General features: G+C 51.3%; 101 protein-coding genes (2 of these 101 only partly in view). 64 read left to right on the top strand and 37 right to left on the bottom strand.

Annotated features, from left to right (window positions below):
• Both fsa and FMR86_RS03760 read left to right on the top strand, forming a co-directional pair.
• A protein-coding gene (gene fsa / locus FMR86_RS03765; RefSeq protein WP_163349744.1) for a fructose-6-phosphate aldolase crosses the window boundary here: on the top strand, positions 1 to 218 show its 3' portion. It extends 427 nt beyond the left edge of the window; 218 of the gene's 645 nt are visible here — the last part of the coding sequence; its start codon lies beyond the left edge, outside the window; the stop codon is at positions 216 to 218.
• A 239-nt stretch (positions 219 to 457) separates the two neighbouring features.
• The gene (locus FMR86_RS03760) at positions 458 to 2,398 is read left to right on the top strand and encodes a hypothetical protein (RefSeq protein ID WP_163349743.1); all 1,941 of its coding nucleotides are present in this window, start codon (positions 458 to 460) and stop codon (positions 2,396 to 2,398) included.
• A 184-nt stretch (positions 2,399 to 2,582) separates the two neighbouring features.
• On the opposite strand, the gene FMR86_RS03755 is transcribed toward FMR86_RS03760, so the two are convergent.
• The gene (locus FMR86_RS03755; protein ID WP_163349742.1) at positions 2,583 to 3,482 is read right to left on the bottom strand and encodes an Abi family protein; all 900 of its coding nucleotides are present in this window, start codon (positions 3,480 to 3,482) and stop codon (positions 2,583 to 2,585) included.
• Between the two features lie 246 nt (positions 3,483 to 3,728).
• Between FMR86_RS03755 and FMR86_RS03750 the strand changes: the two genes are divergently transcribed.
• From FMR86_RS03750 to FMR86_RS03730, 5 genes are all read left to right on the top strand, one after another.
• Positions 3,729 to 5,141, top strand: coding sequence for a glycosyltransferase family 9 protein (locus FMR86_RS03750; protein WP_163349741.1), 1,413 nt, complete (start codon positions 3,729 to 3,731; stop codon positions 5,139 to 5,141).
• 136 nt (positions 5,142 to 5,277) lie between these two features.
• Positions 5,278 to 7,023 carry a flagellar hook-length control protein FliK gene (locus tag FMR86_RS03745; RefSeq protein WP_163349740.1) on the top strand — a complete coding sequence of 582 codons (1,746 nt, stop codon included), beginning with the start codon at positions 5,278 to 5,280 and terminating at the stop codon, positions 7,021 to 7,023.
• Positions 7,024 to 7,065: 42 nt separating this feature from the next.
• Positions 7,066 to 7,803: a flagellar hook assembly protein FlgD gene (locus FMR86_RS03740; RefSeq protein WP_163349739.1), complete on the top strand. Its 738-nt coding sequence runs from the start codon at positions 7,066 to 7,068 to the stop codon at positions 7,801 to 7,803.
• Positions 7,804 to 7,875: 72 nt separating this feature from the next.
• A complete protein-coding gene (locus FMR86_RS03735) occupies positions 7,876 to 9,579 on the top strand; it encodes a flagellar hook protein FlgE (protein ID WP_163349738.1) in 1,704 nt (567 codons plus the stop codon).
• Positions 9,580 to 10,084: 505 nt separating this feature from the next.
• Entirely contained in the window at positions 10,085 to 10,957 is an 873-nt protein-coding gene (locus tag FMR86_RS03730) for a flagellin (protein ID WP_163349737.1), read from the top strand.
• A gap of 104 nt (positions 10,958 to 11,061) precedes the next feature.
• Here FMR86_RS03730 and rnc read toward each other — a convergent pair whose 3' ends face one another.
• Positions 11,062 to 11,775, bottom strand: coding sequence for a ribonuclease III (rnc, locus tag FMR86_RS03725; RefSeq protein WP_163349736.1), 714 nt, complete (start codon positions 11,773 to 11,775; stop codon positions 11,062 to 11,064).
• Between the two features lie 28 nt (positions 11,776 to 11,803).
• On the opposite strand from rnc, the gene FMR86_RS03720 reads away from it, so the two are divergent.
• Positions 11,804 to 13,912: an acetate--CoA ligase family protein gene (locus tag FMR86_RS03720; RefSeq protein WP_163349735.1), complete on the top strand. Its 2,109-nt coding sequence runs from the start codon at positions 11,804 to 11,806 to the stop codon at positions 13,910 to 13,912.
• Between the two features lie 141 nt (positions 13,913 to 14,053).
• The gene (locus tag FMR86_RS03715) at positions 14,054 to 15,121 is read left to right on the top strand and encodes a phosphotransacetylase family protein (RefSeq protein ID WP_163349734.1); all 1,068 of its coding nucleotides are present in this window, start codon (positions 14,054 to 14,056) and stop codon (positions 15,119 to 15,121) included.
• A gap of 59 nt (positions 15,122 to 15,180) precedes the next feature.
• Here FMR86_RS03715 and FMR86_RS03710 read toward each other — a convergent pair whose 3' ends face one another.
• Positions 15,181 to 15,810: an MBL fold metallo-hydrolase gene (locus tag FMR86_RS03710; RefSeq protein WP_163349733.1), complete on the bottom strand. Its 630-nt coding sequence runs from the start codon at positions 15,808 to 15,810 to the stop codon at positions 15,181 to 15,183.
• Between the two features lie 103 nt (positions 15,811 to 15,913).
• Between FMR86_RS03710 and FMR86_RS03705 the strand changes: the two genes are divergently transcribed.
• The 3 genes from FMR86_RS03705 to FMR86_RS03695 all read left to right on the top strand — a co-directional run bounded on the left by FMR86_RS03705 (position 15,914) and on the right by FMR86_RS03695 (position 17,674).
• A complete protein-coding gene (locus tag FMR86_RS03705; protein ID WP_239057127.1) occupies positions 15,914 to 17,062 on the top strand; it encodes an SGNH/GDSL hydrolase family protein in 1,149 nt (382 codons plus the stop codon).
• A gap of 89 nt (positions 17,063 to 17,151) precedes the next feature.
• Positions 17,152 to 17,403, top strand: a complete 252-nt coding sequence (locus FMR86_RS03700) for a CopG family ribbon-helix-helix protein (RefSeq protein WP_163349731.1) — start codon at positions 17,152 to 17,154, stop codon at positions 17,401 to 17,403.
• The gene (locus tag FMR86_RS03695; RefSeq protein WP_163349730.1) at positions 17,390 to 17,674 is read left to right on the top strand and encodes a type II toxin-antitoxin system RelE/ParE family toxin; all 285 of its coding nucleotides are present in this window, start codon (positions 17,390 to 17,392) and stop codon (positions 17,672 to 17,674) included. Before FMR86_RS03700 ends, FMR86_RS03695 begins: the two co-directional genes overlap by 14 nt.
• A gap of 178 nt (positions 17,675 to 17,852) precedes the next feature.
• Here the strand turns inward: FMR86_RS03695 and FMR86_RS03690 are convergent, their stop codons facing one another.
• The 4 genes from FMR86_RS03690 to gcvH all read right to left on the bottom strand — a co-directional run bounded on the left by FMR86_RS03690 (position 17,853) and on the right by gcvH (position 22,467).
• Entirely contained in the window at positions 17,853 to 19,235 is a 1,383-nt protein-coding gene (locus FMR86_RS03690; RefSeq protein ID WP_163349729.1) for an NAD(P)/FAD-dependent oxidoreductase, read from the bottom strand.
• Positions 19,222 to 20,667 carry an aminomethyl-transferring glycine dehydrogenase subunit GcvPB gene (gene gcvPB, locus FMR86_RS03685; protein ID WP_163349728.1) on the bottom strand — a complete coding sequence of 482 codons (1,446 nt, stop codon included), beginning with the start codon at positions 20,665 to 20,667 and terminating at the stop codon, positions 19,222 to 19,224. Before gcvPB ends, FMR86_RS03690 begins: the two co-directional genes overlap by 14 nt.
• On the bottom strand, positions 20,667 to 21,998 hold the full coding sequence (gene gcvPA, locus FMR86_RS03680) for an aminomethyl-transferring glycine dehydrogenase subunit GcvPA (RefSeq protein ID WP_163349727.1): 1,332 nt from the start codon (positions 21,996 to 21,998) through the stop codon (positions 20,667 to 20,669). The genes gcvPB and gcvPA overlap by 1 nt, the downstream gene beginning before the upstream one ends.
• 88 nt (positions 21,999 to 22,086) lie before the next feature.
• Positions 22,087 to 22,467: a glycine cleavage system protein GcvH gene (gene gcvH / locus FMR86_RS03675; protein ID WP_163349726.1), complete on the bottom strand. Its 381-nt coding sequence runs from the start codon at positions 22,465 to 22,467 to the stop codon at positions 22,087 to 22,089.
• A gap of 287 nt (positions 22,468 to 22,754) precedes the next feature.
• Here gcvH and FMR86_RS03670 point away from each other — a divergent pair, with 287 nt between their 5' ends.
• The 3 genes from FMR86_RS03670 (at position 22,755) to folE2 (ending at position 24,743) form a co-directional block, all read left to right on the top strand.
• On the top strand, positions 22,755 to 23,426 hold the full coding sequence (locus FMR86_RS03670; RefSeq protein ID WP_163349725.1) for a methyltransferase: 672 nt from the start codon (positions 22,755 to 22,757) through the stop codon (positions 23,424 to 23,426).
• A 15-nt stretch (positions 23,427 to 23,441) separates the two neighbouring features.
• Positions 23,442 to 23,861, top strand: coding sequence for a nickel-responsive transcriptional regulator NikR (gene nikR / locus FMR86_RS03665; RefSeq protein ID WP_163349724.1), 420 nt, complete (start codon positions 23,442 to 23,444; stop codon positions 23,859 to 23,861).
• A gap of 111 nt (positions 23,862 to 23,972) precedes the next feature.
• Positions 23,973 to 24,743, top strand: a complete 771-nt coding sequence (folE2, locus tag FMR86_RS03660; protein WP_163349723.1) for a GTP cyclohydrolase FolE2 — start codon at positions 23,973 to 23,975, stop codon at positions 24,741 to 24,743.
• A gap of 461 nt (positions 24,744 to 25,204) precedes the next feature.
• Here folE2 and FMR86_RS03655 read toward each other — a convergent pair whose 3' ends face one another.
• The 4 genes from FMR86_RS03655 to FMR86_RS03640 form a co-directional block, all read right to left on the bottom strand.
• The gene (locus FMR86_RS03655) at positions 25,205 to 25,639 is read right to left on the bottom strand and encodes a rhodanese-like domain-containing protein (protein ID WP_163349722.1); all 435 of its coding nucleotides are present in this window, start codon (positions 25,637 to 25,639) and stop codon (positions 25,205 to 25,207) included.
• A gap of 111 nt (positions 25,640 to 25,750) precedes the next feature.
• On the bottom strand, positions 25,751 to 27,034 hold the full coding sequence (locus FMR86_RS03650) for an agmatine/peptidylarginine deiminase (protein WP_163349721.1): 1,284 nt from the start codon (positions 27,032 to 27,034) through the stop codon (positions 25,751 to 25,753).
• Positions 27,035 to 27,058: 24 nt separating this feature from the next.
• Positions 27,059 to 27,514 (bottom strand): DUF1499 domain-containing protein, encoded by a 456-nt coding sequence (locus FMR86_RS03645; RefSeq protein WP_163349720.1) that lies wholly within the window; start codon positions 27,512 to 27,514, stop codon positions 27,059 to 27,061.
• 164 nt (positions 27,515 to 27,678) lie between these two features.
• A complete protein-coding gene (locus FMR86_RS03640; protein WP_163349719.1) occupies positions 27,679 to 28,110 on the bottom strand; it encodes an Rrf2 family transcriptional regulator in 432 nt (143 codons plus the stop codon).
• 247 nt (positions 28,111 to 28,357) lie between these two features.
• On the opposite strand from FMR86_RS03640, the gene FMR86_RS03635 reads away from it, so the two are divergent.
• Entirely contained in the window at positions 28,358 to 29,764 is a 1,407-nt protein-coding gene (locus FMR86_RS03635) for an NAD(P)/FAD-dependent oxidoreductase (protein ID WP_163349718.1), read from the top strand.
• Between the two features lie 157 nt (positions 29,765 to 29,921).
• Here FMR86_RS03635 and FMR86_RS20795 read toward each other — a convergent pair whose 3' ends face one another.
• The gene (locus FMR86_RS20795; RefSeq protein ID WP_163349717.1) at positions 29,922 to 30,239 is read right to left on the bottom strand and encodes a type II toxin-antitoxin system RelE/ParE family toxin; all 318 of its coding nucleotides are present in this window, start codon (positions 30,237 to 30,239) and stop codon (positions 29,922 to 29,924) included.
• 1 nt (position 30,240) lies between these two features.
• Positions 30,241 to 30,510 (bottom strand): type II toxin-antitoxin system Phd/YefM family antitoxin, encoded by a 270-nt coding sequence (locus FMR86_RS03625; protein WP_163349716.1) that lies wholly within the window; start codon positions 30,508 to 30,510, stop codon positions 30,241 to 30,243.
• Positions 30,511 to 30,705: 195 nt separating this feature from the next.
• Between FMR86_RS03625 and FMR86_RS03620 the strand changes: the two genes are divergently transcribed.
• The 9 genes from FMR86_RS03620 (at position 30,706) to bioB (ending at position 42,939) form a co-directional block, all read left to right on the top strand.
• Positions 30,706 to 32,109 (top strand): sugar porter family MFS transporter, encoded by a 1,404-nt coding sequence (locus tag FMR86_RS03620; RefSeq protein WP_163349715.1) that lies wholly within the window; start codon positions 30,706 to 30,708, stop codon positions 32,107 to 32,109.
• Positions 32,110 to 32,312: 203 nt separating this feature from the next.
• On the top strand, positions 32,313 to 33,329 hold the full coding sequence (locus FMR86_RS03615) for a sigma-54-dependent Fis family transcriptional regulator (RefSeq protein ID WP_163349714.1): 1,017 nt from the start codon (positions 32,313 to 32,315) through the stop codon (positions 33,327 to 33,329).
• 63 nt (positions 33,330 to 33,392) lie between these two features.
• Positions 33,393 to 36,812: a tetratricopeptide repeat protein gene (locus tag FMR86_RS03610; protein ID WP_373682447.1), complete on the top strand. Its 3,420-nt coding sequence runs from the start codon at positions 33,393 to 33,395 to the stop codon at positions 36,810 to 36,812.
• An 18-nt stretch (positions 36,813 to 36,830) separates the two neighbouring features.
• On the top strand, positions 36,831 to 37,643 hold the full coding sequence (amrB, locus tag FMR86_RS03605) for an AmmeMemoRadiSam system protein B (protein ID WP_163349713.1): 813 nt from the start codon (positions 36,831 to 36,833) through the stop codon (positions 37,641 to 37,643).
• A gap of 118 nt (positions 37,644 to 37,761) precedes the next feature.
• Complete coding sequence (locus FMR86_RS03600) at positions 37,762 to 39,423, top strand: hydantoinase/oxoprolinase N-terminal domain-containing protein (RefSeq protein WP_163349712.1); 1,662 nt, start codon at positions 37,762 to 37,764, stop codon at positions 39,421 to 39,423.
• The gene (locus FMR86_RS03595; RefSeq protein ID WP_163349711.1) at positions 39,416 to 39,772 is read left to right on the top strand and encodes a hypothetical protein; all 357 of its coding nucleotides are present in this window, start codon (positions 39,416 to 39,418) and stop codon (positions 39,770 to 39,772) included. The genes FMR86_RS03600 and FMR86_RS03595 overlap by 8 nt, the downstream gene beginning before the upstream one ends.
• Position 39,773: 1 nt before the next feature.
• Positions 39,774 to 40,466 (top strand): dethiobiotin synthase, encoded by a 693-nt coding sequence (gene bioD / locus FMR86_RS03590; RefSeq protein ID WP_163349710.1) that lies wholly within the window; start codon positions 39,774 to 39,776, stop codon positions 40,464 to 40,466.
• 213 nt (positions 40,467 to 40,679) lie between these two features.
• Complete coding sequence (gene bioA / locus FMR86_RS03585) at positions 40,680 to 41,951, top strand: adenosylmethionine--8-amino-7-oxononanoate transaminase (protein ID WP_163349709.1); 1,272 nt, start codon at positions 40,680 to 40,682, stop codon at positions 41,949 to 41,951.
• A gap of 4 nt (positions 41,952 to 41,955) precedes the next feature.
• Entirely contained in the window at positions 41,956 to 42,939 is a 984-nt protein-coding gene (bioB, locus tag FMR86_RS03580; protein WP_163349708.1) for a biotin synthase BioB, read from the top strand.
• Positions 42,940 to 42,993: 54 nt separating this feature from the next.
• Here the strand turns inward: bioB and FMR86_RS03575 are convergent, their stop codons facing one another.
• The 8 genes from FMR86_RS03575 to FMR86_RS03540 form a co-directional block, all read right to left on the bottom strand.
• Positions 42,994 to 43,647 (bottom strand): flagellar brake protein, encoded by a 654-nt coding sequence (locus FMR86_RS03575; protein WP_163349707.1) that lies wholly within the window; start codon positions 43,645 to 43,647, stop codon positions 42,994 to 42,996.
• Entirely contained in the window at positions 43,644 to 44,378 is a 735-nt protein-coding gene (locus FMR86_RS03570) for a tetratricopeptide repeat protein (RefSeq protein WP_163349706.1), read from the bottom strand. Before FMR86_RS03570 ends, FMR86_RS03575 begins: the two co-directional genes overlap by 4 nt.
• A 194-nt stretch (positions 44,379 to 44,572) precedes the next feature.
• Positions 44,573 to 45,346 (bottom strand): M48 family metallopeptidase, encoded by a 774-nt coding sequence (locus tag FMR86_RS03565; protein ID WP_163349705.1) that lies wholly within the window; start codon positions 45,344 to 45,346, stop codon positions 44,573 to 44,575.
• Positions 45,347 to 45,459: 113 nt separating this feature from the next.
• The gene (locus FMR86_RS03560; protein ID WP_163349704.1) at positions 45,460 to 46,473 is read right to left on the bottom strand and encodes an ABC transporter ATP-binding protein; all 1,014 of its coding nucleotides are present in this window, start codon (positions 46,471 to 46,473) and stop codon (positions 45,460 to 45,462) included.
• Between the two features lie 9 nt (positions 46,474 to 46,482).
• The gene (locus FMR86_RS03555) at positions 46,483 to 47,451 is read right to left on the bottom strand and encodes an ABC transporter ATP-binding protein (RefSeq protein ID WP_163349703.1); all 969 of its coding nucleotides are present in this window, start codon (positions 47,449 to 47,451) and stop codon (positions 46,483 to 46,485) included.
• Between the two features lie 2 nt (positions 47,452 to 47,453).
• Entirely contained in the window at positions 47,454 to 48,380 is a 927-nt protein-coding gene (locus tag FMR86_RS03550; RefSeq protein WP_163349702.1) for an ABC transporter permease, read from the bottom strand.
• Positions 48,380 to 49,354, bottom strand: a complete 975-nt coding sequence (locus FMR86_RS03545; protein ID WP_163349701.1) for an ABC transporter permease — start codon at positions 49,352 to 49,354, stop codon at positions 48,380 to 48,382. Before FMR86_RS03545 ends, FMR86_RS03550 begins: the two co-directional genes overlap by 1 nt.
• Positions 49,355 to 49,701: 347 nt before the next feature.
• The gene (locus tag FMR86_RS03540) at positions 49,702 to 51,315 is read right to left on the bottom strand and encodes an ABC transporter substrate-binding protein (protein ID WP_163349700.1); all 1,614 of its coding nucleotides are present in this window, start codon (positions 51,313 to 51,315) and stop codon (positions 49,702 to 49,704) included.
• A 262-nt stretch (positions 51,316 to 51,577) separates the two neighbouring features.
• Between FMR86_RS03540 and FMR86_RS03535 the strand changes: the two genes are divergently transcribed.
• Positions 51,578 to 52,021 carry a hypothetical protein gene (locus tag FMR86_RS03535; RefSeq protein ID WP_163349699.1) on the top strand — a complete coding sequence of 148 codons (444 nt, stop codon included), beginning with the start codon at positions 51,578 to 51,580 and terminating at the stop codon, positions 52,019 to 52,021.
• A gap of 29 nt (positions 52,022 to 52,050) precedes the next feature.
• On the opposite strand, the gene FMR86_RS03530 is transcribed toward FMR86_RS03535, so the two are convergent.
• The 7 genes from FMR86_RS03530 to acs all read right to left on the bottom strand — a co-directional run bounded on the left by FMR86_RS03530 (position 52,051) and on the right by acs (position 62,106).
• On the bottom strand, positions 52,051 to 53,346 hold the full coding sequence (locus FMR86_RS03530; protein WP_163349698.1) for a radical SAM/SPASM domain-containing protein: 1,296 nt from the start codon (positions 53,344 to 53,346) through the stop codon (positions 52,051 to 52,053).
• Between the two features lie 269 nt (positions 53,347 to 53,615).
• Positions 53,616 to 56,129 (bottom strand): TIGR03960 family B12-binding radical SAM protein, encoded by a 2,514-nt coding sequence (locus FMR86_RS03525; RefSeq protein ID WP_163349697.1) that lies wholly within the window; start codon positions 56,127 to 56,129, stop codon positions 53,616 to 53,618.
• Between the two features lie 254 nt (positions 56,130 to 56,383).
• Complete coding sequence (locus FMR86_RS03520) at positions 56,384 to 56,734, bottom strand: hypothetical protein (RefSeq protein WP_163349696.1); 351 nt, start codon at positions 56,732 to 56,734, stop codon at positions 56,384 to 56,386.
• 218 nt (positions 56,735 to 56,952) lie between these two features.
• A complete protein-coding gene (locus tag FMR86_RS03515; protein WP_163349695.1) occupies positions 56,953 to 57,228 on the bottom strand; it encodes a DNA-3-methyladenine glycosylase I in 276 nt (91 codons plus the stop codon).
• A 203-nt stretch (positions 57,229 to 57,431) separates the two neighbouring features.
• A complete protein-coding gene (locus tag FMR86_RS03510) occupies positions 57,432 to 58,709 on the bottom strand; it encodes an OFA family MFS transporter (protein ID WP_163349694.1) in 1,278 nt (425 codons plus the stop codon).
• A 193-nt stretch (positions 58,710 to 58,902) separates the two neighbouring features.
• Positions 58,903 to 59,751, bottom strand: a complete 849-nt coding sequence (locus tag FMR86_RS03505) for a pirin family protein (protein WP_163349693.1) — start codon at positions 59,749 to 59,751, stop codon at positions 58,903 to 58,905.
• Between the two features lie 369 nt (positions 59,752 to 60,120).
• Complete coding sequence (gene acs, locus FMR86_RS03500) at positions 60,121 to 62,106, bottom strand: acetate--CoA ligase (protein WP_163349692.1); 1,986 nt, start codon at positions 62,104 to 62,106, stop codon at positions 60,121 to 60,123.
• 375 nt (positions 62,107 to 62,481) lie between these two features.
• On the opposite strand from acs, the gene FMR86_RS03495 reads away from it, so the two are divergent.
• The 3 genes from FMR86_RS03495 (at position 62,482) to FMR86_RS03485 (ending at position 65,073) form a co-directional block, all read left to right on the top strand.
• Positions 62,482 to 64,026, top strand: a complete 1,545-nt coding sequence (locus FMR86_RS03495) for a glycosyltransferase family 9 protein (protein WP_163349691.1) — start codon at positions 62,482 to 62,484, stop codon at positions 64,024 to 64,026.
• An 82-nt stretch (positions 64,027 to 64,108) separates the two neighbouring features.
• The gene (locus FMR86_RS03490; RefSeq protein WP_163349690.1) at positions 64,109 to 64,714 is read left to right on the top strand and encodes a hypothetical protein; all 606 of its coding nucleotides are present in this window, start codon (positions 64,109 to 64,111) and stop codon (positions 64,712 to 64,714) included.
• Positions 64,715 to 64,719: 5 nt separating this feature from the next.
• A complete protein-coding gene (locus tag FMR86_RS03485) occupies positions 64,720 to 65,073 on the top strand; it encodes a hypothetical protein (protein WP_163349689.1) in 354 nt (117 codons plus the stop codon).
• A 103-nt stretch (positions 65,074 to 65,176) separates the two neighbouring features.
• Here the strand turns inward: FMR86_RS03485 and FMR86_RS03480 are convergent, their stop codons facing one another.
• A complete protein-coding gene (locus tag FMR86_RS03480; RefSeq protein ID WP_163349688.1) occupies positions 65,177 to 66,121 on the bottom strand; it encodes a PilZ domain-containing protein in 945 nt (314 codons plus the stop codon).
• Positions 66,122 to 66,355: 234 nt separating this feature from the next.
• On the opposite strand from FMR86_RS03480, the gene FMR86_RS03475 reads away from it, so the two are divergent.
• From FMR86_RS03475 to recJ, 10 genes are all read left to right on the top strand, one after another.
• Entirely contained in the window at positions 66,356 to 67,213 is an 858-nt protein-coding gene (locus tag FMR86_RS03475; RefSeq protein ID WP_163349687.1) for a ribonuclease H-like domain-containing protein, read from the top strand.
• 316 nt (positions 67,214 to 67,529) lie between these two features.
• A complete protein-coding gene (locus FMR86_RS03470; protein WP_163349686.1) occupies positions 67,530 to 68,519 on the top strand; it encodes a class I SAM-dependent methyltransferase in 990 nt (329 codons plus the stop codon).
• A 319-nt stretch (positions 68,520 to 68,838) separates the two neighbouring features.
• Positions 68,839 to 70,038 carry a DEAD/DEAH box helicase gene (locus tag FMR86_RS03465; RefSeq protein WP_163349685.1) on the top strand — a complete coding sequence of 400 codons (1,200 nt, stop codon included), beginning with the start codon at positions 68,839 to 68,841 and terminating at the stop codon, positions 70,036 to 70,038.
• A gap of 55 nt (positions 70,039 to 70,093) precedes the next feature.
• The gene (gene mtaB, locus FMR86_RS03460; protein WP_163349684.1) at positions 70,094 to 71,371 is read left to right on the top strand and encodes a tRNA (N(6)-L-threonylcarbamoyladenosine(37)-C(2))-methylthiotransferase MtaB; all 1,278 of its coding nucleotides are present in this window, start codon (positions 70,094 to 70,096) and stop codon (positions 71,369 to 71,371) included.
• Between the two features lie 101 nt (positions 71,372 to 71,472).
• Positions 71,473 to 72,354: a YicC/YloC family endoribonuclease gene (locus FMR86_RS03455; RefSeq protein WP_163349683.1), complete on the top strand. Its 882-nt coding sequence runs from the start codon at positions 71,473 to 71,475 to the stop codon at positions 72,352 to 72,354.
• Positions 72,355 to 72,363: 9 nt separating this feature from the next.
• Complete coding sequence (locus tag FMR86_RS03450) at positions 72,364 to 72,624, top strand: DUF370 domain-containing protein (RefSeq protein WP_163349682.1); 261 nt, start codon at positions 72,364 to 72,366, stop codon at positions 72,622 to 72,624.
• Complete coding sequence (gene gmk, locus FMR86_RS03445) at positions 72,617 to 73,249, top strand: guanylate kinase (RefSeq protein WP_163349681.1); 633 nt, start codon at positions 72,617 to 72,619, stop codon at positions 73,247 to 73,249. The genes FMR86_RS03450 and gmk overlap by 8 nt, the downstream gene beginning before the upstream one ends.
• A 5-nt stretch (positions 73,250 to 73,254) precedes the next feature.
• The gene (gene pyrF, locus FMR86_RS03440; RefSeq protein ID WP_163349680.1) at positions 73,255 to 73,947 is read left to right on the top strand and encodes an orotidine-5'-phosphate decarboxylase; all 693 of its coding nucleotides are present in this window, start codon (positions 73,255 to 73,257) and stop codon (positions 73,945 to 73,947) included.
• A gap of 11 nt (positions 73,948 to 73,958) precedes the next feature.
• Positions 73,959 to 74,786: a lipopolysaccharide assembly protein LapB gene (locus tag FMR86_RS03435; RefSeq protein ID WP_163349679.1), complete on the top strand. Its 828-nt coding sequence runs from the start codon at positions 73,959 to 73,961 to the stop codon at positions 74,784 to 74,786.
• 20 nt (positions 74,787 to 74,806) lie between these two features.
• Positions 74,807 to 76,543: a single-stranded-DNA-specific exonuclease RecJ gene (gene recJ / locus FMR86_RS03430; protein ID WP_163349678.1), complete on the top strand. Its 1,737-nt coding sequence runs from the start codon at positions 74,807 to 74,809 to the stop codon at positions 76,541 to 76,543.
• Positions 76,544 to 76,639: 96 nt separating this feature from the next.
• Here recJ and FMR86_RS03425 read toward each other — a convergent pair whose 3' ends face one another.
• The 4 genes from FMR86_RS03425 to FMR86_RS03410 are packed head-to-tail and all read right to left on the bottom strand — an operon-like array spanning position 76,640 to position 80,481.
• Positions 76,640 to 77,470 (bottom strand): hypothetical protein, encoded by an 831-nt coding sequence (locus FMR86_RS03425; protein ID WP_163349677.1) that lies wholly within the window; start codon positions 77,468 to 77,470, stop codon positions 76,640 to 76,642.
• Positions 77,445 to 78,383 (bottom strand): alpha-L-glutamate ligase-like protein, encoded by a 939-nt coding sequence (locus tag FMR86_RS03420; protein ID WP_163349676.1) that lies wholly within the window; start codon positions 78,381 to 78,383, stop codon positions 77,445 to 77,447. Before FMR86_RS03420 ends, FMR86_RS03425 begins: the two co-directional genes overlap by 26 nt.
• Position 78,384: 1 nt before the next feature.
• Positions 78,385 to 79,950, bottom strand: a complete 1,566-nt coding sequence (locus FMR86_RS03415; RefSeq protein ID WP_163349675.1) for an inactive transglutaminase family protein — start codon at positions 79,948 to 79,950, stop codon at positions 78,385 to 78,387.
• A gap of 18 nt (positions 79,951 to 79,968) precedes the next feature.
• The gene (locus tag FMR86_RS03410) at positions 79,969 to 80,481 is read right to left on the bottom strand and encodes a RimK/LysX family protein (protein ID WP_163349674.1); all 513 of its coding nucleotides are present in this window, start codon (positions 80,479 to 80,481) and stop codon (positions 79,969 to 79,971) included.
• Between the two features lie 282 nt (positions 80,482 to 80,763).
• Here FMR86_RS03410 and FMR86_RS03405 point away from each other — a divergent pair, with 282 nt between their 5' ends.
• On the top strand, positions 80,764 to 81,483 hold the full coding sequence (locus tag FMR86_RS03405; protein ID WP_163349673.1) for a DUF4198 domain-containing protein: 720 nt from the start codon (positions 80,764 to 80,766) through the stop codon (positions 81,481 to 81,483).
• 646 nt (positions 81,484 to 82,129) lie between these two features.
• Complete coding sequence (locus FMR86_RS03400; RefSeq protein WP_163349672.1) at positions 82,130 to 82,450, top strand: hypothetical protein; 321 nt, start codon at positions 82,130 to 82,132, stop codon at positions 82,448 to 82,450.
• A gap of 323 nt (positions 82,451 to 82,773) precedes the next feature.
• Here the strand turns inward: FMR86_RS03400 and FMR86_RS03395 are convergent, their stop codons facing one another.
• Positions 82,774 to 83,382, bottom strand: coding sequence for an L-threonylcarbamoyladenylate synthase (locus FMR86_RS03395; RefSeq protein ID WP_163349671.1), 609 nt, complete (start codon positions 83,380 to 83,382; stop codon positions 82,774 to 82,776).
• A gap of 196 nt (positions 83,383 to 83,578) precedes the next feature.
• Here FMR86_RS03395 and FMR86_RS03390 point away from each other — a divergent pair, with 196 nt between their 5' ends.
• Positions 83,579 to 85,243 carry a glycosyltransferase family 2 protein gene (locus FMR86_RS03390; protein WP_163349670.1) on the top strand — a complete coding sequence of 555 codons (1,665 nt, stop codon included), beginning with the start codon at positions 83,579 to 83,581 and terminating at the stop codon, positions 85,241 to 85,243.
• Positions 85,244 to 85,265: 22 nt separating this feature from the next.
• Here the strand turns inward: FMR86_RS03390 and FMR86_RS03385 are convergent, their stop codons facing one another.
• Positions 85,266 to 85,856, bottom strand: a complete 591-nt coding sequence (locus tag FMR86_RS03385; protein WP_163349778.1) for an RNA methyltransferase — start codon at positions 85,854 to 85,856, stop codon at positions 85,266 to 85,268.
• Between the two features lie 157 nt (positions 85,857 to 86,013).
• Between FMR86_RS03385 and FMR86_RS03380 the strand changes: the two genes are divergently transcribed.
• The 16 genes from FMR86_RS03380 to FMR86_RS03305 all read left to right on the top strand — a co-directional run bounded on the left by FMR86_RS03380 (position 86,014) and on the right by FMR86_RS03305 (position 105,446).
• On the top strand, positions 86,014 to 86,409 hold the full coding sequence (locus FMR86_RS03380; RefSeq protein WP_163349669.1) for a response regulator: 396 nt from the start codon (positions 86,014 to 86,016) through the stop codon (positions 86,407 to 86,409).
• Positions 86,410 to 86,433: 24 nt separating this feature from the next.
• A complete protein-coding gene (locus FMR86_RS03375; RefSeq protein WP_163349668.1) occupies positions 86,434 to 87,171 on the top strand; it encodes an Hpt domain-containing protein in 738 nt (245 codons plus the stop codon).
• A 5-nt stretch (positions 87,172 to 87,176) separates the two neighbouring features.
• Positions 87,177 to 88,952 (top strand): chemotaxis protein CheA, encoded by a 1,776-nt coding sequence (locus FMR86_RS03370; protein ID WP_163349667.1) that lies wholly within the window; start codon positions 87,177 to 87,179, stop codon positions 88,950 to 88,952.
• Positions 88,953 to 89,062: 110 nt separating this feature from the next.
• The gene (locus FMR86_RS03365; RefSeq protein WP_163349666.1) at positions 89,063 to 89,860 is read left to right on the top strand and encodes a sirohydrochlorin cobaltochelatase; all 798 of its coding nucleotides are present in this window, start codon (positions 89,063 to 89,065) and stop codon (positions 89,858 to 89,860) included.
• A gap of 197 nt (positions 89,861 to 90,057) precedes the next feature.
• The gene (locus FMR86_RS03360) at positions 90,058 to 91,584 is read left to right on the top strand and encodes an ASKHA domain-containing protein (RefSeq protein WP_163349665.1); all 1,527 of its coding nucleotides are present in this window, start codon (positions 90,058 to 90,060) and stop codon (positions 91,582 to 91,584) included.
• Positions 91,574 to 92,740, top strand: coding sequence for a small ribosomal subunit Rsm22 family protein (locus FMR86_RS03355; RefSeq protein WP_163349664.1), 1,167 nt, complete (start codon positions 91,574 to 91,576; stop codon positions 92,738 to 92,740). Before FMR86_RS03360 ends, FMR86_RS03355 begins: the two co-directional genes overlap by 11 nt.
• A 232-nt stretch (positions 92,741 to 92,972) precedes the next feature.
• On the top strand, positions 92,973 to 93,617 hold the full coding sequence (lipB, locus tag FMR86_RS03350) for a lipoyl(octanoyl) transferase LipB (RefSeq protein WP_163349663.1): 645 nt from the start codon (positions 92,973 to 92,975) through the stop codon (positions 93,615 to 93,617).
• Positions 93,559 to 94,434 (top strand): lipoyl synthase, encoded by an 876-nt coding sequence (lipA, locus tag FMR86_RS03345; protein WP_163349662.1) that lies wholly within the window; start codon positions 93,559 to 93,561, stop codon positions 94,432 to 94,434. The genes lipB and lipA overlap by 59 nt, the downstream gene beginning before the upstream one ends.
• Before the next feature lie 619 nt (positions 94,435 to 95,053).
• Positions 95,054 to 95,533 carry an NUDIX hydrolase gene (locus FMR86_RS03340; protein ID WP_163349661.1) on the top strand — a complete coding sequence of 160 codons (480 nt, stop codon included), beginning with the start codon at positions 95,054 to 95,056 and terminating at the stop codon, positions 95,531 to 95,533.
• A gap of 30 nt (positions 95,534 to 95,563) precedes the next feature.
• Positions 95,564 to 97,012: a glycogen synthase GlgA gene (glgA, locus tag FMR86_RS03335; protein ID WP_163349660.1), complete on the top strand. Its 1,449-nt coding sequence runs from the start codon at positions 95,564 to 95,566 to the stop codon at positions 97,010 to 97,012.
• Positions 97,013 to 97,098: 86 nt separating this feature from the next.
• Positions 97,099 to 99,003 (top strand): 1,4-alpha-glucan branching protein GlgB, encoded by a 1,905-nt coding sequence (glgB, locus tag FMR86_RS03330; RefSeq protein ID WP_163349659.1) that lies wholly within the window; start codon positions 97,099 to 97,101, stop codon positions 99,001 to 99,003.
• A gap of 270 nt (positions 99,004 to 99,273) precedes the next feature.
• Complete coding sequence (gene pdxA, locus FMR86_RS03325) at positions 99,274 to 100,254, top strand: 4-hydroxythreonine-4-phosphate dehydrogenase PdxA (protein WP_163349658.1); 981 nt, start codon at positions 99,274 to 99,276, stop codon at positions 100,252 to 100,254.
• Positions 100,255 to 100,468: 214 nt separating this feature from the next.
• Positions 100,469 to 102,340, top strand: coding sequence for a methyl-accepting chemotaxis protein (locus FMR86_RS03320; protein ID WP_163349657.1), 1,872 nt, complete (start codon positions 100,469 to 100,471; stop codon positions 102,338 to 102,340).
• Positions 102,341 to 102,788: 448 nt separating this feature from the next.
• Entirely contained in the window at positions 102,789 to 103,541 is a 753-nt protein-coding gene (locus tag FMR86_RS03315; protein WP_163349656.1) for an ABC transporter substrate-binding protein, read from the top strand.
• A 17-nt stretch (positions 103,542 to 103,558) separates the two neighbouring features.
• Positions 103,559 to 104,179, top strand: a complete 621-nt coding sequence (locus FMR86_RS03310; protein WP_163349655.1) for a hypothetical protein — start codon at positions 103,559 to 103,561, stop codon at positions 104,177 to 104,179.
• A gap of 115 nt (positions 104,180 to 104,294) precedes the next feature.
• The gene (locus FMR86_RS03305) at positions 104,295 to 105,446 is read left to right on the top strand and encodes a GGDEF domain-containing protein (protein WP_163349654.1); all 1,152 of its coding nucleotides are present in this window, start codon (positions 104,295 to 104,297) and stop codon (positions 105,444 to 105,446) included.
• A gap of 41 nt (positions 105,447 to 105,487) precedes the next feature.
• On the opposite strand, the gene ettA is transcribed toward FMR86_RS03305, so the two are convergent.
• Complete coding sequence (gene ettA / locus FMR86_RS03300) at positions 105,488 to 107,170, bottom strand: energy-dependent translational throttle protein EttA (RefSeq protein WP_163349653.1); 1,683 nt, start codon at positions 107,168 to 107,170, stop codon at positions 105,488 to 105,490.
• A gap of 240 nt (positions 107,171 to 107,410) precedes the next feature.
• On the opposite strand from ettA, the gene FMR86_RS03295 reads away from it, so the two are divergent.
• The 6 genes from FMR86_RS03295 to FMR86_RS03270 all read left to right on the top strand — a co-directional run bounded on the left by FMR86_RS03295 (position 107,411) and on the right by FMR86_RS03270 (position 114,449).
• Positions 107,411 to 109,732, top strand: a complete 2,322-nt coding sequence (locus FMR86_RS03295) for a methyl-accepting chemotaxis protein (protein WP_163349652.1) — start codon at positions 107,411 to 107,413, stop codon at positions 109,730 to 109,732.
• A 120-nt stretch (positions 109,733 to 109,852) separates the two neighbouring features.
• Positions 109,853 to 110,200 (top strand): TraR/DksA C4-type zinc finger protein, encoded by a 348-nt coding sequence (locus tag FMR86_RS03290; RefSeq protein ID WP_163349651.1) that lies wholly within the window; start codon positions 109,853 to 109,855, stop codon positions 110,198 to 110,200.
• A 15-nt stretch (positions 110,201 to 110,215) separates the two neighbouring features.
• Complete coding sequence (locus tag FMR86_RS03285; RefSeq protein WP_163349650.1) at positions 110,216 to 112,201, top strand: cation:proton antiporter; 1,986 nt, start codon at positions 110,216 to 110,218, stop codon at positions 112,199 to 112,201.
• A 1-nt stretch (position 112,202) separates the two neighbouring features.
• The gene (locus FMR86_RS03280) at positions 112,203 to 113,006 is read left to right on the top strand and encodes a hypothetical protein (protein ID WP_163349649.1); all 804 of its coding nucleotides are present in this window, start codon (positions 112,203 to 112,205) and stop codon (positions 113,004 to 113,006) included.
• 7 nt (positions 113,007 to 113,013) lie between these two features.
• Complete coding sequence (zupT, locus tag FMR86_RS03275) at positions 113,014 to 113,868, top strand: zinc transporter ZupT (protein WP_163349648.1); 855 nt, start codon at positions 113,014 to 113,016, stop codon at positions 113,866 to 113,868.
• A gap of 20 nt (positions 113,869 to 113,888) precedes the next feature.
• Positions 113,889 to 114,449 carry a flavin reductase family protein gene (locus FMR86_RS03270; protein WP_163349647.1) on the top strand — a complete coding sequence of 187 codons (561 nt, stop codon included), beginning with the start codon at positions 113,889 to 113,891 and terminating at the stop codon, positions 114,447 to 114,449.
• A 134-nt stretch (positions 114,450 to 114,583) separates the two neighbouring features.
• Here FMR86_RS03270 and FMR86_RS03265 read toward each other — a convergent pair whose 3' ends face one another.
• On the bottom strand, positions 114,584 to 115,343 hold the 3' portion of the coding sequence (locus FMR86_RS03265) for a hypothetical protein (protein WP_163349646.1). The gene runs 1,052 nt beyond the window's last position; 760 of the gene's 1,812 nt are visible here — the last part of the coding sequence; the start codon falls outside the window, past its right edge; it ends in the stop codon at positions 114,584 to 114,586.

Genomic DNA, 115,343 nt, shown 5'->3' with positions numbered 1-115,343 from the left:
TGATCGAGCAGATCCGCACCATCTTTGATAATTATGATTTCCCCACCAAGGTGCTGGTGGCTTCCATTCGTCATCCCATGCACGTGCTGGATTCCGCGCTTATCGGTGCGGATGTGGCAACCATCCCGTACAGCGTAATCAGCCAGCTTGCCGCCCATCCCCTTACCGACAAGGGGCTGGCCTCTTTTGATGCGGATTGGGCAAAGCTGACCAAGTAAGTCTTTGCCGCATTGTTTGGATTTTGACCCCGGTTCTCCGTGTGGAGGGACCGGGGTTTTTATGTGCTTGATTATTGTAAATATTATCGCATTTCTTGACCATGCATTAATGTTTCTATAGTGTGCGGTATCGGTATTATTGCTGATATTCAAATTCATGTCGGGGAAGTTAAATTTGATGTTGAAAAAGCTGCTCACTGCTGTTCATAAGCCTCTGCTCTGCTCTGCTCTGCTTAGGTGTGACCCCTGCCGTTGCTGCGGATTATAATATCTTCGCACCGGAAAAAGCGCAGGTGTGCAAGGCCGATGCTTCCGCAAGTCCGTTCTCCCTCTCTTCCGGTTCCGGCACATATAAAATAGGCGACTCGACCTTTACCTTTTCCAGCCCCGGCGCGTTGTCCACTTCCGACAGCGGACAAAATACCCTTTTTGCCGATTCCACCGGGCGCGAAGGAACCGACACAGGAATCAACCTTTCCGACAGCAAATTTTCCTACAAGCTGGACACCAAGCGCGACGGCGCGATCTTCTCCACCGAGTACCTTTTCAACAAAGAAATTCTGGAACTGCGCGGCGCATACATGTGGCTTGGCTGGCAGGACCGCTGGGCAGGTATTGCCGACGTAACATGGTCCGATGAACTTTTGCAGGTCGCAACCTCCCACGCTTTCACGCTGGTTGATGAAACCGAGCAGGAAGGGCTTGGAGTCATGCGCTTTACGCTGGCCTATCTTGAAAAGGACGAGGAAGACAATTTCGCCATCAGCGGCAAAGAAACCATGCGCATGCCGCAATACACCGCAGCCCTGCAATATGAAAACTATGCCGAAATAGTTGAAGGCTACAACAACGAATTCAAAGGGATTTATTCCTTTTATTTTGTGGACGGCACCCGCGAGACCCTGAACAAATTTCTTACCGATACCACCTACACCTCCGCATACGTAGGCTTCGGCGGCGGTAGCCAGCATGTTGCCAAGCTCTGGGATGCTTTCGGCAATGACTGGTTCAAGCTGTCCGGTTCGCTGGGTATCGAGCACACCAGCTTTGATGAAATGGACAATGTGGAGCTTTCCGCAAAAGACGTTACCAGTCTGGCAACCGAAGTCGGGGCCACGGTAAACGTGCTGGAATGGCTGCAACTGGACGGCGGCTGGAAATGGTCCGACACACAGGCCGTTTACCGAGGCGCGGTGAACACCGACGCAGGTCCGGCGGTTATTTCATTTGAAGCGCAGAAGGTTGATTACCGCTACGCCGGATATGATGAACGTTTCGGCCTTTCCCTTGAATTTCCTGTCTGGGACATGAGTGCGCTGCTTGCAGGCGACTTTGCAAAGGCTTTCAATTGTGAAGGTAAAAGGCTCAACCATAGCGACGACCTCATACTTTTTACGCACAACACCAACCCCGTGACCTTCAAGCGTGCCATTCAGGACGCGAAACACATTGAAGGAACAGCCGATAAAATCATCAAGGTGCTGCGCACTAAAGAATTGCGGGCAACCCAGATCACCCGCGCTGAATTGCAGAACATAGGTCTTTCCATTGACGCTAATGGCGACATAATTTTCCCCGCCGCCACGGTATGGTCAAGCGTAAGCCTGCCTCTCGGCTCCACCAAAATCAACGAGCGTGATTTCGCCCCCTACGCAGGGCAGAATGTGGCTGTCTCCACCGCAACTGCCGTCTATATCATCAGGACCACAAAAGGCTCCCTGCTCATGCAGTCTGAAATGGCAAGCAAAACAGGTCTCACTACTGCTCAGAGAATTGATATTCAGAATGATATTGATTCAGTGCTTTCGAAAAGCACTGTTGCTGCTATGGAAGCGGAGATGGATAGTATTGCTAATCCTGCAATTGTTGTGAGTAGTATTGTTGCGAATGACACTTCACGAGTAGGAGACGGAGATATAAACAATTATGAATTTACAATTAATGGATCAAACTTTAGCGGCAAAACTGATGCTCTAATATTAGATGGTATTTCCCTCTCATGGCTTATTGACAATAAAGTCGTGACAAATCAAGCAGCGTTGGAAGCTAAAACAGAATTTGTAGTTGCTTCCAATACGGGGAATGCCGTAACAATTCGTATTCCGACAATAACCATTGGTGGACCGCTAGGAGCTGACCAAGTTCAAATTTCAGACGGGGGAAAAGTGATACTTTCTTAATTAGAAAGAACTAATTTAACTAAAACCTGCAACAGCTACATATTTAATTCAAAAAACATTAGTGCAGGTTGAAACACAAAAATAAAATTGCAATGCCATTGCATTACCACAAAATAATGCTACAATTTTTTTGAGGCCAACCGGGAAACTTTAGGGGTACCGGCGGGCCTTTTTGTTTTTGCGATTACAATCCCCAAAAAGATTCCTTGTGCCAGTCTACGGGAAACCCTGCTTCCTGTATCGGCAAAGGACATGTCTCTATATGCTGATAAAGCATATCCGCCCAGTGACTATGCCGCACAATACTTTTCAAAACATCATGAATAGCAATAGCCTGCATGTAATACGTATTGCCGTTTCCGGGAGTCACCCCGGCAACACTGCGCAAGCGTCTGATCTGCGCCGGTTTAATTGTAAATTTCAAATTCCAGAGTCTGGCATAATGAGCGCAGCAATTCCGGGTGTAAGCCAGTGACTTAATCCATGAAGCAAGGTCGTGTTGGCTAAGATTCAACTGCTTGGCTATTTTCTTGCGCAACGAGTTGTCGGCAATTCCTTTATAAATGTATTCCCATTTGCCAAAAGAAAGACATTCGGAAACCGTCCACATGGGCGGAAGATCAGGGCTGCTGTATGTATTGAAATAATGACCGCAGGATTTTGTACGCTTTCTGGAATCATAAAATCCAGTCGCCTGCTTAACGTCTTCTATAAGGCGAGCGTGATCATAAGAGGATTTAAAGACGCCCCTGTCCATATACCAGTGAGAGCCGAAAGCCTCACACATGGTGTGCACAATACAGGCCCGGATCGCTACCTCTACCCGCTCAAGCCCGTCCATTGTTATCTGTCGCAAATGTCGATCAAAAATATACAGTTTGAGAACATCATCAAAAGACGTACCGGGCAAAAATTCCTTTTTGCCGCTCTGCTGGTAGGGTGTAAAATATTGTGAAAGTCTATGGAAGGAAATGAAATTTAAATACCGCTCCGCTCTGGCGCGGTCATTAATGGAGAGACCCAGATTTTTAAGATGTTCAATCTGGTCAGCACTGTTTAAGTATAGGTCTTGATAAACAAGCATAAAATAACCCGCCCTGGTACGCATTGGATCACAAGGAACCAACTAGGCGTGGCGGGTATTGCTCAATTTTAGACTGCCTCAACAGCTGGAGTCGTAAATATATCAGATGCAGCAACTCGTCAACAGGCAGTTGGTCAACATTCTTTACAAGTAAATTATAGCCGCTCAAGCACGATTGTCAAATACAAGAATCCTATAGCATGTTGAGGATTGGAATTTTCCAAAATATTCCTGTAGACTGCGCACATGCACAAACGCCCGATACTTGTTCTCCAGATGCAGCGCATGGGGGATCTGATCCTCTCCTTTCCGCTTTTTCTCTGGCTGGAAAGAGCTTATCCCGGTCATCCCATCTGGGTGGTGGCTGAGGAGAAGTTTTTTCGTCCGCTCATGCCGGTCAGCCTGAAGGTGTATTATCTGCCGTGGGAAAGGCTGGATGAGCTGAGTAAGAGGAAGTACGAGCTGATTATCAATCTGAGTATCCGTGATCAGGCCGCATCTCTTGCCGGGGAGCTGAAGGCGGAAGCCAAGCTCGGCCCGGTGGCGGGGAGTGACGGAACTACCCATATTCTCGGAAACTGGCAGCTTTACCGGGCCAGTGTGGTGGAAAATAACCGCCATAATCTTTTTCACTGGGCGGATTTGAATGCGCTGGATTGCATTCCTTTGAGTGAAATTGCATCCACTAGATGGCCTCAGCCGCGGACTTTGTCCCATGAGTCCAACCGCATCGGACTTTTTCTTGGAGCCAGCGAGGAAGCCAAGCGTCCCTCAGTCCGATTCTGGGCGGATTTGTGCGCGGAGCTGTTGAAACGGGGCTTGCGTCCTGTGCTTTTCGGCGGTCCCATGGAGCAGGGGATGGGGCAGGAAGTTGCCCGGCTGTTTAAAGGCCCGGTGTTGGATATGTCCGGCAAACTAAATCTCGGTGAATTGATAGCTGTGGGCCAGTCTTTGCAGCTGTTCATTACCCCGGATACCGGCCCTATGCATCTTGCCGCATGGTCCGGGCTTAAGGTGCTCAACCTTTCCATGGGTAATGTTAATCCGTGGGAAACCGGACCGTACCAGAATGACCATTATGTGCTCCGTTCCACCATGAGTTGTGCGTTGGGCTGCTGGACCTGTTCGCGTGATAAACTGCATTGCCATACCCCTTTTACCCCTTCGCGCATTGCCGTTGCCGCCAAGAGAATGATTATTGAAGACCGTGACGCGCTGAGCAAAATGAATATGCCGGGCTTGCGTCTGTCTTTTTCAGCCAGAAATCGCAACGGGCTTTATCATTTGAAGCAGCTGAACGGCAGCAGGGCGCAGGCCGGAGATCTTTTAGGCCGTTTCTGGCAGCAGTATTTCGGGGCGATTTTCGGACTTTGGGGTATTGACGGAGCAGAAATGCTTTGGAAAGAGTTTGCCCGGCAGAATCCGATTCTTGCTACTAAAATGGCCGGCCATCTGCCGCGTCTGGGTAAGGAGTTCAGCCGGGGCTTGTCCCGCAGTATCCCACTTGAAGATTCCTTTTGGAATGCATGTCCTGTTGTTTTGAGACAATTTAGCGGATTTATACATCTTTTTTTGCAGAATTACGGCTACAGCCGCCATGCCTGGATTCAGGCTCTTTCCCATTACGAACAGCTGGCTTCCATCATCATTAAAAATTAAGCCAAGCTGAACTTTTTGCCTGATTAGGAATAAAGTTCCACATCTTGAACGCCTTCTTTTGGTTTTAATGTCCTGAAATAGTTGGTTTTCGTTTTTGGCACGCCTCGTGAATATAAGAATGTCGAGGAGTCAGAAAATGAAAATACTTCCACATCTCGAACAAAGTAATCAGGATTTGAGCAACCTTCTGGATAGAACTTCACTGTCAGAGGGGTCTTTCCGCTCATCAATGTTTGACAGCTTTCTTTATTCCAGCCAGTCCGATGTTGAATCGACATTTCAGCAGGCTCAGGACTTCGTGAATGATTCACAGTCTGTGTACGAAGAGACTTCTGCATACACAGAGTCTGAACGCGCTGTCGACTATATTGATGAAGCAGCGGAAAATGTGGCCATGCAGTCTGTGGAGGAACAGCCGCAGGACCTGACTGTAAGCCGCGAGGACTGGAATGAAATCAAGGAAGAGCTTGAAGAGTACGGCCTTGATAAAAAGGACATTGCTGAACTTGAAGAGAAGGTGATGAGTGAAAACGGCATTACCTACGGTCAGCTTGTGTCCGAACTTTCCGGCATGATGAAGGGATTGAAGGGAATCACGCTCAGTCCGGTTCAGGAGCAGAATCTGAATTCAATTTTCTCCCAGCTGGGATTCAGTCCTGATGAATCGAAAGGTCTTCTGGCTTCAATCCGTCAGGGCAAGCTCGGCGATGTGGTTGAAAAGATGCAGGCCAAGCTTGCAACCATGTCTGATGCCGACAAGCTCCAGCTTTCCAAAGATGAAACAAAGACCCTTACCGATCTGTTGAAGCTTAACGGTGATGCGGCCAAAAAGGTCTCCGATCTGTTGACCTCCGACGGCGCGACTGTAGCTGACCTGAAGAAGGGGTTTTCTGTTCTCAAAACCGCATTGGCCCAGCAGCAGAACGCGCAGGACGCCAAGGACCTGAAGCTGGTCAAGAGTGTGGCCGACTCCCTGCATTCCGCCATGGAAAAAGCTTCCGACCAGTCTCCCAGCGTTGTGCGTATGGCTTCTGCTGATGCTATCAGCGACTCCATGGGCGTGACCAAGGAGATCGGCGAGAGCACTAAGCAGGACGCCCAGAACGGGGCGGAAAATTCCGCACAGAAGGACGGCAATCCTTCGAAGAACGGTGCGGACCTCAAGGGCGATTCCAATTCCGCCAGGCAGCAGGCCGGGCAGAGTGATGATAAAAATTCCAACCGTCATTGGCTGGAACAGCTGCTTTCCGATTCCGATGATCAGGACAGCTGGAATAATTTCTTCGGCAAGCTTACCGACGAATCTTTTGTAAGGGGCGAGGGCAATCTCAACGGCAGTATTTTCGGTAATGGCGTCGGCACCCTGCAGAATGCGGTTAAGTCCGCACAGGCAGGCAAGACCGATACCATGTGGGAAAAAACTGCCCGTTCCAATGTTCTTGAGCAGATTCAGGAAGGAGTTTTCAAGAACCTCGGTCAGGGAACCAAGCAGCTGACATTGCAGCTCAATCCCCATGATCTCGGTACAGTTAACGTGATGCTGCAGGTCAAGAACAAGGATGTACAGGCCACAATCAGGGCTGAAAATCCCGATACAGCGAAAGTTATTGCCGAGCAGCTGGAAGTTGTGAAGCAGGCTCTGGAAGAGCAGGGTCTCAAAGTGGAAAAACTTGAGGTTCAGACCGGTATTGCAGATGGTCAGACCGACTCTTCATGGAAAAATGCAGAAGATCATAACACAGCGCAATATCAGGAAATGATGGCCGAAATGCGTAAGCGTTGGCAGACTTTAAGACAGGAAGGAACCTCTTTGGCCCAGGAAATGCAAAGTGTAGATCACAAGGCACAAATTTCCCAGAGCGGGCTTTACATAGTGACTTAACATAAGTTTAGGCCCGCTTAGTAAAAATAAAGAGGTGTAGTCATGGGATACGTAGGGTTCAGTAACATACTCGGAAGGGCGGAAGCCGATATGGCAGCCAGCAACCAGCCTGAGCATAAAAGCCAGCTTGGTCAGGATGATTTCCTGAAGCTTCTCCTTACCCAGATGCAGAATCAGGACCCGGCCAACCCCATGGAAGATAAAGAGTACATGGCGCAGATGGCACAGTTCTCCAGTCTGGAGCAGCTCACCCAGATGAATACAAACATGAAGACCATGATCAACAGCGGCACGCAGGACCAGATGGTCTCCGCAGTCGGCTTCATCGGCAAGGAAGTCAAGGCGGAAGGTTATACCGTGAGCCGTGAAGGGGATAAGGTCAGCAAGATATTCTACGGTCTGGGTGAACCCGTGGCAAACGCGTTCATTAACATTTACGACAAAAACCAGAATCTTATGCGCACAGTTCAGCTCGGCTCTAAGGCTGAAGGGACCTATGAGTTCGAATGGGACGGAAAGAACTGGGCAGGCAAAGATGTTCCGGACGGTGTTTACACTATCGCCATGGCGGCGGAAGACGCAAACGGCAGCCCGGTAATGGTTAAGACGGAAGTAAGTGGCGAAGTCTCCGGAGTTGTTTCCGAGGGTGGGCAGCAGTACCTGCACCTTAAAGACGGTCGCTACATCAACTTCCTCAACATCAAGGAAGTAGTAAGTCCGACGGAAGTTACCGATTCATCAAGTGAATCATCTGATTCAGGCGATTCTTCTTCAAGCTAAAGGGTTACGGCAATTTCCCCGTTTGAAGAATAAGGCAACATTCGCGAGTCAACAGGGCTTTAGGAGGTTCTTATGGGTTTATCAGCATCATTATTCTCAGGTATCACAGGTTTGCAGGCACATGGCGACAAAATGTCCGTGCTTGGTAACAACATCGCAAACGTAAACACAGTCGGCTTCAAAAGTGCCAAGATGCACTTTGAAGATGCAATCAGCCAGGATATGTCCACCGCCACCGGTATTGCTCAGGTCGGTCGAGGCGTACAGGTAGGGGCAATTTATGCCGACTATGCTCAGGGTTCATTTGAAACAACCTCTGAGTCCACCGACCTCGCTATCGGTGGTGACGGATTTTTCATTGTCTCCCCCAAGGGTGAAGACACTTCTTATTACACAAGGGCCGGTAACTTCCGTTTTGATAAAGACGGTTACCTCACCGACCCCCACGGTTATGTGTTGCAGGGTTGGCAGGTACAGGATGAAAGCAGTTCTCAGGTTGCCACCGGTACCAGCGTAAACACCAGTAATTCCGTACGCACAATCGGTGTTCCTACTGACATCAGATTGGAAAATTTCCAGTCCGCTCCCAAGGAAACCACCACCATCAACGTAATCACCAACCTTGATTCCAGTGAAGCGAGCCGTGTAGGTGGAGCCAACCCGTACCACGCCCTTTTTGATTCATGGGACGGTACTGACGATCCTGCTCTGGGTGATTCCCTCTACGCTTATCAGTCTACTATTAAAGTGTATGATGCCAACGGTTCCGCACATAACGTAACCACATATTTTGATCAGGTAACCCTTGAAGGTGAAGGCGGCAAGAAGGTCTGGGAATATATCGTAACCTGTGATCCGGCTGAAGACGGACGGTTGTTCGGTGACGGAACCTCTTATGCAGGAACCGAATCAGCCGGACTGCTTATGACCGGTACCATGACTTTCAACGCAGCAGGTGATCTGACCGGAATGACATCTTATACCCTTAAGAGTAACGCTGGTGCCGGCTTTCCTCCCGAAGCTGATAATAGTGGCGAGGCCAGAACTCCATCTTTTTGGAGTTTGTCTGAATTCTCTCAGGATGGTCTGCCGGTTATGACCGCAAACTTCCTTTCAAGGTCCAACGCCAGTTACACCAACGGTGCCAATGAGCCGGTAACCATTGAAATGAACTTCGGTTTGAGCAACCAGGACCTTTCCACTGCTGCCGGTGGCGTTAAAGGCTGGGGTAGTGTTCTGACTACCGATGCTGTTGCAACGCTGGATGGCCTTTCTGGTACCGATGCCAGTGGTGATTATCCTGCACTGGCGGTCAGTGGTCTCCCCAATTTCGGTGAAGCTGAAAAGAGCGCACTGTCCACAACTACTTACGATTCCGGTTCAACAACCCTGTTCCAGTCTCAGGACGGTTACACCGCAGGCTTTTTGCAGAGTACCTCTGTGAGCAGGGACGGTGTCTTGACCGGGCGTTACTCCAACGGACAGATTCAGGAGCTCTATGTCCTGACTCTCGCCTCATTCAACAATGACTGGGGTTTAAGACGTGAAGGCGGTAACCTCTTCACCGAGACAAGGGAATCCGGTGATGCCCTGACCGGGCTGCCCAACAGCGGCGGTAAAGGCTCCATCGCCTCCAACTCCCTTGAAATGTCCAACGTGGACCTTGCTGTCGAGTTTGTGAACATGATTACCACCCAGCGTGGTTTTCAGGCCAACTCAAAGGTTATCACCACCACTGATACCATGATGGGCGAGCTTATCCAGCTCAAGCGCTAAAGTGAATAAAGTATCCTGAATAGATGCTGAATATATAGGAAAACTCCTTCTACAACCTCCGCAGACGGGATTGACTCCCCCGACTGCACAGGTACCCGGGAACCCCGCATCCGAATATGCCGTTTCGGATTGCGGGGTTCCCATTTTTTGTTTGTTCTTTATTAAGAAAGCTTTTCGTTCTTTTGATATCAGTCTTGCTCTTAATATTTTTTTGACGTGCTCTTAATTCCTGCCAGCGGAATAATTTACCTCTTTTAGATAGGTGTTTGGTGATAAGTGCTTTTAAAACAGTGTGTTGCGTGTGGGTGGGACAGCTTTGCCGCTTGTTTGAAAATATAGCCGCAACGGCGGGAAAAAATTGACTCTTCAGCGCAATCTAAAGAAGTCTAGACTTTATTTATATCTTTAAGAGGCTGTAATATATGAACAAAATAAAGTTGGCACGTGCTCTGCTTAAGACTGGTTAACAAAAACGGAATTTTGTGAACTACAAGGAGGTTCAGATATGTCCTTAGTCATTAACCACAACATGATGGCAATGCACGCCTCACGAAACCTGCAGGAATCGTACGGCAACCTTGGTACTTCTACCCGTCGCCTCTCCTCAGGCTTGAGAGTCGGCACCGCAGCAGACGATGCAGCGGGGCTCGCAATTCGCGAACTCATGCGCGCTGATATTAAATCCCTTAACCAGGGTATGAGAAACGCAAACGATGCGATCTCCATGATTCAGACCGCAGACGGTGCGCTGCAGGTAATCGATGAAAAGCTCATCCGCATGAAAGAGCTTGCAACCCAGGCATCCACCGGTACCTACAACTCCGACCAGCGTCTGATCATCGACTCTGAATATCAGGCCATGGCTTCGGAAATTACCCGAATCGCAATGGCTACCGACTTCAACGGTATCCACCTGCTTAACGGTAACCTTTCCGGTCAGAACTCTGACCATAGCGGTGCAGGAGTCCATTCCACCGGCCCGCTGAAGGTTCACTTCGGAACCGGTAACGACTGCGCAGAAGACTACTATTACGTTTCAATCGGCAGCTCCACTGCTTCCTCTCTCGGTGTAGATACGTCTATCTCCACTCAGGAAATGGCGCAGCAGACTTTGGATAAGCTCCAGCAGGCAATTATTTCTAAAGATAAGATTCGTGCGAATCTCGGTGCCATGCAGAACAGGTTGGAAAATACCATTACCAACCTCTCCATTCAGGCAGAAAACGTTCAGGCTGCTGAATCCCGCATCTCCGATGTGGACGTAGCAACCGAAATGACCGAGTTCGTCCGTAACCAGATTCTCACTCAGTCCGCGGTAGCGATGCTCTCGCAGGCTAACTCACTGCCGAAGATGGCAATGCAGCTCATTGGCGGTTAACGCCGCTTGAGATAATCGGGTGAAGATTAAGGACTGTGGAGGCGATTGATCACCGCCTCCCAGTCCTTGGTTGCGTTTTGGGGTAGGAAAAAAGATAGGAAATTTTAAACAGGGTCTGTTTCGCTTTCAGCTTCAGCGAGATAGTCCAAAGCCTTGGCCGCAGCTGTCTGCTCGGCTTTTTTCAAACTGCTGCCTTCCGAATCAAATGATTTCCCGTCCGGGAGATTCAGGTTTACCATAAATATTTTTTCATGTTCCGGACCTTTGGTCCCGGTCAGCACGTAGGTGGGACGTTCTTTGAATCTTGCCTGTGTCACTTCCTGCAGTTTGCTCTTGAAATCTTTGGAGCTTTCTATCTGAAAGGTTTCAGGCCATTTATTTTCAAAAATTCTCATGATGAATTTTTGCGCTTCCGCATAGCCGCCGTCCAGAAAAACTGCTCCGATAACCGCTTCCATGGCATCGGCCAGCAGGGATGAGCGGGTGCGCCCGCCCTGTGCTTCTTCGCCTTTGCCCAGTTTAAGAAATGCGTTTATCTCCAATTCCCGGGCGATGGCTGCAAGACTTTTTTCCTTGACCAGTTTGGATCTGATCTTGGTCAGCTGGCCTTCGTGGGCGTCCTTAAACCGTTTAAACAGCTCTTCGGTCACGCAGAGTTCCAGCACCGCGTCCCCCAAAAATTCCAGCCTTTCGTTGTCTTCGATCGGTTCGGATTGTTCATTTGCCCATGAACTGTGGGTCAGTGCCGTGGCTAAATGCTTGACTTGCGAAAATCGATAGTGGATACCTTGCTGGAGGCGAGAAAAATTTTCTACCATACAACCCTGCTTGAATTTATATTATCGAATGTATTCTTACTCATGTTTAAAGGCTTTGTTTGAGCCTGAATCAATTGCCGTAATCGGAGTTTCTGCCGATCCCGGAGACAAGGCCGCTATAATCGTCGCCAACCTTCTTGCTTCTGGATATAGGGGAAAAATATTCCCCGTCAATGGGGAAGGGGCCGAAGTTCACGGTCTGGACGCTTTTTCTTCTGTTTCCGGGTTACCTCGGGGGACTGATCTGGCCCTGATCTGCCTGCCGCCTGCCCAGGCTATCAAGGCTGTTGATGAACTTTCGAACATCCCGGTCCGGGCTGCTGTTGTCACCAGCGGCGGTTACGGTGAAACCGGACGCGAAGGTTACCGTCTGGAAAAGCAATTGGCAAGGACTGCCAAGAATCATGACATGATTATTCTCGGCCCCAATTGCATGGGCTTGATGAATTCGTCCCTGTCCATGAATGCCAGCCTTGATCCTGACTTCACCCTTAAGGGTAACATAGCTTTTCTTTCTCAGTCCGGGGCCATGTGCAGTACCGCACTTGACTGGGCCAATAGTGAAGGGGTCGGTTTTTCCAAGTTTATCAGCCTCGGTAATAAGGCCGTGCTGGGCGAAGCCACCATGTTCAACTATCTTGCCGGGGACGATGATACAAAGGTGATTGTCGGCTATTGCGAGACCCTCAAAGACGGTCAGGATTTTCTGCGTACAGCTTACGACACCACCTTCAAGAAGCCGCTTATCCTGCTGCGGGCCGGGGAAACCCCGTCCGGTGCCCGTGCGGCTTCCGCCCATGCCGGGGCTTTGACCGGGGCAACCTCCGCCTACAACGCCGCTTTCCGTCAGACCGGAGTCCTGCAGGCTGTTGATATTGAGGATATGTTCAACCTTGCCCATGCATTTTCCTGTCAGCCGTTGCCGAACGGTTCCAATGTGGCCATAGTAACCAACTCCGGCGGGCCAGGAATTCTAGCCACCGACATGTGCGAGAAGGGCACTCTGAATATTCTCACTCCGTCTTCATCCACATTGGATAAGATGAAGGAAGTACTGCCGCCTTACGCATCGCTTTACAATCCCATCGACATGCTCGGTGATGCCAAGGCCGATACCTATCACAAGGTCTTGCGGGCGGTTGCCGAGGATAATGCTTTTCATTCCATTCTGGTCATTCTGACTCCGGCAGCCAACATACTTGATGATGTGGAAAAGGTTGCCGCAGATATTATCGAGCTGGAAAAAGAATGCGACAAGCCCATAATTACCTGCTTCATGGGTGATCATTCTACCAGAAAAGCCCGTCGCATGCTGCGTGCTGCCGGGATTCCCTGTTATGAATTTCCAGAAGCCGCGGTCCGCTCTCTTGACGCCATGACCCGCTGTTACCGCTGGCAGAAAAAGGACTGGCCCATTGATGTCTGTTTCAGGCGGGATTACTCCAAGGCCAAATCCATAGTGGAGAACTGCCGCAAGACCGGTTTGACCGAGCTGGTGGAGCTGGATGCCCAGCAATTGGCTTCTGCCTACGAACTGCCCGTGCCGGAAACCGTACTGGCCCGCACATCCAATCAGGCTGCCAAGGCTGCCAAGAGGATCGGCTATCCTGTGGCCCTTAAAGTTGCTTCGCCCCAGATTTCCCGTAAACAGGAACTCGGTCTGGTCGTTACCGATATCCAGACCCCGCAGGCTTTGCGTAAAGCCTTTTTGGAAATTACCACCCGCGCAGCCAGAAGGTGCAAGGATGCCTACATTACCGGGTGTCTGGTGCAGGCTATGGGACCCAAGGATTCTCATGAACTTGTGGTCAGTTTCAAGCGTGACCCGCAGTTCGGCCCGCTCATAAATTTCTCCCTTGCAGGGCTTCACGTGGACCTGCTCGGTGATGTATCATCGCGGCTGGCTCCGCTGGCACTCAATGATTCACAGGAAATGATCCGTGAGATCAAGGCTTACCCGATTCTGAGAGGGGTTCGCGGAGGAGCGGCTGTTAATCTTGGAGCATTGGAGGATATCCTGCTCATGGTTTCACAGATGGCTTCCGATCTGCCGGAAATTCAGGAAGCTGAATTCAATCCGGTCATCGCGGGCCCTGACGGAGCTGTGGTCGCCAATATGCGCATGACTGTTAGTTAAGAATGCCTCCGGCGGCCCTCCGGGGGCCAGAGAAACTTTTTGGAAAAAGTTTCTCTGGACTCTTCAAAAACTTTTATTTGGGCTTCGCCGCTGACGTATTAAAAATTTTCTTTGAAATAGTTTTAATTCAAGGAGGACTTTATGTCCGGTTTATATATTGGCTCTACTAGCGGCTATTCCGGCAAGAACATGATTGTCATGGGCTTGGGGCTTCATTTTCAGAAGCAGGGGGTCAGCCTTGGTTACATGAAGCCTGTGGGTGCTATTCCTGCGGAGATTGACGGCAGGCTCGGTGATGAGGATGCATTCTTTATTCAGGATGTGCTCGGTGTATCCAATCCGCCCAATGTGGTCACCCCGGTGGTTGTTACCCACGATTTCAAGGTGCAGGCTTTCAACGGCAAGGTTGAGGACCACGTGCAGCCCATTGTTGACGGCTATGGCAAGATCAGTGCGGGTAAAGACCTGACTCTAGTTGCCGGGTCCGGGTCCATGTATTCCGGGAAATATTGCGGGGTGGATGGAATTCATCTGGTTAAAACCCTCGGTATCAAGTGCGTGGTCATTGACCGTTTCCAGAAGGAACTGAACTACGATTATCTGGTGGTGCTCAAGGAAGCACTGGGCGATAATCTGGCCGGAGTCGTGCTCAACGATATTCCGCCGACTTTCATGGATGAGATCACCACCCTGATTAAGCCCTTCCTTGAGCGGAAAGGTGTAAAAGTGCTTGGTGTGATTCCTAAAGACCCGCTCATGGGTACCATCAAGGTTGGTGATCTGGCTGACCGCTTAGGCGGAAAGATCATCACCGCCCACAACCGCACCGACCAGCCGGTGGAAAGTTTTCTTATCGGGACCATGCAGGTGGAAAACTTCATGACCCACTTCCGCAGGCACCGCAATTCAGCTGTTATTGTCGGCGGTGACCGTTCCGATGTGCAGTTGGTGGCTCTTGAAGGGGAATGCCCTTGTCTGGTGCTGACCGGTAACCTTTACCCCAACGATATTATTCTGACCCGTTCCGAAGTGCTGGAAACACCCATTATAGTGGTTCGTGATGATACTTTCAGTGTTGCCAAGAAGATGGAAGACATCCTTTCCCGCCACAAGCTGCGTGAGTCGGCAAAGATCAGGCACGGTGTTGATCTGGTGGAAAAGCATATTGATTTCGGATATCTGAAAAAACAGCTGGGTCTGAAATACTAGTTCTCAGCTGGCTGTAGAGAATTGATGAGAGGAGTACCCGGAATCGGGTGCTCCTTTTTTTATAGATCTAAAAAATGGGGATTGTATTTCAGTTCGTGTTTTACAGAGGTTGCCGGACCGTGCCCGGAAAATATTCGGGTCGATCCGGGAAGGATGAAAATTCTGTTTTGTATGGAACTGAGCAGTTCATCGCTGTTTCCGCCGGGGAGGTCGGTTCGGCCTACGGAAATCATGAATATGAGATCGCCAACAAAAATAGAATTCAGGGCAGGGAAGAAGTATGAAAGACTTCCCGGGGAGTGCCCCGGAGTTTCAAGGATCATCACGGGGTGGCTGAGGATGGTATGGCGGCCCTGACTGAGGTCGGTTATTTCAAAATCAAGTATTTCCTTGAATTCAAGTGAGCCTCCGTCATTGACAGGAATATCGTGCAGGTAAAGATCTTTATGATTTCCGTAAACATTTGCTCCTGTCATTTTCTGCACTGGACCGACTCCGCCGATATGGTCAAGGTGCATATGGGTCAGATATATCGCCTGAATATTAAGTTGCCGTTCCCGGATGGCCTGCATCATCGGTTCCGGCTCCATTCCACAGTCGATAATCACGGCATCTTTTCCGGCTGTGAGCAGATAGGAATTGGTCTTAAGGGGGCCGAGTACAAACGTTTCGATCTGTATTTCTTTCATAGTTCCGAGGCTTGACTGCAAGTCGGCAATAGAGTGAACTCTTTTATAGTTAAACAACAACTATCAAGGACTTAGAATGCTTTATTTTTTGGGAAACTGTCAAATGGATTTCCTCGGCAGGGCAATGGAGCAGATCGGTTACCCTTGTACCTACCGGGTGCTTGCTTCCCCGTTCACTTATAACAGTTCTCCGGGAATCATCCCAAAAGAACTGGAGGTCATGGACAGGAAATTCGGGCTGGATAAATTTTACCATGAACGCAGGCTTAGCCACCAGTTTCAGATGATCACGCCCGCTGATCCTGATCCGCAGCTTATGGTGCTGAATCTGTTTCATGAAAACAGCCCGATCTTTGTACATGATGCTGATAAGTATATGTTCTTCATTAGCCCCGACGCATGGTTGGAGCATCCTGAATTCGAAGAGTGGATGAAAGGACATTTCGGCATGGTGCAGGCCAAACCGTCCAGCTACCTGAAGCGTTACCGGGAAATGCTCGGTAATCTCCGTCAGCGTTTTCCGCAGGTGCCCATCATCGTTGTTTCCCGGCTTTCTCATTATCCGGCATTCGGGCCTGATCCTTATTCATATCTTGAGGGCTGGTCGGATATATGGCGGACGGCTGCACCTGTTCTTAAAAGTTGGGAAAGCGAATTGGACAAAGTGACCGTGATTGAAATGGACCGTATTTTTGCTGGAATATGGTCCGGCTCGGAAAAGAAAATCGAGGCCCATTGTCCGTTTCTCAAGTTCAAGCTCACTGAAGAAAACAACACCGTTACCGGGCTGCACGCCAGCCGCGATGTGGAGCACATCGGTTCCATGTGGCCCGTACTGGCCGGAAAAATAGAACAGTTTTTAAAAGAAGGACGCATTGATTATTCAGCGGAAGAAAACATCCCCGATGAATGGATGCGTCCATGGCAGCCGGAAAAATTTCCCGAAGATAAGCTGCTCGAAATGCTTTCGTCCGGTGCCAATTACAAATGCGCGCGGGCAATTGGTTCATTCTTTCTCGATCTCGGCACGGACTATACTGAATTTCTGGCCCGAACTGCGGAATTTACCCCGGTCTGCCACAATACCCTGCACATGATTAAGACATATTCACGGATCTGGCCCAATCCGGTGCTGGCGTACTGGTGTCAGGTGCATAGAAATGCTGCAGCAACATTTACTGCCAACGGGCCGCTTTATACGCAGGATTATCTGAAGAGGATTGATGAGATAGAGCGGTTTGTGTTGGCTTAGAAAATTATCCGCTTGGTGCGGGTGAGGAGTGCTGGACTTGTTTTTTGTATTACTGTGTATTATATTGTAATACAAATGGAGGCACCAAAATGATCAATAAAGAAACCAAGAGTGAAGTGGTCACAATCCGCATGACATCTGAAATGAAAGAACGGGTTGAAAAACTGGCTCAAGCAACCAATAGATCAAAAGCTTTTTTATTTGGGGAAGCCATTTCAAGCTATCTGGACGTGAATGAATGGCAAGTACAAGCCATTCAGGAAGGGCTGGCAGAGGCCAGAAAGCCTGACGCCAAATGGACTTCCCATGAAGAGCTAGAGGCAAAGTATGCCGAAGATTAAATGGCTTGAGCGTGCTACCCGTGATCTGGATTCCATTTACGAGTACATACTTCAAGACGATCCTAAGTCAGCCAGAAAAGTAGCCTCCGCCATATTAAAGAATGTAAGGATCTTAGAAAAACATCCGCAAATCGGTCGGGCCGGGAGAGTTCCGGGAACCCGCGAGTTGATTGTATTGAAAGGAGCCTATCTCGTAGCTTATTGCTGTAATGAAGAGGTCGAAATATTGAGGGTGTTGCGGCACAGTCAGGATTGGCAGGATATTGAATAGAAAAGTTTGTTTCGGTTTAAAAATCAAAAGGCCCTCCGTTCAAAAGAACGGAGGGCCTTCCAAGTTTTGTAGGCGTGCCATACACAGCGGCGAAGCCAAAACTAAAAGTTTTTGAAGTGTCCAGAGAAACTTTTTTTAAAAAGTTTCTTTGGCCCTCGGAGAGCCGCCGGAGGCATTCTTATTTCTGTTCAGCCTTCAAAGCACCGAGCAGTGCTTCGTCCAGAGAAGGATGTGGGAAGACAACCTTGTGGATATCATCCTTGGTCCAGCCTTCCTGTACGATCATGGCTGCTGCGGTGGTGAAGCCGGACACATGGTGTCCAACCGCGGTGATTCCGGCAACTTTGTCGTCCAGCCAGACCACTTTTACAAAGCCCTGCGTGGATGCATAAGCCTGCGCAATGGGGTTGGCCACCAGCGGGAAGGAGGAGGTCTTTACCTCGCCTTTGCCTTCAAGGTCAGAGGGCATGAGTCCTACACGCATGGTTTCCGGGGAACCGTAAAGAATGGACGGAATCGGTCCGTGCTCGTAGGGACCGTCTGTTTTTCCGGCAAGGCGGCGGACCACGTATCCGGCCTGATGGCTGGCGGCGTGGGCGAGCAGGATTTTTCCGTTCAGGTCACCGATGGCGTAGACATTGTCGGCGGCTTCGAGGTTTTTGTTAACCTTGACGAAACCGGGACCTTCGGTTTCCACGCCCAATGTTTCGAGACCCATGTCTGCGGAATTGGGGCGGCGTCCGATGGCGATGAGTGCCTTGTCGGCGGTGAATTCTTCACCGTCTTCAGTGCGCAGCACGGCCTGTCCGTTCTCCGCAGTTACGGACTTGACCTTCACACCGAGATTGAAATTCCACTTGTGACGCTTGAACACACCCTGTAAAGCCTTGGAGACTTCCGGGTCCTCGTAAACCGCAATGCGGTCAAGAGCATCCACAACGGTGATCTTGCAGCCGGTGCGGTGCGCGATCTGGGCCATTTCAAGGCCGATAAAACCCGCGCCGATGACCAGCAGCGAGGTGGGCATTTCTTCGAGGGCAAGAAATCCCGCATTGTCGAGGATGGTTTCGTTGTCCGGCTCCAGACCGGGAAATACGGTGGGGTGGGAACCGGTAGCGAGGATCAGGTTTTTGTACTCTAGCACAGCCTGTTCTTCGGGGTGGGAAACTTCCACTTTACCGGGTTCGATCACCTTGGCTACAGCAGGATAGATGTCAATGCCCAGCTTTTTGGCTTTCTGGGTCATGGCCTTGCGGGTGGCCGCGATGAAGCGGTCCTTCTTGGTGCACAGGGCCTTGAAATCTATTTCGATTTCACCCTTGGCAACGCGGGCCTTGGACTGGGCGGCAAGCTCTTCCACCGGAGAGGTGGCACCGAGATACATCTTGGTGGGAATACAGCCCACATTGAGGCAGGTTCCGCCGAGCAGGTCCTTTTCCACCAGCGCGACTTTGATGCCTTCTTCCGCAGCTTCGAGGGCGGCGTCAAAGCCGCCCGGACCGGCTCCTACGACCACGAGGTCGTAGGAGCGTGTATCTGTCGGGAAACTATTTGATGTCATCAGTAATCACCATGGAGCGTGCGGCTTTGGTCTCGTCCAGTCTCTTTACAGAGGTGGTAAGCGGGGCAGCCTGCAACGCTTCGGGGTTCTTTTCCGCCATTTCCGCGATCTCGATAAGATCGTCGATGAAGCGGTCGATGGTTTCTTTGTTTTCAGTCTCGGTAGGCTCGATCATCAAACATTCCTTCACGATGAGCGGGAAGTAGATGGTCGGGGCGTGGTGGCCCTTGTCGAGCAGTGCTTTTGCAACATCAAGGGCGCGTACACCGTTCTTGGCCTGTTCAACTGCGGATGCAACAAATTCGTGCATGCAGATGCGGTTGTAGGGAATCTCGAAATGGTTTTCGAGACGCTTGCGCATGTAGTTGGCACTGAGAACCGCACCTTCGGTGGCGCGGGTCAGACCTTCGCGGCCAAGGCGGAGCATGTAGGCGTAAGCCTTCAGGTACACGCCGAAGTTGCCGTAGAAGGGAGCAACGTAGCCGATGGACTTGGGCTCGTCATAGGAAAGGTAGTACTGGCCGTCTTCCAGCTTTTCCACGCGGGAAACGGGCAGGAAGGGCACCAGTCTTTCACTGACGCCTACAGGACCGGAGCCGGGACCGCCGCCGCCGTGCGGGGTGCCGAGGGTCTTGTGCAGGTTGAGGTGCACGATGTCGAATCCGGCATCTCCTACGCGCAGCTTACCCATGATGGCGTTCATGTTCGCGCCGTCGTAGTAGAGCAGGGCGTCTTTCTCGTGGATCATTTTCACGAGTTCCTGCAGGTGGGTCTCGAAAAGTCCCAGAGTGTTGGGGCAGGTCATCATTACGCCGGCTACTTCATCATCCAGAACCTCGGCAAGAGCTTCAGGGGTGATGATACCGTCGGTGGACTCAACGGAAACAACATCGTATCCGGCAACAGCTGCGGATGCGGGGTTGGTGCCGTGTGCGGAGTCCGGGCAGATGATCTTGGTCTTTTTGTTGCCCTTGTCGCGGTGGTAGGCGGCCATGAGCATTACCCCGGTCAGTTCGCCGTGGGCACCGGCCATGGGATGCATGGTGAATGCGGCCATACCGGTCAGTTCGCTGAGCAGGGATTCGGTTTCGTGGATTACCTCAAGTGCGCCCTGACAATGATGGCCTGCGCCCTTGAGCTGGGGAATGACCGGGTGCAGCTTGGCGAATCCGGGCATGGCAGCCACAGCTTCAGTGAACTTGGGGTTGTATTTCATGGTGCAGGAACCAAGGGGATAGAAATTGGAATCCACACCGAAGTTTTTCTGGGAAAGCCGGGTGAAGTGGCGGACCACGTCCAGCTCGGAAAGGGAGGGCATGCCCGCTTTTTCACGCAGAAGTTCAGCAGGAATGAGGTCCTCGATTTTGGATTTCGGTTCGTCAGGCCAGCAGCCTTCGCGACCGGGAACGGATTTTTCAAATACTGTTTTCATTAGATTGCCCCCCGCAGAATTTCGGCGAAGATGCCGATCTGTTCTTCAGTGGTCTTTTCGGTGCAGGCCACCAGCAGTACGTTTTCGAATCCATCGTAGTAACGTCCCACAGGAAAGCCGGGGATGATGCCGCGTTCGGTGAGCTTGTCGATCACTTCAAAGGCGTTAACCGGAAGGGTTACAGCGAATTCGTTGCCGTAGGGTCCCTTGGTGAACATTTCCACGCCGTCAATTGCGGTGAGACGCTGCGCGGCGTAATGGGCGCGTTCTACGGAAAGGGTTGCGGTGCGGCGCAAACCTTCTTCGCCCAGCAGGCAGAGATGGATCAGGGTGCGCAGGGCGCAGAGGGCCTGGTTGGAGCAGATGTTGGAAGTCGCTTTCTGGCGGCGGATATGCTGCTCTCTGGCCTGAATGGTCAGAACATAGCCGGGCTTGCCGTCTTCGTCCTCGGTGCGTCCGGCAATACGGCCGGGCATCTGGCGGACAAGGGCTTTGGAGCAGGTCATGATACCTAGGTAAGGACCTCCGAAAGAAAGGGGCTGGCCGATGGACTGGCCGTCGGCAACAGCGATGTCTGCACCCATCTGACCGGGAGTCTTCAGCACGGACTGCAGGACCGGGTAGGTGGACATGATAGCCAGTGCCTTGTGCTCGTGCACTGCGGCGAACATCTCGGTGAAATCGTTTACCGAACCGAAAAAGTTGGGGTTCTGAACGATGACCGCTGCGGTGTCTTTGTCAACTGCTGCGGTGATGGACTTGACGTTGGTGCGGCCGTGGTTGTGGGGCACGGTGACAAGTTCAAGGTTCAGGTTGGTGGTGTAGGAGTCCAGCATGACCCGGTAGATGGGGTTCAGTGCTTCACTTACGATGATCTTCCTGCGTCTGGTTTTACGCACGGCCATGAGGGTGGCTTCGTAAAGCGCGGAGCCGCCGTCGTAAACGGAAGCGTTGGCGTAATCCATATCCATGAGCCGGGCCATGGCGGTCTGGTATTCGAAGATCGCCTGCAGGGTGCCCTGAGAAGATTCGGGCTGGTACGGGGTGTAGGCGGTATAAAATTCGCTGCGGGATGAAAGGGCATCCACCGCTGCGGGAATGAAATGGTCGTAGAATCCTGCTCCGAGGAAGCTGGTCAGGTCCGTGGTGTTCTTTGCGGCCATTTTACCCAGCATTTCCAGAACTGCCATTTCGCTTTTGCCTTTGGGCAGGTCAAAGCTTTTGGGGCGCAGTTCGGCCGGGATTTCGGCAAAGAGGTCTTCCACGGAGTTCACGCCGATCACATCAAGCATTTCCCGGATTTCTTCCGGGGAATGGGGTACGTAAGGCATTTTGTCCTCCGGTATAAAAATACATCCCCGCAGACTTAAGCGGTCGGCGGGGATGTTTGTGTACTATATATTAAAGAGCGGCTCCGAATTAGTGAGCGTCTTCTTCAGTTACCTTTTCGTAAGCTGCGGCATCGAGAAGTGCGTCAGTGGGGCCGGTGATTTTCACCTTCATGAGCCAGCCGTCACCGTAGGGATCTTCGTTGACTTTCTCGGGTGCGTCTTCCAGTGCTTCGTTAACTGCTACTACTTCGCAATCAACCGGAGCGTACATTTCGCTGGCAGCTTTTACGGATTCGATGGAACCGAATTCGTCGCCTGCTGCGAAAGTGTCGCCTTCCTGCGGCAGTTCAACGAAGGTAAGGTCGCCGAGCTGTTCCTGGGCAAAATGGGTGATACCGATAGTTCCGTTTTCACCGTCAACCTTGAGCCATTCGTGAGATTTGGCGTAAAGAAGTTCCTGCGGAATCATGGGGCCTCCTTCTTGTATAAACTGATTTTTATGTTTTTTGACCGTGTCTGTGTGAATAACTCGCAACTGATAGCATTCCTGCTTAAGAAATAAAAGCCTTCGGAAGGGCTAATTTGCAGAAAAATATTCTGTAAAATTGTTAATAAATTAAAATCAAATGACTTTATTGTTTGGCGGGGCAATAATTCGTGTTACGCGCTCTTGTGTTTTGGCGAAATTAAGCATACTCAGACAGCTTATAAGGCACCTTCTAAGCCGTCTGAAAGTAGAGTACGGGAGTGCAATAATTGAGAGATTATGTTTCCGGTGAACGGGAATTAATAGAAGTTGAGACCGCCGGAAGGGTCTGGAAAATAGAGCGCACAGCCGATCTTGAAACCCTTTGGGATGAGATAGGTGAAGATGAATTCGGCGATGATGAGCGGCTTCCCTACTGGGCGGAACTCTGGCCTGCCAGTGTCCTGCTCGGTGAATGGCTGCACCGCAATGCAGATTTGATTCGTGGTCGCAGATGTCTTGATCTCGGTTGCGGGCTGGGACTTACGGCTGTTATCGGGCAATCGCTGGGTGCGAATGTAGTGGCCTTTGATTATGAACTTCCGCCACTTTATTTTGCCAAAGACAATGCGCGCACCAACAATACTTCCCAGCCGCTCTGGCTGCAGATGGATTGGCGGGAGCCGTCCCTTGCTCCGCATTCCTTTGATTATATCTGGGGCGGGGATATTCTCTACGAAAAAAGATTTTTTGATCCGCTGGAGAAGCTTTTCCGGCAGGTGCTCAGGCCCGGCGGCACCATCTGGATGGCCGAGCCGAAACGCGATGTTTCAGTTCCGGTCTGGGAGAAGCTTGAAGCTCTGGGCTGGAAAACAGCACTGCCCCTGACCGAGAAAGCAGCCTGCTGCAATGCGGAAATGACCGTTAATATCCGGGAGGTAACTCCCGGCAAATCCATATGATTCCGGAGGTTTGAAATGGGTAAAACTATACGTTTCGGAGTTTCCCTTGATTCCGATCTTCTTGAGAAATTCGACCAGCTTTGTGACGAGAAAAGCTACCAGACCCGTTCGGAAGCGATTCGCGACCTGATCCGCAACATGCTGGTGGAAAAGGAATGGGATGAGACTGAAGGCCAGATGGCCGGGACTCTTTCCCTTGTCTACGACCATCACCATAGCGGTCTTTCCCAGCGGCTCACTGAGTTGCAGCACGACAGCCACGACCTGATCATGTCCACACTGCATGTCCATCTCGACCACGACAACTGCCTCGAAGTCATGGTTCTCAAGGGTGACGGCAAGCAGATCAAGGAGCTGGCCCACCGCCTCATCTCTACCAAAGGCGTAAAGCACGGCAAACTCGGTCTGACTACTACTGGTGAAGAATTAGTTTAAAAGTAAAAAACATAAATGGCGGCGAAGCCTTAATAAAAGGTTTTGGGATTCTTAAACCCTTTTGCAAAAGGGTTTAAGGCCCCCGGCAGGGTCGCCGAAGGCATTTATAATATGGAAGACGTACAGAACAGTCCCGCGAAAGTGGCCATGTCTATTGACAGGGTCGGCGTGCGGGACTTGACCCTCCCCCTTGTGGTGCGTGACCGGGAATCCGGCAGCCAGAACACCATGGCAAAAGTTGCTTTATCCGTTGATCTGCCCGCACATTTTAAAGGCACCCACATGAGTCGCTTTGTGGAAGCTCTTGAGGACTGGTCCGAAGAGCTGGATTACCAGAGTTTTTACAACCTGCTCAGCGATATCCTGCGCCGCCTTGAGGCCGAGCGCGCCCATGCGGAACTCAGCTTTCCGTATTGTCTGCAAAAGAAATCCCCGGTCAGCGGACGTAAAGGCATCATGAGCTATGAATGCACGGTGGAAGGCGAAATGGTCGGTGATAATCTGGAATTCACTCTCGGAGTGAAAGTCCCGGTCATGACCGTCTGCCCCTGCTCAAAGGCCATCAGTGACGAAGGTGCCCACAGCCAGCGGGCGGTGGTGCATATTAAAACCAAATCCAAAGGATTCGTCTGGATTGAGGATCTGGTGGAGATTGCCGAGGCTTCAGGGTCGTGCGAAGTGTTTTCCCTGCTTAAGCGTGAGGACGAAAAACACGTTACCGAAAAAAGTTTTTCAAATCCTACTTTTGTTGAAGATGTGGTTCGCAATGCTGCTATGGGCTTGGAAAAACATCCGAAAATACTTTGGTACAAGGTTGATGTGGAAAGTTTTGAATCAATCCACAATCATTGTGCCTTTGCAAGTATTGCCAAGCCGGAATAAGTACTTACTATTATTTGTAAGGAGGCAGAGGGGAATCTTCCCCACCTGAACTCCGCAGACAGCCGCAGTTGCTCACCGCATGGATAGAGCGATTGCGGCGACACTTTGCAGGACAGAAAACTCCCGTTGGAATTTACAACGGGAGTTTTTTTACTTTTATTGCGTATTGCGGTGTTTGTATGTTCCTGTAAATATGAACTAAAAGTGTTTGCGGTGTGCTTTATTGTGAAAATATGCATAAATTCGCAAAAAATATCAGTCGCAGTCCTTGTCAAACTAGAATGAGTACTTACTTTATGTGTAAGGAGGCAGAGGGGAATCTTCCCCACCTGTACTCCGCCGACAGCCGCAGTTGCTTACCGTATGGATAGAGCGATTGCGGCGACATTTTTGGATAATAAAAAACCTCCCGCTGAACTAAGGCAGCGGGAGGTTTTTATCTTTTGGATAAGTTGTTAAAACTAATTCTTTTCAACAGCATACGGCCAGCCGTCCTGGCCGTTGGTGAGGATGAACAAACGGTAGGGAGCGATTCCCTGTTTGGCGAAGTAGTTGACGGTTCTTTCAGCTCCGCCTTTGCCGCGCGGGCAGATTACCACGATGGGCTGATCTGAGCCTTTAAGGCTGTTCAGGGAGGCGTCGAGTTTTTTTGTGTCCACATCACTCTTTACGGGGTAAGCGCAGGTTTCAATTGCTCCCTTGATATGATGGGATTTGAACTCATCCGCAACCTGAATATCCACGATAGCAACATCAGCCTTGGTTTCAATTGCTTTCTGCAAAGAAACCGGGCTCATGTAATTGTAGCTGTCTTTCATGGCAAATGCATTGGCTGCAAGGCACACAAAAATTGCTGCGGCTCCAAACAGCACAACTGCTTTTCTGGTAATACTCATTTGTTTCTCCTCCTGATTATGGTTTAGCTTCAACCATTAAGCTCAGGCAGGAGAATTCGTCGAATATTAAAAGCTGATAGTTGTCCAAAAATAAGACTGAATTAATCTATACTACTTGCCTGTATACGGTTCCTGTTGCGTGGAGCAGTGGATTCCGCCGCCCCCGAAGTTGATCCCAAGGGTGTTGATGGTCACCACTTTGCGGTCCGGGAAAGCCTTTTGCAACACCGCAAGGGCTTCGGCGTCTCGCTGCTTTACTTTTTCGGGCAGACCCTCGTGCCAGTATTTCTGGGCCAGAACCACACCGTTTGAAATCAGGAAGTTGCAGTAGCTCTGGGCCGGGACAACCTGTACCGACTGTCCCACAGGGAAGGCTGTTCCGTCCGAGAACCGGGGGAAGGAGACCAGCCCGTAGTATGCTTCATCCTGCGGGGTAACTTCGAAGTACAAAGTTTCCGGCATGGGGATGCGGATGATCTTGAATTTCTTTCCGTCCTGATCAACGGCGTTTTTCAAAATATTATAATTTTCTTCCATGCGGCGGCGGTTTTCCGCTTCAACCGGACCGTGAGCCGCTTCCTCTTCACTTACTTCAGCCAGCAGGATTGTGTCCGGGGATATGAAACGGCAATATTCGTCCATGTGGTTGTTGGCTGCGGCACTGCGATAGGCCACGCCCTTGCCGTCCGGTCCGGGCAGGGTGCTGACGTTGTAGGCATCGTCGTCAACGGTGCCCTTTTTCAGCCAGATGACGTTGGTCACGCCCAGCATCTCTTTCAGTTCCGCTTCAATGTCCGCGCGGGAAAGGTTCGGGTTACGCTGGAACTCGCAGGCTTCGGTGACCAGAATGGTCCCTTTGCCGTTTAATTCCCGGTCGCCGCCTTCACTGACCAGTCTGGTCATGCGGTAGGGGAGTTTGCGTTGTTTCGCGATATCCCGGTCAACCCGTTCCATTATCCGGGACTGGGTGTCCGACTGCGGAAAGTAGCCCCAGCAGTTGAAGCCGAAGTCGGCAATGCTTTTTTGCCCCTGTTTATTTACCGTGAAAATGGGACCGAAATCACGCCAGTAGAGCATGGTAAAGGGGATGGTCTGGAATGAGATTTTGCTCAGGTCCAGTTTTTTCTTTTTTAATAAAGAGAGCACATGTTCGCGCTGGCCCTCTTCGGGAATGCAGATGGTGATATCCGTATGCGGAGCAAGGTTTTCAGCTATCTGGAGCAGGACGTCATCCGTGCGGTATCCTTTCACATATTCTTTGCTCAGCCAGCCGAGATAGACCCGTTCCTGTTTTTCGAATTCACCGGGAAATCGCCATTCCCCTCCGTATGCTGCTGTTGCGGATAGAATAATAGCGGCCGCAAGTAGAAAAAATATTTTCCCTGATTTCAGCATAATACCACCTCCCTGTTTTTATGCTTATTTATTTTCAGCTTCAAACAATCTGCGCAGTTCTTCCACCCGTTTACGGTTGACCCCGAAATCTGAATAGCCGAGCCGGGCTGCGGAACGGACTTCTATCTTACCTTCCACTTCGTCATAAACACATTCCAGATCATCCACAAAGCGGAATAGCTTGCTCCTGAATTCAGCGTGCAGATAGGGCCCCTTGGGTGTTTTTATTTTGCCGCCCATTTTTCGAACGCATTTACGCAGATTTTTCATGACCTGTTTGCTGGGGCCGCTGGCTTTGATTGCCGGCGTGGCGTGTTTTTGGTCGTTTTCCTGAGAGGATACGCAATTGGGACTGTCCGGGCAGGGGGATAGTTTACCGCCGGTTATTCCAATATTTTGCGGAAGGGAAGAGAAATGGGCCGCAGTGAACAGTGCGGCAATGCAGACGATGACGATTAATGCGCTTAGTTTGTAAATCATAAGCAGGAGGTTAAGGTATTATCCACTCCATATGCAAGAAAATAAGTAAGGCTTTGAAAATACGGTGGAGTTATGAACATCTTGTGGAAAACTTTGTTCGTAACAAAAGAAAACCCTGACCTGCGTGAAACAGGCCAGGGTGGAAAAGTCTATGTGAGGTAGTTTTACGTGGGGTTGGTGCGGATACAGAAAGAGCCTTCCTTGAGCAGGTCGGCAATGGAAATCTCATCAAGGGCCGCATACATGGCTCTGCTGGCCTTGATCCAGACCTCACGGGTGGGGCAGTTGTCTATTCGCATGCAGAGTTCGTCGTTATCTAGGCATTCCACCAGTCCGGCTTCGCCTTCAAGGCTTCTGACTACATCACCGACGCTGATGTCTTCCGGGGGCATGGCCAGAGTGTGTCCGCCGCCGGGGCCACGCTTGCTGGAAATAAATCCGGCTTTTTTCAATTCGCGAATAAGTTTTTCAAGGTATTTTGTTGAAAGTCCCTGACGGCTGGCAATGTCACTGATACGGACCGGGCCTGCGGTGCAATGCATGGCGATGTCCAGTATCATTCGGGTTCCGTATCTGCTTCTTGTTGTCAGTCTCATGAAATTTCCTTCTTGGTTTAGTCGATTATGTAGAAAAGTAATCGCTCCGGGTCAAGGATTATGGATCTGATAGGGATGAATATGTGTTTAGAACTAAGTAACATGCTGTTTTGAATGGGTTTCTTTGCGTAGTTGTGAAAAAATAATAAGTCCTTGTGTTTTTGATAATCTCTGGGTAAAAGCGTATATTGGCATGCCTGCGCGGGTTGTGTAATGCAGGCCTAAAAGACCAATACTGGAGAATATTATGAGCCCGAAAGAGAACGGGAAAAAAGAGTTTGATGTAATTATTGTCGGCGGCGGTCCTGCAGGGCTTTTCGCAGCCTATTACCTTGGCGAGAACACTGATCTTGATGTTCTGGTCATTGAAAAGGGAAAGGCGTCCCTCAAAAGACATTGTCCCATTACCGGGGATCAGGAATGCATTAAATGCAAACCCTGTAACATCCTTTCCGGCGTGGGCGGGGCTGGCCTTTTTTCCGACGGCAAGCTCAATTATATTCACAAGCTCGGTAAGACCGACCTTACCCAGTTCATGTCGGTTTCCGAGGCTAAAGCCCTCATCGATGAAACCGAAGAAATTTTCAACCGCTTCAACATGGACGGTCAGGTTTACCCTACCAACATGGAAGAAGCCAAAAATATCCGCAAAGATGCCCTCAAGCACGGCATCGACCTGTTGCTGATCAAGCAGAAGCATCTCGGCAGTGACAACCTGCCCGGTCATATTGCCGGAATGGCTGAATATTGTATGGAGAAAGGTGTGACTTTCCGCACCGGTGAGCATGTTGAAGACATTCTCATCGAAAACGGCGAGCTGGCCGGGGTAGTTACCAAGAAAGGTGAATACAAGGCCAAGAACGTTATCCTCGCCCCGGGCCGTGTCGGTTCCGAGTGGATGGGCAGTGTTGCCAAGAAGCATGATCTCGCCATTACCCAGCGCGGTATCGAAGTAGGTGTGCGCGTGGAAGTTCACGGCGACATCATGCGTGATCTCTGTTCCGTGATCTATGATCCAACCTTCTTCATCCGTACCAACACCTATGATGATCAGGTGCGTACTTTCTGCACCAATCAGGGCGGGTTCGTGGCCCTTGAAAACTATCAGGATTTTGTTTGCGTAAACGGCCATGCCTACATGGACAAGAAGTCTGAGAACACCAACTTCGCCTTCCTGTCCAAGGTTGTGCTTGAAGAGCCTGTTACCGACAATCAGGCCTACGGTGAATCCATCGGCAAGCTGGCTACCATCATCGGTGGCGGCAAACCCATCCTGCAGCGTTTCGGTGATCTCAAGCGCGGTCGCCGTTCCACATGGAACCGTGTGCGCAACAGCTTTGTAGAGCCGACCATGAAGAATGTTACCTGCGGTGATATCGCCATGGCCCTGCCTGAGCGTATCGTGCGCAACCTTATCGAAGGCCTTGAGCGTCTCAATGACGTAGTGCCCGGTGTCGCCAACGAAGAAACATTGCTCTACGCACCGGAAATCAAGTTCTTCTCCACTCAGGTGGAAACCAGCAACCAGCTCGAAACCGCCCTCGAAGGTCTTTTCGTGGCCGGTGACGGTCCCGGTGTGGCCGGAAACATTGTTTCCGCTTCCGCTACCGGAATTATTCCCGCTAAAGAGATTGCTGCGCGGGCTAAGAAGTAAGAATGCCTCCGGCGGGCAAAGGAAAACCCTTTTTGTAAAAAGTGTTTTCCTCTGCACTCCTTTCCCCAAAACTTTTAATAGTTGGTTTTGGTGGTTAACTGGAGGATCGTTCGATAAAAGAATGGGAGATACTGACTTTGTGTCGGTGTCTCCTTTTTTAGTCTATGCGTCTTTGAGTCAGTAAAGGAAGGAGGTCTCGGCGTTTGTCGACTACTAAGTACACGCGGAGAGAAGTGTCATATACTCTGTAGATAATACGGTAAGTATCACAGAAAATCTCTCTATAGGACTTTTGTCCGAGCGCAACCAGTTCCCGAACCCGAACTCCTCTTTTCGGAAGCTGTTGCAAGCTGTCGATGGCCTTTCTGAGTCTAATAATAGTTTCACGAGCTTGTTCTGTGCAGTCGTTTTCACTGATATAAAAACTAATATTTTTTAAATCCTGTTTTGCTGCTTTGGATATATTGATTTTCATCTTATTCAAGCTCGTTTAGCAACTCATCGAAAACAGAATCGGCATCTTCGAATTTCCCTTCAGCAAATTGCTTTTCGCCATGGGCAAGGATTTTAAGCAGAGCAAGAGTCTCCTGTGTTTTTTCATATTCGCGGATATCCTGCACAACCACTTTGGCTTCACCGTTTTGAGTGATGAAGTAGGGTTCACGTTTCTCGCGTACTTCTTTGAAAACCTTGGAGGTGTTATTTTTTAAATAGCTGATCGGTTTGACCTGTTCTGATAATTTCATGGTGTTTTCCTGTAAGTTTTTTAGGTCTTTATTGTAGTCTTAATTTAGGTCTTAATTTAGGTGTGGTCAAGGTGTTGTCAGCTCAAAAGTAAATTAACCAATTTGAAATGACACACGCTTCTGAGTATGTTACCGAATTATATTGTGTTCTATGTTGTTTAACGATGAATCCAATTATTTCTCACGAGGACTTTTATGACTTCCCCCGCCCCAAAACAATCCGCGTCCGTAATTTTCGTCCTGCTTATATCCGCAGCCGCAGCCCTTGGCGGCTTTCTTTTCGGCTTTGATACCGCGGTAATCAACGGCGCGGTGGTTGCGCTGGGTGATCATTTCAAGGTCGGCCCGGTTCTGGTGGGTATGTCTGTTTCTCTCGCGCTGGTGGGGTCGGCCATCGGGGCTTTGCTTTCCGGGCCTGTTTCCGATCGTTACGGGCGCATCAAACCCATGCTGATTTCGGCATTTCTTTTTACTGTCAGCGGAATCGGGGCCGGGCTTCCTTTTACTGTCTGGGATTTTATTTTCTGGCGTTTTCTCGGCGGGGTCGGCATCGGGCTGGCCAGTGCCATAACCCCGGCCTATATCGCGGAGATTTCCCCGGCCAATCTGCGCGGAAGTTTCGGTTCTTTGCAGCAGCTTGCCATTGTGGTCGGGATTTTTGTGGCCATGCTCAGTAATTACATGCTGGTGGGGCTGGCCGGAGGTTCAGCGGATAATGTGCTCTGGCTCGGCTTTGAAACATGGTGCTGGATGTTCTGGGCCGAGGTTCCGCCCGCCTTGCTCTACGGCTTTGCGGCTATGATGATTCCCGAATCACCGCGTTATCTCATCGGCACAGGGCGGGAGGATGAAGCTGAAAAAATTCTTGGCCGGGTGCTTGGTGAGAGCGTGCTGGAAAAGATCGAGGAGATCAAAGTCACCCTTAAATCTGAAGGCAAGGCCAGTTTTGCGGCAATTAAAGGCAAAGTCGGTTTTAAACCCATTGTCTGGGTCGGCCTCGGGCTTTCTGTGCTGCAGCAGTTTGTGGGTATCAACGTTATATTTTACTACGGATCCATGCTCTGGCGCAGTGTGGGGTTTTCCGAGGAAAATTCCCTGTGGATTACAGTGATTACCGGAGTTGTGAACATCGTCACCACGCTGGTGGCCATCGCACTTATCGATAGGGTTGGGCGCAAGCCGCTGCTCTTGGCCGGGTCTGCCGGGATGGTGATTACCCTCGGGGTTCTGGCTTACCTGTTCGGTCATGCGCCGCTCGATGCTGCCGGGCATCCGGTGCTGAGCGGTAGCTCTGCTACCACCGCCCTTTATTCGGCAAACCTCTATGTTTTCTGCTTTGGATTTTCATGGGGCCCGGTGGTCTGGGTGTTGCTGGGAGAGATGTTCAACAACCGCATCCGTGCTTCGGCACTTGCTCTCGGTGCCGGGGCGCAATGGGTGGCTAACTTTATTGTCTCCGCTTCTTTTCCTTCCCTTGTGCAATGGGCCGGGCTTGGATTTACCTATTCCGTTTACGCGGTTTTCGCGGCGGTTTCATTTTTCTTTGTCATGTTTCTGGTTCGCGAAACCCGGGGCCGGGAGCTTGAGGATATGGAGTAATTTTTCTTTTTTGGAGCAAAAAAGTGGATATTCAGCTGTTTTTTAATTGATTTTTGTAAGAAAAATTCACTTGCATATTGACTTTGCGTCATTTCATTGACAGTGAATGTGTAGGGTTGTCCATTTATATATGATGGATCAGTCCGTACAAGGCGGAACCGAACTATAAAAGTTCCCCGGATTAGAATAATTTTGGAGGCCTAATGGCTCTTAATTTGGGTGGAATAATTGGAAACAGTCCTGCGCTAAAGGAGGTCTTTGCGATTCTCGCAAAGGTAGCGCCCACAGACAGTACCGTGCTGGTCACCGGGGAGTCCGGCACGGGTAAGGAGCTGCTTGTGCGTGCCTTGCACCGCAACAGCAAACGCAAGGAAAAGCCTTTTGTTCCGGTAAACTGCGGGGCCATTCCCAAGGAATTGCTGGAATCCGAACTTTTCGGGCATGAGAAAGGGGCCTTCACCCATGCGGTGCGCTCCCGTCCGGGACGTTTTGAGCTGGCTGACGGCGGAACCATCTTCCTTGATGAAATCGGGGAAATGGACCTTAGCCTGCAGGTCAAGATTCTGAGGGTTTTGCAGGAAAAGGAAATCGAGCGGGTCGGCGGAACTTCCATTAAGAAGGTGGATGTGCGCATCGTGGCCGCAACCAACCGTGACCTTGAAACCGAGGTCGCTGCCGGAAGGTTCCGTGAGGACCTTTTCTATCGCCTCAATGTTATTCCCATGCATCTGCCGCCGCTGCGCGAAAGGGGCGGAGATGTTCTTCTGCTGGCAAAGCATTTCCTTAGCCGTTTCTGCGAAGATAAGGATATGGAAGAACTTGCCATCCAGTCCGATGCAGCGGATATGCTTGTCTCCTACACCTGGCCCGGCAATGTCCGTGAGCTGGAAAATTTCATGGAGCGCATGTGCATCCTCTGCGATGAGGATGAGATCGTTCCCGACGACCTGCCGGAAAAAATCTGGAAGGATGTGGGCAAGGAACCCAAGAAAAAGGTTGCCGAACTCATGCAGCCTGTGGGCTTCAACTGGCCGACCCTTGCGGATATGGAAGAGCAGGGAGCCACTGGACTTAAGGATTTTCTGGAAAAGATCGAGGACCGGCTCATGATTGAGGCCCTTGAAAAGGCCGCAGGCGTGAAAAACAAGGCTGCCGAACTCCTCGGGGTAAAGCGGACCACGCTTATCGAAAAGATCAAGAAGAGGAACCTTGAAGTATAATAATTTTAAAAAAAGTGTGGGTTTTCTGAGGGGTAGGCAGGAATATTGCAACGATAACTGATTGTGACGCTCAGCCGACTTACCGGAGTCTTCCGGACCCTTTTTCTGGCGGCCGTTTTCTGGTTTGCCTGCCCCCATCCGGGTTATGCCTTGGAGTATTTTATAGATACCAAGGCCGACATGGACTCCATCCGTCTTGTCTTTGACCAGAAGAACCTTTCCGGAAAAGTTGCCCGAACCGGGCGGCAGCAGATCACCATTTCTTTTCCCAAAAACGCGCTCAAAGGCGAAAAACAGCCTACTCCGGCTCCGCTTTCATCTTTACGCTTAGTCAGTTCCCTGAAGGTCGGGCCAAGCTCCATCACTATCGGAACCCGGACCAGCGGTTTCGGCTTTATCCGTATGCCTGCGGGCAACGGGCAGATGTTGATTCAGTTCTTCCGTGATCCCATCGGTTCCAAATGGCGTTCTCCCAAAGAAAAAGCGAAACGCGAGGCCGAGCGTAAGAAAGCTGCCCGTAAAAAGGCTGCTGCTAAAGAGGCCGCCCGTAAAAAAGTCGCAGCAAAGCGAGCAGCGGATAAAAAAGCCAAGGCCGCAGCCGCCCGCAAAGCTTCTGCTCAAAAGGCTGCCACGGCTGAAGTAAAACAGAAAGCTCCTCAGCCTCCTGTTATTGATGAAGTTGATCTGCCGGAAGACGAAGAGTCCCCGCAGCTTAAGCAGGAACTCCTGCAGGCACAGGAAGCACAGGAACCGGTGCAGCAGGTTCCGGTTCAACCCACGAAACGTCCTTTTTATTCCGTGCCTTATACCTACCGTGCTCCGGTAGCTAACGTCGGTCCGGGACAGGCCAAGCCTGTGGATACTTCCCTGCCGCCGGCTCGCGCCGGAGGCAGTGCCCGCCGTGTACCTGTTAACGGCAATGACGGTGGAAGTGCCGGAGGCCTGATTGGAGGTCAGACAGGCGGGCAGGTCGGTGGTGAAATTGAGCCGCCCTCCGGTGGCGGTGCGGCAGGAGGTGCGATAGCTCCGCCCCCCGCAGATGAGTCTGTAGATGAAGCTTCCGGCGTGGAGGAAGCGGCTTACGAAGAAGAATTTCCCGAAGGCGAGTCCGCGTCCGGTGCGGTTGAGCCTCCGCAGCAATCCGGTGGTAGTGCCTCAGGCAGTGTTTCCGGCAGTATTGCTCCCCCCCCGTCTCAGGAAGGGCAGGCTTCCGGTAGCGTTTCCGGTGCGTCCGGTCAGGTCTCCCCTCCGTCGCAGGATGGTGATTCTTTTGAAGCTACCGATTATCCTGCCCTTGAAGATGAAGGGCAGGGTGAAGTGAGTGGTGAGGTTGCTCCTGAAACTGATTTAGACGCTGATGTGCGCGATGAGGCTGTTGAAGGCGAGCAGGACGCCAGTGATTCCGATGCCTATCCGGTGGAGGATGCTGATCAGCTTTCCGAAGATGAGGCTGGCATCGAGGGTGAAGAAGGGGCTGAAGGTGAAAAAGAACTCAGTCCTGAGGATCGGATGAAGGTTGCCAAAGGGGTTCTGCTTGCTGCCGAAGGAGCCTTGGATGAAGGTGAAATTGAGGCCGCAATGGCCGGGTTTACTGAAGTCTCTTTGATGCAGGGTTTGCCGCAGGAGATGCGGTTGCGCGCTCTTTACGGCAAGGCCGAAGCTCTTACTGAAATGCACCGTGAAGCATTGGCTGATAATTACGGGGAGATAGCAAGTGCCTGGATGGAGGCCATGAACGCCGACACCAAGTCGCCCAATGTGCCCATGGCCCTGCTTAATCTGGGGTTGCTGAACCTCAAGGTGGGCAACATGCCTGAGGCCAAGGCTTATTTTAACCTGCTCAAATCCCAGTATCCCAACGACCCCAATATTCCCTACATCAGCTACTACTGGGGTGAATATTATCTCGGTATGAAGGATTACGAGAAGGCTGCGGACCAGTTCCAGTATCTGGTGCAGATGTATCCGGACAGCAAGATTGTTCGTGATGCCGCGCTCGGTCTGGCCAAGGCTCTGGATGCCCTCGGTTATGATGAACAGGCTTTCCAGATTATCGACTATATCGATAAACGCTGGCCCCGTTTTTATATCGAAGACCTGCATTTCCTGCTCATGTCGGCCAACACCCAGAACAGGCTGGGCAAAATTGATGATGCGCGGGAAAACTACTGGGCCTACTACAACCTTTCCCCGGAAGCCCCGGAAGCGGATATCGTGCTGGCCCGCATCGGTGATATTTACCTGAAGACCGGGGATAAGTCTGCGGCCAAGGAAATTTACGAAAAAGCGGCCAAGGAGTTCCCGGACAGGGAAGGCGGACTGGTCGCCATGATGCGTCTGGCCGAGGAAGGGATTTATGATGATCCCAGCATGAGCCAGATGGATAAGGTTTTTGACCGCCCCTACAACCTGCGGCCCCAGAAGATTTATACCCATATTATTGAGAAATTTCCTGAAAGTCCGCTGGCACCGCTGGCCCAGCTCAAGCTTGGCATGTGGTACTACTGGAATAAAAAGTATGGTGACTGCCTCGGTGCGGTGAATGATTTTCTGGACAAGTATCCGCGCAGCGGTCTGCGTGACCGGGCCAGCGAACTGGGTACAAGGGTTTTTGACAAGGCCGTGCCGGAACTGGTCAAGGATGAAAATTACGGACGGGTAGTCAGCTACTGGAATAAATACGCCAAGCAGAATAATGACGGCAAAGACGTAAATGACGAAACCCGTCTCGGCGTGGCCCTCAGTTTCTGGAAAAAAGGTCAGCCGCAGAAAGCTCTGGAGCTGATCGACCGCTATCTGCAGGGCGAGGAGATTCCCAAATACTCGGCCATGGCCCTTGATATGGCTCTCGGTATTTATGTGGATGAGCAGGCATGGAGCAAGGTTACCGAACTGGTGGATCTCGCCAAGGGCGGCTGGAAACTTGATCCCAAACAGAAGGTTCATATAGAATACGCGCAGGCCATGGCCTATGAAAATCTCGGCGAGACCGAGCGCAGCACCCCGCTTTGGGCCGGGCTGGCTTCCAATCTGCTGCTGCCTGAATCTTCACGCGCTTATGCCATGTATTACATGGCCAAATCGTCCATGAAGAAAAAGGATTTGAAGAAAGTCTTTGTCTACGCGCAGGAAGCCCTGTCCATGCTTCTAGGGACCGGAGGGGACCGGGAGAAGATCAAGGACTGCATCCTGATGACTATTTTTGCGGCGGAAAGTTCCGGTCGATACCGGGAAGCACTCAAGTGGGCTGCGGAATATGACAAATATATCCCTCTTGAAGATCCTGAGTGGGCTTCATCCCGTTTCCGGTTGGCCCAGCTTTATGAAAAGGCCGGGGCCACAGCTGAATGGAAAAAGCTGATGGAAGAAGTGGCCGAGAAGAAACCGGGCGATCTTTACGGACGTCTGGCAACATCCGCACTGGCAACCCATAAGATTGAGCAGGATGCCTCCAAATTTCAGCCGGATCCGGTATTTCAATAATTTTTAAGGCAGGTAATCATGAACAGACAGCCCGTAGTAGCCGGACGTTTTTATCCGGACAGTCCTGACCAGCTTCGCAGGGAGCTTGAAATGTATACCGGTACCCCGGAAGCAGATAAAGACCGCCCTGTGGACCGTCTGGTCATGGTTCCCCATGCCGGGTATGTGTTTTCCGGTGAGCCGTGCGGCAAGACCCTCGGGCAGAGCAAGCTGGCATCCACGGTATTTCTGCTCGGGCCAAACCATACCGGGCTTGGCTCGCCCCTTTCGGTCTGGGATACGGGCAGCTGGGAATTTCCCGGCGGTAGGCTGGATGTGGACGAAGAACTGGCCGCAAAGCTGATCGAGAGCGGGGCCGGGTTCAGCTCCAATGAAAAGGCCCATTCGCGGGAACATTCCCTTGAAGTGGTCGTGCCTTTTCTGCACTACCTCAATCCGGACACTAAAATTGTCCCGGTCTGTGTTTCCGAAGCCTCGCCCACAAATCTGCGCAAGGCCGGGGAAGCCATTGCGAAAATCATGCAGGATCAGCCGGAGCCCATTTCCATGGTCGTCAGTTCGGATATGAGTCATTTTATTTCCGCTGATCAGGCCAAGAAGCTCGATTCCATGGCCCTTGAAGCCATCATCCGCATGGATCCTTCCGACCTTTATTCCATTGTTTCATCCAACCAGATCAGCATGTGCGGGGTCCTGCCCATGACCATGGGGATGTTTGCAGCCAAAGCCCTCGGAGCCACTTCCGGCAGACTTGTTGATTATACCAATTCCGGCAAAGCCACCGGGGATTACGAACGTGTTGTAGCCTATGCGGGAGTCATCGTCTCTTAAATGTCCTCCAGCCCTTGCCAATCGGCAAAAGCGGCATTATTTGTACTGGTCAGGATTTGCGATGGAGCAGCCTGTCCAAGAACAATAATGCCTCCTGCGGGCGAAGGATATATGTGCAATGAGCTTTGAGAGCGGTTATGCCATCGGTATTGATACCGGCGGAACATACACTGATACTGTTGTTGTAAAGTGCGCTGATTCCAGCGTGGTGGCTACGGCCAAATCTCCCACCACCCATCACGACCTGAGCCTCGGTCTGGCTTCTTCCCTTGATAAAGCCATGAAGGCAAGCGGGATCAGCCCCGATGAGGTCAAACTTGTTTCCGTTTCCACCACTTTGGCTACCAATGCCGTTGTGGAGAACAAAGGCGCGCGGGTCGGGCTGTTCATGATCGGCACCACCAAAGTTCTGAAGCTTCCGGTTGTGACCCTGCGTTACGTGAAGGGCGGGCATAAGATAACCGGTATGGAAGAAGATCCGCTGGATGTTGAGTCTCTTGTGGATGGCATTCAGGACATGGCCGGACATGTGGATGCTTACGCTGTCTGCTCGGCTATGAGTATCAAGAACCCCGCCCACGAACTCATTGCTGAAAAAGCTATTTCCCTGACCGATCCCCAGCCCGTTTTCTGCTCCCATACCATCAGTACCCGTGCAGGGCAGGCCGAACGTGCGGCCACTGCGGTGCTCAATGCCCGGCTTATGCCGGTGATGGAAGAATTTCTGTCCGGGGTCGGCAAGACCCTTGACGAACGCGGACTGGGGTCATCCGTTGTGGTTGTGCGCGGTAATGCCACTCCCATGTCAATGGAAGATGCGGTGCAGCGCGCGGCGGATACTTTTGCCAGCGGCCCGGCATCCACCGCTTACTACGGCTCCATCTATTCCCCGGAAAAGGACGCGCTCATCGTTGACGTGGGCGGTACCACCACCGATGTGACCCTGATCCGTAATTCGCAGCCTACCATTCAGGAATCCGGTTCCATCATCGGCGACTGGGAAACCCATGTTGAGGCGGTGGAAATGTTCACCGTGGGCGTGGGCGGCGACAGTTTCGCACGCATCAACAGGTCCGGCAATTTTGAAGTCGGTCCGGGCCGGGTTGTGCCCCTGTGCATGGCCGGAGATATTCCCGCACCGGATAGATGGATCGGCAAGGGGCATGAGTCACATCTGCTGAAGACCGGGCCTTCTGCGGACGAAACTTCCGATGATGAAGTCTTGAAATATCTTTTTGCAAACGGCCCCTCCACCTTCGGCCAGATCATGGCCGGAACCGGGCTCGGCGAAATCGGGCTCGGCGATAAAGTCCGAAAACTCGTGCGTGAACAGCTGGTGGAAGAAGTAGGCTTTACCCCTACCGATGCACTGCACGTCCAAGGACATCTTGCAATCGGTGATAAGACTGTTTCCGAAGCCGCAGCAGCTATTCTGGGCAAGGAATTTGATCTGGACGGTCCGGGCTTTGCGGGCATGGTTCTTTCCGAAACAAGGACCAAGATCGAAAACGCCATGCTTGAACACATTGTGCGCAAGGAAATCGGCGGTAACATGGCCGGGTTTATTTCCGGGCGCGCCTCAAGTCCGCTGGTCAGCTTTGACGCTTCCCTGAACCTGCCCATCGTGGGTATCGGTGCCGCTGCGCAGAAGTTGTTGCCCGAGGTGGCCGAGAAGCTGCACACCGAAGCTGTTTTCCCGGACCATCACGAAGTGGGGAACGCGCTGGGCGCAATTAAAATGGCTCTTGATAAAACCAAAGGGGACGACACTGATGAGTAGAAATCAACCTTCAGCATATGAATACTGCCTTGAACCTGCCAGCGAGAATTCCGAAGTCGAAGTTGTTCACGGTTGGATTTTCAAGGACGATAAGTGGGTTGCCCATGCATGGTGCGAATTCGCAGACCGGGTAATCGATCTGGGTCAGTCCACCCATTCCATGGATAAATTTAATTACTACGTCGCTAATAAAGTTAAGGAAGAACGCTGCCGCCGCTATCCGCGTATCGAATTTTTCACCCTCGTAGGTGATGAAGGCCATTTCGGACCTTATGACAAAGAACTTTTCTTTGCGCCTGAGAGCGAGAACGATCCGCTGGAAGTAATCGAATCCGGCGGGGTGGAATAAATTGTCTGCGGGATTTTTCATTACCGGAACAGGTACTGATGTGGGCAAGACTGTGGTTACCGCAGGGCTTGCCCGTTTCTTCATGAAATCAGGAAGGTCCATACTTCCGGTCAAGCCTGTGCAGTCCGGGGCAGTTGTCCTGCCTGACGGGACCCTTGATTCCCCGGATGGCGATGTTTACCGCGCTGCCGGGGCGGTCTGGGATATGGATCGTCAGTGTCCGTATATTTTCGAGCCGCCCACTTCCCCGCATCTGGCCGCAAAACTGGCCGGGGTGGAGCTTGATCCCGTCCAGATCGCCGCCAAGGTCCGTGAATTGGAAGGGGATGATTTTCTGCTGGTGGAAGGTGCCGGGGGCATAATGGTTCCCCTTTCTGAGGAAGCATCCATGCTGAACCTCATGAAAGAGCTGGGCTACCCGGTTATTCTGGTCATCGAGAACAAGCTCGGCTGCATTAACGAAGCACTGCTTTCCATTGCAGCTTTGCAGCAGTCCGGGCTGGATATTTCCGGGCTGGTCATGACCGCGCCCAACAGGCCCGCTCCCGAAGAATACGGCATGGCCGAAGAGAATATCCGTTTCATCGAAAAAATCTCCGAAGTAAAAGTAATCGCTTCCATTCCATATATCGAAAATTGGGATTACAATGATCCCAAATGTTGGGAACTCATAGACGAAGCACTTAATTCTTAGCTGCCTCCGGCGGCCCTCCGGGGGCCAAAGAACCCTTTTAGAAAAGGGTTCTCTGGACTCTCCTAAAACTTTTAATAGTTTTGTTTGTTCTTTTTCCAATTAATTGCATTTTCATAATCAAAATGGCGAAGCCCTAATAAAAGTTTTTGGGATTCTTAAACCCTTTTTACAAAAAGGGTTTAAGGCCCCCGGCAGGGCCGCCGGAGGCTAATTATGTCCATTCTTGAATTCGACAAAAACCATCTTTGGCATCCGTACACATCTGCTACTCATCCGCTAACAGTTTATCCGGTAAAGCGTACCGAGGGCGTTAAGATCGTTCTTGAGGACGGTACCGAGCTGATTGACGGCATGGCTTCGTGGTGGTGCGCTATCCACGGATATAACAATCCGGTGCTGATTAAAGCTCTGCGTGATCAGGCCGAGACCATGCCCCATGTGATGTTCGGCGGGCTGACCCACGAACCTGCGGTGGAACTGGCCCGCAAGTTGGTTGAGATTTCCCCGGAACCGCTGCAACAGGTCTTTCTGGCTGATTCCGGTTCGGTTTCCGTGGAAGTGGCCATCAAGATGGCTATCCAGTACTGGTATGCCGCGGGCAGGCCGGAGAAAAACAGGCTGATGACCATCCGCAACGGTTACCACGGTGACACCATCGGCTGCATGTCGGTCTGCGATCCGGTAAACGGTATGCATTCCATGTTTAGCTCGGTGCTGCCGGAACATGTTTTTGCCGATACTCCGCTGTGCGGATATGCTGACGGCTGCACTGATGAAGATTTTGCTGATTTTAAGGGTAAGATCGAAACACATGCCCATGAGCTGGCGGCGGTAATTCTGGAGCCTGTGGTGCAGGGGGCCGGGGGCATGCGTTTTTATTCCCCGGAATATCTGAAACGGGTCCGTGAGGCTTGTGATAAGCACAATGTTCTGCTCATCTGCGATGAAATCGCCACCGGATTCGGACGCGCCGGGGCCATGTTTGCCAGTGAAATGGCCGGGATCAGCCCGGATATCATGTGTATGGGCAAGTCTATTACCGGGGGCATGATGACACTGGCCGCCACCCTTGCAACAAAGGAAGTGGCTGAGGGAATTTCTTCCAAGGGCGGGGTGTTTATGCACGGTCCGACCTTTATGGGCAACCCGCTGGCCTGCGCGGTGGCTAGTGCTTCTATTGATCTGCTGCTGGAGAGTAACTGGAAAGAGCGGGTGGCGGAAATCACCGAGCTGCTCTGTTCCGGGCTGGCTCCATGCGCAAAATCCAATGCGGTGGCTGATGTGCGCTGCCTTGGAGCTATCGGTGTGGTTGAGTTGAAGAAGCCTGTGGATATGGATTCCATCCAGCGGGAATTTGTTAAACGCGGTGTCTGGGTGCGGCCTTTTGGAAAGCTTGTTTATGTGATGCCGCCCTATGTTATTTCGAACCTTGAGCTTGAGGCCCTGACTTCCGCCATTTGTGAAGTGGTCGGCCTGCAGGGGTAATGTTTTGGATAGAAAAGAGAAACAGGCCTTGTGGACTGCGGTTCACGGCGGCGGTCCCATTGACGAGCATACTGCGGTTTCGCTGCTCGGTGCTTCCCATGGCGAACTTGCTGAAATTATGCATGCCGCACATACCATGACCATGCGCAGGTTCGGACGTGAGGTCAGCCTTTGTTCCATCGCCAATGTGCGCAGCGGGAATTGTTCCGAGGACTGTACTTTCTGTGCCCAGTCCAGCCATTTTACGGGCACCCCGGCTCCGGCCTATCCGTTAATGCCGGTGGAGGAGATCCGGGATTGTGCTGAAAAGGCCGGGCAGTCGCCCCTTGAATTCTTCAGTTATGTGACCAGCGGTAGGGCACTTAAGGGCAAGTCCCTTGAGCATATCTGCGAGGCTGTGGACGGTATGCGCGGTAAGAGTTTTAATCACTGCGCATCGCTGGGCTGTCTTGATTTTGAGTCCTTGAAGAAGCTGCGCGAATCGGGTGTGCTCCGCTATCATCATAATCTAGAAGCTGCGGAAAGTTACTTTCCCAATATCTGTACCACCCACAGCTATGCGGAGCGGGTGCGAACCGTGCGTGATGCCAAAAAGGCCGGGCTTGAGGTCTGCTGCGGCGGGTTGCTGGGGCTTGGCGAAAGCCATCAGCAACGGGTGGAGTTGGCATTGGCCCTTGCGGAGCTGGAAGTGGATTCCATTCCGCTTAATTTCCTGATTCCTATTCCGGGAACCCCGCTGGAGGATGTTGATCCTTTGCAGCCCCTTGAAATCCTGCTGACCATCGCCATGTTCCGGCTGGTCAATCCCCATGCGGAAGTGCGCATGGCTGCCGGACGGGCGGCACTGCGTTCATTGCAGTCTTTTATTTTTCATGCCGGGTGCAACGGGCTTATGGTCGGGGATTTCCTGACTGTATCCGGGCAGGGCATAGATCACGACCTGACCATGCTTGAAGATCTGGGGCTTACGGTCCGAAGCAAGAAATAAAAAAAAGGAAGCCCGGTTGAGTTGTTCAGCCGGGCTTCCTTTTTGAAATTTTTGTCAGGAGTGGTAGAGGATTGTAGCCACGTAATCCTGTATTTTTATGAGGATTTCCGGGGATGGTTTTTCAAAAGTCATACCCAGTACGGTTTTGCGTGAATCCTTGGTGCAGCGTTGTACTTTGCAGGGAATGAAGGTCTCTCCGTTTTCCGTAAAGTAGGGGCAGTAGACTTTCATGTCGTCGCCTATTTCCGGGTCAGGAGTTTTTTTATCCTGAATATAGCTTATGCAGCAACCGCTGGTACTCAGGTCTTCCAATACGGCTACGGTTTTTTCTTCTCCGAGTTTAATCTTGGCTTCCATGAAACAGGATACCCGTTTGTGCCTGCGCAGATTGTAGGACTCAATCCGTTTGGGATATTCCAGAAACAGAAGTCTGTCCGGGGTGGTTATCATCCTGACTACTTTGGTTTTGTAGCCGGAAGCAATTCCTTCAAAAATATAACGGACAGTGGCTTCGTTGCCCGGGTACATATAGTCACCCCATAGCTGCTTATCCGCATGGTGAACCATGGGCTCTTTGACAATGAGGGATTTGGTGAAATCCCCGCCGACTACAATAGTCGGGGCTTTGTCATTGAGTCCGCCGAGTTCAATGGTGATTTTCAGGCCGGGTGTACAGGCGGCCTTGAGTTTTTCCTTCTGGGAGATCATTTACCTTTCCGCTTAACGATGTATTTCTTGAACATAGAGGCTACTTCAAGTGTGGGGGCAATTTCAAGTGCTTTATCAAGGTGTTCCAGTGCCATATCGTTGTCTCCGGCGTCAAAATAGGCTCTGGCGGTATTGAAATGCAGGTTTTCATCGTTGGGATTGATTTCAATAGCTTTGTTGTAAAAAGTGATGGCTTCGTCAAATAGCGTTTGTTTACGAAGGGTTATGGCGAAAAGGTTAAATTCCTGACGCTGGCTTTCCATGAACACGGCATCGTTATTCAGAAGCCTGTCTACGATGCCGGATAATTTAGTGAAATTTTGTTTGCTGCATTGAACCGAGCCCATCCCCAGATTGGCCTTGGGGTGTTCCGGGTCCAGAAAAAGAGCTTTGGCAAAGGATTGTTCGGCTTCATCGAGATTGCCGTCAATGAATTGTTTTTCGCCTTTGTCTATTTTGGCTTTCAGGGATTTCAAAGCCGGGAGGGTTTTCTTCTCGTAGTATTTCAGTTCCGGGGCATACTGGGTGATGAATTCTTTTTTGTTGAGGACAATCACCATGCCGGAGGGGATATTCTGTTCATTCAGGGGCTGGACTTGGTACTTGTCCACGCCGGAACGGGTGACATAATAGTATGTCTTGCTTTCGGAACGCTGCATGGTCGCTCCTGCCCCGGTGTAGTCTTTGATGTTTTTAGAAAAAACACCAAGTACTTGCGAAATGTCTCCCATCGACCCCTCTCTGAAAATTCATTTATCTCAAGTAAGCTGAGTGTATTATTTATAATGTATTTTAGTATTTTGTAAAATTAAAAGCCTGCTGGTTATAAGCAGGCTTTTCAAAAAAGTCGATTAGAATTCTCAATATCAGGCTGGATTCAGCCGTTGATGCGTGTTTTGTATGTTTTTATGGAATGTTAGTTCTGTTATTTTTCATGTTCAGGGACGGCAGGTTTCGGTTTTGCTTTCTTCTTTTTCTTCTTTTTGAGCAGGTATTTCTTGAAAAGAATTGTCGCTTCCTGTTCAGGGTTTATTTCGAGTGCTTTTTCTATATGGATCAGGGCATCTTCTTTATTGTTTGTTTCAAAATATGCACGGGCGATGTTGAAATGCAGGTTTTCATCATCCTGATGGATTTCAAGGGCCTTGCTGTAGAAGCTGATGGCTTCTTTGTAGCGTTTGTTTTTGCGCAGAGCGATACCGAAGATATTGAATTCATGGCGCTGCTCCTCCAGAAACACAGTATCCAGATTCAGCAGGACTTTAATGACTTCAGCTAGTTTTTCGAAATTTTCTTTTGAGCACTGGACAGTACCCATGCCCAGATTGGCCTTGGGATTATCCGGGTCCAGCAGCAGGGCTTCTGCAAAAGCGTGTTCCGCTTCATCCAGTTTGCCCTCTTCAAAAGCCTCTTCACCTTTTTCAATTTTGGCGTGCAGGGTTTTCAGGGCGGGCAGGGTTTTGCGCTGGTAGTAGTATACTTCAGGGGAGTACTGTTTAATGAAATCTTTTTCAGCAACAATATTGACCATGCCGGAAGGAACGTCCTGTTCGTTCAAAGGCTGGGTGTGGTAATGAATCCCGACGCGGGTGACATAGTGGTAGGTTGTGTTTACGGTCCTCTTTGCAGTTGTTCCGGTCCCGATATGCGATTTAATGTTTTGGGAATAAACCCCCAGAATTTCATGTGAATTGCCCATCATTACCCCAAATGCATTTTTTCATTATCTATAATTATAACGCAAGGCCCGCTTAAATTATAAACGGGCCTTGCTGTTTTTGTCGACAGGAAAGGATTCTTTTTGTCTTTTAACTACAGCCTGCCCTCTTCCACGGCGTGGCAGGCACAGAGGGTGCCGTTTTCCAGATTGCGGGCGCGGGGAATTTCTTCCCGGCAGCGGTCATTGGCAAACTGGCAACGGCCATGGAATACGCATCCCGGAGGCAGATTGATGGGCGTGGGCACGTCACCGGAAAGGTGGATGTGTTTTTTCTTTTCTCCGCCAAGGGTCGGAATGGCCGAGAGCAGTGCCCTTGTGTACGGATGCTGCGGACTTGCAAAAATCTCCTTGGCTGTTCCCAGTTCACAGAGGCTGCCCAGATACATTACCGCCACACGGGTGGAGATGTGTTCCACAACGGACAGATCGTGACTGATGAACAGGTAGGTCAGATTGCGATCTTCCTGCGCATCCATGAGCAGGTTCAGAATCTGGGCCTGAATGGAAACATCCAGCGCGGCAATGGGTTCATCGGCCACGATGAATTCCGGTTCCACGGCCAGAGCACGGGCAATGGAGATACGCTGACGCTGGCCGCCGGAGAATTCATGGGGGTAGTTGCCGGCCCATTCCGGGTCCATACCCACACTGCGCATGACTTCATGGAGCTTGTCCTTGGCGTCACCCCTTGAGATACCTTTGTTGTGGAAGTAGATGGGCTCTTCAATGATCTGGCGCACGGTCATGCGCGGGTTCAGCGAGGCATACGGGTCCTGAAAAACCATCTGCATTTTTGTGCGGTAGGGCAGCATCTGCGCGTGGGGCAGGTGGTCGATGCGTTCTCCGCCGTAGTGCACTTCACCGGAATTGGGCGGATAAAGGCCCATAACGGTTCTTGCAAGGGTGGATTTACCGCAACCGGATTCGCCGACCACGCTTAAGGTTTCACCTTTCTTAATTTCAAAGCTGACGTTGTTGACCGCTTTGACGATGGTGTGCTTGCGTGTGATGCGTCCGTCTTCCATTTGCAACTGGTCGAGCAGTCCGCCGGAAATGTCGAAGTGCTTGACCAGATTTTTTATTTTTACGAGGGAATCGGTACTCATGACGAATCTCTATACTTTGTCGGCATGGTGGCAGGCCACCAGAATACCGGATTTATTTTCTTTCAGTGTGGGCAGTTCCTGCTTACAGATGTCCGTACAGTGCGCACATCTGGGATTGAAGGGACAGCCTGCGGGCATATTCATGAGCGAGGGCATGGCACCGGGAATCTGGGTCAACCGGTTGCCTGCTCCGCCGGATTGCGGAAGAGCGGCAATGAGTCCCTGTGTGTAGGGATGGCCCGGATTTTCGGTGACCTGACGGGTGGAACCTGTTTCCACGATTCCGCCTGCGTACATGACCGCGATACGCTGGGTTACTTCCGAGACAACGGCGAGGTCATGGGTGATCAGGATCAGGCCCATATTGTCGGTTTCACAGAGTTCCAGCAGCAGGTCCATGATCTCGGCCTGAATGGTTACGTCCAGTGCGGTGGTCGGTTCATCGGCGATGATCAGTGCCGGATCGGTCAAAAGCGAAATGGCGATGACGATGCGCTGGCGCATGCCGCCGGAGAATTCGTGCGGGTACTGGGCCAGACGTTTGCGCGGGGAAGGGATGTAGACCTTGCGCAGTTTTTCCAGCGCAATTTCTTCCGCTTCCTTACGGGTGACGTCCATATGGGCCAGCACTGTTTCCACCATCTGGGTGCCCACAGTCAGTACCGGGTTCAGGGTCATCATGGGGTCCTGAAAGATCATGGAGATGCGGTTGCCGCGAATGCCGCGCATCTTATCAAAAGGCATTTTCGCGAGATCCTGTCCTTCAAACATGATCGACCCGCCCGATATATATCCGGGCTTGGAGATGAGGTTGATGACGGAAAAACCGGTCACGGATTTACCGGCCCCGGATTCACCCACCAGACCGAGCCTTTCCCCCTTATCAAGGGAGAAACTCACGTTCTTCACTGCCTCAAGGGGACCTTGGCGCAATGCGAACTCGACACTTAAATTCTTAACATCAAGAAGCGGTTGCATTGTTACCCCTTATACAGTTTCGGGTTGAGGAAGTCGCGCAGCCAGTCACCGAGCAGGTTGATGACTAGAATGAGTACCACGAGCACGATACCGGGGAACATGGTGATCCACCACGACCCGCTGAAGATGTATTCGAAGCCCACGTTGATCAGCGAGCCCAGCGAAGGCTGGGTCACAGGCATACCCAGTCCGACGAAGGAAAGAGCTGCCTCACTCATGATGGCGTTGGCCACCTGAATGGTGGAGATAACAAAGACCGGGGAGAGGGTGTTGGGCAGTACATGCCGCCACATGATCCTTTTCTGGGAAAGGCCGATAACTTTGGCCGCTTCCACGTATTCTTTCTTTTTTTCCGCCAGTACGGATGCACGCACGGTACGCGCGTACTGCGGCCATTCAGCAAAACCGATGACCAGAATCAGCAGTGGAACTGCGATTTCCTCATACTTGGCGACCCCGAACATGGCCTGAAAGATGGCTGAGATGAAAATCGCAACCATGTAGGTGGAAAAGGAAAGCTGTACGTCGGCCACGCGCATGAGGATGGATTCCACCCTTTTGCCCATGAATCCGGCCACCAGCCCGACCATGATGCCGAGGAACGCCTGCAGGCAGACAGCACCGATGCCGATGATCAGTGATACGCGCATGCCGTAGAGCATGGTGGAATAAAGGTCGCGGCCCTGTGCGTCAGTGCCGAGCAGGAAGCTTGAATCCCCGCCGGGCAGCCATGAAGGCGGAATTTCCGCGTTCATGATGTCGATGCTGTGGGCACTGTATGGATTAAAAGGCGCGATCAGCGGTGCCGCAAAACCCATGAACAGGAGCACGACCAGAATACAGAAGCTGGTCATGGCCACTTTGTCGTGCAGGAAGTCGTGCAGAAAATATGATTCCTTGAATCTCTGCCAGCGTGATCTGGTTTTCATTATTTCTGCCCCGCTATTCTGACCTGCGGGTTGACCAGTCCGTAAATGACGTCAACCACGGTGTTTACAACTACGAAAATCAGCCCGACCACCATGAGGTAGGCAACCATAAGCGGAGCATCGCCGCGTTCCACAGCCTCAATAAACATGAAGCCCATGCCCTGCCACTGGAATACGGTCTCAGTGAGGATGGTAAAGGCAATCATGGTCCCTAGCTGTACGCCGCCCACGGTGATGACCGGGAGCAGGGTGTTTTTGAAGGCATGGACGATCCAGACCCGCTTGGGCATAAGGCCTTTGGCCCATGCATATTTAATGTAGTCGTTTTCAAGCACTTCCATCATCTCGGAACGGATGAGACGGATAAAAAGCGGAAGCATAATGGAAGAAAGAGCGATGGAAGGCATGATCAAATGCAGCCAGCCATCGGCGGTCAAAAATCCGGTGCGCCAGCCGCCGATGTTTACTGTCTCGCCGCGTCCGTAGGACGGCAGCCAGTGCAGTTCTACTGAAAATACGTAAATCATTAGGATCGCAGTCAAAAATACCGGGATGGATACCCCGACAATAGACCCGCCCATGACGAATCGCGAGAACAGGTTTTTTGGCCTGATGGCCGAATAAATACCCAGCGGAATGGAAAAAATTACAATGATCAAGGCGGAACAGATGACCAGTTCAAGGGTGGCAGGAGCCTTGCTCAGGATAACCTCTAGAGCTGACTTTTTGTAAAAGAAAGAGCGACCGATATCCCCCTGGACCGCTCCCTGCATGAATCTGCCGAACTGGACCATGAACGGATCGTTCAGGCCGAGTTCGTCCCTGATTTTTTCCCTTTCAGCAGCGGATACGGAAACACCCGTGATCTCGCGCACCGGGTCACCGAAGCTCTGCTTGATGGCAAAGCCGATGAAGCTGATGATCAGCATGACTATGATCGCCTGCGCGATCCTGCGGACTATAAAAGCAAACATTTTTTAAATTACTCCAGACGGACAATGTTGTGTGCCTCCGGCGGCTGGGGAAGGGGAGAGAAAACTTTGCTAACGCCCAAAGTTTTCTCTCCCCTTCCCCAGACCCCATCCCCTCTCTTTCAAAGACGTTTTAGTTATGCTTCGCATGTGGCGCGCTCAGACTATCTTTGAATTCAAAGACGGCGAAGCCTTATTAAAACGTTTTGGGATTCTTAAACCCTTTTGGAAAAGGGTTTAAGCCCCCGGAGGGACCCGCGGTAGCGTCGCCGAAGGCATGTCTTTAAACACATCAAAGGGAACCCCGAATCGGAGTTCCCTTTGATTGTAGCTTTATGCTGTGATCTCCACTACTTGATGACGAGGTCGCCGAAGTAGGGGAAGTTCTGAACGTTGCAGATCTCTTCAGTGTTCATACCGTCCTTGGAAGCCCAGGACAGGTTCTGCCAGTGCAGGGGTACGAATGCTGCTTCGTCGTAGAGGATTTTTTCTACTTTCTGGAGCATTGCGTTGCGCTTGGCAAGGTCGGTTTCAGTCTGGGAGCCGATTACGAGGGAATCAACTTCCTGGTTGCAGTAGTTGCCGCTGTTGTACTGGCCGTAACCGGTTTCCTTGTTGGGGCACATGAGCAGGAACTCAGTGTAGTTGGCGGAGTCTTCGGTGTCAGGGTGCCAGCCGATCATCTGGATGTCGGCAACCTGAGCGTCGAACTGATCCCAGTACTGGGCTTTAGGCATGGTCTTCAGGCTGACCTTGATGCCGATTTTACCGAGCATGGAAACAAATGCTTCCGCGATCTTTTCATCATTAACGTAACGGTTGTTGGGTGCGATCATGGTGCACTCAAAACCGTTTTCGTAACCGGCTTCTTTCATGAGCTGTTTGGCCTTTTCAAGGTCGAAGCGGGGCTTGAGCTCAGCATTGTAGCCTGCGAAGCCTTCGGGACCCTGCTGTGCTGCAACAGTGGCGAAACCTTTCATGACTTTATTAACAATACCGGTGTTATCGGTAGCGTATACGATAGCCTGACGAACCTTGGGGTTCTGGAAAGGCTTCTGGCGTTTCTGGTTCAGCTGGAAGGTGATGATGCGGGAACCGGACATGGTTACCAGCTGCAGACCTTCGGTGGAATCTACGCGCTTCAGATCCTGCGGGGGAACGGGCATGATGAAATCAACATCGCCGGAGAGCAGGGCTGCCACACGGGTAGCGTCGTTTTTAATGGGGGTCAGGATGATGGTATCCACGTTACCTGCTTTGTCCCAGTATTCGGGGAAAGCTTTGAAGACTACGCGTACGCCCTGTTCACGTTCGGCAACCATGTATTTACCGGTACCGGATTCGTTAACATTGGCGAAAGAGGGGCCGGTCTTGACGATGGCGTCTTTGGGCTGGCCGGATTCGTCTTTGCCGGTGTAGAACTTGCTGTCCATGGGGAAAATGTAGGTAGCCATGTTCAGCAGCAGACCGTAAGGCTCTTTGGTGATGATGTCCACGGTGTTGGTATCGACAACTTTAGCGGGAGCGAAAGGTTCGAACAGACCTTTGTAGTCTATACTCTTTTTGAGGCGTTCGATGGTCCAGACAACGTCTTCAGCGGTAAAAGGGTTGCCGGAATGAAATTTTACGCCCTTGCGCAGGTGAAAACGCATGGTTTTGTCATCAATACGTTCCCATTTTTCAGCAAGACGAGGCTCGAAGGAACCGTCTTTGGCCCAGCGTACGAGAGGATCGAAAACCATGTGGGAGTACTGGAGCATACCACCGGAAAGCTGTACATGAGGGTCAAGGGAGACAGGGTCGGCATCCATGGCCAGTTTCAGGGTTTTACCTGCTGCGGCAGCGGGAGCTGCTTCAGTGGTTTCCTTTTTGGCAGGGGCCTCTTCTTTTTTTTCCGCGCTGCACCCGGCAAGGCCGAGGCTCAGAATAGCAACAAGCGCAAGAAACAGTAATGAACGTTTCATCCTCACACTCCTTAGAAAGGGTAAAAACTGTGATAAAAGCACCAAGCACCATTTTTCAGGAACACCCCTGAAATAGGCGCACGTCGAAATGAGTATTATAACCGTTAAAACAGTTATAGCCTACGGCTTCCCCTTGCCGTATGCGGTTAATATTATTACACTTGAATCAGATTTTTCTCAAATTTTTAACGTGCTGAAATGTTTCGCAAAAAATAATTTATTAACGCTGGTGTCAAAATAGGCACATAAAAATGCAGAATTCATGAAAATAAAAAAATATAATTCGAAAAATTGGCTGTTGATCCTGATTTTACTTGTTTTTATTCTTAACGGTTGCGCATCCTTGAACCCTTTCGGGGATTCAATTGCCGAATATGACATGGATGGAAAGCATGAAATCAGCCTTGGATTGATGCCCGGAGAAAAGCTGGCTTTCGAAATGCGAAACCCCGGCTCTGGCGGGTATCAGTTTGACGGTGTTTCATTCGACCCGGAACTGGTCACTCTGGATAAGTTCAAGATTTTGAAATCTGATTCCGGCCTGATGGGGGATTTCGGCCGTTGGCGGTTTGAATTCACCACCGTAGGACTGGGGAATGCACCGGTCATCATTAATATAAAAAGGGCGGGTGAAGAGACCCGCGACGCCTACAAGGTAATCAACATGGATATAACCAAGGACGGGCCGCCGTTCTGGACATGGTAATAAAACTTCGCAGCCGGGAATGATCCTGTTTACAGCGGTGGCGGTGCAAAATCCGGATCGTCCATGGAAATACGGTCAAAATCCTTGTTTATGGAATGTCCGTGCTGGTTAAGAATGGTCGTGGATGAGAATGACTTGACGACCAGATAGTCTGTTCCGTCTATATCCAGCAGGCCGGTGTTGCTCTTGTAGCTCTGTTCGTACCATTTGCGGCAGTCGCGGCAGGCGTCGATGTCGTCGTATTTACCGGTTTCCTGACAATGGAAAGTCTGCAACCGTTTACCGGACAGGAACACATCCTCAAAGGACTGGGTGAAAATATTGCCGACGTTCAGAGTGCCGCATACACAGCTTATGGCATCACCGTTACTCTTGATGGTAAGATAACCGGGCAGGCGGTTGCAGAAATGGCGTTCCATGCCGATCTGTTCGATTTCATCGTCGCGTGAAGTGTCCTTGTCTTTAGTGTAGTCCCGAAATCGTTGGATAAATACTCGGTCAACCTTGTGAGCCCACTGGCGGCAGAAATCGTGTAGCTCCGGCGAATTGAGAGGTGCGTTGCAGAAGGAAACCGCAAAGGTCGGTCTTTGAGCCTTGCCTTTGAAGCGCGCTATGAAGGCTTCGAGGTTTTCCGTGACCACGCGCAGGTCGCCGCCTTTGCGGAATTTAGCATACATCTCGGGAGACGACGCATCTATGCTGACGTTGATATCCTTGATGTTGGCCTCGGCCAGCAGATCTGCGCGACGTCCTGACAGGAGTGAACCGTTGGTATTTAATTTGACCGCAAATCCGTAATCATTGATCAGCTTCAAGGTCTGCTCGAAATGAGGGTACATGAGCGGTTCGCCGTATCCCTGAGGTTGGACCATGATCTCGCTTTTGTCGATGGAACGGCCCGTGATGCGTTCGATGCTTTCCAGTCCCTGCCCGACCTTGATAAGTACCGCTTCGATATCCTCAAGGGGAATATGGAATTTTCCCGCATCCGGTACCCAGGTTCTACAGTGGTGGCATTTGTAATTGCAGTAGTTGGAAACATCAATATACAGATATTTCAGTTCGACGAATCTAGCGAGGTCCGCTATTTTCTTCTGGGCTATTTTGAGTCGGGCATAGGTGTCGATATCTACGTTTTGGTCAGGTCGAACGATATGATCCGGATCTGTCAATGGGGATTCCGCTTCGATGATGGCCCCGATCAATTCTTTGTTAAGCGGTTCCTTTTGCAGTGCATGGCCAAGAACGCGCAATGCACTGTCCCTGTCTCCTTCTGTGCACAATCTGCGGCCCTCTTCAAGGCTTTCAGTTACGGATTTTTTCATCTGGCATTCGTCCTTGTCGAGGGTTCGGATTCAGGGTTGTTTCAAAAAGAGAACCTGTCAGTAATTCAACTGATAATTATCCGAAAGGCTGTATGTAGTCAAACTGCAACGTTTAATTTCGAGGGATGTAAATTCATCCATCTGGTTGAGATTATGTTGTATTTGAACAAAACGCAGGCTGGTCAAGCTGCTATGAAAAGAAAATACCCCCGCAAAGTCTGAATAGAAATTGCGGGGGTATTGATTTTAGTATGTGACGAGGACTTGTTTTACTCAAACCGCTGATCGGTCTTGGTCAGATCATAGTCCAGCAGTGTTGTGCCGGGGCAGATGGCGGCGATCATCTTGACCGGACTCATATATAGTGTGGTCCAATCAAAAGTCAGCTTCAGGGTCCGCTCATTCAGCTCATCGAATTTGACCAGCATGGGGCGGATGTTTTTCTCCTTCACCTTTTTCTTGGTGGTGTGGGAGACGATATATTCATCCGATGTGGCGTATTCCCGCAGACGGTCCATTTTGTCTTTGGCGTCTTCGTCGTAACAGGTGAAGATCAGGGTGAAATCTTCCACTTCAGGATGCTTCTGCTTTTTGGACAGGGTCAGCGGATCAGCACCTACAATCTTCATGCCCATGGGCATCTGTTTGTTGAGGCGATCCACCAGATCCTGCGCGCTGATTTCAGTGCGCAGCATGATGTTCATCCATTCTTTCATACTTTCCACACCCACAGGCAGGGCGCGCCCGAAGGACATGCGCGGCATGGGGTGGAAACCCTGCGAGAAGGTCAGCGGAAGTTCGGCGCGGCGCATGGCCCGTTCAATTACGGGCTGCAGGTCCAGCTGTGAAAGGTAGGCCGAAGTCCCGGTCTTGGTATACCAGAGGCGGAAATGGCTGCCCTTGATGCCGAGGTCCGGTTTTTCTTCCTGTACGAAAGGCGGAACATCCCCGGCCTGATCGCGGGTTTCAAAGACCATCTTGGGACGCAGGTCCATGGTTTCGGCCTGTTTTTTGAGCAGGGATTTACGGCCGTCAAAGTTACAGACCCCGCAATTGCGGCACTCTTCGTAACGGCAGTCCCCGGTGATTTTTTCGGACAGGCTGCGTTCAAGTTCGGTGAGCAGGAATTTTTTGCTGACTCCGGCGGAGAGGTGGTCCCACGGCAGACGTGCGTCGTGCTCACGTGCTCCGGTGAATTCTTCAGGATCAAGTCCTTCCTCTTCCATGGCCTCAAGGAAAGGCTCAAGTTTGAAGTGGTCCTTCCAGCTGGAGAAAAGGGCACCTTTTTTATAAACCCTTTCAACTACTGGGCCGAGCCTGCGGTCACCGCGTGAGAAAATACCTTCAAGGAAGGTCATCTTCGGGATATGGGATTTCATCCTGATGCGTTTCTGTTTATCAAACCGTTCACGCATGTAGTCCAGACGTTCGCCGATTTCTTCCAGTGAAATCTGGCGTTCCCACTGGAAAGGCGTGTGCGGCTTGGGCACAAAGGGCGAAACCGCAGCGGTGATGTTCAGCTTCTTGATATGTCTGCCGGCTACATCGCGGACTTTTACGCACAGGTCCACGATGGCATCGAGATCTTCAAAGGTCTCGGTAGGCAGACCTATCATGAAGTAGAGCTTGATGTTCTGCCAGCCGTTTTCATAAAGCATGAGCGCGTGGTCCAGCAGGGCCTCTTCGGTGATGCCCTTGTTGATCACATCACGCATGCGCTGGCTTCCGGCTTCGGGCGCAAGTGTGGCTCCGGTGCGGCGGATGGTGGCGATACGTTCCATGATCGGCTCGGAAAGGGAACCGACACGCAGGGACGGCAGTGAAATGGAGATCTGCTCGGCAGCACAGTTATCGAATGATTTGGCGAAAAGAGTATCCAGCGCGGAGTAGTCCCCGGTGCTCAGCGAGAGAAAGGACGTCTCTTCATATCCGGTTTCTTCCAGCCCTTCCATCAATGTCTTGGTCAGGGTTTCCGGGGTGCGTTCGCGTACCGGGCGGTAGATGATCCCGGCCTGACAGAAGCGGCAGCCGCGGGTGCAGCCACGGGCGATCTCCATGGTCAATCGGTCATGGATGACCTGACCGTAAGGCAGAATCTGTTCCTTGGGAAAAGGGATGGGTTCGAAATCTTCCACCACCGCTTTTTCCACAAAGAAGTCGCCGGGATTCTCAGGATCGAAAAATTCAGGAATATAAATTCCGGGCAGCTCGGCCAGCTTTTCAAGACGTGCTTTACGTCCCAGACCTGCTTCCTTGCACTGGGCAATAACTTCCATGACTTTGATGATGGATTCTTCGCCGTCACCGAGCATGATAACGTCAAAGAAATCCGCCACAGGTTCGGCGTTGAAGCAGGCTCCGCCACCGCCGATGACCAGCGGGCAGGAATCGTCGCGGTCTACCGCTCTAAGTGGAATTCCGGCAAGGTCGAGCATGAAGAGCACATTGGTGTAGCAAAGCTCATGGGTCAGGCTGACCGAGAAAATATCCACATCTTTTAGCGGGGTGTCGCTTTCAAGGGTGGCCAGCAATTCGCCGTGCTCACGCATGATTTCTGCGGTTTCCAGACAGGGGGTATAAGCCCGTTCTGCGTAGAATTCTGCACGCTTGTTGACGATCTCATACAGAATCTTCTGGCCGAGATAGGACATGCCGATCTCATAAAGATCCGGGAAACCAATGGCAATATGAGCCTTGACCTTAGCAGGGTCCTTGTGGACCGAACCCCATTCAGACCCAAGATAACGGGTAGGACGAGGCAAGAGAGGAAGCAGCTTTTTCAAAAGTACACCCTGAGATTTGATGCGCTACGCGCTTTTTATGAAAAAACTTTGCCTCCGGCGGCCAAAGAAACTTTTTGGAAAAAGTTTCTCTGGACTCTTCAAAAACTTTTATTAGGGCTTCGCCGTTTTTATATTCGAAGAGCGTCTTAGTGCGCTAATTGCGAAGCATACTAAAAAGTTTTGAGGGGATGGGGTCTGGGGAAGGGGAACTTTTCCAAAAGTTCCCCTTCCCCAGCCGCCGGAGGCATTAAAAACTATTTCTTCAAAAGTTCAGAAATATCGGAAACGTTACCGCCGCCCATTCCTGATCCCATGCCGCCGAGGCCTCCGGAGGAGAGGGTCAGGTTGCTGGAAGCTTCGAGGTACTTGGTGGAAACATCTTCGGGACAGTTCTTGTACTCGTAAATGATGTGGCGGCCGTCGATTTCGCCTTCGATTTCGTTATCAAAGGGGTAGCCGAAGGGCAGGATCATCATCTGTACGCCCTGCTGTGCGGGAACGGTCTGGAGCACTGCGGGATCAGTGATTTTGTTGTTTGCTTCGTCCCACTTACCGATAACCATGTCGCCGTTGATCAGTTTGAAAAGCTTTACATCGTAAGCCATTAGAATTCTCCTTGTCAGGCTGCGCGAAGTCCGGCGCGGTCGGCCTGTTTAAATTGCATTGGAAAAAAAAGACCGGACGGGTTTTATAAAATCCGGTTCCGGTTCACTGGTTGCCTTTCCCGGCAACTCGTAAGAATTAGTGCCAGAAGTGCGGTGTGTCAAGGCTTGAGGGGAATGTGAATGTAAATAGAAATGATGTTTTCAAGGGGTGCTTAAATCTATTTAAGTTTGAGCAGTTCTTTGTGGCGAAAACAGCTGATTAGATGATCGTTAACCATTCCGGTGGCCTGCATGTATGCATAGCAGATGGTCGGTCCCACGAAATTGAATCCGCGTTTTTTAAGCACGGTCAGCCATGAGAGTCCGGCCTGCGCGCCTTCAAGGGTGAGGAATTCAAAGTGACGGCGGTCATCATGCAGGGGTACGCCCCATTCGGTGTCGTGGTAGGTTGTTTCGAGTTCGTGGTTTGCCCAGTGGCAGCGGTGTTGGGACATGGGGTGGCTCCTGTTTTTGTTGAGGGAAATGGTATGCGGATCAGTGGGGGAATTCAATAGGGGATATTTTGAAAAGCCGCAAAAACTCCCCGCATCGGCACACCATGCGCCGGACGGGGAGTTTTGGGGGTACGGAAGTTAAATGAGCAAACTTCCGCTAGGAGTTTCTACAGATATGAGAAGTTCTCAGTGATCTGATGAAATCATGTTGTTTCAGGGCTGGCGTTTAAATTGCGGTGCGGCTTTTTGACCATGAATATTGCCGCCGCGCCGATGAAGCAGCAGACTCCGCAGATGGTGAAAGCCAGCGGGAAGTTGCCCATGTCGCCCAGCACTCCGCCGAGCATGGGACCGCCGATGCCGCCTGCTCCGTAGGCGAGGAAGATGTACGGGTAGTTCTGGCCCACGCTTTTGGTGCCGAAGGTGTCGGCAGTGATAGTGGGGAAGAGGGCGAAGTTGCCGCCGAAGTTGAAGCCGATGATGGTCGCGCCCACGTAGAGCAGGAATGCGTTTCCGGCCATTCCGGTGAAGGCGAGCAGGGTCGCGCCCTGAATGGCGGTCATAAGCAGGATGGAACGCTTGCGCCCCAGCTTGTCACTCATGGTACCCCAGATGATGCGGCCCAGTCCGTTGGCGAGGCTGAAAAATACAGCCATGGCAGTTCCGGCTATGGCGCTGGCTTCCGCAATGGTATGCCCGGATGCCTGCAATGCTTCCATGGGATAAAGTTTCATCAGTCCGATGGACATGAGTCCGGCTGCGGCACTGAAGGTGAATGTGGCAAAGATGAGATAGAATTGCGGTGTTTTGAGCATTTCAGTGGTGCTGAAATTTTCTTCCTCAGCATCGTTGGCTGCTGCCGGGTTTGTTTCAGGGTGATAGCCTTCTGGAACCCAGCCTTCCGGGGGAAAGCGCATCCAGATACCGCCTGCGGCAATCATCAAACAGAATATCAGGCCGTAGAGTGAGAAAGTGGAGGAAAGGCCGATGGTGCCGATGAGGTTGCCCCATGCCCCGGCCAGTTTGACCCAGGCCATGGCTCCAAATCCGAATCCGGCAACGGCCAGACCGGTGATGAATCCTTTTTTATCCGGAAACCAGCGCATGCCTACTGCGATGGGCACCACGTAACCGAGACCGATCCCGGCCCCGCCGATGAGTCCGATGAATATGCACAGGGCCGTAAAACTGGTTCCGCCGATGAGTCCCGCAAAGGCATAGCCCGCGCCCAGTACCAGCGCGCTCAAAAATGATAGTTTCGTGGGGCCCCACTTTGCGAGTTTTTTTCCGGCCCAGACCATGGAAATCGCAAAGCTGACCAGCCCGATGGAAAAAACCACCTGAGTCTGGAATTTGCTCCATCCGGCCTCAATCAGCGAGGGGGTGAATACCGACCATGCATAGATCGCACCCAGTGCCAGCTGCATGAGGATTGCGCCCACTACGGCAAACCATCTGTTCATCACTTTTGTTTCACTCATTCTGCCCCCGATGTTGAAGTTGATCTTTTCGCTGTGTTATCGAATCCGGGTTTTTCTGCTGTTTTCCTTATCCGTGCAGTTATAAAAGCATGGCTGGGGTTTTGCTGCATTCTATTTTCGGTGAACGGGAATAAATCGGCGATTTCCGTATCCCGTCCGGCTGATCTGCCGTCTGCCCATTAAATTTGTCCGTTTACGGCTGCGGGTGCTTGATGAAAGTGCCTTCTTCATATTCCTGAAAAGCTTTTTCCAGTTCTTCGGCGGTGTGCATGACGATAGGGCCGCGCCAGTATATCATTTCATTGATTGGTTTCCCGGTCAGCAGTAGGAAACTGAGCGGAGTGTCGTCTGCATTTATGATCAGCTGGTCACCATCTTCAAAAAGGACCAGTGAGCGGTTTTCCACTGGCTGGTCGTTTACGGTGCCTTCCCCGGATGTGATATAAATGAAGGCCGTGTATCCGCGTTTGGTGGGGTGTGTGAATTCAAACCCTGCGGGAATTGTAACATCCAGATATTCGGGGTCGATACCGATGCCTTCAGCCGGACCTTTTACTCCGTCCACTTCCCCGGCAATGATTTTGATGCTGCTGCCGTCTTCGCGTTTTACCACGGGAATTTCGTATGATTCGATTTCCCTGTATTCAGGGTCGACCATTTTGTTTTCAGAGCTGAGATTGGCCCAGAGCTGGAAACCGTGCATGGAGCCGTTCCCATCTCCCTTGGGCATTTCCTGATGGATAATGCCGCTTCCGGCAGTCATCCACTGCACACTTCCCGCTTTGGTCACAGCTTTATTGCCGAGACTGTCTCCGTGTTCCACGTCCCCTTTTAAAAGATAGGTGATTGTTTCAATGCCCCGGTGCGGATGCCACGGAAAGCCTTTGAGATAGTCTTCGGGATTGTCGGAACGGAAGTCGTCCAGCATGAGGAAAGGATCGAAAAGGGAGGCTTCAAAGTAACCGAAGGCCCGGTGCAGTTTTACCCCGGCTCCCTCATGTACAGGTTCGCCGTAAAATATCTGCTGTATTTCGCGCCGCATTGCTCACTCCTGTGTGTGGTGGGATTATTATTTCCCATGGTAACAGTATGGAGTGGATTTGCAAGGGCGGGAGACAAAAAAATAGACCGGAATACACGATGCTTCCATAGCCACCTTCCAAAATAGATTAGAAGCATTTTTCGCATATCCCGGTCTCATCCGGTCAGGCTGTCGATAAAGCGCCATCTGCGTCGTTGCTGCGAAAAACACTGAAACTCACGTATGTCTGGATACGCTTCGTTCCAGTGTTTTTCTTGCGCCTAGCATCTGGCACTTTCTAAGCAGCCTGTTTCGTACGCTTGAAGCTGCTGAACTATTGCCCGGTCCTTATGCAGAACCGGGCAACTTCCGGGCAACCTTTTGCCATACTTATGGATTCATTATTTCTTCATAACCTTCGATGAGATCGGTCACTACTGAAGGATCAGCCAGTGTCGAAGTGTCGCCGAGGTTCGAAGTATCGCCTTCTACAATCTTGCGCAGGATTCGGCGCATGATCTTGCCGGAGCGGGTCTTGGGCAGGGAGGGAGCGAACTGGATCACTTCCGGTGCCGCCAGAGGTCCGATCTCCTTGCGCACATGCATGCGCAGTTCTTTGATCAGGTCGTCATCTTCATCGTATTCCGCTTTGAGGGTTACGTATGCGTAGATGGACTGGCCTTTTACCTCATGCGGCATGCCGACAACAGCAGCTTCGGAGGTTGCAGGGTGGGATACCAGTGCGGATTCGATTTCAGCGGTTCCGAGCCTGTGGCCGGAAACGTTGATTACGTCATCCACGCGGCCCATGATCCAGAAATAGCCGTCTTCATCCCTGCGTGCTCCGTCACCGGATTCGTAGGTTCCGGGGAAGCCTTCAAAGTACTGCTGCTTGAATCTTTCCTGATTGCCCCAGACCCCGCGCAGCATGCCGGGCCACGGTTTACGGATAACCAGGAAACCGCCTTCGTTGGGACCGACTTCTTCGCCGTGGCGGTCCACAATTGCCGCATCAATGCCGGGCAGCGGGAGGGTTGCCGAGCCGGGCTTGAGCGGGGTGGCGTAGGGCAGGGGAGAAAGGACGTGTCCGCCTGTTTCCGTCTGCCACCAGGTATCAACGATGGGCAGTTTTTCGGCACCGATGTTTTCGTGGTACCACATCCATGCTTCGGGGTTGATGGGTTCCCCGACTGTGCCGAGAATGCGCAGGCTGGAGAGATCGTATTTCTTGGTCCACTGATCGCCTTCCTTCATGAGTGCGCGGATGGCGGTGGGCGCGGTGTAGAAAATATTAACGCGGAATTTTTCGCAGACTTGCCAGAACCTTGCCGGGTCCGGATAAGTGGGTACGGATTCGAACATAATGCTGGTGGCACCGAGGGCCAGCGGTCCATAGACAATGTAGGAGTGTCCGGTTACCCAGCCGATGTCGGCGGTGCACCAGTGTACATCGTCATCTTTAAGGTCGAATACCCACTGGCAGGTATGGGCGGCGTAGGTCATGTAACCGCCGGTGGTGTGGAAAACGCCTTTGGGTTTGCCGGTACTGCCGGAGGTGTAGAGGATGAAGAGCGGATCTTCGGAATCCATCAGCTCGTAGGGGCAGTTGTCGGTAATTTCCGGGTCTTCCATGAGCTCGGCCCAGAGACGGTCACGCCCTTCGACCATTTCAATCTCATTGTTGGCGCGGGGCACAACAATGCACTGCTCAACAGAGGGGCACTCCTTGAGTGCTTCATCGGAGTTGGGCTTGAGCGGGATTTTACGTCCGCCGCGCAGTACTCCGTCCCCGGTGATGTGGACTTTTGCACCGCAGTCATTGATGCGGTCACGCAGGCTGTTGGAACTAAAACCCGCAAAAATGATGGAGTGGGGTGCGCCGATGCGGGTACAGGCCAGCATGGCGATGGCCAGTTCCGGGATCATGGGCAGGTAGATAGAAACGCGGTCGCCTTTCTGCACGCCCAGTTTTTTTAGTACGTTGGCAAAGCGGCATACTTCGCGGTGAAGCATGTCGTAGGTGTAGACTTTTACTTCATGATCTTCCTCGCCCTGCCAGATGAGCGCGGCCTTGTTGCGGCGGCCGTTTTCAATGTGGCGGTCAAGGCAGTTGGCGGAGGCGTTGAGTTTGCCGCCTTCGAACCATTTAATTTCCGGCTTGTCGAAATCGTAGTCAAGAACGTTGTCCCACTTCTTGTCCCAGGTGAGCAGTTCATCAGCGCGTTCAGCCCAGAATCCTTCCATGTCGTTGATGGAACGGTCATAGATGGCTTTGTACTCTTCAAGGCTTTTCACGCATGCGCCGGGGAAATCGGCAGGAGGATTAAAGAGCCTGCTTTCTTTGGAGAGACTTTCAATTTTTTGTTCTTCAGTCATAAGGTGGCCTCCTGAGGGTGTTTTTTTTTAGTGCATTGTGTCAGCAGAAAATTTTTACCGGATGCTTGTAGTTATATACATTTTTAATCCCGCATGCACATGCTTTTCGATAAACGGCGCAATAAAATCACTCAACGGGAGCAAAAACCGTTTGGCGGAAACATCAAACCGTTTACCCGCAGAGATTACCGTTTGCTGTGAGTAGCATTGTCTTCAGAGTTACGGTATATACTTAAAAAAATACAAATTTACCAAACAAAGCGGCGAAGCTCTATTGAAAAAGTTTGGGATTCTTAAACCCTTTTTAAAGGGTTTAAGGCCCCCGGCAGGGCCCGCCGGGAGGCTCCCCGAAGGGCCGCCGGAGGCATTCTTATAATGAAAGCACTAGTTATAAATCTTACCCGTTTCGGGGACCTTTTGCAGACCCAGCCGGTAATCACTTCCCTTGCTGATCAGGGCTACGAAGTGGGTGTCATGTGTCTGAAAAATTTTGCCGGTACAACAAAGCTGCTGCGCAATGTTTCGCGTACATTTCCTTTGCCCGGAGCATCGCTGCTGGCCGGGCTTGACCGGGACTGGCGTGAGGCGATCAATATTTTTGAATCATACTGCACTGAAATCGAGAGTTCCTTCGACCCCGCGCTGATCATCAATCTGACTCCGTCCGTTCCGGCGCGGCTGATCACCCTTCGGCTGGGCAGGGACCGTCAGGTTCGCGGTTTTGCCATGGACGATCACGGGTTCAATGCTGATACCTCCCGCTGGGCCGGATTCCTGCAGATGGCTTCATCCAACCGCGGCTCCAGCCCGTTCAATGTGGTTGATCTTTTCAGCAAGGTGGCCGGGATTGATCGCCCCGCAGCTTATGAGCTGGCTGAGTCAACGCCTGAAATGAAGGTTGCGGCCCTGAAACTGCTGGAAAATCCGGCTCCCGGAGCTAAAGGTTTCGTGGGGTTCCAGCCTGGAGCAAGCGAAGACCGCAGACGCTGGCCTGTTGAATACTTCCGGGAACTGGGTTTAAAATTATGGAAGGAAAAACGCAGGGTTCCGGTACTGCTGGGTTCGGAAAGCGAGAAACCGCTCGGCAAGCGGATTCTGGACGGGGCAAAATTTCCGGCGGTCAATCTCATGGGCGGTACTTCTCTGGCGGAATTGGCTGCAGTGCTGCGCCGTCTGGATTTGCTGGTGACCAACGACACCGGAACCATGCATCTTGCTGCCGGATCGGGAACTCCGCTGGCGGCCATCTTTATGGCTACGGCCCAGCCGTGGGATACGGGCCCGGCCGCCGCGAACCTGTGCTGTTTTGAGCCGGACCTTGATTGCCATCCCTGCCCATTCGGACAGAAGTGCGTTTTTGATAATGCCTGCCGCCGGGAAGTAGGGCCGGAAGTTGTTTTTGATGCTGTCTCCTCTTTTATTGACAGCAGCGAGTGGCCGCATCTGGAAAACAGGGGAGTGCGCGCCTACCAGACCGGACGCGATGAACTGGGGTTTATTTCCCTGACCTCCCTTTCAGGGCATGAGCAGAGCGACCGCCACAAATGGATTGTGCTGCAACGGGAACTCTACCGTCGTTTTCTTGACGGAGAAAATTTTTCCACTGCTGCACAGAAGATAGAACTCTCCGCTGCGTTGCGGGAAAGATTGCTCGGAGCACTTGGTGATTGCCGGGAAATGTTGTTTCTGCTCAATAAGCAGGCCGTTCTACTTCAGGAAAATCCCATTGAGAGTATGAAAGTTAAATTTTTAGCTAACCTTCAAAGAATACAGGATATTCTTTCCTCTTGTTCGGAGCTCTCTGTGCTTTCCTCCATGTGGATGGTTGAGTCCAGAGCGCACGAAAGCATGGCCGGGCTGGTGGACCAGCTGGCCCATTACGCAGCACTGGTCACTGCCATGTCGGCTTCTGTTGAATAGTGATGGCATGACTCTTGAATGAAGTAGGGCGTACCGGACCAACCGGAAAAAATTACGTACCTAATTCAGGAGGAGAGTCACTATGATCGTTATCGATGGAACCAAAACTGATCTCGATATCAGAAGCTTTGAAAATCTCGAACAGGTTTTTGACAGGATGCTGGAGGACGGCCTCCTTAACGACCGCATCGTAACCGACGTTAAGGTCAACGATGAACCTTTCAGTGAAATTTACCCCAACCAGTCGGAAGATATCGAAACTTCCGAGATCGACAGCCTTGAAGTCATCAGCGCATCTGCTGTTGAAATGGCTTCCGCAATCACCCTTGAGCTTTACAAAGTCGTGCACATCATGGCCGGTGGCGGCAAGCAGGTAGCGGAACTTTTCAGACAGGCCGATGACGCCGAAGCACTTGAACTTTATCAGGACCTTCTTGATGTTGTCAGGGATTTCCTCGGTATGGTCGGTAGCCTGCGCGATCAGTTTTCCCTTAAACACAACGAAGAATTCGAAAGCGTTGTGGAAGATTTTTCCGGTCTTTTCACTGAAATGACCGAAGTCCTTGAAAACGAGGACTGGATTCTGCTGGCTGATTTGCTTGAATATGAATTCCTGCCTTCCGTTGAAAAATGGAAGAATGTTATCTCCGGTATTCGCGAGGATCTCAGGGAGGTAGCCAAGAGGTAATTGCTATGGCTGAAACCTTGGAACTTCTGGATCAGGCTCTTGAAATCGGACACGAGGAGCTGAGATTTCTTGTGGCAGGAGAGGTGGACGATGCCTTTGACGCCGCAGAAAGGAGAGGTGTACTCACCACTCAGGCCCTTGAAACCAAAGAGAGCGTGAGTCTGGACCAGATTCTGGAAAAGCTTAACAAGCTTAAAAGCCTGCAGGGACAGCTTACTGCGGAAGCCAAAAGGCTCCGCGCATCCCTCGCGCAGGACATAGGGCGGGTTAAGAAGGAAAGCACCCGCTTCAAGGGGTACGGCAATGTCGCTCGCGGCACCCCCTTGATCGCCAATCGTTACATCAACAAGGTTGGTTAAACCGCAGGACGATACATAGACTATCCTTCTGCGTAACAACGGTACAATTATCCCCCGCTGATTTGAAATCAGCGGGGTATTTTTGTGTTCTTTTTAGTCTGTTTTATTTGATGTGTGTCCAGTCAATATGCTGTTCATTCTCATCGCGCATCTTGCCGCTGACAGTGAATTCCACTCCCACCCGGCAGGTCTGGCCGTCCATGTTTTCCATGGAGCGTATTTTCCCGGCATACCAGTAGGGCTTGAAGACTTTTTGCCGGAAGTTGAACATGAAGATGCTGATCAGCACGTCGTCGTCAATGTTGAATTTTGATTCCACCAGCATGGGGGAGGCACCCACCCCGATGCCGCCGTTGGAAATGTTGATGACCTGATTCTCCTCGTGTCCGGAGGAGCGGGGATCGTATGAATTGACAGCTAGGTCCGGTATGCGGTCTGCAAAAGATGTGTCGCTGGAATCTGCTCTGCCCAGCCAGAGTTTGACCCGGATGAACTGCTGGTCCACAACCCGTTTGCGTTTGTGTTTGCGGCGTTTGACCAGTTTGAATTTGGTGGGCGGGGTCAGGGTCATGCGTCCGCAGCCTTCATCGTCGCATTCAAGGGAGCTTATTCTGGCCCGGAAGGAATTTACTTTTCCGGCCATGCTCTTTTCCGGGGGGAACATCAGGATGAGTTCCGCCGGGGATGAGAGGCGGGCTATGCCATTTTCCTCAATGATTTCAAGGCGGATACGGTCCGGTTTGACTGCTGTGAGTACCGCCCGGCCCAGCACATCGTTATGCTCTACAGCTGCTGCAATATCCATGATGGTTCCGCTCTTCTGGAAAAAATGAACGAAATCCGTGGGGCCTTGCTGCTTGTTGTTTTTCTTTGGTTTCGGGCGCAGCAGCAGGTATCCGAAAACAGCAGCCAGCAGGGCTATGAGTCCCGCGGCCGCGAGGATCAGGTACAGGGATTCCTGCGGCAGGCCGGTGAGAAATTTTTCAACCGGGCCGATAAGTTGCGTCTGAATCTGTTTAATTATGGATTGAAAGTCGAAATTTTCCATTGTCAAAATTCCCATAGCGACTATTATTTACTGTGAAACTTTTTATACCATACATATATGTATGGTCAGTGGCTGTTTATTGTCAATGTTACCTAAATGCTGGACTATGGGAGTCTTTACGGATAATCCTCTCCCTTGCGTAGGGTTATTGGGTTTGCGTAGAACTCGTACCATGCGCGGGGCCATGGGGCCGCTTTTGTTATCAACCAATTGAAAAAACAGGGCTGTTATTAAATGCTCGAAAGAACATTTTGCCATCTCAAGGGAATAGGAAGCACTACGGAAGCCAAAATCTGGCAGGCTGGAGTAAATGACTGGGATGATATTCTAAACGGAGCTTCCACCACTCTTTCCGATGCTAAGATGAATGATCTGGAAAAAGGGTGCGGGGAATCAAAGCAGAAACTCCAAGAGAGCGACGCCATCTGGTTTGCGGATCGTCTTCCGGCTTCCGATCAGTGGCGGCTGTATTCCCATTTCCGCGACAACGTGGCCTATATAGATATTGAAACCACCGGGACCGATGCCCACAGTTGCGATATCACCACCATCGCCCTTTGGAACGGTGAGGATATTAAAACCTACGTACAGGGCAAGAACCTCTACGATTTTGAAGAGGAAATCGCCCGCTATCCGCTGATTGTGAGCTTTAACGGTAAATGCTTTGATGTGCCGTTTATTGAAAAATATTTCGGTATCAAGGTTGAGGCCGCCCATATTGATCTACGGTTTGTGTTCCGTTCGCTGGGCATTACCGGGGGACTGAAAGGGATTGAACGCTATTTCGGCATGGATCGCGGTGACGCTGAAGGATTGGACGGCTATTTCGCGGTTCTGCTCTGGAATGAATATGAAATGAACGGCGATGAGCGCGCTCTTGAAACCCTATTGGCCTACAACGTGCTCGACAGCGTGAATCTGGAAAATCTCATGATCAAAGGTTACAACCTGCACATAGAAAGATTTCCCCAGCACGGACTTGAACCTATTGCCGAGAAGATTGAACCGCTGAATCCTTTCAAGGCTCACCGTGAAGTTGTTGACGGCATCAGGGCCAAATATTCCGGCGAAGGATCTTTTAGAAGATTTTAAGATGCCTCCGGCGGCCAAAGAACCCTTTTGAAAAAGGGTTCTCTGGACTCTCCTAAAACTTTTAGTAAGCTTCGCTCCTATTGATGGAATTTTTTGCCTCTTAGGACTGTTTTCAAATTTGAAAGCAGTCCTTTTTTTGTTTATGGAAATATTTTTTTATTAAATAAAAATGATCTATTAGCTGTTTTTCTAGACTTTTTTGATACGTGTTTTTTGCACTTCTTAACATTTGGGAACGGTCTGTGCATTTCCTCCGGGCAGTAGGTAAAGCATGCCTTCATGATTTTAATATATGATGTTCGCAAGGAGTGTTGAGATGCAGGAACAAAGCACAGTTGAGATGGGTAGTATTCACCATGCATTCGTGGGTCCGGAGGAGATGGTCATAGATCCGTCACTATATTCTGACAGTCCGCTGCTCGCGGATGTGGACCGCATGAGCGATCCTTCGGTCAGGATTTCCGATTCCATGATCATGGGAATGGTGCTCAAATTTTTCTATTGTTATGTGCACAAGGGCGGTTTTGATAAATCCGTACCTCTTGAAGATGTAAGCAGGTTGTGTGAAATGTTCAGCCGCCATCGCAGTCTCAATGAGCCTGATGATGATATCGAGCTGATGAATTACCTGCGCCAGTGGTCTTTTTCCCTGCGCATGCTCGCGGACGTTACCAAGACCAGCCACATCATCCGCTCCATCGTGACTCAGAATATCGCTCCCAAGCTTCTTGAGCAGGACGAATACGTAGGTCTGGACATCGGTACCGGAACTGGAATCCTGCTTCTGGCCCAGCACATCCATGCCCGACGCAACGGTTTCAAGAATATCACCCTTTACGGCATTGAGTACGACAAGATGGTCGGCCTGCAGAGCTATAAGATTTTTAAGGAACTGGGAATCGCTGAAATTATTCTCGGTGATGCCCGTGATGCCAAGAACTACGCACCGCTGGCCAGCAAGGTTGTCACCTTTGTCTCCAACGAGACCGTAGCCGCTATGCACCAGCCTTTGCGCCGCGAACATTTTGTGTCCATCTGCAAGACCCTGTTCCGCACCCTCGGCAAGAATATCAAGGACGCGGCCTTTTTCCCCGAAGGACTTATCGCCTTTTGCAAGGATATGAATGTATCCGTATTGCTGGCTAAGAATACTGCATTTCAGGGACCCAAAGAATATCACGACATGAATCTGTTTCCGCAAGGCATCATAATCGAAGGGAATATCGTGCCCCTGCATGAACTCGGCGAAGAACTGCTGCCCTATCTTTCAGAATGGGCGCAGCGCAGGCTGCCGCGCAGGTGGTAGATTCAACGCTTTACACGACATCATAAATATATAATGATCCGCGCGCCTCGCAAGGGGCGCGCTTTTTTTATTTATGATGCCTCCGGCGGCTGGGGAAGGGGAACTTTTGGGAAAAGTTCCCCTTCCCCAGACCCCATCCCCTCAAAACTTTTTAGTTTGCTTCGCATATAGCTTATTAAAACGTTTTGGGATTCTTGCACTAGCTCTTAGGCGAGCGGTCTTCCGCGAGTCTTAGAGATAGCGACAGTGGAACAAACCCTTTTGGAAAAGGGTTTAAGGCCCCCGGCAGGGTCGCCGAAGGCAAAAAGGGAGTTTTGTTTTGGGCTTCGACCAATTTAATTTTGACATGCGCCTTGTTTCAGGCATTCGCAGTGTCGGGTACGAGGAACCTACCCCGGTGCAGCTGAAGGCTGTTCCTGCTGTGCTGGCGGGGCGCGATGTCATGGGCCTTGCCCAGACCGGGACCGGCAAGACTGCCGCTTTTGTACTTCCTGTGTTGCAGCGGTTGCTGGACGGGGAAGCGGAGAAGCGCGGTCCGGTGCGGGTGCTGGTTCTTTCACCCACCCGTGAGCTGGCTTTGCAGACTCATGAAAGTTTTATTGAGCTGGGACGGCAGACCGGAATCCGCAGTGCTGCGGTTTACGGCGGTGCAGGCATCGGCAAGCAGGCCAAGGAAGTCAAGAAGGTCACCGTGGTCAACGCCACTCCCGGAAGATTGCTTGACCTGCTGGAGCGCGGTGATCTTGATCTTTCGCAGGTGGATACGCTGGTTCTGGATGAAGCGGACCGCATGCTTGATATGGGTTTTATGGATGAGGTTGCAAATATTCTGGAGAAGCTGCCTGCCAAGCGTCAGAATTTAATGTTTTCTGCCACCATGCCCGATGAAATCGACAAGCTTTCCAAAAATATACTGCATGATCCCGAAGTTATCAGGGTAGCGGTAACGGTCAGCGCGGACGGGGTGTTTCACTACAGCTGTCCGGTTCCTTTGCATCTGAAGCAGAGTTTTTTGAAAGTGCTGCTCAATGAAATAGAATTCTCGCGGGTATTGGTCTTCGTACGTACCAAGCGTTGGGCCAGAAGGCTTGCCCAGCGGCTGGTAAAGTCCGGTTTGTCCGCTGCGGACCTGCACGGAGATCTTTCCCAGAGCAAGCGCAACCGGACCCTGAGCGGTTTTAAGTTCGGGGATTTCAAAGTGCTGGTCGCCACCGACCTTGCGGCACGGGGCATTGACTGCTCAAATATTTCTCACGTCATTAATTACGATATGCCGGACAATGTGGAGATTTTTGTCCATCGCACCGGGAGAACCGGACGAGCTGATGCCAAAGGGACGGCTTACACCTTTGTGGCTGATGAAGATAAGACCCGCCTTGCGGAAATAGAGGAAGCTCTCGGTTACGGACTGGAGCTTTTTTATCTGGATAAATTCAACTACAACGCGCCCAAGCCGGATTTTATTCCCGCTGATGAAAACAAGGGGCGTAAAAAACGTAACTCCCAGTCAAAAAAGTAATAGTTTTATATCCTTCGGCTCCATGGTAAAAGGAGCGGATAATACGGACATTGTAATGAAAAAATTTTGGATCACCACTTTAGGTTGCAAGATCAACCAGTATGAAAGCGAATCCGTGCGTGAACGCTGGCTGCGTATGGGCTATGAACAGGCCGAAAATGACGCCGAGGCCCATGAGATTGTTATCAACTCCTGCGCTGTGACTGCCGCGGCCCTGCGCGATCTGCGCCAGACCGTGCGCGGCATTAACCGCCGCAATCCCGAAGGTAAAATTATCATTGCCGGATGCGCGGCACAGGTTTTTGCAAAAGAACTGGCCGAACTTCCCGGAGTGGCCGATGTTATTCCGCAGGAACGCAAATTCGAGCTGCTCAAGCTTGAAGATCAGCCCGAAAAAAACGACGACACAACAATTTTCCAGCCTTTTGAGATCGATGATTACGAACGCTCAAGGGCGGTGGTTAAAGTGCAGGACGGCTGTTCCCACCGCTGTACTTACTGCATTGTACCCATCACCAGAGGGCCGAGCGTAAGCCGCGTGGCCGATGATGTTGTACGTGAAATAGCGCGGCTGCTTGAGGCTGGATTCCGGGAAATGATCATCAGCGGCATCAACTTAAGCCATTACGGGCGTGAGTTTGCTGAGAAGATAGATTTCTGGGATCTCATGGAGCGCATTGAGGATGAATTCGGCGTAGAATGGGCAGGGCGGGCGCGGCTGCGCATCAGTTCCCTTGAACCGGGCCAGCTTAAGGAACGGGCGTTGGAAATATTTTCCAAGTCCAAACTGATCTGTCCGCAACTGCATCTTTCCCTGCAAAGCGGTGACCGTCAGGTGCTTAAACGTATGGGCCGGGGCCATTACAAGCCTGAAGATGTGCTGGTCTTTCTGGATAAGCTTAAAGAGATCTGGCCTGTTTTCGGCCTTGGAGCGGATATTTTGACCGGTTTTCCCGGAGAAACCGAGGAAGAGTTCAAAAATACGCTTGAATTTTGCCGCAAACTGCCCCTATCTTATGCGCACGTTTTTCCGTACTCTATACGTCCGGGAACCGCAGCAGCTTCCATGAAAGGGCAGCTGGACGGGCCGACCAAAAAGGAACGGGGCCGGATTTTGCGTGAACTGGTGGAAGAAAAGAAGCAGGAATTCCTGCACAAAATTTCGGAAATGGACAGCTTGAAAGTCCTTTTCCAAAATAAAACAAAGGGCATCTGTGAATTCTATTCCACCTGCATTCTGGAAGAGGATTTTGCAGGCGAAGTGCCCCGCAAATTAGTAGAAGTAAAACCCGTAGCAGCCAAAGATGGCAGCCTGCAGGTAACAATAAAATAATATTTATTTCGGCGAAGCCCAATAAAAGGTTTTGGGATTCTTAAACCCTTTTGCAAAAGGGTTTAAGCCCCCGGAGGGTCGCCGAAGGCAAGGAGATTTCAATGCCCGTAAGTATGACCGGATTTGGTCGCGCTGAGACCACTGAAGACAAATGGAGCCATGTTTGGGAAATCCGCAGTGTTAATTCCCGTTTTCTGGACCTGAAATGGCGTCTGCCAAACTCCCTGCGCGGCTATGAATCCCGCTGGGAAAAGATTGTCCGCAAATACGGCTCCCGCGGCCGGGTGGACCTTTCCCTTAATCTGGAAGTTTTCAGCACCGAACTGCTGGGCATCAGCCTGAACCAGCTGCAGGCCAAGGCCATGATCGATCAGCTCAAGGGCATGGCAGCGGAAGACGGCGTGGAATTCACCCCGGATTACAACAGACTTTTCAACATCTCCGGCCTGTGGCGTGACGCTTCCAGCGAACCTGATCCGGCAATGGCAAAATCCATCAGCGCGGGTCTTGAAAAAGCTCTGGCTAACTGGAAGGAATCCCGAAAAGACGAGGGCGATGACCTCGTGCGTGACCTTGAAGAACGTTTTACCCTGCTCAAGGATTACACCGAGAAAGTTAAGGTCAAGATTCCTGAAATTCTTGAAACCAAGCGTGAAGCCCTGATCGAAAGAGTCAAGACCAACATGGAAAACCTGGGCGCGGAATATATTGAAGACCGCATGGTGCAGGAAGTTTCCATCCTGACCGACAAGCTGGATGTTTCTGAGGAAATCACCCGCCTTGACGCCCATCTTGAAAGAATTTTTGAGGTTCTGCGCGGTAACAAAGACGCCGGTAAGCGTCTTGATTTTCTGCTGCAGGAAACTTTCCGTGAAATCAACACCTGCGGTAACAAGTGTCAGGATTCCGAAGTGAGCAGAATTGTGGTCGAGTTCAAGGCTGAGCTGGAAAAATGCCGCGAACAGGTTCAAAATATTGAGTAATCCGGTACGATGCAGAAGCAGACATTATTAAATATCGGATTCGGTAACTATGTGGTTTCGAGTCGGGTAATCACCATCGTCAACCCTTCCTCCTCGCCCATGCGCAGACTGCGTGAGGATGCGAGACAGGAAGGGCGGCTGGTAGATGCCACTCAGGGCCGTAAAACCCGTTCCATCATTGTTACCGATTCCAACCATGTTATTCTTTCGGCAATTCAGGCGGAAACCATCGGACACCGCTATACTTCCGAGGAGGGTGAAAATGAGTGATGTTCTGATCCCGGAAAAAAAAGGGCAGGTGCTGGTTCTTTGCGCCCCGTCCGGTACCGGGAAAAGTACTCTGGTAAAAAAGCTGCGCGGCGAATTCCCGCAGATCGGATTTTCAATCTCCTGCACCACCCGCGAACCGCGTGAAGGGGAAGAGGACGGCAAGGATTATTTTTTCCTGAGTGTGGATGAGTTCAACGAAAAGCTGGAAGCCGGGGAATTCGCAGAATGGGCTGAGGTCCATGGTAATTTTTACGGCACCCCCAAAAAGCCGGTGGAAAAAATGCTCTTCAAGGGCATGGATATCCTGTTCGACATTGATTTTCAGGGCTGCATGCAGCTTATGGAGTCCATGCCTGACGGGATGTTCGTCTTTCTGATGCCTCCGTCTTACGGGGAGCTGCGTAAACGCCTTGAAGGCCGTAACACCGATACCGAACCGGTCATCAACCGCCGCATGCTCAATGCCATGAAGGAAATGGCTTCCGCACCGAAATTCGAGTACTGGATCGTGAACGACGATCTGGATAAGGCTTATGCGGAACTTAAGGCCATCTATCTTGCCGGAAAAAACCGTCCCTGCAGCAATCCGGGACTTCTTGAAAGTATTTTAAGTACATGGGAATAATTAATATGTCTGAATTAGTAGTTGCCCTTGATTTTAAAGATGCGCAGTCCGCCATTGAAATGGCTGAAAAAGTCCGTGGCGTGGCTCCGTGGGTGAAAATCGGCCTTGAACTTTTTTGTGCTGAAGGACCGGAGATTATTACCCGGTTCAAGGAAATGGGTTTCAAGGTTTTTGTGGACCTGAAATTTTTTGATATTCCCAACACAGTGAAAGGTGCGGTCCGTTCCGCCACCCGCGCCGGGGCTGATATGCTCAGTCTGCATGCTCTCGGCGGGGAACGCATGGCCATCGCCGCCCGTGAAGGGCGTGCCGAGGGCGCAAACGGCAGCGAAGGACCGCTGCTTATGGCGATTACCATCCTGACCAGCATGGACGAAGATGACATTCCCTTTCCGGTGCCTGACGGACTGGGGGCTGCGGTACTTGATCTGGCTCTGGGGTCATCTCAGGCCGGGCTGGACGGCGTGGTCTGCTCCGGGCTGGAAGTGCAAGCCATCAAGGAAAAATGCGGTAAGGATTTTCTGGCTCTTACTCCGGGTATCCGGCCCGCTTCTGTTTCCGATGACCAGCGCAGGGTGGTTACCCCGGCGCAGGCTGTTGAGCGCGGTTCCAACTTTCTCGTGGTCGGCAGGCCGATCACCGGGGCGGATGATCCGGCAGATGCCGCACGCAGGATTGTTGCTGAAATGAATTCATAAAAGGGGTTTATATGGCTGCCAACCGAATCACCGGGGTTTTTTCCTCCCAGACTGAATCCACAGTGGGAACCGGGACCACCACCCGCCAGACCGTGCAGAAGACCTATTGGTTTGTGCGGGAACTGGACAGCGGTGCTTTGGAAGTGCAGCCCCTGAACAGCAATAATGTTCCTTCCGGTCCCAAGCTCATGGTGGAGCGGGACAAGTTTCTGGATAATTACCACCCTGAACCGGAACATTTTGTGGAAGTTGTCCGGCCCAGCATGGAAGCTCTGGAAGGTTCCATACAGCGCGGGGAAGGGCATCGCGCCAGCGGCGAAAGCTACAGCGCGGAATATGAATTCGGGCATGCCATTGATGTGGACGAAGAAAATGTGCGGGCCAACTTCGGTCTCGGCCTGACCTACCTTGAACGTGGTGAGACCGGGCGCGCGGAGGATGTTTTCCGCAGGCTGGTTGGTATCGGGGCCATTTATGAACCGGAGCACAAGCACCTGTTCAATGATTTCGGTATAAACCTGCGCCGCAACGGCATGATTGATCAGGCCCTTGAGTATTACCACAAGGCTGAAGAACTCAGTAAACATGATGAAAACCTCTGCCTGAATATTGCCCGCGCTTATTATGAAAAGGGCGAATTTGCTAATTGCGTCAAGTACATCAAAAAATCCCTGCAGCTTAATCCTGAGCTGGAAGAAGGGATCATGTTCTGGTCTTACCTCAAGAACAACGGCTATATTTCTGCAGAGGAAGATGACCTTAATATTGATCTGGATGCTTTTGAGAAGAAGCAGCAGAAAGATGACGGGCCCATCGCAGGTCTTGATATTGATTTCTAGCCGAATCCACGGAGAGTATTTTGCCCAAAATCTGGAAGCTGCGCAGCGAGGAAGATTTACCTTCCTCCATCCCTGCTATTGCCGATGAACTCGGTATCACCGAACTTCTTGCGGAAATTCTCTGGCATCGCGGTTTTCAGAGCCGCGAGGATATGAATCTTTTCCTTTCTCCGGGGTTACGCAACCTCTGCAAACCAACTGAGATTCCCGGTCTTGAGCTTTCCGCACAGGTCATTGCCGACGGCCTTGCCCAAGGCAAAAAAATGGCTGTCTGGGGCGACTACGATGTGGACGGGGTGACCTCCACCGCTGTGGTCAAAACCTTCCTCGCCGATCGCGGCTATGAGTGCGAACATTACCTGCCCAACCGTCTTGAGGAAGGGTACGGCCTCAATGTGGAAGGCATCAAAAAATTGCATGAACAGGGCATCGACCTGCTTTTGACCGTGGATTGCGGCATCACCAACAATGCTGAAATCGCTGCTGCCAACGAGCTGGGCATGACCGTTGTTGTTTCCGACCACCACCTGCCCGGTGAGGAACTGCCTCCGGCTGCGGCCATCTGCAATCCCCGTCTGACAGAATACAACGGTGAAACTTTCGAAGACTGCCAGTGCGCCACCCTTGCCGGGGTGGGCGTGGCGTTCATGCTCATGGCGCAGGTCAACAGGCTGCTGCCCGGTGATCCGGCGGATGTGCGTGCTTATCTTGATTTTGTGGCTCTCGGAACCATTGCTGATGTGGTTGAACTTCAAGGGCCGAACCGTATTCTGGTCAAGAACGGGTTGCTGCTGCTCAAAGAAGCCAAGCGTCCCGGACTGGCTGCACTCAAAGTGGCCAGCGGATACGATATGTTTGCGGCCATCGGGGCCGGACAGGTCGGTTTCGGGCTGGCTCCGCGCATCAATGCTTCAGGCCGCATGGGCGATCCGGGCCGGGCGTTGCAGCTGCTCATGGCTGAGGACATGGAGACCGCAAGGCCTATTGCCAAGGTGTTGGACGAACTGAACTCCGAACGTCGGGCCGAGGAAGAACGAATTTTACATGAAGCCATCGCGCAGGCCGAAGAGCACATCAAGCGTGACAAGCGGGCCGGGCTGGTGCTTTATTCCAAAAACTGGCATCCGGGCATCATCGGAATTGTGGCTTCGCGGGTGGTGGAAAGATTCTACCGCCCCACGGTCATGCTCTGCGAAGAGGACGGGGTGGTCAAAGGCTCAGCCCGTTCCATCAAGGAATTTCATATTCACGAAGGGTTGACCACCATGTCCGAGTTGTTCCTCAATTTCGGAGGACACAAGCTGGCTGCGGGGATGTCTTTCAAGTCCGACCTGCTTTCCGAGTTCCGGGAGCGTTTTGATCAGGCGGTAATTGACAAGATCGGTTCAGATCCGCTCAAGGCATCGCTCAAAGTGGACCGCGAACTGCCGCTGGAAAATATTGATTACGTGCTGCTTAAGGAGCTGGAACTCATGCAGCCTTTCGGCATGGGTAACCCGGAGCCGGTCTTCACCACCCCTCCGGTGGAAGTTCTTGAACGTCGCCCCATGGGCAAGGCCCACGTGAAGCTCACTGTCACCGATACTGAAAAGACCCGCAAAATGCCCGCCAAAGCATGGCGCATGGCCGAAGAGCTCGGTTCAGAACTAATCGGCAAAACCATGCGTTTCGCCTTCTCGCCCAAGATCGACAAGTTTAACGGGATTCCTACTATTGAGCTTACTATTCGTGATTACACGCGAAGAAGGAAGAAATGATTTGATGCACTTCGTGCTGTTTGACGAACAGATTTCGCCTCCGGCGGCCAAAGGGGATAATCCCCTTTGGAATCCTTAGTAGGGGCTAATTTTTATTTAGCTCAACCTTTCAATATCAATAAACTCCGTCGTCGCTGTATGGACCCGGAAACTGTGCCCGTTGATTTCGATCAGTGGGGTTCCCAGCGGGATTTCCAAAGTCTGGCGGCTGACCACTTTGGGGCGGCTGCCGCCTTCCAGATAGCGGATTTCAAAGAGAATAGTCATTCCTTTTTTACCCACAAATCTGATCACATAATGGTGTTCGGAACCCGGCAGGACGCTGGTTCTGACCACTTTTTTGAATTTGAGTTTTCGCGGGCTTATTTCTGCCTGAATCTTTTTGAACACATCTTTCCTGTTTGTAGGCAGGAACATGGTTTTGGAAAGGGTACCGTCCTTTTTGAGGGTGCCGTAAAAAGAATCGAGCAGGATTGCGCCGCCAGGCAGGGCAGATTCCATCAGTTCGTAAGTGACGTCGGGGTAGCCGTTCACGGTCTGGGGCGGGTTCTGGTCCCTTGTCAGGAGCATGATCTTGAAATCCCGCGCGGCCTGTATTTTGGGCAGGGTGATGATCTCCTCGTCATATTGCAGGAAACGCAGGATATCCGCTCCGGCAGGGTAGGATATGCGTGTTCCCACGGGCATGGACTGGGAGCGGACCTTGCGCACTTTGCGCTGGTCCGGCTGGCGGGTCAGCTTAATGTGCAGGCGGACTTCCTTTTTGCCCAGCGGAGCCTTTTCCTTGGCTACTTCCTCCGGAAGGGGCGGCGCGGGCGGTATGACCAGTTTCGGCTGTTTTTTACAGCCGGGCAGGACACATATCAGGGCTATGATGAGTGCGGGAAACAGCCGCTTGATTTTATGATCCGAAATTATCCATGGCATATTGAATCCGTTGGTTTTCTGTGTGCAGGTCCTGATGGATTTTATCGATTGCGTCCAGCCTGTGCTGCAACCCGCATCTGTTGGCTACCTGAATGGCCAGCCCCGGACGGGCGTTGAGTTCAAGGATCAGCGGTCCCATATTTTTATCCAGTACAATATCTACGCCGAGGTAACCCAGCCCGGTTACGCTGTAGCCCAGTGCGGATTGTTTGAGCAGTTTCGGCCAGTCCGGGATGCTTACCCCGGCAACGGGATGCAGGGTGTCCGGGTGATGGGTGCAGTTGTCGTTCTTCCAGACTGCGCTGGTGGTCATACCTGTGCGCATATCTATTCCGCAACCCATGGCACCCTGATGCAGGTTGGCTTTGCCGTCGGATTCCCGGGTGGGCAAGCGCAGCATGGCCATGACCGGAACACCTTTGTAGACGATGATGCGGATGTCCGGCACGCCTTGATATGCAATGTTCTTGAAGACCGGAGAGAACTGAACGCAATATTCAATCATGGCCTTGTCCGGCATGCCGCCGAGACTGTACATGCCGCTCAATATATTGGAAATGTGGAAGGAAATAGCTTCTTCCGCCACCAGTGAATCATCCGGTTTGCGGAAGCGCGGTCCCAGCTTCCCGGTGATGACCAGAATTCCGTTGCCCCCGGCACCGCGTGCGGGTTTGACCACAAAAGAATCGTGTTTTTGCAGCAGCTGCGGGAGTTTTTTCAGCTCATGCTGGGCCTGAAACACGCCGTAGAGTTCCGGTACGTTCAGTCCGGCGGACTGGGTTAATTCCTTGGTGGTGATCTTGTCATCCACCAGCGGGTAGAGCTTGCGCGGATTGTTGGGCAGCACGTAGGCCCCGTTGCGCGCATTGAGGCCCATGACCCCGAATTCTTTCAGTTTAGCGAACCAGCCCATCTCAGCCCTCCTTGAGGAATGCCCGGAAGCGGATCAGGTCCATCAACCTGAATCCGGTGTAGCGGCCGATCATCAGGGTCAGGGCCAGCAGCACGAGGAAGAGTTCCGGGAAGACGAAGATGAGGTGTTCGATGAACAGGTTGCTCATGGCGATATAAGCCAGTACGGCCACGGCCATGGAGCCGATGCATTGCTGGATGGCCTTTCCGGCACCCAGCTCATCCCACATTACCGATATCCGTTCGATGGTCATACTCAGGATGACCATGGGGAAAAGGCTGACCGAAACACCGCGCGGGAATCCCAGCTTGAAACTGATGATACTGATCCCGGCCATGAGCAGCACAACCACGATGAGCACACAGGCCAGTCGCGGAACCAGCAGCAGTTTGAGGTGTTCAAGGTATAAGCGGACAGCCAGTCCGAGGATGATGACGATGGAGAAGAGGCAGAGTCCCCAGAGTAATTGTGTCTCGCGGAACGAAAGGGCGATGAGCACGGGCATGAATGTCCCGAAGGTGGTGATGCCGATGACATTGCGCAGGAAAACCAGCAGCAGCACCCCGATGGGAATAAGCAGGATGACCCGGTAGGTGGCCTGTGCCTGTACCGGCAGGTTGAACAGGGAAAATTCCAGTATGGTCGGCGCGGTGACAGCAAGACGGTCCACCACATTACCAAGGGCACTGACCGTTGCCGGAACCACGGAAAGGGTTACATTCAGGTTTTTGCCGCCGCTGACAGTAGCCAGAGGGGCATTGCCGCGCCACCAGGTAACGAAGTTCACCGGGGTGCCGAAAGTCCCTTTGGTCACATCGAACATGTGCCACTTGTCGTTGTGATAAAGTTCCAGCCAGTGTTTGATTGCCGCATTTGTTGAGGTGATCAGGGTGATGCCGTGTACCGACTGGGCCGGAATTCCGGAAAAATGAAGCAAACGTACAGCCATATCTACAGTGCCCAGTGTGTTTTCATTGTCGCGGAGCAGGTAGGCTGCGTCCTGATGGGCTTTAGGTTTCATAAGCCTTTTCATGAGTTGGGGCACGAAGGTTTCTATATCTGCTGATTCGCTGCCCACTTCGGTAATCAGGGAGTTGGCGGCTACCTGTTCCGCTTCAGTGAATTGCGGATCACTGAGCGTGGGGATTTCCACGGGATGAACCCAGCTTTCTTCTCTGTGTGTTTTTTTAGGTCTGAGGCGTGCTGAATAGAAGAGGTCCTGTTTGGATTTGGCTGTGCGTCTGGACCAGATGGCGATGATGTTTTCAGCATTCTTTTCCTGCTGCAGGGTGCCGTCCGCCAATTGCAGAGCGTGGAGCAGGCCGTAATCATCCCCGATGAAATATTCATCAGTAACAGTGTATCCGGGCAAGCGGTTCAGGGTCTGCAGGGTTGCTTTGACCGGGCTCCCTTCGGCCTCAAAGGAGACGTGGGCTTCCACGTTCCATATTTCAGTCTGTTCTTCGGCTGTAAGAGGAAAGCCGAGTACAAAGGCTTTGTAGCTGAATATGCCCAGTCCCAGACAAAGCAGCAGGGCGACAATAATTTTAAGCTGTATAGAATTCATAATAATACTCCCGGCAGCCTATTTTGCAGGCAGGCTGAGGCGGTGATGGCGTGAAGAATCAATGAGGATGCCGTGGCGCAGTTCTTTGCGGCCAATGAGCATTTTGTACGAGAAATTGCTGCGGTCGGTCAGGTTGACAAAGGCTTCGAATTTTCTGGAACCGATTTGAAGCTGTACCGGAATGACAGGTCTGCGCTGGTAGCCGGAAGGGCGTTTCTTGATGCGCACGATCCGGGCATAGGGGCAGGTTATGCGCTGGTTTTTTCCGTGCTGGTCGGTGATGGTGAATGATACTTTTTTGCTCTTTTTATTGATCACAATGTCGGTGGCATGCAGGGAAGAGCTGTCGGCCCCGGTATCCATTTTGGCTTCCATAATGATCGGGGCATCGCGGTCCCAGACTTTGATGGAGACGTTTTCTATATACCCGGCAATGATGTGTTTATTATCTGCGGATTTGTCAGCGGAAACACAGGCGGGGCTTAATATCAGTAAGAAAAGTAGTGAAATGATTGGTATATTCAGGCGCATTGTAATTCTCCGTAAACCCGACCCTGGCAAAGCTCTGCAACAATAAAGCTTAAAGGTCAAGGGGCCATTTTGCTGGGAATAGCATGCTGAAACGGCGTTGTGCCAGTGAATGTAAGGGGTAAAACAGCACAGTTTCTCAGGTCTTAAATTCTGTCTATGGGTTTATGGGTTTTCTATTTACCCTCCGTTTTGTGTTGACAACCGGGAAGTGATTTGTAATTAAATGCGTTCGATGAAAATGAGAACGAAAATCGTTCTCGAAAATATATTAGGAGTAAATTGATGATGAAAAGAATTATTTTAGCGATGGCCTTTGTTCTGGCCTTTACTTCTGTTGCTTCCGCCCATGATATGTGGCTGGAGAAAAAGGGTCGCAAGGCCCATCTGATGTATGGTCATCCCGGTGCTACCGATCCATATCCCATCAGCCGTATTACGGCTCTCACCGGGATTAACGAAAATGGCTGGAAAACAGCTCTTGAACCTGTTTACAACAAGGGTGAAGCCTATGCATGGCTCGATGATGTCTACACCATGCTCACTGTCGAGTTCGATAACAAGTACTGGTACCACACAGAAGAAGGCGGCTGGCAGAATTTTGAGCTTCCCAGACAGGTTTGCGGCAAAATTATCGATGAAGGCCGTTCCTACAAGCTTTCCAAAACCATCCTCAGCTGGACTCCCGGCATGGATAAACCCATCGGACAGCGTGCGGAAATCGTGCCTCTCAAAGACCCCACCAAACTCAAGGAAGGGGATATCCTTCCGGTCATGATGTACTACGAAGGCAAGCCCATGCCCGCAGCAGGTGCCCGTATCTCCACCACCTCCGACCGCAACATTGAACATCCCGAGCTGGTAAACCTCAAAAACTCCAAGCCTATCAACGTAAAGATTGGTCCTGCTGGCCGTCAGGTCATCATCGGTAAGTATGAAAATCGCCTCGATGATACCCGTCGCGTCTGGTACGCATTCTCCCTGACCTTCAGGACTACCAAATAGATAGTATAATTAATTGGACGTAGCTTGATTGATTTGCCTCTCCCGGACGGGTGTCCGGGGGAGGTTTTTTTTGGTTTTTTATAAAAAGATAAAAAAGCATTGTTATAAAAAAGAGTTAAAGGCTCCTCATATAGATTATTTATTCTAATACTATGTTGCCCACTCCTGCCCCTAACAAACTCTCAAGCCTGTTACCCGGAGGGACTCTTAAATCTTCGTAAGATCTTAGCATCCAACATATCAAACTTACGCAATGGTGTTTGCCTCGCACAAAATGAAAAAGGCCCCGTCGGCAATTTCCGACGGGGCCCGTTTCAGCATTTTTATCAGCAAAAGTTTGAAGGTGATTTGTTTATTGCATCAGGTGTGCCAAAACGTAGAATACACTCATAATCCAACCTAAGGCACTGTAATAACGAATGAAATAGCCATCGCAAACTAAACCGAAATCATCCCGAATTCGTACAAAAAATTTTACCCACACAGAGAACACCCTTCAAAACCACAATCCGGGGTAAAATATTTTTTACCAAACCTGCTGAGCCACATATCCCCATATTTGCAGGGACATTCGTGGCGTGATAATCAAACACATAACATTCATAATAAGATGACCATTACCAACTATCAAACAGAGGACATGACAATGCGCACACTAGTGATCAGCCTTACTGCAGCCATACTTCTTTTTGCAGCTCCGGCTATGGCCTCCGACAACTGGGCAAATGACATGCCGAGATCAATTGAAAACTGTCTCAGAGTCTCCGGGACACAGGTTAATGCACAGGGGCTTACAACACATATTGTCTATGTGAATCCGGGAATGAAATCATACGCAATCAAAACACAGGACGGTAAACGTTTCGACCTGCTCTCAGGTGAATTCGCAGTCCAGCCCTCCGTGCCGCTGCTGACAGGTGCGCCGCTCTTTCAAGTGAAAAAAACAATGGAAGAAAAATGTGAATAAAATGAAAAAGGCCCCGTCGGTAGTTTCCGACGAGGCCCGTTTCAGCATTTTTATCAGCAAAAGTTTGAAGGTAATTTGTTTACTGCATCTGGTGTGCCAAAGTTTTAAAACACAAACAAACACATCGTAACACACTGAAATATCAACTCTTACAGCCAGACAGCATTTCTCCCGCACAGCTCCAAGATAGTACAATAAATTTTACCCATATAAAAAAAGGCACCCAAAACCGTAATCCGGGGTAAAATATTTTTTACTGCTCCAAAGAAAAAGACCTGCCCTCGTTTGAGGACAGGTCTTGATATATCTTTTCCGGTACAAGCCTAATCTACAATAACAAACCCCGCTCTTACCAACTGCTCTCGTGTAACCACTCCGTCGCGGTAAATCTTAATACGATTATCCTTGAACGGCTCAACCACAGTTGAAGGCTCTCCGCCTTTAGGGCCGGGCTGTCCGTCAAAGACTCCCTCCACCATCATAGTCAGCTCTTCATCAAGCTCTGCGGCAATGCCGGTGCCCGGTTTGCCACTCATGTTGGCACTGGTGGCGATGAGAGGTGTGCGTGCATTGAGACACAGGTTGGCGGCAAGGGGATGCTCGGTCCAGCGCACGGAGGTATAACCCCGGGAATCCTTCACTGCGGAAGGCAGTTCTTCACGGGCTTTCACCAGAATTGAAAGCGGTCCGGGCCAGAATTCACGGGTAAGTTTCAGAATCTCGGGGGAGATGGCTTCAGTTACCAGATCAAGCTGCTCAATACTGCCGATAATCAACGGTAACGGCTTGGAGACCGGACGACCTTTAATGCGCGCAACACGATTCGCCGCCTTTTCATCCATGGCGTCCGCGCCAACGGCAAAAAGGGTTTCCGTGGGATAGACCAGCACTCCTCCGGTCCTGATGATATTTACAGCTTCCTGCTCACTCATTCCTTTAACTCCAAAACATATAACAGCATACGGAGCGACTAGTAATACCAGTTTTGGGCCTTATGTCCAGCAACTTTTGAAATGTCGGAAATGTCATTACAAATAACTGCAGCACCCCGCCCAGAAGCAGCATGACTTTATCATTGGTTTGGCTTAATAAATACGCAATCAGCATTTGAACATATGGAGACAACAGATGACTGCCGCGACAAATGATTTCAGTACAGAGAAAATATACTCCTTCCTTACCGCTGTTAAAAACTCCGTTCCCCTCTGGGTGCTGGGAACTGAGGAATTCTCCCACCAAAACGGGTTGATAAATATTTTTGAACAGCTTTCAGCCGCAACACCGCAATTTTCAGAAATAAGCGCAGGGCTGGCCCTGCTGGCCTGGCAGCAGAACCCTCTGGACCGGACAGCAGCTATAAAATGTATGGGACTCAATGACTCCGCATGCCCGGAAACACTGATCCGCATGCTGCAGAACCTGATTTCCAGCCCGGTATCGGACATTCCGCTTGAAGACCTAAGCAGCCTGCTGCAAGCCGGGGATCAGGCTCTTATTGTACGCCACCTCTTCCCCCTGCTGCGCGGCCCGGACGGTTTGAGCTGGCTGACCCACTCGTGGGACACCCTGCTGCGCATGGGTAACCCGGAACTGCCACGAACAGCACTGGATCTGGTCAACTGGAATGAAGACTTTTCCCAATTGGAACAACGCCTTAAGGTGCAGTACAATTTTTTATACGGCTCCATTGGAGAAACTCTGGGCGAACTTGAAAAGCTTGATCATGACATCTGGTCTCTATGGATGGACTACATGCGCGCCGAACTGCTGCTGCGCGCGGGGCGGACCGGGGAAGGCACGGAAATACTGACCGCTTTGTGGAAAGAAAATATCTGGAACCTGAACTGGGGCCAGAAACTTCACGGACTGCTGAATCCCATTGACACAGGGAGTGCCCTTGAAAATTCAGATGAAGTAGCCATCCTGCTTTACTCATGGAACAACGGACAGCTGATTGAAAACACCCTCAAGAACGTGGCCGCATCAAATATCGGCAATGCCCGGATATACGCCTTGAACAACGGTTCTGACGACAGCACCGGGCAGGTTGTGCAAGAGTCACGCTATCTATTTAAGAATGGACACTACAAACCGATCCACCTGCAGGTTAACGTAGGTGCCCCGGCGGCCCGCAACTGGCTGCTGGCCGAACCGGAAGTGCGCAAATCCAAATGGGCTGTTTTTCTGGACGATGATGTGGAACTGGAAAGAAACTGGCTGGAAGAACTGCTGGCAACCGCAAAGCACTACGGCAACCCCGGTGCTGTGGGCTGCAGGATTACTTCTACAGGCACCCCGCGTTCATTGCAGTCCGCAGACTACCATCTTTTCCCGCCCGGAAACGGAAGCTCACAGATTGAGGGACTGACCGAACACATCAAGGTTTTTGACAGCTGCCGCAACGGCTTTGATTACGGGCAGTTTTCCTATACCCGTCCGGCAATGCATGTTTCCGGCTGCTGCCATATGCTGAACATGGAGGCAATCCACAAGTGCGGTGATTTTGATGTGCGCTTCAATCCCACCCAGTTTGATGATCTTGAACGGGACCTGCGGGCCGCGCTGGGCGGATACGAACACGTCTATGCCGGACAGTTGCGTATCGGCCATATCCAGCATTCAAGCCTTGCCAAGGCCGGCAACGTACGTTCCATGGCTCAGGTTTTCGGCAATAAGATCAAGCTGGAAAGCAAATACAGCGAGCATGACCTGAACAATCTTTTCGGAAAAGATCTGGCCATGCTCTGGCAGGATGTTGAACGTAAATGGAAAGAGCTTGCTGAGAGTTTATAGGCAGCAGATGGTGCTTTATAAGCTATCTGGCCAGCCACTCTGCAGTTAACTTCTCCATCTCTTCTGGTGAAAAAGAAGGATTGTCGTACATGCCCTTGGCAAAACGCTGCGAGAATCCGTGATAGAGAATCAGTGCGGCGGCAACGGATACGTTGAAGCTCTGAATCATGCCCTGCATGGGAATGTAGACTTCATCGGGCACCAGTTCTGCCAGTTCCGGAGCGGTTCCGCTGTGCTCATTGCTGAGAATTACAGCAGAAGGAGTGCTGAGGTCGAAATCCATGAGCGGCTTTGCGGTCTCGGAAAATCCTGTTCTCAGGACCTGATAGCCCTGATCGCGTAATCCACCGACCATTTTAACCGGATCGGTATGTCTGGTGCGTTCCACCCACTTCTTGCCGGAAGCGGAAGATTTTTTCGCCAGCTCCGGCCATTGTGAAACAGTATAATAAAGATGGATACCGTAAATACCGAAGGCATCGCAGCTCCTGAGAATGGCTGAAACATTGTGCGGATCCCAGACATTATCAATAATAAGGGTAAAATCCTTCTGGCGCTTTGCCAGCACTTCCCTGACTCTTGCCTCTCTTTGGGGTGTTCTCTGTCTTTCCATGGCGTACTGGGTACCCAACCTTTGCCAAGTTTGCAAGCACGGCTTCCGCAAGTGACTATTTACCCTTTATGCAACATTATAAACATTGACATTTTATTGATTAAAAAAAAATGATATGTAATCATTTCAGCTGATATAAATTCTCATGGAGGAATTAATGCGCGCGCTGATTGCTGAGGACGAATTTGTTGGCCGAAAACTGCTCTCGACCTTTCTTGCCCCGCTATTCGTGATTGATGTAGCGGTAAACGGGAAAGAAGCGGTTGAAGCATTCAAACTGGCATATGAGGAAAACAACCCTTATACCCTGCTGCTCATGGATATCATGATGCCGGAACAGGACGGTTTATCCGCCCTTGAAGAAATCAGGGCCTTTGAAAAGGAAAAAGGGCTGTCCGACCACTGCAAGGTGATCATGACCACCGCACTTGATGACCCCAAAACTGTAATCCGTTCCTTTCATGACGTTGAGGCATCCGCCTTCATAGTAAAACCGGTGGAACGGGAAAAACTTTACGAAGAACTTAAGAAAATCGGGCTGATGAACAAATAAACTGCTGCTGATGGAGCACATGCGATGAGTGAAGACGATTCCCTTGTTGAAGAATTCTTCTCGGAAGTGAACGACAAGTACTATCCGCAGGTACTGGAAGGCATTGATCTCCTTGATGAGCAACGCATCGAGGAAGGGATCGAAATCCTTTCACGTCCTCTGCACACCATCAAGGGCGTCACTGGATTTATGTCCGGGTTTGAACCGGCCTCCACCTTCACCCACAAAGTCGAAGATTTCCTGAAAAAAATGCAGGCCGGAGAAGTTGAAGCGGACTTAATGCAGATCGCTCTGGCCATTGAATCCGTAAACACAATTTTCATGCTCATCGAGCAACTGCGCGAATCGGGCAGCTATGACCAGTCCCTTACAGATGACATTGAAGCGAGGCTCTCCGGCGGGGGACAAAAAACCGGAGCAGTAGACGAAACCGGCATAAACCCCATTGAAATCGAAAAACTCCCGGAAGGATTGATCTTCAACCTGCAGGTAAACAGACTTTACAGCTCCGAACAACTTAAAATGGTTGAAGAAAGCCTGCTGTCCATAAACGGGGAAGACAGACTCCTTCTTGATTTCGGATTAACAATGTCAGTAGGGTCCGCCCTTTTCGAGCTTATTGCTTCATTTTCCGAGACCTGTGAAATAGGCATCACCGGCATGAACAGCCATTGTACGAGCACTTTTTATTCCTGGGGCTTCCAGCGCTATCTCACTGTTTTTGAAAGCAGGGAAAGTTTCCTGAACAACACCGGAGTTTGAGGATAATGAAGGACAGTATTTCCAGCTGCATAGGCCAGCTTCAAGAATCAATCATCGGACTAGAACACGGTTCCGGTGATATTAATGATATTTTGAAAGCCATGGGCCTTGATAATGCCCAGATGAGGTCGGCCCAGATCATCGCCCTCATGGACATGCTGACTGACGGCATTACTCCCGTCACACCGGAACTGATAACCTCTCTGCTGGATATTGCCGAAGCCCAGAAAAAATTCTTCTACTGCATCGGCGGGCTGCTTGATAAAGGCGGCGCGTCTGTGGATTCAAGAGAAGAAACGGAACCTGCATGCGATATTCTGGAAACTGAAACCCTCGCGACGGAACCGGATAAATACGAACAGGAAATGATGGCCGAGATGCTGGCCATGACCGGAGAAACTCCGGACGAAAATGACGGCTGGGAAATAGCAAAACCTTCCGCAGAAACATCTTCCACAGAACCGGAAGAAGCACCACTGATGCAGGAAGCGGGGCCGGCAGAAGGCTCAAAGCCGGAATCGGCCGCAGCGGCAAAAGAAATCCCCACCGAAGAAAAAAGCAGCAAAGTCCAACCCGGCCCGGCAAAAAAGAAAGACGCGCAGGCTATCTCCTCCATCCGCGTTTCCACCCAGCAGCTGGATTCACTTATTGAGCTGGTGGGTAAGCTGATGGTGACCTATGCTGTCATCGCCCAGACTAAAACGGACAATATCTCCAAAATTTCCTCCAGCCTGTCCGAGCTGGATAAAGTCATCCGCAACCTGCAGTCGGAAGTGGATGAAATCCGGCTGGTGCCCCTGAAGCAGATTTTCATGCCCATGCACAGGCTGGTCAAATCCACCTCCCAGAAGCTGGACAAACGCATCAAGTTCACCATTACCGGGGATGAACTGGCTCTTGATAAGACCATTGTGGAATGCCTGAATGAACCGCTGGTCCACCTGCTGCGTAACGCCCTCGACCACGGCATTGAATCTACGGAAGACCGCCAGATGTGCGGCAAGGACGAGGTCGGCAATGTCCAACTGAATGCTTTCCGCAAAGGCGAATTCGCCTATATTGAAATCGTCGATGACGGCAAAGGGCTTGATGCCGACATCCTGCTCAGCAAAGCCCTTGAACGCGGGCTTGCCGATCCGGAAAAAAAATACGCCAAGGAAGAAATTTACGAATTCATTCTCCAGTCCGGCTTTTCCACAGCCAGTTCCGTGACTGACATTTCAGGACGCGGGGTAGGCATGGACGCAGTGGTCACCGCCATCCAGAACACACTGGACGGCAAAGTCTCCATCACCAGTGAACTGGGGCAGGGCTCCACCTTCACCATCGCCATCCCCTTAAGCCGCTCGGTAAATGAAGGCATTGTCGATGCGCTGGTCACTACCGTGGGACCGGAAACTTTCATCTTCCCCAGCCGGGAAGTTCTTGAAGTGTACGAGCCGGAAAAAAAAGAATTCACCGACCTGCCCGACGGCCGGGAAACCGTATCCGTACGTGGCACGGTTCGCCCCCTGATCCGCATGTACAAGGTCTTCGACCTTCCTGCCCCTGCGGAAGATGTCATCCCCAAAGTGATTCTGGTCAAGCTTGGCGATACCGTAGCCGCAATCATGGTGGATGAGGTACTGCGCCAGCAAAAGGCGGTGGTCACCGGATTCACCCTGCCGGTCAATTCCATCTACAAACTGCCCATCCTCGGCTTCGGCATGATGGGCGAGCACGATGCCCTTGTGGTGGATACCGAAACACTGATCGCTTCGCAGCTGGAAGGGGAAACATAGGCCCCGACCTGCAAATTTCCTCAAACAGGATAAACCTTTTCTCTACCGCCTTTGTCTGCTATGCATGCGTGTTCACGAGAAAGACAACCATCAGCGCAGGAAAACAGTAGATGAAAAAAGCCATCCTTTTCGCAGCACACGGATCAAAAAACAGGGCCGCCAGTTCGGCTCTGGGCAATATTTTGAAGATGGCTAAAGAGGCCCACCCGGACATCCCGGTATACAGTGCTTTTACTTCCGGGCATGTACTCAAAAAACTCCGTGAACAGGGCCAGAAGCTGCCCTCCGTGAAACAAAATCTGGAGAACCTCTCCGCCGAAGGTGTCACCCATGTGGTTGTACAGTCCCTGCATGTTATCCCCGGCACAGAATTCACTAATATCAGTCGACTTCTCGACCGGGTGGAAAAAGGTGAGATTGAATTTGAAAAAGCAGTGCTGGGCGAACCGCTGCTGACCAATGATCAGGAGATAAACGAAATTTCCGATATAATCCTAAACCTGCTGGAAGAACGTGATCCGCAAAATGAAGCCCTCATCTTGGTGGCCCACGGCTCCAAATATTCCGACAGCGGCAATTCCATCTACGACAAGTTCAAAGAAGTGCTGGAAGCAAAGGACAAAAACGCCTACCTCGGCAAACTGAACTCCGAAGACGGCATTGAAAAAATCAGCGACCGCATTAAAGAATCCGGACTGAAAAAAGCCTACCTGCTTCCCCTGCTCTTCGGGGCCGGGAACCATGTAAAAAAAGATATGGCCGGAGAACACGAAGAATCATGGAAAAATGTTGTTGCCTCACGGGGAATTGAACCGATCCCGGTGGTACAGGGAGTGGGCGAATTCGATATTTTCGCAAAGCGATGGATGGATAAGCTGGAAAAAGCCATCAGTGAACTTGATAAATAATTCCAGCCTTTAAAATTTGCTGCTTGATTGTACTCCGCACCGCATATACATTATGTAGGTGCGGTTAATTTTTTGTTTTGATGCGCTTCGCGCTTTTATGGGAAGATTTCGCCTCCGGCGGCCAGAGAAACTTTTGCAAAAGTTTCTCTGGACTCTTCAAAACCTTTTATTTGTAAGAAGCAGTTAAAAACCTGAACATGGGTAAAAAAATTAAAACCCCTCCAGCAGCCGGGCTGAACATGGCCCAAGCCCTTTTCCTGAATGGAGCATTTCAGGGAGTGCCGCTGTGTTCCGGCATGGGCCGTTGCGGGCTGTGCAAGGTGCGCTTTGAATCCGAACCGCCACAGCCACGCAAAGAAGAACTGCAAAAATTCTCCCCCGCAGAAATCGAGTCCGGGTGGCGGCTCTCCTGTCTGCACCCTGCCCAAGCTGCTGAAATTTTCCTGCCTAAGCCGGAACGGGTGGTCCCGCGCGTATCAGATAAATTTTCATCAGAGCTCCCGGACAATCTGGCCCTTGCCGTGGACCTAGGTACCACCGGGCTGCACTGGGCCTTCACCCTTGATGGCGAGACTGTCAAATCCGGGCAGGAACTCAATCCCCAGATAGGTCTGGGCAGTGAGGTCATGTCCCGGCTGGCCTTTGCTGCAGAACCCAGGCAGCGTAAAACCCTTTCCAGCCTTGTAACAGAACGGCTGAGCACTATAATTGCTGAAACCGGGCCGATCAAAGAACTGGTTGTTTCCGGCAACCCGTCCATGACTTCCATCCTCGCGCAGGACGATGTGCAGGGCCTTTGCCGCGCACCCTATTCCCTGCCTCATAAAGGAGGGGAAAAAGTAAGTCTTGACGCAGGACTGCCTGAAGCGTACATCCCGCCACATCTGGCCCCGTTTGTTGGTGCGGATATAACAGCCGGAATTGTGGCCCTGAATTTCTCCGAACCCAAAGCGCAGCCCCCGTATCTGTTCGCCGACCTCGGAACCAACGGCGAATTCGTGCTCTGCCTGTCCGAAGATAAATACATTGTCTGCTCCGTGCCCATGGGACCGGCCCTTGAGGGAGTCGGCATGAGCAACGGACGCACTGCCGGACCGGGCGCGGTCTCCGCATTCAACCTTACTCCGCTGGGACTCTCGCCTTCGCTGATTGGAGCGGAAAAGGTTGAGCAGCAGAAACCGGGTATCACTGGAACGGGCTACCTTTCGCTTTGTTCCGTATTGCTCAAATCCGGTGTGCTGACCCGCGAAGGACAGTTCGCAGCCGGGGGCACCCCCTTTGCGGCAAAATTGGCTGACAAGATGACCGAAATAAACGGGACTCCGGCCCTCGATCTGGGTTATGAGGGACTTACCCTCCCGGCTTCGGATGTGGAAGAAATATTAAAAGTAAAAGCGGCCTTCAATCTCGCCATGTCCGCACTGCTGGACGCAGCGGGACTATCGCCTGCCGACCTCAAAGAACTGATCCTCGGCGGGGCCATGGGCCAGCATGTAAATATAAATGATCTGGTGGCAACCGGATTTATTCCTGCGGGAAGCGCAAGCATCACCCGCGCAGCAGGAAATACATCCCTCACGGGATCAATAATTTTAACGCACAATCAACAAGCAAGGGATTTCGCCGCCGGGCTGCCGGGCCGTTCCAAAGTTCTGGAACTGGCCGGGAGCAGCGATTTCGGACAGAAATACCTTGAGAGGATGATTTTTAAATATGTCTATTAAAGTAAGTTCACTTTTCCCCCTGCCGACCAAGGAAGTATCCAAGGAGTTGGATAATTACATAAAAATTTTACAGAAAACCGTTCCCTTGAAGAGCCGCTTCAGCAAGGAACTGAAATACGCCATCCGTGATCTTTCCCGCGACCTGACCGGGGAACGTTCCAACCTGTCCAACGACTACATGGGCGATCCGCGCAGCCTTAACGCCTACCTGCGTTATTTCCTGCCCTGGAACCTGTACCGTCTGGCACGCCTGTTTCAGGGGCTGGATATCAAACTGCCCGACAACGGCGTGGTTGTTGACCTCGGAGCAGGACCGCTTACCGTGGCGCAGGCCCTGTGGATCGCAAGGCCGGACCTGCGCGAAAAGAAGCTGACCTTCATCAACGTGGACCGCACACCCAAGCCCATGCGCGAAGGCAACAAACTCTTCGAAGCCATGGCCGGGGAAAAATCCCCGTGGCGCATGGTCAACGTCAAAGGCGGCTCCACCTCCAAGCTGCGCGAAAAAGCGCATCTGCTGGTCACTGCCAACATGGTCAACGAAGCTTCTTCCGGAACACGCATCCCGCTTCCGGTATGGGCGGAAAAATTCTGCCTGTCCATGGTCCACAAGCTGGCCCCGGAAGGACGCATCCTGATCATCGAACCGGGCATCCGCCGTTCCGGCCGCGTTCTGTCCGTTATCCGTAACGAATTCGTTGAAGCTGGGTTCCCCATTCTCGGTCCCTGTACCCATACCGAAGAATGTCCCATGAGCGGCGATCAGGGTAAAGCATGGTGCCATTTCAATTTCGATTCCGACCACGCCCCGGCATGGCTGCAGAAGCTTTCCGCCGAATGCCGTCTTGAAAAGGACAACGTCAGCCTGAGTTTCCTCTACGTGGGGCTGCGCAAGGAAGAAGTGGAAACTCCCCGCGAGGGCGAAATGCTCATCCGTGCGGTATCTGAATCCTTTCGCCTTGATGGCGGCGGTTTCGGACAGTACGGCTGTGCCGCGCAGGGGCAGATTCTGCTTTCCGCACAAGGCGGGGCAAAAACCTTGTATCCCGGCGGACTTATCGGTATGCCCATCCCTGAAGAGGAAAAACGGGACGAAAAATCCGGTTCTTTGATCGTACCGCTGCCTATCAGAGAAAGCGATAAGCGGAAGAAGTAAGAAATGCCTCCGGCGGCTTAAACCCTTTTCCAAAAGGGTTTAAGAATCCCAAAACGTTTTAGTAGTTTTTATTTTGTCATAGATTGATCAATTCTGCGTCCAAGGCGGCGAAGCCCTAATAAAAAGTTTAGGAGAGTCCAGAGAACCCTTTCCAAAGGGTTCTCTGGTCCCCGAAGGGCCGCCTGAGGCAAAATCTTTTCATCAAAAGTGCGAAGCACATCAAAAGACTCTTATGGATTTTATAGACTTAGGATTAATCCCCCATCAGGAAGCAGAAAAGATTCAATTACAGAGATTGAGTCAGGTGATGGAGGGTAACGCATGCGATGCCCTCTATCTTTTGGAGCATCCTCCTGTGGTCACGTTGGGCCGGCAGGGCGGGCTGGAAAACCTGCTCATCAGTGAGGAGGCCCTCAAACAGATGGGGGTTGAGGTGGTCCAGACCGCACGCGGCGGCAATATTACCTGCCATTATCCCGGTCAGCTGGTGGTTTACCCGGTCATGCGCATTGAAAAACGGCGCGGCGGGATCAAGAAATTCTTTCATGATATGGAAGAGACTGCGATACGCACAGCGGCCCGGTTCGGCGTGGAGGCGGCAAGGAGCGAAGGCAGGCCCGGAGTCTGGGTCGGTCCCGGCAAGCTCTGCTCCATCGGTATCGGGGTCAAAAAATGGATCACCTACCACGGCTTGTCATTTAATGTTTCCAGTGAGATGAAACTTTTCGAGGCCATCACCCTCTGCGGGCTGCACGGCGCACACCCCACTTCCCTTTCACGGGAGGCGGGTACAGAAATTTCTACCGAGGAAGTAAAAAATGTCTTCAGAGAAGAATTCGGAAAAATATTTACGGATACCGCCGTGGCTGCGGGTTAAGCTGCCCACCGGAAGGACTTTCAACGAAACCGGCAAAATGCTGGAAGACCTGAACCTAAACACGGTTTGCCAGTCCGCCAAATGCCCCAACTGCTGGGACTGTTTTTCGCGCAAGGTGGCCACCTTTCTGATCATGGGCAACAATTGCACCCGCAACTGTGCCTTCTGCAACATCTGTCCGGGCTTGATCGAGCCGCTTGATGCTGACGAACCGCGCCGCGTGGCCGAAGCGGTCAAACGTCTGGAACTGCAGTACGCGGTCATCACTTCGGTTACCCGTGATGACCTGCCTGACGGCGGAGCGGCCCATTTTGCGGAATGCATCGAACGCATCCGCGCCGAACTTCCCCAGTGCAAAATTGAAGTGCTCATCCCGGACTTCAAGGGCAACCTTGATGCACTCAAAACCGTCATCGCCGTCAAGCCGGACGTGATCAACCACAATGTGGAAACCCCGCCCGCACTCTACCCGGAAATCCGCCCGCAGGCCGATTACAAGCAAAGCCTCGAACTCATCGAGCGAGTCAAACAGCTCAGCGACATTCACGCCAAATCCGGCCTCATGGTCGGCCTCGGCGAAACTGACGAGCAGGTCTATGAGGTCATGGACGATCTCGCGGCCATAAACTGCGACATCATCACCATCGGCCAGTACATGCGCCCCACAAAGGACCACCCGGCGGTAAAACGGTATGTGGAACCATCGGTGTTTGATGAGTACGCGCAGTACGGGAAAAAATTGGGTGTACCGCATATGTTCTGTGCGCCGCTTGTGCGTTCCAGCTTTAATGCTGCTGAGGCTTTTGATAAGCTTTAGTTTTTGTAATTTACATCGCTAATCGCGACTGATCAATGATCCCATATACTAATAAAACAAAAAGTCACCCACATTTATTGATTATAAATATGGCTACAAGCCTTGCCTGATGTGTCGAATTGCATTTGGGAGTAGAGTGGCCTTGGTTTTAATATAGGGTGAGATTTCTTTAATCCTATTGCGCTGACTCGTGAGCGCGAGAGCAGTAAAAAAAATTTTACCCCCGATCCCGGTTTTGAAGGCTGTCGGCATAGCTGGTAAAATTTATTGTACTGTTTTTGTACTGTGCGGGGTAAATGTCGGCAGGGTTTAATTGTTGATATATCAGTGTATTATGTATTGTTTGTGTCTGTTTTGAAGTTTTGGCACACCTGATGCAATAAACAAATCACCTTCAAACTTTTGCTGATAAAAATGCTGAAACGGGCCTCGTTGGAAATTACCAACGGGGCCTTTTTCATTTTGAATCCGGTTTGATTATGGCAAGGTTGTGGACTTTAAGAAAAAGGTTCGGATTCCCTTGTAATGAAATTTCATTCGCGTTATTTATAGAAACTGATTGTCAGTTGTTTCAGCTGTGTAAATTAATATATTATTCTAGTAGATAAAGGCTGTTTTTATGCTCGGTTCAAAATCCTGTCCCAATTGCGGAGAAGAAATTCCCCTGTACCGCAATCCTGTGCCCACTGTAGATGTAGTCATTTATGATCCTGCCCTTGGAGTTGTACTTATTGAGCGCAATAACCCGCCGCTGGGCTGGGCTTTGCCCGGCGGGTTTGTGGATTACGGGGAGACGCTTGAGCACGCCGCCGTGCGCGAAGCCAAAGAGGAGACCGGGCTTGATGTGGTTCTGACCGGGCTGGTGGGCGTTTATTCCATGCCCTGCAGGGATGACCGCCAGCATACCATCAGCGTGACCTACAGTGCTGTGGCCCGTGACGCAGGAGCATTGCAGGCCGGGGATGATGCCGGGGGCGCACGATTTTTTAAATTGGACAGCCTGCCTGATCTGGTCTTTGACCATAGGGACATACTCAGTGATTTTTCTTCAAAACTGCTCCGGCTGCATGAACATGCCGCCGTGGGGAATAACGGTTAACAAGCGATAAATAAAAAGGGAGTCCTGCCAGTGCACGACGTTCTTTATGTTACTTCGGAAATGTATCCTTTCTCCAAAACGGGTGGACTTGGTGATGTCATGGGGGCATTGCCTCCGGCCATCCATGCCAAGGGCGCGCGTACAGCCGTAATCACCCCCTTTTACGGGCGCATGAACCTTACCGGACAGAAGCTGCGGCTGGTTTATTCCGATCTGCATGTGGGCTATCCGTGGCCTTCCACCACAGCGGAGATTTACCAGACTGAATATGAAGGTGTTTCAGTCTATTTTGTCTCCCGCGGTGAATATTTCGACCGCCGTCATTACTATAATACCCATTACGGCGACTATTTTGATAATTGTGAGCGGTTCATATTTTTCTGCAAGGCCGTGCTCAAATGGGCGCGCATGCTGCCCAAACCCCCGGCGGTGATTCATTCCCACGACTGGCAGTCCGCACTGGTGCCGCCTTATCTTTATTTTGAACGGCAGACAGATTCTTTCTGGAAAAATATCAGGACCGTAACCACCATCCACAACCTTGCTTTTCAGGGCCGTTTTTCCGAGAGGCTTTTCCACGAATCCGGTCTGCCTGCTGAGGCGTGGTCCATACACGGGGCCGAGTTTTACGGTGATCTGAACATGCTCAAGGCCAGCATTGCCTACAGCGATGCCGTGACCACGGTCAGCCCTTCTTATGCGGAGGAAATTCTGGGTCCTGAGTTCGGCTGCGGTCTGGAAGGTTTTCTGGGCAGCCAGACCCATAAACTGCACGGTATCCTCAATGGTGCCGATTACTCGGTCTGGGACCCCTGCGAAGATAAATTCTTGCCCTGCTGCTACAGTGCTGAGGATATCAGCGGCAAACAGGTCTGCAAGCGGAGCATGCTGCGTGATTTTTATATGTCTGATCAGCTGGATGATAAACCCGTGCTCGGTTTTATCGGCCGTCTGCGGGACCAGAAGGGTATCGACCTGCTCATTGACATCCTGCCGAGGCTGATGGAGAAAGATGTAGGCGTCATCGTACTCGGTGAGGGTGATCTCGGTTACGAAGCCCGTTTGCAGGAATTCATGGAGGAATACCCCGGGCAGTTCTGCGTGCAGGTCGGTTATACTGAAGATCTGGCCCACGGAATTCAGGCCGGAGCGGATATTTTTCTCATGCCTTCACGCTATGAACCATGCGGTCTGACCCAGATTTACGCCCTGCGTTTCGGTACACCCCCGGTTGCAACTGCCGTGGGCGGACTGCGGGATACCATCACCCCCTATCCGACAGATGATGCTACCGGATTCACTTTTGAAAAACCGGATGCTGAGTTGTTTTACGAGGCGGTGATGCAGGCCGTGCATGCATGGCATAACCGCAGTGAGTGGAAAAAAATGGTCAAGCGGGCCATGCGCAAGCAATTCACATGGGATCGTTCGGCTGCCGAGTACATCAAATTGTATCGCGGGCTCGGTTCCAGAATTTAATATTGATCGCGATTTAGAGCAGTTTAAAAAATTTTACCAGCTGTTGAATATATGTAAATTCCAGCAATCCAGAGGACTTAGCCCTGATGTCAGAAACTTTACCAGTTTACATCGCTCCGTTTGATCTTTTCCTCTTCGGCAAAGGGGAACACTGGGATTTATACCGCATACTCGGTGCCCATTTTGACCTGAATGAAGGGCAGGAGGGCTACCGTTTTGCGGTCTGGGCCCCTAATGCCCGTGAAATTTTCGTCACCGGCGATTTCAACGGCTGGGACAACCGGGCCAACAAGCTTATGCCTGTGGGCGTATCGGGCATCTGGGCCGGATTCATCCCCGGTGTGAAGCCCGGCCAGATGTATAAATACCACGTGGTCCAGAGTGACGGACACGAGGTAACCAAGACTGATCCGTTTGCCTTCCGCACTGAAATGCGTCCCGGACATGCTGCTGTTACCTGGGGCTTGAATAATTATGAATGGCAGGATGAAAGCTGGATGGCTGAGCGGCGTAAAACAGGGCTTCCTCTGGATAAACCTGTTTCCGTTTATGAAGTGCATCTCGGCTCATGGCGTCGTGAAGGCTGGGATTACCGGACATACCGCCAACTGACCGAGGAACTCATCCCCTACGCCAAAGACATGGGGTTCACCCACATTGAGTTGATGCCTATTGCCGAGCATCCCCTTGATGAGTCATGGGGCTACCAGACCACCCACTACTATTCACCCACCTCCCGCCACGGCAATCCTGACGATCTGCGTTACTTCATTGATCAGTGCCATCAGGCCGGACTGGGTGTTATCCTTGACTGGGTTCCGGGACATTTTCCCAAGGACGATTGGGGGATGGGCCGCTTTGACGGCACCGCCCTCTACGAGCATGCCGATGCCCGCAAGGGTGAGCATCCCGACTGGGGAACTTACATATTCAATTTCGGCCGTCATGAGGTCTGCAACTTTCTGCTCGCCAACGCTCTCTACTGGCTCAAGGAATTTCACATTGACGGCTTGCGCATTGATGCCGTGGCTTCCATGCTTTATCTGGACTATTCCCGCCGCGAAGGGGAGTGGATTCCCAATGAGCATGGCGGCAACGAGAATATCGAGGCAATTGAGCTGTTAAAAAAATTGAACATGGTTGTTCACCAGCAGTTTCCCGGCGCAATGATGATTGCCGAGGAGTCCACCTCATGGCCCGGTGTGTCCCGCCCGGTCTACACCGGAGGACTCGGTTTCACCTTCAAGTGGAACATGGGCTGGATGAACGACACCCTTGATTACATGGAAAAGAGTCCCATTCACCGCTCTTATCATCACAACAGCCTGACCTTTTCCATGATTTACGCCTTCAGCGAGAATTTTTTCCTGCCTCTTTCTCATGATGAAGTGGTGCACGGCAAAGGTGCGCTGCTCTCAAAAATGCCCGGTGACATGTGGCAGCAGATGGCCAACCTGCGTCTTCTCTTCTGCTATCAGTGGGCGCATCCGGGCAAAAATCTGCTTTTCATGGGCTGCGAGTTCGGGCAGTGGAATGAGTGGAATTGCCGTCAGGAGCTTGACTGGACCCTGCTCGGTTTCCCTTCCCATCAGGGTTTGCGTAACACGGTAATCGACCTTAACCGGGTCATGCACGAGAACCCGGCCATGTACAGGCATGATACCGACTGGTCCGGGTTTGAGTGGGTGGATTTTAACGACTACAAGTCTTCGACCATAAGTTTTCTGCGCAAGAGCGAAGGCGAAGCTCCCGTACTCTGGGTGTTCAACTTTACTCCGGTGGTGCGCACCGGCTACTGCCTCGGTTGTCCGCAGGATGGCAACTGGGAGGAAATTTTCAATTCCGATGCTGAAATCTACGGCGGGTCAAACGCAGGTAATGTAGGCAAGGTCAAGGCCCATAAGGCTGGGGACCTCGGCGCGTTTCCATATTATCTCGAACTTACCCTGCCACCCCTCGGAGCTATTGCACTTCGCCCTGAACAGGCGTAGTGATGCCTCCGGCGGCTGGGGAAGGGGAGAAAACCCTTTGCTGTCGCCCAAAGGGTTTTCTCCCCTTCCCCAGACCCCATCCCCTCTTTCCCAAAGACGATTTTTAGTATGCTTCGCAGATAACATCCTATGACGGTCTTCGAAATCTGAATCAGCGAAGTTTAATAAAAGGTTTTGGGATTCTTAAACCCTTTTGCAAAAGGGTTTAAGCCGCCGGAGGCGAAATCTTTTATTAAAAGCGCGTAGCGCATCAAATAGGATTTTAATACCATGAAAAATATATGTATCACTCTTGGTGATCCTAATGGGCTTGGTCCTGAATTGGCTTGCAGGCTGCTGGCAAAGCGCAAGGCTGACCGTGCGTTTCTTATGATCGGACCGGAAAATGGTCTGCTTTATCATCTGGAGAAATTAGGGCTGGAGAAATTTTATACTGTGCTGGATGACCCGGAAAAGATTGTTGATGCCGGGCCGGGCTATTATCTTTATTGTCCGGAAGCGTTGCAGGATTTTAAGCTTCAGGTCGGGGTTGCGGACCCGGAGGGCGGACGCTGCGCCGGGGAGGCCATGGAAACGGCCATGGATTTGTTGAACCGTAAGGTTCTTGCCGGGCTGGTGACCTGTCCCTTGAATAAGGCCATGCTGCAACTGGCCGGATTTGATTTTCCGGGCCATACTGAATTTCTGGCTACCCGGTCAGGGGTTGGGCGCGAAAATGTGTGCATGCATCTGGGGGGACCGAAGCTTAAAGTCAGTCTGGTGACCACTCATCCTAGATTTGTGGATATTCCCGCTTTGATTACCAAGGAACGGATTCTGCGCTGCATTGAGCTTACTGACGGTCTTGTTAAATCTTTGGGGCTTGATAAGCCTATTGCTGTCTGCGGACTGAACCCTCATGCCGGGGAGTCCGGGCGCATAGGGGATGAGGAGATCAAGGTTATTGAACCAGCCCTTGAAGAAGCAAAGGCCAAGGGATTTGATGTGGAGGGGCCTTTTCCCGGAGACACGGTTTTTTATTTTGCGGCGCAGGGCGATTACAGCGCGGTGCTGGCCATGTACCATGATCAGGGGTTGGCCCCGCTGAAGCTGCTTCATTTCAGTGAGGCGGTGAATATCACCCTCGGTCTGCCGTTCCCGCGCACCTCCCCTGATCACGGAACGGGATATGATATCACCGGAACCGGCAAAGCTTCTCTGGATAGTTTCAAGGCTGCCATGGATTGTGCTGAAATGATGGTAGATGCATAGTTGATTTTAAAATAATGACTTTTTCGTCCGCAAGTATTCAACCTTGCGGACTTTTTTTTGTCCTATCCTGTGAGTAGAATAATGATAATATATTCGTCCTTGTTTGTATTTGTGTTGGACTGAAACTTTCAGTTGGGTTAGTGTTGTTGCTGATTATTTTGCGGCTCACGGTGAGTAGTCATGTCTTTTTGTGATTTAAAATGGAGAGGATTGTATGAGCTGGGTGTCCCGTAGTTTACTGAGAGTGATTCTGCTGCCGATAATCATATCAATACTGGTGGGTATTGGAAGTCTTGTTTTTTACGTCCAGAATTCCTCCTATAAAATGGTTCTCAATAATTCAATGGAGTCAGCCACAAGTCAGGCTTCGATCATTGCTTCCTCTCTTGAGCTTTTTATTACCGACACCGTGGCGGTAGTAAAAAGTCTTTCCGCTCAGGAGGCGGTGAAGGATATTTTTAAGGACAATGCTTCTGCCGCCGGAGAATTATTTAAAGAGACCATGCGCAACAATGAAGTCATCTGGGCCGTACTGACCTTTGACCGTGATGGGAAGGTGGTCAGCGGGCAGACCAGTAAAGGCGGGGTGCTGGATGGTTTGGATATCAGTTCACGTGACTATGTAAAAGCCATTTTGAATGGTAAAAGCAGCTATATTACCGAATCTGTTTTCCGGTCCAAGACGGATAAAAGCCTGCTTTTCGGAGCCAGTGTCCCGGTCAGGGATGCCAATGGCAAATTGCTCGGCGGAATTGCACTCTTCGGTGACTGGAAGGCTTTTGCCGACCGTTTTGTGCGGCCTGTAGTTGTAGGCACCGAAGGGTACGGGGTTGTGACCGATGCCAAGGGGCTGGTGCTCTATCATCCTGCTGATAAATTGATTTTAAAAGATTTAAGCAAGTATGATTTCATGCAACGGGCCCTTGCCGCCGGAAACGGTCAGGAATTTTACGACTGGCAGGGGCGCAGCAAGGCCATGATTTACAAAACTGATCCCAAAACCGGCTGGCTGGTTATGCTTACAGCCTATGAAAGCGATCTTGCTTCTGCCGCTGTGATGCAGCGCAATGTGCTTATCGTTGTGGGCGGGCTGATAGTGCTGGTGGTTTGCGGTATTGTTTATTTTTCAGTGCGTAAGCTGGTTATTGTTCCCGTGAGTGACGGGATGCAGGTGGCCGGGAAAATGGCTGCGGGGGACCTTACTGAGTCTGTCAGCAGCAACTCTCCCAATGAAATCGGGAATCTTATGCGTTCGCTGGGAAGCATGATATCTTCCCTGCGCGGGGTGGTGGTCGGTGTGAAATCCGCGGCGGAGCAGGTGGCTGCAGGAAGTGAGGAAGTTTCCGCCTCTGCCCAGCATCTCTCAGCCGGGGCGACTGAGCAGGCAGCTTCGGTTGAGGAGGTTTCCGCCTCCATTGCCGAGATAACCGGAAATATTTCCAATAACACCGAGCTTGCCGAAGAAACACGTGAAATAGCGGTCAAGACCGCCCGTGAAGCTGAGAACGGCGGACAGGCCGTGGCTCAGACTGTAGATGCCATGCAGGATATTGCCGAGAAGACGTCCATAATTGAAGAAATTGCCCGCCAGACCAATCTGCTGGCCTTGAACGCAGCTATTGAGGCGGCAAGGGCCGGGGAGCACGGTAAAGGTTTTGCCGTTGTAGCTTCTGAGGTGCGTAAGCTTGCGGAAAGAAGCGGGGTTGCCGCAGGGGAAATCCGGGAACTGACCGGCTCAAGTCTGCAGGTAGCAGAAAGGGCCAAGCAGGTGCTTGATTCCATGATTAAGGATATTAACCGCAATGAAGAGCTTGTTGCCGAAGTGGCGGCGGCCAGCCGTGAACAGTATGAAGGCGGGAAACAGATTTCAAAGGCTGTCACCCAGCTTGATGAAGTTGTGCAACGCAATGCCGCTTTTGCGGAAGAATTGTCTTCAACTTCGGAGGAGCTTTCTGCTCAGGCTGTAAAGCTGCAGGATACAATGCAGTTCTTCACCGTTCCTGAAGACAGGCCGGGGATAATGTCCGGTGTCGGCAGTAATTCTCACGCTGTTGCTGCTTTGATGCAGGGGGATGATGACTTTTAGTCATGCCTGTGCTGACAATTTGGAAAAGAGACTTATTTTATAGTTAAGGCATCGTTTTCGATGAGTTAACCGGGAGGAGATGTCGAGGACATGGTTTGAATTGTCCGCAAAGCCGCAGTTCTGTATTCCTGATTGCAGCAGGATGGTTGCCTGTCCGGGCAGGAAGGCAATGTCTTTATCAGGTGTCCAATCAGTATGAGATGCATTGGAAAACTGGGACAGCTGTTGAAAGCCGGTAAAACATCCGGCAGGAACAATGGTCGGTTCTGGAGTTCTTTCGTGGAGCGCAATAGCGGCGTGAAATCTCCTCCTGTTCACATAAATTACGGTTGTGGTTAGATTGAAGTGCGGCACAAGCAGTTGTGCCGCATTTCTTTTTTAGTATTTGCCCTTGCCTGGCATTTCGAAAAGGTACATATTAAATGAAAATTTGATTTGGAGTTAATGTATGAATATCGGGCGCTTCAAAATATATATGGCAATTTTATTTTTATTGCTGGGACTGAAAGCCCGAAGCGTCCATGCCGATAATGTTGTTTACCTCAGTTCCCTTGAATGGCCGCCTTATGTAGGAAAGCACCTTTCCGGAGAGGGAACCAGTGCCATAACTGTCCGCAAAGCCTTTGCCGCCATGGGGTATGACCTGAAAATTCTGTTCCTGCCATGGAAAAGGTCCATGCATATGGTGGATAAGGACGCGAAAGTCATCGGCTATTTTCCGGAATATTATTCAAAAGAGCGGGCGGAAAAGTATATTTTTTCCAAGAGTTACGGTTGCAGTCCGGTGAGTCTGCTGGAACGCAGGGCAAATCCGGTGCTTTGGGGGAGTGTGGACGATCTGGCCGGGTTGCAGGTCGGTTTTGTTGCCGGATACGTAAATACACCGGAGCTTGATGCTGCTGTTGCCAATGGAACAATCAATGCCGACTTTGCTCCTTCAGACAAGAGCAACATCATGAAAGTTATTAAGGGTCGCGTTGATTGTGCTGTGGTCGATTCCATGGTTTACAGCTATCTGGCTGTTACTGATCCTGAAGTCGGAAAGTACAGTGAGACAGTCCAGATTGAACCGCGGGCTTTTGGGGTCAATGAGCTTTTTGTTGCTTTCAGGCGGGATGAAAAGGGACGCTTTTACGCCCGTATCTTGAATGATGGCTTAAAGAAGATCGGAATCGGTAATTCATGTGAGCCCACTGATTGATATGCAGAGGTAATTAAATGTTCGCCAGTGATTTCTCCCCGTCCTGTTTTGAAAAACCATCCCTCTACCTGCTTTCCCTGCTGCTTGATCCGCAGGGTTTTTCTTCCGGGAATCTTATACCTTCAGATTTCGGACCGCTTCGTTTTGATAAAATGGATCTCCTGCAGGAGCGGGGGCGCATTCCGCAACTGGCCCTTGATTTCACGCACGGGGACGGTTCATTTCTCGCGACTTATTTCGGCCATGTTTCACCTTTTAAGTTGCATTTTGCGGAACTTGCACTTGGCGGGAATGTGGAAAGGTATGTTTTTTCCAAAGGTGCAGATGTGCTTATTCCCATGCAAACCGCCCGTCCGGTCTCAGCCCTTCCGCAAGGACTGGACTGGAGTATTCTGGCCGGAAGTATTTCTTTATGGCGGGCCTGTGTCGGGCTTCCCGGAGCTTGTGAGGAGTCTCTCGGGAAATATTTTTCCAAAATGAAATCCGTATCACGTTACCAATGGATCAATGATAGTTATGAGCGGCAGGGCGATGATATTTTGGAGACATGGTCCACATGCATTGCTTGTGACGACATTGGTGATGTTAAGATTTCAGTGCTTTTTGTTAATGGATTGATCTCCGGCGTTTCAAGTTGAGTTGTTTTTTTGCTTATGTTGAAAAGTATACTTTTTTTGTGTGAAATACTGTAGGGCTTGACTTAACGCTTCACTCTAGGTACGTCTGTCCCTCGTTTTTCAGCTCGGGGGGGCTATGATTAAACTAAATTTTCGGGGAGAGTTCAGCGATTCCAGACTTGAGGAATCGTTTCAGAAGGACAAGTGGCCTTCTGTTCGTTTCAGACTCCTTTTTTTATATTTCGTGACCATACTTGCCGTGCTTGCAGGTGTTTATAGCGATTTCACTGTGTTCGGTCCTGGAGCGGAGTTTCATACTGTTCTTGTTGGACGGTGTGTGGCCTGCCTGCTCGGTGTGTCGGCATTCATTATGCTTTTGTCCGATAAAATCAGTTTGAATCTGCAATACATTGTCATGGGGCTTTGCATGTTTTCCGGTCTGGTTTCGGAATCTGTGGAGTTGTTCATTAAGGCTGCTGATATCGGGACATTAAGTGTGCCTGCCGCTGTTTTTATTGTTCTGGCCTATTATATTCTTTTGTCTCCCCGGATTTTACCTCCTTTTCTTGCTGCGGTCAGCGGGTCCATTATTTATCTTGTCTCTCTTGCGATAATTGTTCCCGTTAATTCAGGTACTTTTGTTAATTCAGCAATCTACTTTTCCATTGCCAATATATTTGGAGTCTTTTTCCTTTACACTTTCGGCAGGTCCCTGCGCAGGGAGTATGCGGCCATTCAGGATTTGAAACGTCTGGTTGAATTTGACGAGCTTACCGGGGTCTGCAGCAGGCGCAAGGTGCTTGAAGCCGGGTGCAACCTGTTCAAGTCGGCCCGTCGTTTTGATAACAGTCTGGCGGTGCTGGTTATGGATATCGACCATTTCAAAAAGGTAAACGATGACTACGGGCACCATGTAGGCGATGAGGTGCTCAAAGAAACCGCCAGACGCTGTGCCGGGGTTTTGCGGGAAGTTGATTATTTCGGTCGTCTGGGCGGAGAGGAATTTGTGGTCATCCTGCCTCATTCAAGTCTTTATGACGGGATCAAGGTTGCAGAACGTCTGCGCAGCTGCGTGCGGGAGCGGATGTTTAAAGTTGACGAGGCTTACCTGCCGTCTTCGGTCAGTATCGGAGTGGCGGAGCTGCGTGATCATGAAGAATTTACTGCATTGCTTCAGGATGCCGACGAGCAGTTGTACCGGGCCAAGAATTGCGGACGAAATCAGGTCTGCCCGGCCATGCTGCGGGTGGTGAAGCCGATCAAGCCCTTGGAAATTTGTGCTGAATAGAAAAGCGGGGAAGAAAGTCGACTTTCTTCCCCGCTTTTATTTTATCTGGTGAGTTTTCTGTATTTGATGCGGTGGGGCTGGTCAGCGTCCTTGCCCAGTCTCTTTTTGCGGTCCTCTTCGTATTCGGAGTAGGAACCTTCGTAATAGAAGACTGAGGAATCACCCTCGAAGGCGAGAATGTGGGTGGCGATGCGGTCGAGGAACCAGCGGTCATGCGAGATAACCAGCACGCAGCCGCCGAAGTTGTTCAGACCTTCTTCCAGCGCGCGCATGGTGTTTACGTCAAGATCGTTGGTCGGTTCGTCAAGCAGGAGCACGTTGCCGCCTTCCTGCAGCATGAGTGCGAGATGAACCCTGTTGCGCTCACCGCCTGAAAGGACCTTGCATTTTTTCTGCTGCTCGGACCCGGTCAGGTTGAACTTTCCTACATAGGCACGCGCATTGATTTCACGGTCGCCCAGCTTGACGAATTCATTGCCGCCGGAAATTACATCGTAGACTGATTTTTCAGGATCAAGAGCGTCGCGGTGCTGGTCCACGTGGGTGACCTGCACGGTTTCACCTACGACGACTTCACCCTCATCGGGCTGTTCCTGTCCGCTGATCATCTTGAACATGGTGGTTTTACCGGCACCGTTGGGACCGATAATACCCACAATGGCTCCGGCGGGAATCATGAAACTTGTATCTTCGAGGAGCAGTTTCTCACCGGCCTGCTTGCGCACACCTTTCAGTTCAATAACCTGCTTGCCGAGGCGCGGTCCCGGCGGGATGTAAAGTTCCAGCTCGCGTGAGTACTCATCGCTCTGCTGGTTGGCAAGGGATTCGTATGCGCTGATACGGGCCTTGCTTTTGGAACGTCTGCCCTTGGGGGACATGCGGATCCATTCCAGCTCGCGGGCAAGGGTCTTGCGTCGTTTGTCATCGGATTTGGCTTCGTTGGCCAGACGTTTTTCCTTCTGTTCCAGCCATGAGGAATAGTTGCCCTTCCAGGGGATGCCCCGGCCGCGGTCCAGTTCCAGAATCCATCCGGCAACATTGTCGAGGAAATAACGGTCATGGGTTACGGCGATAATGGTTCCGGCGTAATTCTGGAGGTGTCTTTCCAGCCATGCAACGGATTCAGCGTCAAGGTGGTTGGTAGGTTCATCAAGAAGCAGGATGTCCGGCTCCTGAAGCAGCAGGCGGCAGAGAGCCACGCGGCGTTTTTCACCACCGGAGATGACGGAAACCGGAGTGTCTCCGGGGGGGCAGCGCAGGGCATCCATGGCCATTTCAAGGCGGGAGTCGAGATCCCAGGCCCCGCAATTGTCCATCTCTTCCTGCACCTTGGCCTGACGCTCGAGGAGCGCGTCCATTTCTTCCGGCTCCATGGGTTCGGCAAACTGGGCGTTGATCTCATTGAATTCATTTACAAGGGCAACAACGTCTGCAGCACCTTCTTCAACCACTTCACGTACAGTGCGGGTTTCATCAACCAGCGGCTCCTGTTCAAGATAGCCGATGGTGTAGCCGGGAGAAATATGGGTTTCGCCCTCAAAACTGTCATCCACCCCGGCCAGAATTTTCAGCAGCGAACTTTTACCGGAGCCGTTCAACCCCAGCACGCCGATTTTCGCCCCGTAGAAATATGAAAGGGAAATATCTTTAAGAATTGGTTTCTTGTCGTAAAACTTACTTACCCGGACCATGGAATATATGATCTTATCAGGTTCGTTACTCATATTTATTACCTCTTTGGTTGGTATTCGTTTTTGCGTTTTCCCCTTGTGGCAGAAAAAACGTCCTCAGGCAATGGTTGAGTGCTGCTGTTAACTTTTTTGCAATAGCAGCCGATAGCATATTTATAATGAATTTTAATCAATTCTAGATTGTTTGTTGTGTGGCGTTTATGTTAGGTTTTATACAGGTTCTATAAAGGCGCGAGGTGGATTCACTAACCTTTTAGCTGGGAAGAATTGTTTATGCGGGTTAAAAGTATCAACTCTGTTGTTGCCGTTATTATTTTTGTGCTGATCACTCTGACTGTGTCTGTCGCAGTCTGGTGGGTTGCGGACAGTACCTATCAGGCTGTTTTTAAAGAGCAGAAGAACGCTATGCAGACCATGGTGGATCAATCTGAAAAAGCTCTTGAACTTTATATGGGGCAGACTTCTGATGTGGTCAGGATCATGGCTAAAGGCCAGCCTGCAAAGGAAGCCCTTGAGCTGGGTAATATCGGTCCCATCGACGGGTTGCTTAAATCTCTGATTGATTCATCCAGTGATTACTGGGCAGCATTCCTTTTTGATAAGAACGGTAAAGTTGTTGCCGGTTACAATGCCAAAGGCAAGAATATGGCCGGTGCGGACCGTTCTTCCCGTGGATATGTAAAGAAAGTCCTTTCCGGTACTGAGTTTTATATTCAGGACAATATCCTTATTTCTAAAAGCGGCGGCGGGATAATGATTTACGCCATTGCCCATGCTGTTCGCGATTACTCTGGCAATGTTGTGGGCGGGATAGGTGTTTTTCCCAAATGGGAAAGCTACACCAAGCAGTTTATTGATCCTTTTAGGATTGGTAAAGACGGGTACAGCTTTATGCTGGACAACAAGGGCAGGATTATCGCCCACGCAGTGAACAAGAAGCTCTACCTTAAAGACATTTCAAAATTTGATTTTACCCAGACCGTTCTTACAAGAAAAGAAGGCGGAGCCTCCTATGAATGGGAAGGCCGCCAGAAATATATGGTTTTTAAAACCATGCCCGGGACAGGTTGGGCTATTGCCGTCAGTGCTTATGAAGATGACCTGACTGCTGCGGCCACCCATCAGCGCAATATGCTGCTTGCGGGCGGAGTTCTGGTTGTGTTGTTGCTTAACGGGGTGATGGTTTTTGTAATCAGGAAGCTTGTCATGAGTCCGATTGAAAGCATTCTGGAATTTTCCACTGAAATTGCCGAAGGCAACCTGAAGGCTGAATTGCAGGGTAAATATCGCTATGAATTCGATAATCTTGCGGACAAGATTAATACCATGGTTGCGGAGCTTAAAAACAAGCTCGGCTTTTCCGAAGGTGTGCTTAACGGACTGACTGTCCCCTGTCTCATTGTAGATCCTGAGAATAAGGTGCTGTGGGCTAATAAGGAAATATGTGATCTTATTGAAACTGATGGTACTCCTGATACTGTAGAAGGTCTTGCTGCCGGTGAATTCTTTTTCAGAGATTCTTCCCGCAAGACGATGTCTTATGAAGCTATCCAGACAGACAGCAAGCTTGAAAAGGAATTTGAATTCACTACCCACAAGGGGAACGGCAGACATCTGCTTGCTTCTGCCACTCCTTTTCATGATATGGACGGGAATATGCTCGGTGCATTGACCGTTATTGTTGATATGACCGAGATCAGGCAGCAGGGACTTGAGATCGAAAAGCAAAATGAACGCATAACCGTTGCCGCCGCTGACGCGGAGCAGATTTCGCAGTCCCTTTCCAGTGCAGCTGAAGAACTCTCCGCCCAGATCGAGCAATCCAACCGCGGCGCACAGGAGCAGCGTGACCGCGTGGCTGAAACTTCTACCGCTATGGAAGAAATGAACGCCACCGTGCTTGAGGTTGCCCAGAATGCCAGCCTTGCAGCAGAGGATGCTGATTCCGCGCGCGATAAGGCTCAGAGCGGCGAACAGCTGGTGCAGCAGATGATTGAATCCGCCAACGGCGTACGTTCACAGGCGGATTCCCTGAAAGAATCCATGGAGCAGCTCGGTGTGGAAGCCAAGGAGATCGGCAATGTACTCGGCGTGATCACAGATATTGCAGACCAGACCAACCTGCTGGCACTGAATGCCGCCATTGAGGCCGCAAGGGCCGGTGAGGCCGGAAGAGGCTTCGCGGTTGTTGCCGATGAAGTCCGCAAGCTGGCTGAGAGCACCATGTCCGCTACCAGTGAGGTGGGCAATGCCATCACTAAGATCCAGACCATGACCAAACAGAACGTCTCCGCCACGGAAGACGCCGCTGAATCTGCGCAGCGCAGCAGCGAACTGGCTGATGAATCCGGTCAGACTCTTTCTGAAATCGTCAAGCTGGTGATCAATGCTTCGGATCAGGTCCGCTCCATTGCCACAGCCGCGGAACAGCAGTCCGCCACCAGTGAGGAAATCAACAGGGCAACCGAGGACATCAGCAGGATTTCCCTTGAAACCTCGCAGGTCATGAGTGAATCAGCAAAGGCTGTTCAGGAAGTATCCGGAATGGCCTCAAACCTGAACAGTGTTATTGAGGATATTCAGCCCGATAAGTAATTCTGCATAAGCAAACTTCCCGCCCCCTTTGGTTTCCTGCCGGAGGGGGCTTCTTTTTTGGTTTACATCTTGCCAGCGGGACAGGGCGGGGTTAACATTGGGAACTTAATGGAGATAAGTATGAATGATAAACAAAAAGAAGAACTTAAAAATAAAATTAGAACTGAAATTAAAAACCTGACCAAACAGGTAAAAGAGCTGGAAGAGACCGTTGATCCGGTCAAGCCTGATGCGGCTATCGGCAGGCTTTCGCGGCTGGATACCATGCTCAATCAGGGCATCAATAAAAGCTCAATCGCCCAGTCCCGGCAGCGCATCCTGAACCTTGAAGACGCGCTGAACCGTGTGGGAAATGACCCGTTTTTCGGAGAATGCGAGGAGTGCGGCGAGGATATACCCCTTGCCCGGCTGCTGGCCCTGCCGGAGAGCCGCTACTGTGTGCACTGTGCCGAGCATCTGGGTGAATAAGAGGGAGATATAGCCGTGGGAATTGCTTCTGATCTGGTTATCCTCATTGTGGCGGGAATGCTGGGCGGTTTTGCGGCCCGCATGATGCGCCAGCCCCTTTTGCTGGGCTATATCATCGCCGGGGTGCTGGTCGGTCCGTACACCGGGGGGATAACTGTATCCGGCGTACATGAGATTGAACTGCTGGCCGAGATCGGGGTGGCCCTGCTGCTGTTCACATTGGGTATTGAATTTTCCATCAAAGAGCTCAAGCCGGTGCGTCATGTGGCTCTCATCGGCACACCGCTGCAGATTATTCTGACCATGGTTTTCGGTTGGGGGACCGGGCGGCTTATGGGCTGGGATACGCATCTTTCCATCTGGTTCGGGGCTTTTATCGCCCTTTCCAGTACCATGGTTGTCTTGAAAACCCTTGAAAGCAAAGGGCTGGTCGGCACCCTTTCCAGCCGGGTCATGCTCGGTATGCTGGTGGTGCAGGATATTGTCATCGTACCTATGCTGATCATCATGCCCCAGCTCGGCTCGGAATCTTTCGGCCTGCAGGAACTGGGCATGGCCGGGGTCAAGACTGTTCTTTTTCTTATTTCCATGTTCGTGCTCGGCTCGCGGATCATCCCCCGGTTTATGAAGGTCGTGGCCGGATGGAATTCGCGGGAAATGTTCATGCTTTCCTGCAGTGCCATCGGGCTCGGCATCGGCTATGCCACCCATTCCCTCGGGCTTTCCTTTGCCTTCGGGGCCTTTGTGGCCGGGATGGTGCTCAGTGAATCGCGCTACGCCTATCAGGCCCTCAGTGACATCCTTCCCCTGCGCGATATTTTCAGCCTTATCTTTTTCGCTTCCGTGGGCATGCTCATTGATCCTTTTTACGTCTGGGAACATATCGGGACCATCCTGATTCTTGCCGTGGCGATTTTGCTGGGTAAAGGTTTTATCTTCGGTGCCATGGGCTGGATTTTCCGTTACCGGAATATCATCCCGCTGGCTTTGGGGCTGGGCATGTTTCAGGTGGGTGAGCTTTCTTTTCTGCTTTTGCAGCAGGGCGCTGAGTCCGGTTCTTTTCCCAAGGAGTATTTTCCGCTTTTCATGGGTGTCGGTATTGTAACCATGCTTCTGACCCCGATTATGGCCTCCTGTACCGGGCCGCTTTATTCCATGCTGAAAAGCAGGTTCAAGGGCGATCCCTTTCAGACCGTCAACCTGCCCGAGAGCGAGCTGGACGGACATGTGGTTATCCTCGGCTACGGGCGTTTCGGTTCTTATGTGGCCGAATCCCTGCGTGAGATTGATATCTCCCATGTGGTGGTGGAGCTCAATGCCAACAAAGTGGAGGAAGCTGCCGATGCCGGGCGGGCGGTCATTTACGGTGATGCCGGGCAGGAAGTTGTTCTTGAGGCGGCGCGGGTTTCCCATGCACGGATGGTTCTTATGACCGTTCCCTCCCTGCGCGGTTCAACTTCCGTACTGGAGAAGGTACATCATCTGGCTCCGCAATGTCCGGTAGTGGCTCTTTCGCGTAATCCGGAACATCTGGAAGTTCTCAACGGGCTGGGCGTGCATCATATAATCCTGCCCGAATTCGAGACCGGGCTGGAGATGGTCCGCCAGACCCTGTTTAATTTCTGCCTGCCTCCGGTGGATATTCAGAATGTAATGGATTCCATGCGCCGGGAAAGGTATACCACTGATGTGGAACAGAACTATTCCAAGACCGCCCAGTTGGCCCGGCTGAGCAGGGCTGCGGAGTCGCTCAACCTGAACTGGGTTGAAGTGGATGAAGCTGCCGAGATTGTGGACCGGACCCTCGCCGGAAGTAAAATTCGTACTGTAACCGGGGTTTCCGTTGCCGGAGTGCTCCGCAATGACCATTTTATCCAGAACCCGGACGGCTCCTTCCGTTTCATGGCCGGGGATATTGTAGGTGTTCTTGGCGGGCGTGAAAATATAGAAAGATTCAGGTGCCTTGCTGCGCCGCCGAAATGTGAATTGAAAGAGGTTTAAAATGTTTAGACGTAAGATTTATATAGCGTTTCTGATGCTGCTCATATCCAGCCTTGCCGGGTGTGCCAAAACGCATATTCCCGATCCGAGCGGCCTTGGGCCTGCGCCGCGTTATTGTGCGGACCCCGTGGAGGTGCTCGGCTATTTTGAAGGTATTCCTTACCGCGGGGACGCAGCCGTTAACCGCAACGGGGAGTTTACTCTTTTTGCCCAGCCGGAAATTCTGCTTAAGAAACCGGGGCTGAATTGCAGCGGATTTACCGTGGCCGCGTCCCGTTACTATTTCGGCCGTAATTACAATCTTTCCGACACCACCCTTGACCGTCTGGCGGACAGCGGGCCGGACTCCCCCTACGGCGAAGACTGGGATTTCGGTTACGATCTTATTCTTAATGTTACCGAGGGTATGAAGCGCAGGCCGATGCTTCCTTTCGGAGAAACTGCGGTCATCGAAGATAACAACGGCATGACCCTGCGCGGTTTCGAACTCAGCGACCATGCTGCGTGGGCTGATGTCATCAAGCAGATGACGCCCGGACATGTTTATCTTTTCTCCATGAGCAAGCCTATAAAGTTCAAGAATTATCGCATGCTCCATTACCATGTCGGGCTGATCGTGCCTGATGACAACGGGCATGTCTGGCTTTGCCATGCTACAAGAAACAGCGGGGTCAACAAGGTGGATATCACCAATACCGCCAATATCGAACAGATTATCAAAGCCAACCCCGATTCCGATCTGGGGGTGCGTAAAATACTGATTATCGAAGCACCGCTGCTTTGCCGCTGCAACTTCAACAGGTAGGGTAATTATGTTTGCCGAGAACGTCATGTTCGCCTTCGGGTTGACCGCTTTTGCCGGGCTTTCCACCGGGATCGGTTCTGCACTGGCTTTTTTTGCCAAGCGCACTAATCCTAAATTTTTGTCCATCTCGCTCGGCTTTTCCGCCGGGGTGATGATTTACGTCTCGTTCATGGAAATCATGGTCAAAGCCCGTGAAGCGTTGCAGGCTGACATGGGCGAAGTTACCGGGACATGGGTGTCTGTGCTCGCCTTTTTCGGCGGTATTGCCCTTATCGCACTGATCGATAAGCTGGTGCCTTCCTATGAGAACCCGCACGAGATGCATCGTATTGAGGAGATGAGTCCCGAAAGTCTTGAGCAGGCCGGTGAATTTAAAAAAACGGTCGGCCTTGAAAGCGCGGAAGGCAAACGCAAACTTTTTCGCATGGGCACCATGGCCGCGCTGGCAATTGGTATCCATAACTTTCCCGAAGGTCTGGCCACTTTCACTGCCGCGCTTAGTGATCCCAGTCTCGGTATCGCCATTGCGGTGGCTATCGCTATTCACAACATTCCTGAAGGTATCGCTGTATCAGTACCCATTTACTACGCCACCGGGGACAAGAAAAAAGCTTTTATCTACTCCTTCCTGTCCGGTCTGGCCGAACCTGTAGGGGCCATGGTGGGCTATCTGCTGCTCATGCCGTTCATGTCCGAAACCGTATTCGGTATCATTTTCGCCGGGGTGGCCGGGATCATGGTTTTCATCTCTCTCGACGAATTACTGCCCGCTGCTGAAGAATACGGCGAGCATCACTTGTCCATTTACGGCTTAGTAAGTGGCATGGCTGTGATGGCTTTGTCGCTGCTGTTGTTTTTGTAATTTTTATACAGGAGTTTCAAATGGCAAAGAAAAATATAGGTATACAGGGGTTTACCCTGCCCATGCCCCAGACTATTCTGGGGTCGAGATTTGAGGGGCGTAATAATTTTATGGCCCTGGCGTGGGTTTCGCGGGTCAACTACAATCCTTCCCTGATGATGATTTCCGTGGGTAAGCGGCATTTTTCAAACATGGCTATTAAGGCCAGCGGTGAATTCAGCGTGAATGTTCCTTCTGTGGATATGGTTGAAGTTACCGATTTTGTGGGTCTTGTTTCCGGCAATAAGCTGGATAAATCAGAACTCTTCGAAGTGGAATCCGGCCTGTTGCCCAATGCGCCCATAATCAGCAAATGCCCGGTTGCCATTCAGTGCAAAATCTTCGATTCCATGGAATTGCCCAACGATACTCTGTTTGTCGGCGAAGTTGTCGCCACATGGTGCGATGAAGAAGTGCTTACCGATGACGCACCGGACATCAAGAAGGTAAATCCCATCACCTTGACCATGCCTGATAACAGGTATTGGGGAGTGGGTGAGTGTGTTGGGCGCGCTTGGCACGACGGGAAAAAGTTGAAGTAAATTTACTTCAAATATTTAAGCAAAAAAGGCTCGCAATGTTATCAGCATTGCGAGCCTTTCTATTAAAACGTTTTGGGATTCTTAAACCCTTTTGGAAAAGGGTTTAAGCCCCCGGAGGGTCGCCGAAGGCAATCTTACTTCATATAATGCTTGTAGCAGGCGATGGCATTCATGGCGAAGAGCGATGTTGTGACCTCGCTACCGACGATAATCCTTGTTGGATGGCGAACCATGGTCCATTCATAGGCTTTGTAGGGATGCCTGAGGAATCCTTCGCCGAGATGATCGTGTAAAACTTTTATGCCCCGTTCGATGAGCCCGTCTCCGCGATGGGGGTAGCGCAGCTGGCAGAGGGTTGCCACGGCCAGCGATGCGTCAAAGGGATTAAGGGTCGCTCCGAGCATGTCATACTTGCAGTAATCCATGGCTGCGGCCCGGATCTGTTCCACTTTGCCCTCCGGGTCGATAAGTTGCCGTTCATTTTCGGTGATGGTCAGCCATGTTTCGTAAAGACGCCCGGCGTAACTGACGTAAATTTCCGGCAGGTAGAAGCGAACCGCGCTGTCCTCTTTGAAGTTGCCGCTTCTGAATGCGTTGTGATGGAAAGTCAGGAACCGCTGCAGGGTGGCGAGATTCTCGCCCTCAAGGGCCTTCCACTGGTAGCGGTTGGCGAGGATTGCTTCGAAAATGTCCATGTTGTGACCGGGGCAGATTTCATTGCCGAGGGTTTCGCGTACGATGCGTCCGTCTTCCTTGTCTTTTTTGAAGGGCTTGTCGAACCAGAGCGGCACGGAGCCGAAATAGTCCAGCGGACGGGTCATGGTGATGGTCGGCGGATTTGTCTTGTTACCCCCGCCGATCTGGTACTCGTTGATGATCTCCACCCACGGGAAA

This window comes from Desulfovibrio sp. JC010 (assembly GCF_010470675.1).
Classification (GTDB): domain Bacteria; phylum Desulfobacterota; class Desulfovibrionia; order Desulfovibrionales; family Desulfovibrionaceae; genus Maridesulfovibrio.
Note: the sequence above shows the minus strand (reverse complement) of the source record. Positions and strands in the feature narration are given on the sequence as shown.

Bases quoted from the DNA above. Each gene is read 5' to 3' on its own strand.
- FMR86_RS03755 (WP_163349742.1), bottom strand. From the start codon at position 3,482: ATGCTTGTTTATCAAGACCTATACTTAAACAGTGCTGACCAGATTGAA.
- FMR86_RS03750 (WP_163349741.1), top strand. From the start codon at position 3,729: ATGCACAAACGCCCGATACTTGTTCTCCAGATGCAGCGCATGGGGGAT.
- FMR86_RS03745 (WP_163349740.1), top strand. From the start codon at position 5,278: ATGAAAATACTTCCACATCTCGAACAAAGTAATCAGGATTTGAGCAAC.
- FMR86_RS03740 (WP_163349739.1), top strand. From the start codon at position 7,066: ATGGGATACGTAGGGTTCAGTAACATACTCGGAAGGGCGGAAGCCGAT.
- FMR86_RS03735 (WP_163349738.1), top strand. From the start codon at position 7,876: ATGGGTTTATCAGCATCATTATTCTCAGGTATCACAGGTTTGCAGGCA.
- FMR86_RS03730 (WP_163349737.1), top strand. From the start codon at position 10,085: ATGTCCTTAGTCATTAACCACAACATGATGGCAATGCACGCCTCACGA.
- rnc (WP_163349736.1), bottom strand. From the start codon at position 11,775: ATGGTAGAAAATTTTTCTCGCCTCCAGCAAGGTATCCACTATCGATTT.
- FMR86_RS03720 (WP_163349735.1), top strand. From the start codon at position 11,804: ATGTATTCTTACTCATGTTTAAAGGCTTTGTTTGAGCCTGAATCAATT.
- FMR86_RS03715 (WP_163349734.1), top strand. From the start codon at position 14,054: ATGTCCGGTTTATATATTGGCTCTACTAGCGGCTATTCCGGCAAGAAC.
- FMR86_RS03710 (WP_163349733.1), bottom strand. From the start codon at position 15,810: ATGAAAGAAATACAGATCGAAACGTTTGTACTCGGCCCCCTTAAGACC.
- FMR86_RS03705 (WP_239057127.1), top strand. From the start codon at position 15,914: ATGGATTTCCTCGGCAGGGCAATGGAGCAGATCGGTTACCCTTGTACC.
- FMR86_RS03700 (WP_163349731.1), top strand. From the start codon at position 17,152: ATGATCAATAAAGAAACCAAGAGTGAAGTGGTCACAATCCGCATGACA.
- FMR86_RS03695 (WP_163349730.1), top strand. From the start codon at position 17,390: ATGCCGAAGATTAAATGGCTTGAGCGTGCTACCCGTGATCTGGATTCC.
- FMR86_RS03690 (WP_163349729.1), bottom strand. From the start codon at position 19,235: ATGACATCAAATAGTTTCCCGACAGATACACGCTCCTACGACCTCGTG.
- gcvPB (WP_163349728.1), bottom strand. From the start codon at position 20,667: ATGAAAACAGTATTTGAAAAATCCGTTCCCGGTCGCGAAGGCTGCTGG.
- gcvPA (WP_163349727.1), bottom strand. From the start codon at position 21,998: ATGCCTTACGTACCCCATTCCCCGGAAGAAATCCGGGAAATGCTTGAT.
- gcvH (WP_163349726.1), bottom strand. From the start codon at position 22,467: ATGATTCCGCAGGAACTTCTTTACGCCAAATCTCACGAATGGCTCAAG.
- nikR (WP_163349724.1), top strand. From the start codon at position 23,442: ATGGGTAAAACTATACGTTTCGGAGTTTCCCTTGATTCCGATCTTCTT.
- folE2 (WP_163349723.1), top strand. From the start codon at position 23,973: ATGGAAGACGTACAGAACAGTCCCGCGAAAGTGGCCATGTCTATTGAC.
- FMR86_RS03655 (WP_163349722.1), bottom strand. From the start codon at position 25,639: ATGAGTATTACCAGAAAAGCAGTTGTGCTGTTTGGAGCCGCAGCAATT.
- FMR86_RS03650 (WP_163349721.1), bottom strand. From the start codon at position 27,034: ATGCTGAAATCAGGGAAAATATTTTTTCTACTTGCGGCCGCTATTATT.
- FMR86_RS03645 (WP_163349720.1), bottom strand. From the start codon at position 27,514: ATGATTTACAAACTAAGCGCATTAATCGTCATCGTCTGCATTGCCGCA.
- FMR86_RS03640 (WP_163349719.1), bottom strand. From the start codon at position 28,110: ATGAGACTGACAACAAGAAGCAGATACGGAACCCGAATGATACTGGAC.
- FMR86_RS03635 (WP_163349718.1), top strand. From the start codon at position 28,358: ATGAGCCCGAAAGAGAACGGGAAAAAAGAGTTTGATGTAATTATTGTC.
- FMR86_RS20795 (WP_163349717.1), bottom strand. From the start codon at position 30,239: ATGAAAATCAATATATCCAAAGCAGCAAAACAGGATTTAAAAAATATT.
- FMR86_RS03625 (WP_163349716.1), bottom strand. From the start codon at position 30,510: ATGAAATTATCAGAACAGGTCAAACCGATCAGCTATTTAAAAAATAAC.
- FMR86_RS03620 (WP_163349715.1), top strand. From the start codon at position 30,706: ATGACTTCCCCCGCCCCAAAACAATCCGCGTCCGTAATTTTCGTCCTG.
- FMR86_RS03615 (WP_163349714.1), top strand. From the start codon at position 32,313: ATGGCTCTTAATTTGGGTGGAATAATTGGAAACAGTCCTGCGCTAAAG.
- amrB (WP_163349713.1), top strand. From the start codon at position 36,831: ATGAACAGACAGCCCGTAGTAGCCGGACGTTTTTATCCGGACAGTCCT.
- FMR86_RS03600 (WP_163349712.1), top strand. From the start codon at position 37,762: ATGAGCTTTGAGAGCGGTTATGCCATCGGTATTGATACCGGCGGAACA.
- FMR86_RS03595 (WP_163349711.1), top strand. From the start codon at position 39,416: ATGAGTAGAAATCAACCTTCAGCATATGAATACTGCCTTGAACCTGCC.
- bioA (WP_163349709.1), top strand. From the start codon at position 40,680: ATGTCCATTCTTGAATTCGACAAAAACCATCTTTGGCATCCGTACACA.
- FMR86_RS03575 (WP_163349707.1), bottom strand. From the start codon at position 43,647: ATGATCTCCCAGAAGGAAAAACTCAAGGCCGCCTGTACACCCGGCCTG.
- FMR86_RS03570 (WP_163349706.1), bottom strand. From the start codon at position 44,378: ATGGGAGACATTTCGCAAGTACTTGGTGTTTTTTCTAAAAACATCAAA.
- FMR86_RS03565 (WP_163349705.1), bottom strand. From the start codon at position 45,346: ATGGGCAATTCACATGAAATTCTGGGGGTTTATTCCCAAAACATTAAA.
- FMR86_RS03560 (WP_163349704.1), bottom strand. From the start codon at position 46,473: ATGAGTACCGATTCCCTCGTAAAAATAAAAAATCTGGTCAAGCACTTC.
- FMR86_RS03555 (WP_163349703.1), bottom strand. From the start codon at position 47,451: ATGCAACCGCTTCTTGATGTTAAGAATTTAAGTGTCGAGTTCGCATTG.
- FMR86_RS03550 (WP_163349702.1), bottom strand. From the start codon at position 48,380: ATGAAAACCAGATCACGCTGGCAGAGATTCAAGGAATCATATTTTCTG.
- FMR86_RS03545 (WP_163349701.1), bottom strand. From the start codon at position 49,354: ATGTTTGCTTTTATAGTCCGCAGGATCGCGCAGGCGATCATAGTCATG.
- FMR86_RS03540 (WP_163349700.1), bottom strand. From the start codon at position 51,315: ATGAAACGTTCATTACTGTTTCTTGCGCTTGTTGCTATTCTGAGCCTC.
- FMR86_RS03535 (WP_163349699.1), top strand. From the start codon at position 51,578: ATGAAAATAAAAAAATATAATTCGAAAAATTGGCTGTTGATCCTGATT.
- FMR86_RS03530 (WP_163349698.1), bottom strand. From the start codon at position 53,346: ATGAAAAAATCCGTAACTGAAAGCCTTGAAGAGGGCCGCAGATTGTGC.
- FMR86_RS03520 (WP_163349696.1), bottom strand. From the start codon at position 56,734: ATGGCTTACGATGTAAAGCTTTTCAAACTGATCAACGGCGACATGGTT.
- FMR86_RS03515 (WP_163349695.1), bottom strand. From the start codon at position 57,228: ATGTCCCAACACCGCTGCCACTGGGCAAACCACGAACTCGAAACAACC.
- FMR86_RS03510 (WP_163349694.1), bottom strand. From the start codon at position 58,709: ATGAGTGAAACAAAAGTGATGAACAGATGGTTTGCCGTAGTGGGCGCA.
- FMR86_RS03505 (WP_163349693.1), bottom strand. From the start codon at position 59,751: ATGCGGCGCGAAATACAGCAGATATTTTACGGCGAACCTGTACATGAG.
- acs (WP_163349692.1), bottom strand. From the start codon at position 62,106: ATGACTGAAGAACAAAAAATTGAAAGTCTCTCCAAAGAAAGCAGGCTC.
- FMR86_RS03495 (WP_163349691.1), top strand. From the start codon at position 62,482: ATGAAAGCACTAGTTATAAATCTTACCCGTTTCGGGGACCTTTTGCAG.
- FMR86_RS03490 (WP_163349690.1), top strand. From the start codon at position 64,109: ATGATCGTTATCGATGGAACCAAAACTGATCTCGATATCAGAAGCTTT.
- FMR86_RS03485 (WP_163349689.1), top strand. From the start codon at position 64,720: ATGGCTGAAACCTTGGAACTTCTGGATCAGGCTCTTGAAATCGGACAC.
- FMR86_RS03480 (WP_163349688.1), bottom strand. From the start codon at position 66,121: ATGGAAAATTTCGACTTTCAATCCATAATTAAACAGATTCAGACGCAA.
- FMR86_RS03475 (WP_163349687.1), top strand. From the start codon at position 66,356: ATGCTCGAAAGAACATTTTGCCATCTCAAGGGAATAGGAAGCACTACG.
- FMR86_RS03470 (WP_163349686.1), top strand. From the start codon at position 67,530: ATGCAGGAACAAAGCACAGTTGAGATGGGTAGTATTCACCATGCATTC.
- mtaB (WP_163349684.1), top strand. From the start codon at position 70,094: ATGAAAAAATTTTGGATCACCACTTTAGGTTGCAAGATCAACCAGTAT.
- FMR86_RS03455 (WP_163349683.1), top strand. From the start codon at position 71,473: ATGCCCGTAAGTATGACCGGATTTGGTCGCGCTGAGACCACTGAAGAC.
- FMR86_RS03450 (WP_163349682.1), top strand. From the start codon at position 72,364: ATGCAGAAGCAGACATTATTAAATATCGGATTCGGTAACTATGTGGTT.
- gmk (WP_163349681.1), top strand. From the start codon at position 72,617: ATGAGTGATGTTCTGATCCCGGAAAAAAAAGGGCAGGTGCTGGTTCTT.
- pyrF (WP_163349680.1), top strand. From the start codon at position 73,255: ATGTCTGAATTAGTAGTTGCCCTTGATTTTAAAGATGCGCAGTCCGCC.
- FMR86_RS03435 (WP_163349679.1), top strand. From the start codon at position 73,959: ATGGCTGCCAACCGAATCACCGGGGTTTTTTCCTCCCAGACTGAATCC.
- FMR86_RS03425 (WP_163349677.1), bottom strand. From the start codon at position 77,470: ATGCCATGGATAATTTCGGATCATAAAATCAAGCGGCTGTTTCCCGCA.
- FMR86_RS03420 (WP_163349676.1), bottom strand. From the start codon at position 78,383: ATGGGCTGGTTCGCTAAACTGAAAGAATTCGGGGTCATGGGCCTCAAT.
- FMR86_RS03415 (WP_163349675.1), bottom strand. From the start codon at position 79,950: ATGAATTCTATACAGCTTAAAATTATTGTCGCCCTGCTGCTTTGTCTG.
- FMR86_RS03410 (WP_163349674.1), bottom strand. From the start codon at position 80,481: ATGCGCCTGAATATACCAATCATTTCACTACTTTTCTTACTGATATTA.
- FMR86_RS03405 (WP_163349673.1), top strand. From the start codon at position 80,764: ATGATGAAAAGAATTATTTTAGCGATGGCCTTTGTTCTGGCCTTTACT.
- FMR86_RS03400 (WP_163349672.1), top strand. From the start codon at position 82,130: ATGCGCACACTAGTGATCAGCCTTACTGCAGCCATACTTCTTTTTGCA.
- FMR86_RS03395 (WP_163349671.1), bottom strand. From the start codon at position 83,382: ATGAGTGAGCAGGAAGCTGTAAATATCATCAGGACCGGAGGAGTGCTG.
- FMR86_RS03390 (WP_163349670.1), top strand. From the start codon at position 83,579: ATGACTGCCGCGACAAATGATTTCAGTACAGAGAAAATATACTCCTTC.
- FMR86_RS03385 (WP_163349778.1), bottom strand. From the start codon at position 85,856: ATGGAAAGACAGAGAACACCCCAAAGAGAGGCAAGAGTCAGGGAAGTG.
- FMR86_RS03380 (WP_163349669.1), top strand. From the start codon at position 86,014: ATGCGCGCGCTGATTGCTGAGGACGAATTTGTTGGCCGAAAACTGCTC.
- FMR86_RS03375 (WP_163349668.1), top strand. From the start codon at position 86,434: ATGAGTGAAGACGATTCCCTTGTTGAAGAATTCTTCTCGGAAGTGAAC.
- FMR86_RS03370 (WP_163349667.1), top strand. From the start codon at position 87,177: ATGAAGGACAGTATTTCCAGCTGCATAGGCCAGCTTCAAGAATCAATC.
- FMR86_RS03365 (WP_163349666.1), top strand. From the start codon at position 89,063: ATGAAAAAAGCCATCCTTTTCGCAGCACACGGATCAAAAAACAGGGCC.
- FMR86_RS03360 (WP_163349665.1), top strand. From the start codon at position 90,058: ATGGGTAAAAAAATTAAAACCCCTCCAGCAGCCGGGCTGAACATGGCC.
- FMR86_RS03355 (WP_163349664.1), top strand. From the start codon at position 91,574: ATGTCTATTAAAGTAAGTTCACTTTTCCCCCTGCCGACCAAGGAAGTA.
- lipB (WP_163349663.1), top strand. From the start codon at position 92,973: ATGGATTTTATAGACTTAGGATTAATCCCCCATCAGGAAGCAGAAAAG.
- lipA (WP_163349662.1), top strand. From the start codon at position 93,559: ATGTCTTCAGAGAAGAATTCGGAAAAATATTTACGGATACCGCCGTGG.
- FMR86_RS03340 (WP_163349661.1), top strand. From the start codon at position 95,054: ATGCTCGGTTCAAAATCCTGTCCCAATTGCGGAGAAGAAATTCCCCTG.
- glgB (WP_163349659.1), top strand. From the start codon at position 97,099: ATGTCAGAAACTTTACCAGTTTACATCGCTCCGTTTGATCTTTTCCTC.
- pdxA (WP_163349658.1), top strand. From the start codon at position 99,274: ATGAAAAATATATGTATCACTCTTGGTGATCCTAATGGGCTTGGTCCT.
- FMR86_RS03320 (WP_163349657.1), top strand. From the start codon at position 100,469: ATGAGCTGGGTGTCCCGTAGTTTACTGAGAGTGATTCTGCTGCCGATA.
- FMR86_RS03315 (WP_163349656.1), top strand. From the start codon at position 102,789: ATGAATATCGGGCGCTTCAAAATATATATGGCAATTTTATTTTTATTG.
- FMR86_RS03310 (WP_163349655.1), top strand. From the start codon at position 103,559: ATGTTCGCCAGTGATTTCTCCCCGTCCTGTTTTGAAAAACCATCCCTC.
- FMR86_RS03305 (WP_163349654.1), top strand. From the start codon at position 104,295: ATGATTAAACTAAATTTTCGGGGAGAGTTCAGCGATTCCAGACTTGAG.
- ettA (WP_163349653.1), bottom strand. From the start codon at position 107,170: ATGAGTAACGAACCTGATAAGATCATATATTCCATGGTCCGGGTAAGT.
- FMR86_RS03295 (WP_163349652.1), top strand. From the start codon at position 107,411: ATGCGGGTTAAAAGTATCAACTCTGTTGTTGCCGTTATTATTTTTGTG.
- FMR86_RS03290 (WP_163349651.1), top strand. From the start codon at position 109,853: ATGAATGATAAACAAAAAGAAGAACTTAAAAATAAAATTAGAACTGAA.
- FMR86_RS03280 (WP_163349649.1), top strand. From the start codon at position 112,203: ATGTTTAGACGTAAGATTTATATAGCGTTTCTGATGCTGCTCATATCC.
- zupT (WP_163349648.1), top strand. From the start codon at position 113,014: ATGTTTGCCGAGAACGTCATGTTCGCCTTCGGGTTGACCGCTTTTGCC.
- FMR86_RS03270 (WP_163349647.1), top strand. From the start codon at position 113,889: ATGGCAAAGAAAAATATAGGTATACAGGGGTTTACCCTGCCCATGCCC.